The sequence below is a fragment of the Streptomyces sp. NPDC050422 genome (genome assembly GCF_044458665.1).
Taxonomy (GTDB): Bacteria; Actinomycetota; Actinomycetes; order Streptomycetales; family Streptomycetaceae; genus Streptomyces.
This window is the reverse complement of the sequence record NZ_JBITIE010000023.1, coordinates 1-90,390: the sequence shown is the minus strand read 5'-3', so window position 1 is coordinate 90,390 and position 90,390 is coordinate 1. Positions and strand designations below refer to the sequence as shown.

The following is a 90,390-nucleotide window of genomic DNA, read 5'->3' as shown; positions in this document are numbered from 1 at the left end:
GCGGCTAGTTCGCTGGGGTGATGCGGGGGGGGGGGGGGGGGGGGGCCGCGCGGGGGGGGGGGGGCGGCGGGCCCCCCCCCGGGGGGGGGGGGGGGGCCGCCCGCGGCGCCCCCCCCCCCCCCGGCCCGTTCCGTACCGCCCGTCAGCTCACCCGTTCCGCCCGGTGCTTGACCGCCTTCAGCCGCACCTCGGCGGGCAGCTGTGCCAGCCCCGCCGAGTCCCGGGCATGGGCCAGCGCCTCGTCGGTGAGCTGCCCCAGTGCCTCGTCGGGGGCGGCGTGCGGCTCCATCAGCATCCGGATCCTGGCCTGCGGCGCGCTGCGCTTGCCGGTCAGGACGACCTGGGCGCGGGCCACTCCGTCCAGGGCGCCCGCCTCGTCCGCGAGCACGCCTTCCAGGGCACGGCCGCGCAGCAGCGCACCCTCGCCGTCGCCGCTGTCCACGAGCACTTCGGAGAGGCGTGCGCGGCGCAGCTGGGCGAGCAGCCACCACAGGGCGAGCACCACCAGGACCGCGAGGACCGCGATCACGACCGGCCACCACCAGCCCTCGGAGCGCCAGCGGTTCCGGTCCGCGTCGCTGAGCAGTACGTCGTGCTTGCCGTACCAGGGCCACCAGGACGGCACGGAGAGGCCGAGCGCCGCGGCCAGCACCCCGCCGCCCACGCAGACCAGCACCAGTCCGGCCAAGCCGAGCAGTACCCGGTTGACGGTCCCGATCACGCCGCTCACCCCTTCTTCGCCGGACGGCGGACATGGACGGACAGGCTCGGTTGCCTGGCCAGTCCGAGTTCCCTGATGCCGGTGGAGAGCGCGGTGTCCAGATCGGCCCGCACGTCGTCGAGTTCACGGAAGTGCGAGACGGCCCGCACCCCCACCTTGCTCCGGCCCATGCGGACCCGGACCGACTGCACACCGGAGACCTCCACGGCACGGTCGCGCAGGACCATGGCCGCAGCGGTCCGGTCCAGGGCCGCCCGTACGCCCGGCCGGCCCTGGCGCATCGGCAGCAGATCGCGCAGTCCGGGCGTGAGCGCGAGGACGAGCAGCCACAGGCCGGCCGCCACCGCGATCGAGGCGCCCGTCAGCACCCAGACGTCGTCCAGCCGGCGCTCGGCCAGTTCGTCGGCCAGCGAGCGGCGCCACTGCATCGCCGGGTGGTCGGCGCGGACCGCCGCCACGTCGTAGAGGAGCAGCCCGGCAGCGCCCAGGATCACCAGGGCGGTGATGCCCGCGGGGATGCGGCGGGCGGACCAGAACCGGCCCCCTCCGCCCTCGCTCCGTTCCTTGGCCGGGGCCGGGTCGTACGCCGCGGACGACGCCGACTGATCGAGCGCGAGCACGTCCCCGTGCTCCACCGTGTGCTTCGCGCTGTTCTCCGGGTTCCGGGGCTCGGTCATCGGATCCTCCCCTGCGCCGCGAGGCTCGCTCCTGAGGGGTGCAGGCGCTCGACCTGTACGGCCACTTCGGGCACCTCCATCCCTGCCAACGCCTCTACCCGCATCGCGACCCGGCGACGCACCGCGCCGCACTGGCGCCCGATGTCGCTGGGATATCCGAGCTCCAGAGTCACCCGTACGCGGGCGGAGTCACGGTGCACCGTGACGGTGGCGCGCGGCGACGCGGCGTCCTTCGCGGGCTCGTCGACCGCCTCCTTCGCCGCCTGCGCGGCGATCTTCGCGACGACCCGGTCGGCGATCCGGGTCTCCCCGCGCTCCGCGGCGGCGACCCGGTCGCCCGCCCCCGACAACGCCGTCACCGCCGTCGGTCGCCGCGATCGCGACTCCGGAAGAAGTCGCCGGGCTCCAGGTCACCGTCGAGGAAGCGACCGGCGATGAAGCCGATCGCCCCCAGGGCGGCCACCAGCAGGAAGGCTCCGAACCCGCCGAAGTACCCGGCGAACCCGAGCGCCATGCCGGCCACCATGCCGACCACAGCCATGCTCATCTGCGCTCCTCAACTGCCTTGACGGGAGGTCTACTGGAGACGTGGCTCGGGCTGGTCGTCGTCGTCGTCCTCGTCGGGCAGCTTCACATCGCTGACCGCGATGTTGACCTCGACGACTTCGAGTCCCGTCATCCGCTCGACGGCCGCGACAACGTTCTCCCGTACATCACGGGCGACATCGGCGATCGACACGCCGTAGTCGACGACGATCTCCAGGTCGAGGGCCGTCTGGGACTCGCCGACCTCGGCCTTCACCCCGCGGGTAACGGACTTGGAACCACCGGGGACGCGGTCGCGCACTGCGCCGAACGTCCGCGAGAGTCCACTGCCCATCGCGTGCACGCCGACCACGTCGCGTGCCGCCATCCCGGCGATCTTCTCGACCACACCGTCCGCGATCGTCGTACGGCCGCGGGTGGCGGGGTCTCCCCCGCCGCGCTTGGTCAGCGAGCTGCTGCTCCTGCTGTCGCCGCCCGTCGAGTCCTTGTCGGGGTTCTCGGGCCGGTTCCGCTGTGGGGTCTCGGTCATCGCCGTTCTTCCCTTCAGGCAAGTTGGACTTCCTCGCTCACATTAAGTGCGCTTGCCCGGTCTCGCGTGGTGGATGCGGCAGGGTGGAGCAATGACGACGGCTGACGGCTCCCAGAGGGCCCAAGGATGGACGGCCGCGGTTCGGCAACGGCTCGGTCTGGGCCGGCTGCTCCCGCTGGGCGGTCCGGCGGACGGTGCCTGGATCTCGGAACGGGCCGCGGCGGCCGTGCTGCGCCGGGCTGTGGGCGGTCCGGGGCCGGTGCTCCTGGAACTGCGGATCGCCGTGGCCGACGCGGAGGCCTCGCCCGTCCCGCAGGTGCCGCCGCCCCCGAGCGCCCTGCCGCCGGGGCCGCTGCGGATCGAGGCCACCATGGCCGCGACGGCGCACCAGCCGCTGCCGGCCGCCGCCGCGGCGTTGCGTGCGGCCCTGCTGGCAGCCGCCACCCAGCGGCTCGGGCTGGTGGTCACCGAGGTGGACCTCGAGGTGACGGCGTTGCTGGACACCGCGCCGGAAGGTGCCGAACCGCCCCCCGAGCCGCCGCGCCCGGCCGAGCCGGAGAGCGCGGCGGCCCGTGCGGCCGCTGGGGTGACGGGGGTCGCGACGCTGACGCGGGTACTGGGCCCGCCCGTGCACACGGGGGCGGACCATGTACGGGTCGAGCTGGCGACGGACGGCGGCCACCGGGCGCTGGACGTGGCACGCGCGGTGCGGGTGGCGGTGACCCGGGCGGTGGACGGGCATCCGCCGGTCGCGGTACTGGTCACTGCGGTGACGGAAGGGCCGGGGGCGCAGGGTCCGGGGGCGCAGGTCCCGTCGGCCGGCTGAGGCGGTTCCGGGCCCCGAGCGGTGCGCCGGGGGCCCGTGGACCGGGGAGGTCAGTCGGCCGTGCCCGAGAGGTCACGCAGCCGACGGCCCTGCGCGGCGCGCTCGGCGGCGCGCTGCTCCTCGTACGTACGGGAGACGGCGCCGCCGAGCAGAGCCTTCGTCTCGATGACGGCGTCGCGCGGGGCGGCTATGAGGGCGCCGGCCAGGTCGCGGGCGGCTCCTTCGAGCTCCGCGGCGGGCACCACGAGGTTGGCCAGCCCAGTGCGCTCCGCCTCGTCGGCGTGCACGAAGCGGCCGGTGGCGCAGATTTCGAGCGCGCGTGCGTACCCCACCAGGTGCACCAGGGGGTGCGTGCCGGTGAGGTCGGGGACCAGCCCGAGGCTGGTCTCGCGCATGGCGAACTGCACGTCCTCGGCAACGATCCGCAGATCGCAGGCGAGGGCGAGCTGGAAGCCTGCGCCGATGGCATGCCCCTGGACAGCCGCGATCGACACGATGTCGTTGCGGCGCCACCAGGTGAACGCCTCCTGGTACTCGGCGATGACCGCGTCGAGCTCGGCCTCCGGGCCCCGCCCCATGTCGAGGAACGACGGCTCACCGTCGAACCCCTCGGGGGTGAACGCCTGGCGGTCGAGACCGGCGGAGAAGGACACACCTTCGCCGCGCAGCACGACGACCCGCACACTGCCGGGCAGGGCCCGTCCGGCCTCTGTCAACGCCCGCCACAGAGCGGGGGACTGAGCGTTGCGCTTGGCCGGATTGGTGAGGGTCACCGTGGCAACCGCGTCGTCGACGGTGAGTCGTACGCCGTCCTTGTCGAGCACAGTGTCGAGCGAGGTCATGGAGCGCCTCCGGATCGGGGTGCAGTCAGTACAGTCAGCACAGAGCTAAGTGACTGAACAGTAACCACCCGATCGACCGCACGATCGACCGGGTGGCCACCACCGAAACCGGTGAGCCCCGGGACAGGCCCTGCGACCTGCCCCGACCCGCGGACGGCGTAAGGCTCTAGGGAGTGTTCTAGAAGTAGCGTCGGCCGCCCGGAGGGCGGGTCTCGCGTGGTCCGGTGCATGCGATCGCAAGGCGCCGGGGTGCCCTCGTAGCGGAGCTACTAGGGCAGTTCGGCAACGCGGCGAGCGTGCGTGCCGGACCACGCGAGACAGACGGGACTTCTCAAACACGACCTAGGCCGTCGCGGCCTTCTTGCCTCGTGTCGCGCCGCCGCGTCCTCGCAGCGTCACTCCGGACTCACTGAGCATCCGGTGGACGAATCCGTAGGAGCGGCCGGTTTCTTCGGCCAACGCCCGGATGCTCGCACCGGAGTCGTACTTCTTCTTCAGGTCTGCCGCGAGCTTGTCGCGCGCGGCGCCGGTTACCCGGCTGCCCTTCTTCAGAGTCTCGGCCACCCGTGCCTCCTCGTGGGAAGTGCGCTCTGGACTCTCATGATCACCCCTCGGGGCCGTCCTGGCCACCCATTCGGCAAGGTCCGTGCAAGCGGATCGGCACCCCGGGAAGGCGCCGACACGATCGGAATCACGCATTCCGCAGGGTTACGGGGGCAACGGGGGGAGAAGGCCGGAGGAACGGCCAGGTCAGGGCCGCACCGGGATCGAGGCCTCTCATGCGTGCACCCGGCAGGTATCTGCCGGGTGCCGCGCCGAGGTACGAGACGCCCTCACACAGATGATGGATCACGCGTAGGCCGAATGATCCAGTGCGAGTGGATCAGCGGGCCGCGGTGGCCGGAATCCGGCCCCGTCGCAACGGCCGGCGACCGGGGACGGGCCCCGGCACACGGCCGGACCGGGTCAGGCCAGCGAGACCAGGTCCCGGTAGTCCGCACCCCACAGGTCCTCGACGCCATCGGGCAGCAGGATGATGCGCTCGGGCTGGAGCGCCTCGACGGCGCCCTCGTCGTGCGTGACGAGGACGACCGCGCCCTTGTACGTGCGCAGCGCGCCGAGGATCTCCTCACGGCTGGCGGGGTCGAGGTTGTTGGTGGGCTCGTCGAGCAGCAGCACGTTGGCGGAGGAGACCACCAGCGTCGCCAGGGCGAGCCGGGTCTTCTCACCGCCGGAGAGCACTCCGGCGGGCTTGTCCACGTCGTCCCCGGAGAAGAGGAACGAGCCGAGTGTCTTGCGGACGGCGACGAGGTCGAGGTCCGGCGCGGCGGACCGCATGTTCTCCAGGACGGAGCGGTCCGGGTCGAGGGTCTCGTGCTCCTGGGCGTAGTAGCCGAGCTTGAGTCCGTGGCCCTCGATGATGTCGCCGGTGTCCGGCTTCTCCGCGCCGCCGAGGAGGCGCAGCAGCGTGGTCTTGCCCGCGCCGTTGAGGCCGAGGATGACGACCCGGGAGCCCTTGTCGATGGCGAGGTCGACGTCGGTGAAGATCTCGAGCGAGCCGTAGGACTTGGAGAGGCCCTCCGCCATCAGCGGGGTCTTGCCGCACGGCGAGGGGTCGGGGAAGCGCAGCTTGGCGACCTTGTCGGAGACCCGGACGGCCTCCAAGCCGGAGAGCAGCCGGTCGGCGCGCTTGGCCATGTTCTGCGCGGCCACCGTCTTGGTGGCCTTGGCGCGCATCTTGTCGGCCTGGGCGTTGAGGGTCGCGGCCTTCTTCTCGGCGTTCTGCCGCTCGCGCTTGCGGCGCTTCTCGTCGGCCTCGCGCTGCTGCTGGTAGAGCTTCCAGCCCATGTTGTAGACGTCGATCTGCGAGCGGTTGGCGTCGAGGTAGAACACCTTGTTGACGACCGTCTCGACGAGCTCGACATCGTGGGAGATCACGATGAAGCCGCCGCGGTAGCTCTTGAGGTAGTCGCGCAGCCAGACGATCGAGTCCGCGTCGAGGTGGTTCGTCGGCTCGTCGAGGAGCAGGGTGTCCGCGTCCGAGAAGAGGATCCGGGCCAGCTCGACACGGCGGCGCTGACCGCCGGAGAGCGTGTGGAGCGGCTGGCCGAGCACCCGGTCGGGCAGGCTGAGGGCCGCAGCGATGGTGGCCGCCTCGGCCTCGGCCGCGTATCCGCCCTTGGTGAGGAACTCCGTCTCCAGGCGCTCGTACTTCTTCATCGCCTTCTCGCGGGTGGCGCCCTTGCCGTTCGCCATCCGCTCCTCGTTCTCCCGCATCTTGCGCAGGATCTCGTCGAGGCCGCGGGCCGAGAGGACGCGGTCCCGGGCGAGTACGTCGAGGTCGCCGGTGCGCGGGTCCTGCGGGAGGTAGCCGACCTCGCCGGAGCGGGTGATGGTGCCGCCGGCGGGGGTGCCCTCGCCCGCGAGGCACTTGGTGAGGGTGGTCTTGCCCGCCCCGTTGCGGCCGACGAGGCCGATGCGGTCGCCCTTGGCGATGCGGAAGGAGGCGGATTCGATGAGCATGCGGGCGCCGGCGCGCAGCTCGATGCCGGAAGCGGTGATCACGGGGAAAAACTCCAGAGCGGTATGGACGGCGGAGGAACGACTAGCGATTCACGACTCGACGCCGTTACTCACGCACACGCACAAGGAGAATTGCCATGAGAACCAGTCTACTGGCGGTGTCCAACCACTTTTCCGCCTGCTCCGGCCCACTCCCGCCACAGGTGCCGAAAACCCGCCCACCGCGCCCGGCCCACTCCCCCCACGTGAGCATAAACGGGCATTGCGGTGTGAATTATCTGATACTCGGCGCATGGCTGTGCGGCAGCCGCGAGCGGAGCAGAGGGTGGTGCGATGCAGTTCGACGACGACGCCGATCTGGACACGTCGGAGGTCCGCGACACGCGCGGCAGCCGCATCCCGGGCGGCAGAGCCACCGTGGGCGGCGGAATCGCGGGCGTCATCGCGCTGATCCTGGGGCTGCTCTTCGGGGTCGGCCCCGACCAGCTCGGACTCTCCTCCGGCGACTCGGGCACGACCGCGACCGCCTCGTCGGCGGCGCAGGTCGGCCAGAACTGCCGGACCGGCCGGGACGCCAACACCAAGGACGATTGCCGGACGGTCGCGGTGGTCAACAGCGTGCAGGACTACTGGGGCCAGGAGTTCCAGCGGCGCGACGCCACGTACGGGAGCGCCCGTACGGTCCTGTTCACCGACCGGGTCGACACCGCCTGCGGGTCGGCGGCCTCGGCCGTCGGGCCCTTCTACTGCCCCGGTGACCGGCAGGTCTACCTGGACCTGGGCTTCTTCGACGAGCTGCGGACCACGTTCGGGTCGAGCGGCGGGCCGTTCGCCGAGGCGTACGTCGTCGCGCACGAGTACGGACACCATGTGCAGAACCAGATGGGGACGCTGGCGCGCTCACAGGACGGCCGGACCGGCGAGAACAGCAACGCGGTGAAGGTGGAGCTCCAGGCGGACTGCTACGCCGGGGTCTGGGCGCACCACGCGACGACCACGCCCGACGAGTCGACCGGCCGCCCGCTGATCACCGAGCTCACCCGGGCCGACATCCGGGACGGGCTCGACGCGGCGGCCTCGGTCGGGGACGACCGGATCCAGGAGAAGTTCCAGGACCGGGTGACCCCGGAGTCCTGGACGCACGGCTCGGCAGCGCAGCGCCAGCAGTGGTTCACCACCGGGTTCCGCGGTGGCGACATGGCCGACTGCGACACCTTCCGCTGACCTGTGCGAGCGGCGCCGAACCGGCGCCGCGCAGGGCATTGTCAGCGCCCGGTGGAAGACTGGGACGCAGATCACAGACGGGCTGCGGGGGCCCGGTACGGCGCAAGAAGGGACTGAGCACGATGGCAGACGCAACAGCGGGCGTTCCGACGGTCTATCCGACGATTCTGTACGACGACGCGAAGGCCGCGATCAAGACGCTGACCGAAGGCCTGGGCTTCACCGCGGAAGCGGTGTACGAGGGCGAGGACGGCACGGTGATGCACGCGGAGCTGTCCTGCGGGAACGGCAGGGTGATGCTGGGCTCCAAGGGCCGCGAGGGCATCTTCGCCAAGGCGATGCGGGGAGCGGGACCGGCCGGCGTCTATGTGGTGGTCGACGAGGTCGACGCCCACCATGCGCGGGCCGTGGAGCACGGGGTGGAGATCCTCATGCCGCCGACCGACCAGGACTACGGCTCGCGGGACTACATGGCGCGCGACGCGGAGGGCAATGTGTGGAGCTTCGGGACGTACGCACCGGGGTCGGGCTGAGGGGGCGCGGCGCCTGCGGCGGGGCCTGTTCCCCTACCCGCCCCTTCCCGAAACCGGGGCGCTGCCCCGGGGCCCCGCGCCTCGAACGCCGGCAGGGCCGAGAGTCCTCCCGCTGCCGCGGATGTGCGGCGGCGGGGGAAGATCAAGCCCCTCCGGACCCTCGATTGAGAGGCGAGGTTTCGGGCGCGGGGGTTTCGGGCGCGGAGGGTTCGGCGGCGAGGGTTCAGAGGCGGAGCCCCCGGTTCAGGCGCCGCCCGTGTGTACCTGGAACGCCGCCTTGCGGACCGCCTTGGCGAGCGCGGGGTCGGGGTGCGCGGCGGCCAGGGCGACGAGGACCTGGACGGTGCGCGGGTGGCCGACGGCCCGTACCTCGTCCAGCAGCGCCGGGACGGTGCCCTGCACGGCCGAGTCGAGGTGGCGGACCAGCAGGCCGGTCTCGCCGTGATCGGCGACGGCCGCCGCCGTGTCGACCCAGAGCCACGTGGCCTCCTCGCGACTGAGGACCTCCTGGGCGTCCTCGGGGTCGGTCCCGTCGTACTCCGCGAGCCAGAGCAGCGCGTACGGGCGCAGCGACGGGTCGGCGACGACGGAGCGCACCTCGGGCTCGGCCGGTGCGCCGACGACCCGGAGCGCCTCGAAGGCCAGTCCGCGCAGCAGGGCGTCCTCACCGCGGGCGACGCCGAGAAGTTCGGCGACGGCGCTGCCGACGGGGCGGGCGGCCAGCCAGGCGCGGTATTCGGCGCGGGCCGGTCCGGGGGTGAGGCGGGCGCAGCCGAGCAGCATGTCGGCGGCGGACTGCTCGATGTTCCCGGCCGGGCTCTGGGCGGCGACGCAGATCTGCTCCAGCTTGACCCAGACCGCCCAGTTGCCGAGCGGGGTCAGGGTGGCGGTACCGGCGCCGAGGGTGAGCGCGCCGACTGCGGCCAGCCCCTCCAGGGCCCAGTCCAGCAGGAGGGCGACCAGGGCGGCGGGGTGGGCGGTGGGCGCCGGTGCGGCGGGGGCGGGCAGCGGCTGGGGCCCGTACGGCACCTCGCAGCGCTCCTCGTGCAGTTCCGCCACGCGCTGGCCGAGCAGGTCCAGGAGTGCAGGCACCGTGACCGGGCCCGCCGAGAGCTGGAGGAGGGAGAGCACCTGCGGCACGGCCTCGACGGCCTCGGCGACCGCGGTGGACTCGATGTCGTGGGGTGCGGGGTGGACGAGTGACCAGGCGTCGAACAGCGCCACCCAGCCGCGGAGCACGGCGGAGTCGTCGCGGTCCCAGGCGCGCAGCCGCCAGCCGGGCCGGGCGGTCTCGCCGTGCAGTTCCACGAGTCCGGCGAGCCGGGCCCGGTCCCAGCCGGAGCGGACCTGGGCCGGGGACAATTCCAGCGCCGCGGCGGCCCGTTCCAGGGCCTGGGCGGCCAGTGGAGGCGTGCCGGGGCTCGCACCGTCGGCCGCCCAGCGGGCGATCCGTACGGCGTCGGCGAGAGCGCTCCTGGCCTGGCGGGCCAGTTCCGCCCGGGGCGGAGTGCCCTCGGGCGGGCGGGGCGCCGGCCTGGTGCGCCGGGCGGTCACGGCCTTGCGAGCGGTGGCGAGGGGTCGCGGGCGGACAAGTCGCAGCCTGGAGTCGCGCGGGGTACGGGACGTCACGGGGAGCAGTCTTGCCTCTGACGGCCCGAAAGCCCAAACGGAACCCGGATCACCGGTGTCGGGGCCGGACCGCACCGGCCGGGACCAACCGGCCGAAGCGGCACATCACCTCACATCAGGGGCGTGAGGAAGCGGCGCAGCGTCTCTTCGTAGCGGGCCGGGTCGGCGTTCCACATCGCCGCATGCGGAGCGTGCGGCACAGCGTGCAGGGCGACCAGGTCGGGGCGGCGGGCGGCGAGCTCCCTGGACGGCTGCCAGGGAGCCAGGGTGTCGTCGGGGCCGTGGAAGATCAGCGTCGGGACGTGCAGGGTCGCGGGAAGCGAGGTGTCCAGGAGCCGGGCCCCATGGAGTCCGGTCTGCCCCTGGGCGGCGCGGACGGCGAGGGGCAGCAGAGCGGAGGGGACGCCGCGGGCGGCGGCCAGGGCGCGCAGGGTGGCCGGCCAGTCCAGCACAGGCGAGTCGAGGACCAGACCGCGGATCCGGTCCCGCAGCGCGGAGTTGACGCAGGCGTACAGGGCCATCGAGGCGCCGGTGGACCAGCCGTGCAGGACGACCTGTTCGGCGCCGTAGCGCACGGCGAAGCGGATGGCCGCGTCCAGGTCCCGCCACTCGGACTCGCCGAGGTGGGCGAGCCCGTCCGGGGAGCGGGGGGCTCCGGGGTCGCCGCGATAGGCGAGGTCGAGCACCGGCAGCTGCTGCCCGTGCAGGAAGCCCGTCACGTTGAGCGGGTGTTCCCGGGTGGTGCCGAGGCCGTGCGCGGTGATCACCCAGGTGTCCCGGGGGCCCGGCACGAACCAGGCGGGCAGCCCGCCGAGTTCGCCGGGGATCTCCACCTCGCGGAAGTCGAGACCGAGGGCCGTGGCGGGGTCGCCGCTGTGGACTTCCGGTGTGATGCGGACCTTGGCGCCGGGGCGCAGAATGCCGCGGTTCACGCGTTCCAGCCGGCGGACGACGGTGTCGGCGGCCTGGTGGGCCTGGTCGATCACCGGCCCCACGACGGCGTGGACGTCGTCGCCCACCAGCCCGTAGGTGCCTGGCCGGAGCGAGGTGAACGACCGGGTCAGGGTGACCTGCCCGGCGGCCGTCGCATGCACGGTCAGTCTGCGGTCGGCGGGGAGCGGTCGTCCGGACGGCGCCTTGAGGGCGACGTCACTGGCGTACCGGCCGGCCGCGACCGCTGCCGCGCCGACGCCCAGGATGGTGGTGACGGCAGCTGCCGTTGCTGTAGCGGGGCGCACGGCTTCAGTGTCATGGCCCCGGCCACGCAGGGCCAGCGGGCGGGGGCCGTCCGGTGAGCCGGCCAGGTCGCGCAGGGCGTGGGGCCGGCCGCCTCACCGGCCCTCACCGGTTTCGGCCGCCTCCCGCACCGGTCCCGGCCGCCGCCCTCACCGGTCCCGGCCCGGCTGCCCGTACCCCTTCAGCGCTTCCCCGACGTCGCTCAGCTGCTCCGGCGTGAGCAGGGCCGGGGTACGGCCGGGTACGGAGCTCGCGGTGAGCCAGAGGCGGCAGAGCCATTCGAGCTGGGCGGTGCGGTCGTACGCCTCGTCGAGGCCGGCCCCGTAGGTGACCGTGCCGTGGTTGCCCAGCAGACAGCCGGTGCGGTCGCGCAGGGCCGTGAGCATGTTTCCGGCCAGTTCGTCCGTGCCGTAGCGGGCATAGGCGGCGACCCGGACGGGGCCGCCCAGCATCGCCGCGGCGTAGTGGACCGACGGCACCTCGGCCACCAGGGTGGAGACGGCTGTGGCGTGCACCGCGTGGGTGTGTACGACGGCGGCCGCGTCGGTGTTCCGGTACACCGCGAGATGGAGCGGGAGTTCGCTGGTGGGGGCCATGGTGCCGAGGACCTGGTTGCCCTCCAGATCGACGCCGGTCAGGTCCTGTGGGCGGAGCCGGTCGTACGGCACTCCGCTCGGGGTGACCAGCACGGTCCCGCCGACCCGCGCCGACACGTTGCCCGAGGTCCCCACGACCAGTCCTTCGGTGGCCGTCCTGCGGGCGGTGGCGACGACCGCGTCCCAGGCCCGTTCGATCGATTCCCGCCACTCACTGCTCATACGAAGATCCTTTCAACGGATGAGCGGCCCACCGCCACCCCTCCCACGGAGGCCGGCCCGAACCCCGGATTCCGGGCCCACACCGGCCCGTACCGGAATCCCGCCGCCACCCGGCGGACGAAAAGGGCGACGGCACTCCGGTTGGGGTCACCGCAGCGCCCTGCTCAGTTCATCTTCCGTTCACCCGGATTGCCTACGGTCCACATGCCACTGCCGTCGAACGATTGCCTGGGTAAATGGAACACATCACGCTGCTGCTCGCGATTGTGATCGTGACAGCTCTAGTGTTCGATTTCACGAACGGTTTCCACGACACCGCCAACGCGATGGCCACCACCATCTCGACCGGCGCACTCAAACCCAAGACAGCGGTGGCCATGTCCGCCGTTCTCAACCTCGTAGGCGCGTTCCTGTCGGTGGAGGTCGCCAAGACGATCTCCGGCGGGATCGTCAACGAAGACGGGCTCAGAACCGAGGTCATCTTCGCGGCGCTCGTCGGCGCCATCCTGTGGAATCTCCTGACCTGGCTGGTCGGCCTGCCGTCCAGCTCCTCCCACGCACTGTTCGGCGGCCTGATCGGCGCCGCGGTGATGTCGGCGGGCTGGTCGTCGGTCGACGGCGGCACCGTCGTCACCAAGGTGCTGCTCCCCGCGATCGCCGCACCGGTCGTCGCCGGAATCGCCGCACTGCTGGCCACCAAGCTGACGTACCGCATCGGCGGGAAGGTCACGGGCGGCGCCCAGGAGAAGGCCACCGCGAAGGGTTACCGCGCCGGCCAGATCGCCTCGGCCGGGCTCGTGTCGCTCGCGCACGGCACCAACGACGCACAGAAGACCATGGGCATCATCACGCTCGCCCTGGTCACCGGCGGCGTCCTCTCCCCCGGCTCCAACCCGCCGGTCTGGGTCATCGTGTGCGCCGGTCTCGCCATCGCACTCGGTACCTACCTGGGCGGCTGGCGCATCATCCGCACCATGGGCAGCGGCCTGACCGAGCTGAAGCCGCCGCAGGGCTTCGCCGCCCAGACCAGTGCGGCCACCGTCATCCTGGCCTCCTCGCACCTCGGCTTCTCCCTCTCCACCACTCAGTCGTGCTCCGGTGCCGTCATGGGTGCGGGCCTCGGCCGCAAGGGGGGCGTGGTCCGCTGGTCCACCGCCACCCGCATGTTCGTCGCCTGGGGCCTGACCCTGCCGGCCGCAGGTCTGGTCGGAGCGGGCGCCGAGTTCCTCACCAAGCAGGGCACCTGGGGTGTCGTGGTCGTCGCGGCGCTGCTGATCGCGGGCTCCGGTGCGATCTGGGTGCTGTCCCGCCGCAAGCCCGTCGGGCACGGGGACGTCGCCCCGGGCGGCCAGGACGCGGACGCCGAGCCCGCGGGCGTCGTCACCACCGCCATCGCGGCCGTCAGCCCGCCGCCCACCACGGCTGCCCAGACCCACGAACTCACGGCCACCATCCCGGCCCCCGCCGGACCGGTCACCGACCCGGCCCGACCCGCCACGGTCTAAGAGCCTCCGGTAAGGACAGATCCACATGAACATCGACTGGGCAGCCCTCGGCACCGTCTTCGGCGTCTCCCTCGTCGCCACCGTCGCGCTCGTGGGCCTCTTCACCCTCGGCATCGTCGGCCTCTCCAAGCAGCAGGAACCGGCCACGCAGGGCGGATCGGCGAGCGGTTCGGCAGGTGGCTCGGCGGGCGGTTCGCTCCTGCTGGTCCGCGCCGGCGCGTACGTCTGTTTCGGACTGTGCGCCGCGGCCGTGGCCTACGGCATCTATCTGATCGTCGCCTGAGCCCCACCACCCCCTTCCCGCTCATCCGCATCGGGCCGGACGCACCTCGTGTGCGTACCGGCCCGATGTGCGTCTCAGCACACTGCACCGTCGCAGGTCAACGGCGAGTTGACGGGTGTTCGCGGGGCGTGGTGGACTGCCGGAGCCATTACGGCGACAGCAGAGGAAGCCGGTGCGAATCCGGCGCGGTCCCGCCACTGTCACCGGGGAGCAGTCCCCCACCACGGAAGTCACGGTCCACGCAAGCGGACTGGAAGGCCGGGGGAACTGCGGATCCGGAAGCCAGGAGACTCTCGTCGCCGTCACGTCGAACCAGGGCGCGGACCCTGAGTGAGGACATATCGCCATGCCCGGCTGCCGTGCGTCCGTCCCTGTGCAACCCATCCCAGGTCCCCAGGTCCTTCGAGGCGCAACGGCCGGCTGAACCGTGCGTGCCGATCGCGTCTTCGCGTACGGCGCCACGGCCGGTCTGATCGGCGATCTGCTGCTCGGTGACCCCCGCAGGGGGCACCCGGTCGCCGCCTTCGGGCGGGCCGCGGCAGGCGTCGAACGCCGTCTGTGGCGCGACCACCGCGGGTGGGGCGCACTGCACACCCTGGTCTGCGCCGGAGGCGCCGCCGGGGGTGCCGCACTGGCTGCCCGTGCGCTGCGCCGCCACCCCGCCGCGTCCGTCGCCCTGACCGCCGCCGCCACCTGGTCCGTCGTCGGCGGTACGTCGCTGGGCCGCGAGGCCCGGTCGATCGGCGACGCCCTGACCGCGGGCGATCTCGACCTGGCCCGGGAGCGGCTGCCGCATCTGTGCGGCCGTGACCCGCAGTCCCTGGACGGTCCGCAGATCGCCCGCGCCGTCGTGGAGTCCGTCGCCGAGAACACCTCGGACGCCGTGGTCGGCGCCCTGGTGTGGGGTGCGCTGGGCGGCGTCCCCGGACTCGTCGGGTTCCGGGCCGCCAACACGCTCGACGCGATGGTCGGCCACAAGTCGCCCCGCTACCGGCGTTACGGCTGGGCCTCGGCCCGTCTCGACGACCTCGCGGGCTGGCCGGGCGCCCGGCTGACGGCCCTCCTCGCCGTCGCGGCAGGAGGAGACCCGCAGGGCGCGGTCCGGGCCTGGCGGGTCGACGCGGCCAAGCACCCGAGCCCCAACGCGGGCCCGGTGGAAGCCTCGTTCGCCGGTGCGCTCGGCGTACGGCTCGGCGGGACGCTCGCCTACGGCGGCCGGGTCGAGCACCGTCCCGTGCTCAACGGGGAGACGGGCCGTGCGGTGGAGCCCGCGGACATCGAGCGCGCCGTACGGCTGTCGCGCAGGGTCAGCGCGCTCGCCCTCGGCGTGAGCGTGGCGGCCCGGCTGGGCGCGGGGCTCGCGGCCCGGCGGATCGCCGGCCCCCGCACCTCAGCACTCCGTACGGCACCCCCTCGTACCGCAGCACCCCGACTCTCTGGACGGAGACCGACATGAGCGGCGGACTGCTGGTCGCCGGGACCACCTCGGACGCGGGCAAGAGCGTCGTCACCGCGGGCATCTGCCGCTGGCTGGTGCGCCGGGGCGTGAAGGTCGCGCCGTTCAAGGCGCAGAACATGTCGCTCAACTCCTTCGTCACCCGCGAGGGCGCGGAGATCGGCCGCGCCCAGGCCATGCAGGCCCAGGCCGCCCGGGTGGAGCCGACCGCCCTGATGAACCCGGTGCTGCTCAAGCCCGGCAGCGACCGCTCCAGCCAGGTCGTCCTGATGGGGCGTCCGGTCGGCGAGATGAGCGCCCGCGGCTACCACGGCGGACGCCAGGAGTCGCTCCTGTCCACCGTCGTGGACTGCCTGGAGCAGCTTCGGGGCACGTATGACGCAGTGATCTGCGAGGGGGCGGGCAGCCCGGCCGAGATCAATCTGCGGCGCACGGACATCGTGAACATGGGCATCGCACGGGCGGCAAGCTTCCCGGTGGTGGTCGTCGGCGACATCGACCGCGGCGGGGTCTTCGCCTCGTTCTTCGGTACGACGGCGCTGCTCTCGGCCGAGGACCAGGCACTGATCGCCGGCTACCTGGTCAACAAGTTCCGCGGCGACGTCTCGCTGCTGGAGCCCGGCCTGGACATGCTGCGCGACCTGACGGGACGTCCGACGTACGGGGTGCTGCCGTTCGCGCACGGCCTCGGCATCGACGAGGAGGACGGTCTGCGGGTCTCGCTGCGCGGCACCGTACGGGAGTCGGTGCTCGCCCCGCCGCACGGCGAGGACATCCTGCGCATCGCCGTGTGCGCGGTGCCACTGATGTCCAACTTCACCGACGTGGACGCCCTGGCCGCCGAACCGGGCGTCGTGGTGCGGTTCGTGGACCGTCCCGAAGAACTGCACGACGCCGACCTCGTCATCGTGCCCGGCACCCGCGGCACCGTGAAGGCGCTCGCCTGGCTGCGCGAGCGCGGGCTCGCCGACGCGCTGCTGCGGCGCGCCGCCGAGGGCCGTCCGGTGCTCGGCATCTGCGGCGGTTACCAGATCCTCGGCGAGCAGATCGAGGACGACGTGGAGTCGCGCGCCGGGACGGTCGACGGGCTCGGGCTGCTGCCCGTACGCATCCGGTTCGACCGCGAGAAGACCCTCGCCCGGCCGGTCGGCGAGGCGCTCGGCGCCCCGGTCGAGGGGTACGAGATCCACCACGGCGTCGCGGACGTGCACGGCGGCGAGCCGTTCCTCACCGACGGCAGCGGGCAGCGTCTCGACGGCTGCCGGGCCGGCGCCGTATGGGGCACCCACTGGCACGGCTCGCTGGAGAGCGACGCTTTCCGGCGCCGCTTCCTGACCGAGGTCTCGCACGCCGCCGGCCGCCGTTTCGTGCCCGCCCCCGACACCTGCTTCGCCGGGCTGCGGGAGGAACAGCTCGACCGCCTCGGCGACCTGATCGAAGAACACGCGGACACCGATGCGCTGTGGCGACTCATCGAGTCGGGCGCACCGGCAGGACTTCCCTTCATCGCCCCCGGAGCACCTGGAGCACGCGCATGAACGCGCCACTGACCGCCCCCATGAGCACCGTGCTGCTGTTGTCGACCGCCGACACCGACCTCCTCGCCGCGCGCGCCTCGGGCGCGCCGTACAGGATCGGCAACCCGACCCGTATCGACGTCCAGGACGAACTGCCCGCACTGATCGAGGGCTGCTCCGTCGCCGTGGTCCGCCTGCTGGGCGGCAAGCGCGCCTGGGAGGACGGGCTCGCGGCGCTCAGGGCGTCGGGCATCCCGACCGTGCTGCTCGGCGGTGAGACCGTCCCCGACGCGGAGCTGATGGCCGAGTCGTCCGTACCGGCGGGCGTCGTCGCCGAGGCGCTGCGCTACCTGGTGGAGGGTGGCCCGGGGAACCTCGTCGAACTGGCCCGTTTCCTCTCCGACACCGTCCTGCTGACCGGGCACGGCTTCGCCGAACCGCAGAAGATGCCCGAGTGGGGCCTGCACGGCAGCCGTACGTTCACCGAGGGCCGCCCGACCGTCGGCGTGCTCTTCTACCGGGCGCACCACCTCTCCGGCAACACCTCGTTCGTCGACGTGCTGTGCGACGCCGTCGAGGCACGCGGCGCCAACGCCCTTCCCGTGTACTGCGGTTCGCTGCGCGGCGCGGACGCCGGGCTGTACGAGCTCCTCGGCCGGGCCGACGCCCTGGTCGCCACGGTCCTCGCGGCCGGCGGCACCCGTGCGTCGGACGCCTCCGCCGGGGGCGACGACGAGGCCTGGGACATCGGCGCCCTCGCCGACCTGAACGTGCCGGTGCTGCAGGGGCTGTGTCTGACGTCCTCGCGGGCCGCGTGGGACGCGTCGGACGCCGCGCTCTCCCCCATGGACGCGGCGATGCAGGTCGCCATCCCGGAGTTCGACGGCCGACTGATCACGGTGCCGTTCTCCTTCAAGGAGCAGGGCCCGGACGGGGTGCCGGTGTACCGCGCCGATCCCGAGCGCGCGGCCCGCGTCGCCGGGATCGCGGTGCGTCACGCCGTCCTCAAGCACAAGACCAACGCCGAGAAGAGGCTCGCCCTGGTCTTCACCGCCTACCCGACCAAGCACTCCCGCGTCGGCAACGCGGTCGGCCTGGACACGCCCGCCTCCGCCGTCCGCGTCCTGGACGCCCTGCGTGACGCCGGCTACGGGGTCGACGCGCACCCCGACAACGGCGACGAGCTCATCCACCGCCTCATCAACGCCGGTGGCCACGACGTGGAGTGGCTGACCGAGGAGCAGCTCGCGGCCGCCCCCGCGCGGGTGCCGCTGGCCGACTACCGGCAGTGGTTCGCCAAGCTGGACCCGGCGATGCGGGACTCGATGCTGGAGCACTGGGGCGAGCCGCCGGGCCAGCTGTACCTGGATGGCGACGACATCGTCCTGGCGTCCCTGCAGTTCGGGAACGTGGTGGTGCTGATCCAGCCGCCGCGCGGATTCGGCGAGAACCCGATCGCGATCTACCACGACCCGGACATGCCGCCCTCGCACCACTACCTGGCGACGTACCGCTGGCTGGAAGCCGCCGCATCGGAGGGGGGCTTCGGCGCGGACGCCGTCGTCCACATGGGCAAGCACGGCACGATGGAGTGGCTGCCCGGCAAGGGGCTCGGCCTGTCCGCCGGCTGCGGCCCGGACGCGGTGCTCGGCGAACTGCCGCTGATCTACCCGTTCATCGTCAACGACCCGGGCGAGGGCACCCAGGCCAAGCGCCGCGGCCACGCCACTGTGGTGGACCACCTGGTCCCTCCGATGGCGCGCGCCGACACGTACGGCGACCTGGCGAAGCTTGAGCAGTTGCTCGACGAGTACGCGCTGGTCAGCGACCTGGACCCGACGAAGGCGCCCACGGTGCGGGCGCAGATCTGGACGCTGGTCAAGGCCGCGGAGCTGCACCACGACCTGCACGTCGACGAGCAGCCGGGCGACGACGCCTTCGACTCGTTCGTCATGCACATCGACGGCTACCTCTGCGAGATCAAGGACGTCCAGATCCGCGACGGTCTGCACATCCTGGGGGGCGGCCCCGTCGACGAGGCCCGGGTCAACCTCGTCCTCGCGGTGCTGCGCGCCTCCCAGGTGTGGGGCGGCACGGCGAACGCGCTGCCGGGCCTGCGGGCGGCGATCGCCGAGCACTTCGGGCTCAGCGAGAAGGAGTTGCTGGGCGAGCCGGGTGCCGCGGTGAAGGTGCCCGCCGAGCTGAGCGAACTGGTGGACGGCCCGGCCAGGACGGGCGCGGACGCGATCGACCTGCTGGAGCAGCTGTGCCGCCGCCTCGCGGAGGGCATGGAGGCGCGCGGCTGGGACCTCACGGCGGTGGCCGGCCTGGCACGGGAGGTGCTGGGCTTCGAACTCCCGGACGCCGTCGCCGTCCTGGGCTTCGCCTGCGAGGAGGTCGTGCCCCGGCTGGCACGGACGACCGACGAGATCGATCACATCCTCCTCGCCCTGAACGGCGGCTTCGTCCCGGCGGGCCCCTCGGGGTCGCCCACACGCGGCCTCGTCAACGTGCTGCCGACAGGCCGCAACTTCTACTCCGTCGACCCGAAGGCGATTCCGTCCCGCCTGTCGTGGGAGGTCGGCCAGTCGCTCGCCGACTCGCTGATCGCCCGGTACCTCGCCGACACGGGCGACTACCCGAAGTCGGTCGGCCTGACCGTGTGGGGCACCTCCGCCATGCGCACCCAGGGCGACGACATCGCGGAGATCCTGGCACTGCTCGGCTGCCGCCCGGTGTGGGACGACGCCTCGCGCCGGGTCACCGGCTTCGAGGTGGTGCCGGTGAGCGAGCTGGGCCGGCCGCGCATCGACGTGACGGTCCGGATCTCGGGCTTCTTCCGGGACGCGTTCCCGCACGTGGTGGGCCTGATCGACGACGCGGTGCGCGCGGTGGCGGAGCTGGACGAGCCGGCCGACGCCAACTACGTACGGGCGCACGCCGACGAGGACACGGCGGAGCACGGTGACCGCCGCCGGGCCACGGCACGCATCTTCGGCTCGAAGCCGGGGGCGTACGGCGCGGGGCTGCTGCCGCTGATCGACGCCCGCAACTGGCGGTCGGACGCGGACCTGGCCGAGGTGTACGCGGTCTGGGGCGGTTACGCGTACGGGCGCGGGCTCGAGGGGCGGGCGGCGCGCGGGGACATGGAGACGGCGTTCCGGCGGATCGCGGTGGCGGCGAAGAACGTGGACACCAGGGAACACGACCTGGTCGACGCCGACGACTACTTCCAGTACCACGGCGGCATGGTGGCGATGGTGCGGCACCTGACCGGTGAGTCGCCCGAGGCGTACGTGGGGGATTCCGCGACGCCGGACCAGGTGAAGACCCGGACGCTGGGCGAGGAGACGCACCGGGTCTTCCGGGCGCGGGTGGTGAACCCCCGGTGGATGGCGGCCATGCGGCGGCACGGGTACAAGGGCGCCTTCGAGATGGCCGCGACCGTGGACTACCTGTTCGGGTACGACGCCACGGCGGGGGTCGTCGACGACTGGATGTACGAGAAGTTGTCGGCGGAGTACGTGTTTGACGAGACCAACCGGGACTTCATGAAGAAGTCCAACCCCTGGGCGCTGCGCGGGATCTCGGAGCGGTTGCTGGAGGCGGCCGAGCGGGGGCTGTGGGCGGAGCCGGACGCGGAGACGCTGGAGCGGTTGCGGGCGACGTATCTGGAGCTCGAGGGCGATCTGGAGGGGGACGCGTGAGTCGCGTGGCGCCTGCGGCGGGCGTTCTCCCCTGCCCCGCCCCTTCCCGTAACCGGGGGCTCCGCCCCCGGACCCCCGCTCCTCAAACGCCGGAGGGGCTGGAATGTTCCCCCAAGGAGGTCCTGTGAGTACGCCTTATCCCTTCACCGCCATCGTCGGGCAGGACGATCTCCGGCTCGGGCTGCTTCTCAACGCCGTGAGCCCTGCCGTGGGTGGCGTCCTCGTGCGCGGCGAGAAGGGCACCGCCAAGTCCACCGCCGTGCGTGCGCTGGCCGCGCTCATGCCGGAGGTGTCCGTCGTCCCCGGGTGCCGGTTCTCCTGCGCCCCCGACTCCCCCGATCCGGCGTGTCCCGACGGGCCCCACGAGACCGGGTCCGGCGTGTCACGGGCCGCGCGGACCGTGGAGCTGCCCGTCGGCGCCTCCGAGGACCGGCTCGTCGGGGCGCTCGACATCGAGCGGGCGCTCGCCGAGGGCGTGAAGGCCTTCGAGCCGGGGCTGCTCGCCGACGCGCATCGCGGGATCCTGTACGTCGACGAGGTCAACCTCCTCCACGACCACCTCGTGGACCTGCTGCTGGACGCCGCGGCCATGGGTGCTTCGTACGTGGAGCGCGAAGGCGTCTCCGTACGGCATGCGGCCCGCTTCCTCCTCGTCGGGACGATGAACCCCGAGGAAGGGGAGCTCAGGCCCCAGCTCCTCGACCGGTTCGGGCTGACCGTCGAGGTCGCCGCCTCCCGTGAGACCGATCTGCGGGTCGAGGTGGTGCGGCGGCGGCTCGCGTACGACGACGATCCGGCCGCCTTCGCCGCCCGGTGGGCCGACGAGGAAGGTGCGTTGCGGGCCAGGATCGTCGGTGCGCGTGCGCTCCTGCCGCACGTGCGGCTCGGTGATGGCGCGTTGCGGCAGATCGCCGCGACCTGTGCCGCCTTCGAGGTCGACGGGATGCGGGCCGACATCGTGATGGCCCGGACCGCCACGGCGCTCGCCGCCTGGGCGGGGCGTACGGACGTGCTCGCCGAGGACGTCCGGCAGGCGGCCCTGCTCGCGCTCCCCCACCGGCGCCGGCGCAACCCCTTCGACGCGCCGGGGCTCGACGAGGACAAGCTCGACGACACGCTGGAGCAGAACAGCTCCGAGGACGACGATCCGGACCCGGACGGCCCCGACGGCGGCGGCCGGCCGCCTCGGGGCGACGGGCCCGACACGCCGCCGCAGCCCGAGAGCGGGGCCGACGACACGCCCGCGCAGTCCGTGCCCGAGCAGGGCGGGGAGAAGGAACAGGAGCCCGCGCAGGGGCAGTCCTCGGGCGGCCGCGAGCAGCAGCCCGTACGGGCCGGTGAGCCGTTCCGTACGAAGGTGCTGAGCGTGCCCGGTCTGGGCGAGGGCGCTGCGGGGCGGCGGTCCCGGGCGCGTACCGAGCACGGGCGCACGACCGGAGCGCGGCGGCCGCGGGGCGCGCTGACCAAGCTGCACCTGGCCGCCACCGTGCAGGCCGCCGCCCCGCATCAGCGGGCGCGGGGCCGGTCGGGCCGGGGTCTGGTGGTGCGGCGGGACGATCTGCGGCAGGCGGTGCGCGAGGGGCGCGAGGGGAATCTCGTGCTGTTCGTCGTGGACGCGTCCGGGTCGATGGCCGCCCGGCAGCGGATGACCGCGGTGAAGGGTGCGGTGCTGTCCCTGCTGATGGATGCCTACCAGCGACGCGACAAGGTCGGGCTGATCACCTTCCGGGGCAAGGACGCCGAGGTGGTGCTGCCGCCGACGTCGTCGGTGGACGCAGCCGCCGCGCGGCTCGAGATGCTGCCGACCGGTGGCCGCACCCCGGTGGCCGCCGGGCTGCTGAAGGCCCATGACGTGCTGCGGGTGGAGCGGCTGCGCGATCCCTCGCGGCGGCCGTTGCTCGTCGTGGTGACCGACGGGCGGGCGACCGGGGGGCCGGAGCCCGTGGCACTGGCTGCGCGGGCCGCACGGCTGCATGAGGTCGAGGGCACGGCGTCCGTCGTCGTGGACTGCGAGTCGGGGCCGGTGCGCCTCGGACTCGCGGCGAGTCTCGCGGGCGAGCTGGGCGGCACCGCCGTCACGCTCGACGAGCTGCGGGCCGACTCGATCGCCGGACTGGTCAAGGACGTTCAGGGCTACAGCAGGAGGGCCGCGTAATGCCGCAGGGACAGCCGGTCAGCGTGCCGGACGACGGACTCACCACCCGCCAGCGCCGCAACCGGCCGCTGCTGGTGGTGCACACCGGCATCGGCAAGGGGAAGTCGACGGCGGCCTTCGGGCTCGCCCTGCGCGCCTGGAATCAGGGCTGGCCCATCGGGGTCTTCCAGTTCGTGAAGTCGGCGAAGTGGAAGGTCGGCGAGGAGAACGCGCTGAAGGTCCTCGGCGCGAGCGGCGAGGGCGGGTCCGTCGCCTGGCACAAGATGGGCGAGGGCTGGTCCTGGGTCCAGCGCGACCAGCAGCTCGACAACGAGGCGGCGGCCCGCGAGGGCTGGGAGCAGGTCAAGCGCGATCTGGCGGCCGAGACGTACCGGCTGTACGTACTCGACGAGTTCGCCTACCCGATGCACTGGGGATGGGTCGACACCGATGAGGTGGTCGAGGTGCTGCGCCGGCGGCCGGGCAGCCAGCATGTGGTGATCACCGGGCGCAACGCGCCCGCCGCGCTGGTGGAGGCGGCCGATCTGGTGACCGACATGTCGAAGGTCAAGCACCCGATGGACGCCGGGCAGAAGGGCCAGAGGGGCATCGAGTGGTGAACGTGCCGCGCCTGGTCATCGCCGCGCCGTCGTCCGGCAGCGGCAAGACCACCGTCGCGACGGGTCTGATGGCAGCGTTCGCCGGGCGGGGACTCGCCGTGTCCGGGCACAAGGTGGGCCCGGACTACATCGATCCTGGCTACCACACCCTGGCCACCGGGCGGCCGGGGCGCAATCTCGACGCGTACATGTGCGGGCCGGAGCTGATCGCTCCGCTGTTCGCGCACGGTGCGCAGGGGTGCGACCTGGCGGTCGTCGAGGGCGTGATGGGGCTGTACGACGGGGCGTCGGGGCAGGGGGAGCTCGCGTCCACCGCTCAGGTGGCGAAGTTGTTGCGGGCGCCGGTGGTGCTGGTCGTGGACGCGTCGTCGCAGGCGCGGTCCGTGGCCGCGCTGGTGCACGGCTTCGCTTCGTGGGACACGCAGGTGCGGATCGGCGGGGTGATCCTGAACAAGGTCGGCTCGGACCGGCACGAGGCGCTGTTGCGCGAGGCCCTGGACGAGTCCGGGGTGCCGGTGCTGGGGGTGTTGCGGCGGGCCGCGCGGGCGGAGGTTCCGTCGCGGCATCTGGGGCTGGTGCCGGTGGCCGAGCGGCGGGGCGAGGCGGTGGCCGCTGTCGCGGCGATGGCTGCTCAGGTACGGGGTGGGTGTGATCTGGAGGCGCTGATGGGCTTGGCACGGGCCACGCCTCCCGTGCCGGGTGCGGGTGCGTGGAGCGCGGCTGAGGCTGTGGGCGCCTGCGGCGGGCCTGTTCCCCTCCCCGCCCCTTCCCGTAGCCGGGGGCTCCGCCCCCGGACCCCCGCTCCTCAAACGCCGGAGGGGCTGGAATTCGGGGCTCCTGTTGTCGCCGTCGCTTCCGGGCCCGCGTTCACCTTCTCCTATGCCGAGCACAGCGAGCTGCTCGCCGCCGCCGGGGCCACTGTCGTGCCGTTCGATCCCCTGCGGGACGAGGCGCTGCCCGACGGGACAGGCGGGCTCGTCATCGGTGGCGGGTTTCCCGAGGTGTACGGCCCCGAGCTGTCGGCCAACGAGCCGTTGCGCAGGGCCGTTGCGGAGCTGGTGGCCTCCGGGGCCCCGGTGGCCGCCGAGTGTGCGGGGCTGCTGTACCTGGCGCGGTCCCTGGACGGGCTGCCGATGTGCGGGGTGCTGGACGCCGAGGCGCGGATGTCGGAGCGGCTGACGCTCGGGTACCGGGACGCGGTGGCGGTCTCCGACAGCGTGCTGGCGGCCACGGGGACGCGGATGCGTGGGCACGAGTTCCACCGCACCGTGCTGGAGCCCGGGGCCGGGGACGTACCGGCCTGGGGCATGCACCAGCCGGAGCGGCGCGTGGAGGGGTTCGTGCAGCAGGGCGTGCACGCGAGTTATCTGCATACGCACTGGGCTTCTGTGCCCGGTACGGCCCGCCGATTCGTGGAGAGGTGCAAGGGATGAACACACTGGTCGGGGTCGGGGTCGGGCCCGGTGATCCGGAGCTGGTGACCGTCAAGGGCGTCAACGCGCTGCGGGAGGCCGCCGTTGTCGTGGTGCCCGTGATGGACACCGGTGAGCGGGGGCGTGCCGAGGCGACCGTGCTGCACTACGTCGGGGCCGAGAAGGTCGTACGGGTCGTGTTCGCGCTCAACGAGCGGACGGACCGGGCGCGCCGGGAGGCGGCGTGGGACGCGGCGGGGGCAAGGGTCGCCGAGTTGCTGCGTACACATGGTTCGGTGGCGTTCGCGACCATCGGCGACCCCAACGTGTACTCGACGTTCACGTATCTCGCGCACACCATCGGGGAGCTGCTGCCGGGTACGGCCGTGGTGACCGTGCCGGGGATCACCGCCATGCAGGATCTGGCCGCGCGCAGTGGCGCGGTACTGACCGAGGGCACCGAGCCGTTGACGCTGGTTCCGGTGACCGCCGGGGCGGCCGTGCTGAAGCAGGCGCTGGAGGGGCCCGGGACGGTCGTCGCGTACAAGTTCGGCCGGCTGGCCGAGGAGGTCGCCACGGCGTTGCGCGAGACGGGGCGGACCGGGGACGCGGTGTGGGGTTCGGCGCTCGGGCTGCCGGAGGAGTCGATCCGGCCGGCGTCGGAGCTGGCCGACGGCCCGTTGCCGTACCTGTCCACGCTGATCGCTCCCGCCCCGCGCGACGGCGGGCGGGGCGGCAAGCTGTGAGGCGGTCACCCCGCGGGTCACTGCGCGAGGCCCACCACCAGCCAGATGAAGCCCACTCCGGCGACCGTGCACAGCAGGGTGGAGCGGGCCGGGTGGTCGTGGTGCGCCTCGGGCAGGATCTCGGCTGCGGCGAGGTAGAGCAGCGCGCCGCCGAAGAAGCCGAGATAGCAGCCGAGGAGTTCCTCCGGAAGGGTGAACACGAGTGTCGTCGCCGCGCCGATGACGGGCGCCGCCGCGTCCGCGTACAGCATCGTCAGGGCCTTGCGGCGGGCGTTCCCGTACAGGCTGGTGATCGTGTACGTGTTGAAGCCGTCCGCGAAGTCGTGGGTGATGACGGCGAGGGCGACGGCCGCTCCCATGCCGCCGCCGACCTGGAAGGCCGCGCCGAGCGCCACGCCGTCCATCAGGCTGTGCAGGACCATGGCGGCCGCCGCTGTCAGTCCGACCTGGGGCACACGTTCCTCGCTCGCGCCGTGTGCCGCCTGGCGTACGGCGAGCAGACGCTCCACCAGGTGTGCGAAGAGGAAGCCGCCCACGAACAGCAGCAGGGCCGCCGGTACGCCGAAGACGAGGCCGCCCGCGGCTTCGATGGCCTCCGGCAGCAGGTCGAGGCCGACGACTCCGAGCATCAGTCCACCGGCGAATCCGAGCACCAGGTGGCGGCGGTCGGTGACGCGCTGGGCGACCCAGCCGCCGACCAGGGTCATCAGGAACGCGCCGAGCGCGACGAACACCGCCATGGGCTCTTGCTAGCCGATTGACCCCGGTGCCCGCATCCCCGAATCCCACGATCCACGTTCTCGAAAGGACCCGTCCCATGTCCGAAGCAGTCGACGCAGCAGCCGCGCCCACCCGCGGCACCGTGACGTTCGTCGGTGCCGGCCCCGGCGCCGCCGATCTGCTGACCTTCCGGGCGGCGCGGGCCATCGCGGACGCCGACATCGTCATCTGGGCGGCGAGCCTCGTGCAGGAGGAGGTCCTCGACCACGCCCGGGAGGGTGCCGAGATCCTGGACTCGGCGCAGATGTCCCTCGAAGAGGTGGTCGCCGTGTACCGGCGTGCGGCGGACGAGGGGCTGAAGGTGGCCCGTATCCACTCCGGTGACCCGGCGCTGTGGGGCGGCACCCAGGAGCAGGTCGACCGGTGCGGCGAACTCGGGGTGGCGGTCGAGATCGTGCCCGGTGTGTCGTCGTTCTCGGCAGTCGCCGCGGTCGTGCAGCGCGAGCTGACGATTCCCGAGGTGGCGCAGTCGGTGATCCTGACCCGGCTCGGCGGCGGGAAGACGCCGATGCCACCCGGCGAGGAGGTTCGCGAGTTCGCCCGGCACGGCACGACGATGGCGCTGTTCCTGTCGGCGGCCCGCTCCGGTCAGCTGACCGAGGAACTGCTGGAGGGCGGCTACCCGACCTCGACGCCGGTGGTGATCGCGTACCGGGCGACGTGGCCGGAGGAGCTGATCCTGCACTGCACGATCGAGACGCTGGAGGCCACGGTCAAGGAGCACAAGCTCTGGAAGCACACGCTGTTCCTGGTCGGCCCGGCGCTGTCGGCGTCGGGAACGCGGTCGCACCTGTACCACCCGGGGCACTTCCACGGATACCGCAAGGCCGACCGGGCGGCGCGGGCCGAGTTGCGCGCCCAGCGGTCCGGCTCGTGATCCGGGTCTTCGGTACGGGGACGGGGGCGCCGCCGACGCCCGAAGCGGTGCGGGCGGTGGCCGGGGCCACGTTGGTGGTCGGGGCCCGGCGTCATCTGGACGCCGGAGCGCTTCCGGCGGGCGCCGGGCGGGTGGTGCTGGGGCCGCTGGCCCCGGCCCTCGACCGGATCGGGAAGCACCTGACCGAGGACGGGGCGCGGGTGGTGGTGCTGGCGTCCGGTGATCCGGGGTTCTTCGGGATCGTGCGGGCGCTGGCGGAGCGGTTCGGGCCCGCGGCGCTCGATGTGCGGCCGGGGGCGCCGTCGATCGCCGTGGCGTTCGCCCGCCTGGGTCTGCCGTGGGACGACGCGGTCGTCGTCAGCGCGCACGGGCGTGACCCGCGGACCGCGGTGAACGTGTGCTTCGCGCACCCGAAGGTCGCCGTGCTGACGGGGCCGGGCGCCGGTCCGGCCGAGTTGGCTGCCGGGCTGCTGTACCGGAGCGAGGAGCGGACGCTGGTCGTCGCGACGGCGCTCGGTGACCCGGAGCGCGAACACGTCGAGCGGCTGGCACCCCGGGAGGCGGCGGGCCGCGACTGGCCGGATCCGGTGAGTGTGGTGCTGTGCCTGGACGAGTCGCGGGCGCTTTCGCCGGTACGGACAGTGGCCGGTCCGGCCGTCGGTCCGGCCGGATGGGCGCTGGACGAGGCGGAGTTCGAGCACCGCGACTCGATGATCACCAAGTTCGAGGTGCGGGCGCTGGCACTGGCCCGGCTCGGGCCGCGCACGGGTGATCTGGTGTGGGACATCGGGGCCGGTTCGGGATCGGTGGCGGTGGAGTGCGCACGGCTCGGCGCGGCCGCCGTGGCTGTCGAGAAGACGGCGGACGGGGTCGAGCGGATCCGGGCGAACGCCGCCGCGCACGGGGTGTACGTGCGGGCGGTGCACGGTGCCGCGCCCATAGTGCTGTCCGATCTGGCGGACCCCGACGCGGTGTTCGTCGGAGGCGGCGGCCAGGACCTGCCCACGATCGTGACGGCGTGCGCCCGGCGGGCGCGGCGGGCCGTGGTGGTCGCGGTGGCGGCCCTGGACCGGGTGGGGCCGGTGCGCTCGGCCCTGGCCGCGGGCGGGTTCGTGCCCGAGGGTGTGCTGCTGCAGTCGTCACGGCTGGCGCCGCTGCCCGGTGACGTGACCCGGCTCGCCGCGGCCAATCCGGTCTTTCTGCTGTGGGGCGTCCGCTCCGCGGCCGGTGCAAGTGAAGGAGCAACCCAGTGATCGGCCTGATCTCCGCGACGGCGGCGGGTGCCGTCGCCCGTGACCGGCTGGCCGCGGCCTGGCCCGGCCGCGTTGTGGTCTACGACGGTCCGGTGGGCGAGGCCGTGCGGCGGGCGTTCGCCGAGTGCGAGCAGCTGGTGTGTTTCCTGGCGACGGGGGCCGTGGTGCGCCTCGTCGCCCCGCTGCTCGCGGACAAGTCGGCCGATCCCGGTGTCGTCTGCGTCGACGAGGCGGGGCGCCACGCGGTGGCGCTGCTGGGCGGCCACGGCGGCGGGGCGAACGCCCTGGCGGTGGCGGTCGGTGAGGTGCTGGGTGCGGCGCCGGTGGTGACGACGGCGACGGACTCGGTGGGCGTGCCCGGGCTCGACATGCTGGGGCTCCCCGTGGAGGGGGATGTCGCGGGGGTGTCGCGGGCGATGCTGGACGGTGCGCCGGTGGAGTTGCGGGCGGACGCGGTGTGGCCGCTGCCCGCGCTGCCGCCGAACGTGGGTCCGGGACGCGCGGGTGCGGCGGTGCTGCACCTCAGCGACCGTTCCGTGGAACTCGGGGCGCGGGAGGCCGTGTTGCGGCCGGCCTCGCTCGCCGTCGGGGTCGGTGCGTCGAAGGGCGCGCCCGAGGACGAGGTGTCCGGGCTGATCCGGGACGCTCTGGCGGAGGCCGGCCTCTCACCGTTGAGCGTCGCGGAGCTGGTGACCGTGGACGCGAAGGCCGGGGAGCCCGGGATCGTGGCCGCCGCCGCACGGCTCGGCGTGCCGCTGCGGACGTACCCGGCCGAGGAGCTGGCCCGGATCGAGGTGCCGCACCCGTCCGACGCGCCGCTCGCCGCCGTCGGCACGCCTTCGGTGGCGGAGGCCGCCGCGCTCGCGGGCGGCGGTGAACTCCTCGTACCGAAGCGGAAGTCGGCCCCCGAGGGGCGGGCGGCGATGGCCACCTGCGCGGTGGTGCGCCGCGCACCGCGCGGGCGGCTCGCCGTCGTGGGGCTCGGTCCCGGGGCGCGCGACCTGCTGACGCCGCGGGCCCGCGACGAGCTGCGGCGGGCGTCGGTGCTGGTCGGGCTCGATCAGTACGTCGACCAGATCAGGGACCTGCTGCGGCCGGGCACCACGGTCCTGGAGTCGGGGCTCGGCGCGGAGGAGGAGCGGGCCCGCACCGCGGTCGCCGAAGCGCGCAAGGGTCATGCGGTGGCCCTGATCGGCAGTGGTGACGCGGGGGTCTACGCGATGGCGTCGCCGGCGCTGGCCGAGGCGGGTGCCGACATCGACGTGGTGGGTGTGCCGGGGGTGACGGCAGCGCTGGCGGCGGCCGCGATCCTGGGCGCCCCGCTGGGCCACGACCACGTCTCGATCAGCCTCTCCGACCTGCACACGCCGTGGGAGATCATCGAGCGCCGGGTACGGGCCGCGGCCGAGGCCGACATCATCGTGACGTTCTACAACCCGCGCAGCCGGGGCCGCGACTGGCAGCTCCCGAAGGCGCTGTCGATCCTGTCGGAACACCGGGATCCGGCCACTCCGGTCGGGGTCGTACGCAACGCCTCCCGGCCCGACGAGTCCAGCCGGGTGACGTCGTTGACCGCGCTGGACCCGGCGACCGTCGACATGATGACCGTCGTCACCGTCGGCAACACGGCCACCCGTGAGATCGCGGGCCGCATGGTCACCCCGCGCGGCTACCGGTGGCAGTCCGCCACGGTCGCGCCCGCGGCGCAGGCGGCCCCGTGAACCGGCCCGCACCCACCACCCCGCACCCCACCCCCAGGAACACCGAGGAGACTTCGTGAACACCCCGTCCGCCCAGCCCGCACTGCTCATCGCCGGCCACGGCACCCGGGACGAGGGCGGGGCCGCCGCCTTCCGTGACTTCGTGGCCGAACTCGGCGCCCGTAACCCGCAGTTGCCCGTCGCGGGCGGTTTCATCGAACTGTCTCCGCCGCCGCTCGGCGACGCCGTGACCGAGCTCGTCGAGCAGGGCGTGAAGCACTTCGCGGCCGTTCCGCTGATGCTGGTGTCGGCCGGGCACGCCAAGGGCGACATTCCGGCGGCCCTGACCCGCGAGAAGGAGCGCCACCCGGGCATCTCGTACACGTACGGGCGTCCGCTGGGCCCGCATCCGGCGCTGCTGAAGGTGCTGGAGCGGCGTGTCGGGGAGGTGCTGGGCGACACGGACCGGTCCGAGGTGACGATCCTGCTGGTGGGCCGCGGCTCCACCGACCCGGACGCCAACGCCGAGGTGTACAAGGCGGCGCGGCTGTTCTGGGAGGGCCGGGGCTACGCGGGTGTGGAGACGGCTTTCGTGTCGCTGGCCGCCCCTGACGTGCCGACCGGTCTCGACCGTTGCGTGAAGCTGGGTGCGGGGCGCATAGTCGTTCTGCCGTACTTCCTCTTCACCGGCATCCTGCCGGACCGGGTGCGTCACCAGACCACGGAGTGGGCCGCCGCCCATCCTGAGCTGGACGTCCGGCCGGCCGAGGTGATCGGCGCGGCGGAGGAACTGCTCGATCTGGTCATGGAGCGCTACCGGGAGGCCGTCAAGGGCGATCTGCGGATGAACTGCGACTCTTGCGTGTACCGGATCGCACTGCCGGGCTTCGAGGACAAGGTGGGACTGCCGCAGCAGCCGCACTTCCACCCTGACGACGACGGCCATCACCCCCACCCCCACCATGGCGGTCATGCACACTCCCATTGAGAGTCCCGACGCTACAGGCGCGGGCGCGCACGATCTGCGTCATCACGGTGACGCGGAGGTACGGGGACGGGGCCGGGATCTGACCGATCTCGCCGTCAACGTACGGGCCGGGACCCCACCGGCCTGGCTGAAGGAGCGGATAGCCGCGTCCTTGGGCGCGCTCGCGGCGTACCCGGACGGTCGCGCGGCGCGTGCGGCGGTCGCGGCCCGGCACGGGCTGCCGCCGGAGCGGCTCCTGTTGACGGCGGGTGCGGCGGAGGCGTTCGTGCTGATCGCACGCGCGCTGCCGGTTCGAAGACCGGTCGTGGTGCATCCGCAGTTCACCGAGCCGGAGGCGGCGCTGCGTGCCGCCGGGCACGACGTGGGACGGGTGCTGCTGCGGGCCGGTGACGACTTCCGCCTCGATCCGGCGGCCGTGCCGGCCGACGCGGATCTGGTGGTGGTCGGCAATCCGACCAACCCGACGTCCGTGCTGCATCCGGCGGCCGTGCTGGAGCGCCTGGCACGTCCCGGGCGGACGCTGGTGGTCGACGAGGCGTTCATGGACGCGGTGCCGGGCGAGCGCGAGGCGCTGTGCGGGCGTACGGACATCCCAGGGCTCGTGGTCCTGCGCAGCCTCACCAAGACCTGGGGGCTCGCCGGGCTGCGGATCGGCTATGTGGCGGCGGCGCCGGAGACCATCCGCACGCTGGAGGAGGCGCAGCCGTTGTGGCCGGTGTCGACCCCGGCACTGGCGGCGGCCGAGGCGTGCGTGGAGCCGCGGGCGCTGGCCGAGGCGGCCGCGGCTGCGGACAGGATCGCGGTGGACCGCCGCCATCTGGTGGCGGGCCTGCGGGAGTTCACCGAGATACGGGTGGTGGAGCCGGCGCAGGGACCGTTCGTCCTGATCCGGCTGGAGCGGGGCGCCGAGATACGTGAGCGGTTGCGGATGCTGGGCTTCGCGGCCCGGCGCGGCGATACGTTTCCCGGACTCGGCGACGACTGGCTGCGGCTGGCGGTACGGGACCGTACGACGACCAACCGCTTCCTTCAGGCGTTCGACCAGGCCCTCCAGGCGCTGTCCGCGGTGAGCCGCTGACTCCTGCCGGGCCCGGGCCGCCGGCCCGACTCGGGGCACGCATGGAACGGGGAGCGGTGCTCCGTATACGGAACACCGCTCCCCGTCCCCCCTTTTTTATCCCCTACGGCCCCCCGGCCGCCCCCTCGGGCTGTGGCTTGCTCCCCCGGGTGTCAGTCCTGCGCACGCCGCCGGGCCACGACCATCGCGCCGGCGCCGACCGCCAGCAGGAGGGCGGCGCCGCCGGCGACGTACGGCGTGGTGGAGCTGCTGCCCGTCTCGGCGAGGTCGGCGCCCGGGTCGGCGGCCTGGGGTGCGTGACCGGTGCCGGTCTGCGGCTTCACGTCGCCGCCGGTGTCGCCGGCCGTGGAGCCTGTCGTGGAGCCTGTCGTGGATCCCGCGGTGTCGGATCCGCCGCCGGTCGAGCCGCCGTTGCCTGAGCCGCCGTCGGTCGAGCCGCCGCCGGTGGACCCGCCGTCCGACGAACCCCCGTTGTCACCGCCGCCGTTGTCACCGCCGCCGTTCTCGCCGCCGCCCGTGCCGCCCGCCTTCGGCGTCTCGCACGTGGCCTCGGCGAGCGTCACCTCGCCCTTCACATCGGCGACGTTCAGGTCGAGCGGGTTGACCGAGACCTTCAGCTGGAGCGCCACCGCGGCCGCGGTGCGCGAGGTGGTGCTCGTCTTCGACAGGTCGAGCGTCACGGAGCCGACACCCGGCACCGCGATCTGCGTGGTGCCCGCGGCGGTCAGGGTGACGCGCTTGCCGAGGACCTTCACATGCCCCAGCACGTTCGACTCGGCGACCGGCTTGTGGCCGACCTCGCAGACCGCCTTGGAGGTGACCTGCTCGACCTCGATCAGCGAGAGCCGCGGCAGGCCGGGCAGGTGCAGCTTCGCCTTCACGACATTGCTGTAGCCCTCGGCACGGTGCTTGCGGACGGTCGCCTTCGCCGTGGCCACATCGGCACTCAGCACGCTGACAGGCTTTTTGCCCTCCACCCCGTCGAGCTTCACGCTGAGCGCGGTCTTCTCCGCGCTCCGCGGCGCCTGCACCTCGTTGAGCGTGGCCTCGAGCGGCACGTCGATCGCCTTGTTCAGGAACGAGACGTCGAGTGCGGTACGGAGCACGACCGCGCTCGCCTTTCCTCCGCCGGTGGTCGTGGTCGCGGTGGTGGCCTGCGCCGGGACGGCGACCAGCAGGGCGACGGGAGCGGCGGCGACCGCCAGGGCGGCGAGGCGGAAGGTGTTGCTGTTCAAGATGGTGGAACCCCCACAAGAGACATGGAGCCACCGGCGCCGTCCAATGGGGGACATCGCGGGCACCGGTGGCCTCGACTCCGTGAATCTTTACGCACAGAGGGTGAACTGACAGACACCTGACGTGAGTTCACCCCAAAGGGGGGTTTCCGCGCTTGTATTCGATTATTCCGGCACGTGCGTTCCTCGCGTTCACCCGTTTCACTGAGCGTGGGCGGCTCGACAGGTCCTCGCACCGGAGTGTGCGGAAGTGATTCAACGAGCGGGTGCGCTCCGGGTAACTGCCGGTCAACACGGCGCATCCCGGGCCCGTCCGGGACCGGACCGGCCGGATCAGCCGATCACGCGCCCGTTCAGGACGATCCGGCGCGGGGCCGCCAGCACGCGCACGTCCGCCCGCGGATCCTCGTCGTACACCACCAGGTCGGCCGGCGCGCCCTCCTCCAGCCCCGGCCTGCCGAGCCAGGCGCGGGCGGCCCACGTCGTCGCGGACAGCGCCTCCAGCGCGGGGATGCCCGCCTTGACGAGCTCCGCGACCTCGTCGGCCACCAGACCGTGGGCGAGCACCCCGCCCGCGTCGGTGCCGACGAACACCGGCACCCCCGCGTCGTACGCGGCGCGGACGGTGTCGTAACGGCGTTCGTGCAGCCGGCGCATATGGGCGGACCAGCGGGGGTACTTGGCGTCGCCGCCCAGCGCGAGCGCGGGGAAGGTGGCGATGTTGACCAAGGTGGGGACGATCGCGACCCCCCGTTCGGCGAAGAGCGGGACGGTCTCCTCGGTCAGCCCCGTCGCGTGCTCGACACAGTCGATCCCGGCCTCGACGAGATCGCGCAACGAGTCCTCGGCGAAGCAGTGCGCGGTGACCCGGGCTCCCAGCCGGTGGGCCTCGGCGATGGCCGCGGTGACGGCGTCGCGCGGCCAGCAGGCCGTCAGGTCGCCCACCTCGCGGTCGATCCAGTCGCCGACGAGCTTCACCCAGCCGTCTCCGCGGCGCGCCTCCTGCGCGACGTACGCCACCAGCTCGTCGGGCTCGATCTCGTACGCGTAGTTACGGGTGTAGCGCCGGGTCCTGGCGATGTGCCGGCCGGCCCTGATGATCTTCGGCAGGTCCTCGCGGTCGTCGATCCACCGGGTGTCCGCGGGCGACCCCGCGTCCCGCAGGAGCAGCGCGCCGGCCTCCCGGTCGTCGAGGGCCTGCTTCTCGGTGGTCGCCGTGTCGACGGCGCCGTGGTGGTCGAGCCCGACGTGGCAGTGGGCGTCGACCAGGCCCGGCAGGGCCCAGCCGGTGACGACGAGCGCGTCGTCCGCACCGGCGGGCCGCTCGTACGTGACGCGTCCGTCGACCGCCCAGAGCTCGTCCCTGACCTCCTCGGGCCCGACGAGCACCCGCCCCTTCACCTGCAGCACCCGCGGCGCCTCGTGATCACTCATGGACAGCACTGTACGAGGCGCCCGGCCGCGCGCCACGCCCGCTCCGGCCCGGTCCCGGGCCCGGGCGGCGGACGGGTCCGGGCCGTCCGCGCAGGGCTCGGTACCCTCGGTGCAGGCCTGGCCCGCAGGCCGGTCCGCACACCGACCAGATCCCGAAGAGAGCACCACCGTGACGCACCCCTTCCTCGACCTGACCCCGCTCACCGCCGCGCATTTCGCGGCGATCGAGCGGCGGGTGGCCGGTCTCCTCGCCACCGAGCAGGACGTCGTCATCATGCAGGGCGAGGCGCTCCTCCCCCTCGAAGGCTGCATCAGGGGCGCCGCCCGGCCCGGTTCGACGGCGCTCAACATCGTCACGGGGCCGTACGGGCAGACGTTCGGCAACTGGCTGCGCGACTGCGGCGCCGAGGTCATCGATCTCGCGGTGCCGTTCCACTCGGCCGTGACCGCCGCCCAGGTCGCCGAGGCGCTGGCCGCGCACCCGGAGATCGACTTCGTCTCCTTGGTGCACGCGGAGGCCGCCACCGGCAACACCAACCCGGTCGCGGAGATCGGTGAGGTCGTCCGGGCGCACGGGGCGCTGTTCATGCTGGACGCCGTCGCCTCGGTGGGCGCCGAGCCGCTGCTGCCGGACGCCTGGGGTGTGGACCTGTGCGTGATCGGGGCGCAGAAGGCGATGGGCGGCCCGGCCGGGGTGTCCGCGGTGTCGGTGAGCGCCCGCGCCTGGGAGCGGATCGCCGCCAACGCGCAGGCCCCGCGCCGCTCCTACCTCTCCCTGCTGGACTGGAAGGAGCGCTGGATCGACGGCGGCCGCCGGGCCCTGCTGCACGCCCCGGCGCAGCTGGAGATGCTGGCCCTGGATGCCTGTGTGGAGCGGATCGAGGCGGAGGGGCTGGACGCGCTGATGGCCCGTCACGCCGTTGCCGCCGCCGCCACCCGGGCCGGTGCCATGGCACTGGGCGGCGGCCTGACGCCGTACGTGCACGAGGCGCGGGACGCCGCGCCGGTGGCGACCACACTGCGGACGCCGGACGGCGTGGACGCCGCGGACCTGGTCGCGCAGGCGCTGGCGGCCGAGCCGTCGCTGCCGCTGATCGCGGGGGGAGGGGCGCTTTCCAAGGAGATGATCCGGGTCAATCACTACGGGGTGGATGCGACGCGGGGCGCGGTGCTGTCCTCGCTCGCGGCTCTGGGGGCGGCGCTGGCCGGTGCGGGCCGGCGGGTCGATCTGGAAGCTGCCCGGAAGGCCGTTTCGGAAACCTGGCCCAACGCATAAATTCCGACGTATTCAATAAATGCGGGGAGCTGCCTTATTCAGAGCAGCTCCCCGCATTCTTCTGCCCGCTTTTCCGGAGGCTAAACACCCCAGTTTCCGGGGCGTCCGATCTCCACAATTCGGTTGCGTTCTACGAGAGTTACGACCTTGTGACCGACTCCACAGCGAGGCGCATTATGCCAGATAAATGCCTACCAAATCGGGTGAAAGCATAGCGATTTCGCGCCGGTGCGCACGCTCGCGTGATAACACAAAGCATCGCACCACCCAACCCCTTGGCCCGATGCAATTTCGAAATTTGCTGGGTAAATTCAATTCGCATGACCGCCGCACCAGCAGATTTTGCACGTGCCCGAAGCGAATTCATCACGATCGACACCCCGCGAGTGGAGGACGGAGCCGCGATCTGGCGCATAGCCCGCGACTCCGAGGTCCTGGACCTCAACTCCTCGTACAGCTACCTGCTGTGGTGCCGTGACTTCGCGGCGACCTCCGTGGTCGCCCGCGACGAGACCGGCGCCCCGGTCGCCTTCGTGACGGGGTACCTCAGGCCCGACCGCCCCGAGACGCTCGTCGTCTGGCAGGTGGCCGTCGACCACGGCCACCGCGGCACCGGCCTGGCCGCGAAGCTGCTGGACGCCCTGACCGCCCGCGTCGCCGGCGAACAGGGCCTCGCCTCGGTCGAGACGACCATCACCCCGGACAACAAGGCATCGGACCGCCTGTTCACCTCCTACGCACAGCGCCACGACGTGGCACTGGAACGCGAGGTGCTCTTCGACGGCGGCCTGTTCCCCGAGAACACCCATCTGCCGGAAGTGCTCTACAGCATCGGCCCGTTCCACGCCTGAGCAGGCCCTTTCCGGCGGGTGCCGCCCGTCGTAGTCACCTTGACCGCCGCCCGTCACACCCCCTCACGCAGGAGACCCGCTGTGACCATCACCCCGCCCGCCCTCAGTGTCTTCGAGACCCTCGAGTCCGAGGTACGCAGCTACTGCCGCGGCTGGCCCGCCGTCTTCGACCGCGCGCAGGGCGCCCGGCTGACCGACGAGGACGGCCACTCGTACCTCGACTTCTTCGCCGGAGCCGGCTCGCTCAACTACGGCCACAACAACCCGGTGCTGAAACGCGCACTGATCGACTACATCGAGCGCGACGGCATCACCCACGGCCTCGACATGGCGACCACCGCCAAGCGGGCCTTCCTGGAGACCTTCCAGAACGTCATCCTGCGGCCGCGCGACCTGCCGTACAAGGTCATGTTCCCCGGCCCGACGGGCACCAACGCCGTCGAGTCGGCGCTGAAGCTGGCCCGCAAGGTGAAGGGCCGCGAGTCCGTGGTCTCGTTCACCAACGCCTTCCACGGCATGTCGCTGGGCTCGCTCGCCGTCACCGGCAACGCCTTCAAGCGGGCCGGCGCCGGCATCCCGCTGGTGCACGGCACGCCGATGCCGTTCGACAACTACTTCGACGGCCAGGTCCCCGACTTCCTCTGGTTCGAGCGGCTCCTGGAGGACCAGGGCTCCGGGCTCAACAAGCCCGCCGCGGTGATCGTGGAGACCGTGCAGGGCGAGGGCGGCATCAACGTCGCCCGCGCCGAGTGGCTCCGCGCGCTCCAGGACCTGTGCCACCGCCAGGACATGCTGCTCATCGTCGACGACATCCAGATGGGCTGCGGCCGGACCGGCGGCTTCTTCTCCTTCGAGGAGGCCGGCATCACGCCGGACATCGTGACGCTGTCGAAGTCCATCAGCGGCTACGGGATGCCCATGGCGCTCTGCCTGTTCAAGCCCGAGCTGGACATCTGGGAGCCGGGCGAGCACAACGGCACCTTCCGCGGCAACAACCCGGCGTTCGTCACCGCGGCCGCCGCACTCGACGCCTACTGGTCCGACGGCCAGATGGAGAAGCAGACCCTGGCCCGCGGCGAGCAGGTCGAGCACGCGCTGCTGGCCATCTGCGGCGAGCACGACAGCGCGCAGTTCCGCGGCCGCGGACTGGTGTGGGGCCTGGAGTTCAACGACCCCACGCGTGCGTCCGCCGTCTGCGCCCGCGCGTTCGAGCTGGGGCTGCTGCTGGAGACCTCCGGCCCGCAGAGCGAGGTCGTGAAGCTGCTGCCGCCGCTGACCATCACCCCCGAGGAACTGGACGAGGGCCTGCGCACGCTGGCCCGCTGCGTCCGCGAGACCGCCTGAGAGGCGGTCGGGTGACCGCGTCCGCTTTCCGGTCCGTGGTCACCCGACCGCCTCCGCCCCGGGGCCGCCCCGGGCGGGCCCGATGAGAAACACCGTAGAGAGAAAGGCATTGACCCACCGTGATCGTCCGATCGTTCAGTGACATCGAGAACACCGACCGGCATGTGAAGGCCGCCTCCGGCACCTGGGAGAGCAAGCGCATCCTGCTCGCCAAGGAGCAGGTGGGGTTCTCGCTCCACGAGACCACGATGTACGCGGGTACCGAGACGTCGATGTGGTACGCCAACCACATCGAGGCGGTCCTGTGCGTCGAGGGCGAGGCCGAGCTCACCAACGACGAGACCGGCGAGAAGCACTGGATCACTCCCGGCACGATGTACCTGCTCAACGGCCATGAGCACCACACCATGCGTCCGAAGACGGACTTCCGTTGTGTCTGTGTCTTCAACCCGCCCGTCACCGGACGGGAGGAGCACGACGAGAACGGTGTCTACCCGCTGCTGACCGAGGAGGGCTGAACCACCATGACCACTGATGTACGCGCCGATCTGTACCCGTCGCGCGGCGCCGCCGAGATGACCACTCCCCGCCAGGACCCGGTCATCTGGTCCGCGCCGGGCGCACCGGGTCCGGTCGCCGCCAAGGAGCTCCAGGGCTTCGAGCGCGACGGTTTCCTCACCGTCGACCAGCTGATCACCCCGGACGAGGTGGCCGGCTACCACACCGAGCTGGAGCGGCTGATCGCCGATCCGGCGGTGCGGGCCGACGAACGCTCCATCATCGAGCCGCAGTCGGACTCCGTACGGTCGGTCTTCGAGGTCCACCGGCTCAGCGAGGTCTTCGCCCGGCTCGTCAGCGACGAGCGCGTGGTGGGCCGGGCCCGTCAGATCCTCGGCTCGGACGTGTACGTCCACCAGTCGCGGATCAACGTGAAGCCCGGCTTCGGCGCCTCGGGCTTCTACTGGCACTCGGACTTCGAGACCTGGCACGCCGAGGACGGTCTGCCGAACATGCGGACCGTGTCGGTCTCGATCGCGCTGACCGAGAACTACGACACCAACGGCGGGCTGATGATCATGCCCGGTTCGCACAAGTCGTTCCTCGGCTGTGCGGGCGAGACGCCGAAGGACAACTACAAGAAGTCCCTGCAGATGCAGGACGCCGGCACCCCGTCCGACGAGGCGCTGACGAAGATGGCCGACCGGCACGGCATCAAGCTCTTCACGGGCAAGGCCGGTTCGGCGACCTGGTTCGACTGCAACGCGATGCACGGGTCGGGCGACAACATCACCCCGTACGCGCGCAGCAACGTCTTCATCGTGTTCAACAGCGTGGAGAACACGGCCCAGGAGCCCTTCGCGGCTCCGATCCGCCGCCCGGAGTTCATCGGGGCGCGCGACTTCACGCCGGTGAAGTAGGGGCGTACGAAGGCCGGTCGGGGCGGGGCGCAGCGATGCGTCCCGCCCCGCCGGCATGTTCTGCGCCCGCCGGAAACCCACGGTGCCGCTCTGCCGAACCGCGCTAGGATCAAAAAATTTCGGAGGCGGGGGCAGCATGGTGCGACGGGCCAACCAACGTGAACACCTTCGGCGGATGTCCGAACGACGACGAGCCGCAGGAAGGCCGGAAGCCGACCGGAACTCAGCGCGCACGGTGATAGTGGCGTCGGTTCTGGCCGGCGTCTCCGCCGTGATCGTCAGTTTCATCACCGGCCTGGGCTCTTCGATTCAGGGACTCGTCACGGACGTGCTGACGGACGAGAAGAAGCCGGCCGCTTCGGCGCCACCGCACGCAGAGCCCGCGGTTCCGCTCAAAGTGGTGGCCATACCGGAGGAGGGCGGCACGTTCCTGGTCTCGGAGCAGCACGTGACGAGCCCCGAGGACAGAGCCGCGCTGAGCCATGGAGCGACGACGCAGGAAGAGTGGGAGCACCTGCTCCGGAAGATCAAGGCGACCTCGATCCACGAGACCGCATACAAGGTCGCTGTCACCAACGTCTCCTCCTCCCCGGTCAGAGTGGTGGACATCGTCCCCGTGATCACACGCCGCACCGCGGCGATCGACACCACGATGATCGAACCTCTGGGAGGTATGGCGTCGGACAGCATCCCGGTCCAGTTGAACCTCGACAACCGGTACCCGAAATTCACCCAGGGCGGAAAGCCCTACTTCACCCGTCAGTCACAGGTCCTCAAGGCGGGCGAGGGCTTCGTCATGGCCGTGGAAGCGAAACTCCTGGGCAGGGAGTACGTCGAATACCACCTGAAGGTGGATTACCTCGACAAGAAGGGCAGCCAACGCTCTCTCGAGGTGAACGAACCCGGTACCGGCGTCGGCGTCTTCCGGGTCTCCGGCATGGTCGACGACAAGGAATACGCCGACTACTGGGGGGGCGGACAAGAGCGGGCAGGGGCGGCGGCTGTTCAGCCGGGAGGAAAGGGAGTGACCGGGCTGCGGGCCGGCTCCCGTTTGTGCGCAAAGGGTTCGGATCGACGCGGACGCGCCGTGGAACTGTTCAACTCGTTGGACCACGGCCCGGGTCAGCGGTGACAGTGACCCCATGACTTCACACGTACACCACGTCACCGTCGACTGCGCCGACGCCTACAAGCTCGGCATGTTCTGGGCCGAGGTGCTGGGTTCGTCCCTCGCCGCCGACGACTTCCCCGGTGACCCCGAGGCTCTCGTCGAGACCCCCGGCGCCGCCCTGCTGTTCGTCACCGTGCCCGAGCCGAAGAGCGTCAAGAACCGCATGCACTTCGACATCCAGCCGGACGACCGCACCCGCGACGAGGAGGTCGAGCGGCTGCTCGCCCTCGGTGCCACCCTCGTCGGCGACCACCGCAGGCCGAACGGGCGGGGCTGGGCGACCCTGGCCGATCCGGAGGGCAACGAGTTCTGCGTGGAGTGCGGTGCGCGCGAGCGGGCGCGGCTGACCGGGACGAGGCTGGCGGTCACGGCGGACGACGTGACGGCGGCGGTGCGGCTGACCCTGGACACGCTCCGTACGTCACCGGCGTCCGACTGGCACATCCCCGCGGGGACGCTCACCTGGGACTGCTGGGAGACCGTGGAGCACCTGAGCGACGACCTGTTCGCGTATGCCGTCCAACTCGGCCCGCGCAAGCCCTCGTTGGAGAGCGATGTCCCCTATCGTTGGGCTCCGGAACGCGAGGGCGGCCCCTGGAACGCGATCTTCGCCGACCCGGAGGCGGGCACCGCCGGGCTGCTCCAGACCCTGGAGGCGAGCGGCGCTCTGCTGGCCGCGATGGTGCGGACGGCCTCCCCCGACATCCGGTCCTTCCACTCCTACGGCGTCTCCGATCCGGAGGGGTTCGCCGCGATGGGCATCGTGGAGACCCTGGTCCACGCGCACGACGTCGCCGCGGGCCTCGGAGTCTCCTGGACGCCGCCCGCCGACCTGTGCGACCGGGTGCTGGCCCGGCTCTTCCCCGACGCCCCGGCCGACGAGGACCGGTGGACCGTCCTGCTCTGGTCCACCGGCCGCGCGGATCTGCCGGGCCGCGAGCGCGTGACGTCGTGGAAGTGGCACGGGGCTCCGCTGGAGGAGACCCCGCAGCCGTAGTCCCGGGGACGGTTACCTGTGGGAGAACCAGGCCGCCGCCGGCAGCAGCTTCGTGTCGTATCCGAACAGTGCCTGGTTCTCCCAGGCGTTGCCGGAGGCGGGGTCGGCCGGGTCCCAGCCGCTGCCGCCGACGGCGGTCCAGGCCGGCTCCCAGTAGACGGCGCCCAGCCCCCGGCCGGCGGGGACGGCCTCGACGACGTTCATCACGTCGCGGAGGTTGGCCGCCTGGCCGGCCGGGGTGGCCGGGTAGCCGCTGACGAGCTGGTCCGCGGTGGCGATGTTGTTCTCCAGACCGTCGGCGTCGGCGAGGGTGTGGGCGTAGGCCGTCTCGGCGACCATGACCGGCTTCCCGTACCGGGACGCGGCGTCGTCGAGGTTGGTCTGGAGGTCGCCCAGCGGTCCGTGCCAGTACCCGTAGTACGAGAGCGCGATGACGTCGAAGGGCACGCCGTACGCGACGGCGTTGTCGAACCACCAGCGGGTGCCGGCGTTGTCGCCGCCCTTGGCGAGGTGCAGGGCCACCTTCGTACCGGAGGAGACGGCCTTCGCCGCGTTCGCACCCGAGGTGAGGAGTCCGGCGAGCTGGGACCAGTTGTCGGTGGACCCCTCGGGCCAGAGCATTCCGGCGTTGGTCTCGTTGCCTATCTGGACCATGTCGGCGGTGGTGCCCTGGGCCTTGAGTGCGGCCAGCACGTCGTGGGTGTGGTCATAGACGTCCTTCTTCAGCTGGGCGTAGCCGTGCCCGGACCAGGCGGCGGGCTTGTTCTGCTTGCCGGGGTCGGCCCAGGCGTCGGAGTAGTGGAAGTCGACGAGGGTCTTCATCCCGAGGGCCTTGGCGCGCTTCGCCATGGTCAGGACGTGGGCCTTGTCGTTGTACCCGTCGGCCGGGTTCACCCAGACCTTGAGGCGGACGTAGTTCATTCCGGCGGACTTCAGAAGCCCCATCGCGTCGCCGGTGGCGCCGCTCGCACTGCGGTAGACCGCGCCGTGCGCCTCGTTCTTCGGAAGCGTGGAGAGGTCACCGCCCTTCACGGTGAGCCCGGTGGCGCCGGGGGTGAAGGCGATGTCGTCGAAGTTGGCCCACTCCCCCGCGTGGGCGTCCGAGTTCAGGCTGATGGTGCAGGAGCCGCCGGTGACCCTCACCGAGGTGACGAGGCGGATCCAGGCACCGTTCGCGGTGGGCGGCAGGTCGGTGCGCTGTTCGGCGCTTCCGCAGTTGCGCAGCGCGATGTACGCGGAGTTCTGGCCGCCGCCGGAGCGGACCCAGGCGCTCAGTGTGTACGCGCCGTCGGTGAGGCCGGTGAGGTACTGGTACGTCTCCACCTTGTAGGCGGACGCGGACCAGTGGCTGAGCCGGTTACTGCCGCTGTGGCCGCCCGCCTCGGTGAAGGAGGCGGCGTTCTGCCCGCCGGCCGAGTAGGTCGACCAGCCGGTGCTGCCGGACTCGAACCCGGTGTTGGAGGGAGCGGTTGCGGCGGTGGCCGCGTGTGCGGAAGGTGCGGGGAGTGCGGCCAGCAGGAGACCGGAGAGCGAGGCCGCCAGCGCCGCCGCTCTCTTCTTGCCGTGCGTCGTTCCGTACATCGTCGATGTCCCTTCGACCGTGCGCGGGCGTTGCCTGGGGGAAAGCGGTCGTGCGCCCTCAGCCGTCGAGCCGGACCACGCGGACGGCACCTGCCGGGACGGCGAGGTGGCCCGTGGCGGGCTCTCGGGTGAGGAGTTCGGTTCCGGGGGCGTCGAGCGGCACCTTGGCCTCGCTCCCGGTGTGGTTGATGACGAAGAGGTACGTGCCGCTCTCGCCGGTGCGGGTGACGGCCTCGACGTCGTACGGGAGGCCGGTGCGGGGTGCGATGCGGCCGTCCTCGCAGGCCCGGTCGAGCACGGCGTCCAGGTCGGCGCCGGTCAGCCGGGTGGAGACGTACCAGGCGGCGCCCTCGCCGAGGCGGTGGCGGGTGACGGCGGGCCGGCCGGCCGGAATGCCGTCGGCGTAGGACCACATGGTCTCGGCGCCGCGCGGGATGACCACGTCGGACCAGAGGTCACCGGTCAGCTCGGGCCCTTCGGGGGCGCCCTCGGGGGTGATGAGGCGGACGGTGCCGCCCTCGGCGAGCGGGGAGAACTCCTCGACCGTCAGCCCCAGTACGTCCCTGAGCGCGCCCGGGTACGGCCCGGGGTGCACGGCGTCGTCGGCGTCGACGATGCCGGAGAAGTACGAGACGACGAGGGTGCCGCCGCCCTCCACGTACCGGCGGAGGTTGCGGCCGGACTCCTCGGTGGCGAGGTAGAGGGCCGGGACGACGACCAGGGGGTAGCCGGACAGGTCGGCGTCCGGGTGGGCGAAGTCGACGGTGAGGTGCCGGTCGAAGAGCGAGGCGTAGAAGGCGTCGGCACGCTCGCGGGCGTCGTGGTCCTGGCTCGGGCGCCACTCCAGGGACTGCGCCCACCAGGACTGCCAGTCCCAGACCATGGCCACGTCGGCGACGGTGCGGGTGGTGCGGATCCCGTCCAGCAGGCCGAGATCGGCGCCCAGCCGGGAGACCTCGCGCCAGATCCGGGAGTCCGTGCCCGCGTGCGGGAGCATCGCCGAGTGGAACTTCTCCGCGCCGCGCAGGGACTGGCGCCACTGGAAGAACATCGCACCCTCGGAGCCGCGGGCGACATGGGAGAGGCTGTTGCGGGCCATCTCGCCGGGGCGCTTCGCGGGGTTGCGGGGCTGCCAGTTGACGCCGCCGGCGGAGTGCTCAAGGAGCAGCCAGGGGGCGCCGCCCGCGACCGAGCGGGTGAGGTCGGCGGCCATGGCGAGGTTGACGTGGGTGCGGCGGCCGTCGGTGATCAGGTAGTGGTCGTTGGTGACGAGGTCGACCTCCCGTCCCCAGGCCCAGTAGTCCACCGAGTCGCACTGGCTGAGGGCGGTCATGAAGTTGGTGGTGACGGGGATGCCGGGGGCGAGCCGGTGCAGGATGTCGCGCTCCGCGCAGAAGTTCTCGCGCATGGTGGCGTCGGCGAAGCGGGTGTAGTCGAGCTGCTGGGCCGGGTTGCCGACGGTGGGTGTGGTGCGGGGCGGGTCGATCTCGTGGAGGCCGCGGTAGCGCTGGCCCCAGAAGGCGGTGCCCCAGGCCTCGTTGACGGCCTCGACGTCTCCGTGACGGCCGGTGAGCCAGCGGCGGAAGTGGGCGGCGCAGCTGTCGCAGTAGCAGGCGCTGACCGGGACGCCGTACTCGTTGTGGACGTGCCACAGGGCGAGGGCCGGGTGGCTGCCGTACCGGCGGGCGAGCTGTTCGGTGATGTTCGCCGCGGCGGCCCGGTAGTCGGGGTTGCTGTGGCAGATCGCGCCGCGTGATCCGAAGGCGTACCGGACACCGTCCTTGTCGACCGGAAGGGCCTCGGGGTGGGCGCGGTAGAACCAGGCGGGCGGGGCGACGGTGGGGGTGCCGAGGTCCGCGCGGATGCCGTTGACGTGCAGCAGGTCCAGGAGCCGGTCGAGCCAGCCGAAGTCGTAGCTGCCCGGCTCGGGCTCGAGCAGCGCCCAGGAGAAGATCCCGACGCTGACCATGCTCACGCCGGCCTCCCGCATGAGGCGCATGTCCTCGTGCCAGACCTCCTCCGGCCACTGCTCGGGGTTGTAGTCGCCGCCGAAGGCCAGCTGGTGCAGACCCTGCGGGGCAGTCGCACGAGGGGTGTGCGGCATGGGCGTCTCCTGGGCTCTTTGGTACAACTTTTGGGAACGTGCACACACACTCTCGGTGGCGCAGAGCCAACATAACCGCACAGCATCAACCATTGACAAGTGTCGGTTTCGTTTCTCTACTGTGAACGCTCACAGCGCACATCAGCGCTGCACCCTCGCTTCTCGTCAGGGGAGACATCCATGAAGTACCGCATCGTCGCGGCGTCCACGGCCGCCGTGCTCGCCGCCACCGCACTGCTCACGGGCTGCGGCTCGTCGGACGACGGCAGCGGCGACGACCCGGCCGCCTCCGGCCCCGTATCGCTCACCTACTGGGCCTGGGCCCCCGGCCTGGACAAGGTCGCGGACATCTGGAACAAGGGCGAGGGCAAGAAGGCCGGGATCACGGTCACGGTGAAGAAGCAGGCGTCGGGCGACGACCTGGTCACCAAGATCATCACCGCGGCGAAGGCGCACAAGGCCCCCGACCTGGTGCAGGCCGAGTACCAGGCGCTCCCCACCCTGGTCTCCAACGACGTGCTGGCCGACATATCCAAGGAGGCGGGCGACGCCAAGGGCGAGTTCGCCGCCGGTGTCTGGCAGCAGGCGACGCTGGGCTCGGACGCCCTGTACGCGCTGCCGCAGGACTCCGGCCCGCTGATGTTCTACTACCGCCAGGACCTGTTCAAGCAGTACGGGCTGTCCGTGCCCACCACCTGGGACGCGTTCGCCGAGACCGCCCGCGCGCTGAAGAAGAAGGCGCCGGACAAGGACCTCACCACCTTCTCCTCCAACGACTCCGGCCTCTTCGCGGGCCTCGCCCAGCAGGCCGGCGCGCAGTGGTGGACCACCTCCGGCGACAAGTGGAAGGTCGCCATCGACGACCCGGCCACGCGGAAGGTCTCGGACTTCTGGGGCGGCCTGGTCAAGGAGGGCGCCATCGACAACCAGCCGATGTACACCCCGGCCTGGAACAAGGCGCTCAACACCGGCAAGCAGATCGCCTGGGTCAGCGCGGTCTGGGCACCGGGCACGCTGACCACCGCGGCGCCCGACACCGCGGGCAAGTGGGCCATGGCCCCGCTCCCCCAGTGGAAGTCCGGCGAGAGCGTCACCGGCAGCTGGGGCGGCTCCTCCACCGCGGTCACCAACGACTCGAAGCACAAGGAGGCCGCGGCCACCTTCGCCAAGTGGCTGAACACCGACCCCACGGCGCTCGCCGCGCTGGTCAAGGAGAGCGGGATCTACCCCGCCGCCACGGCCGCCCAGACCGGCGGCGCGCTCGCGAACTCGCCGGCCTACTTCGCCAACCAGCCGGACTTCTACACCGAGGCCGCCAAGATCGCCAAGGGCACCGCCCCGGCCGCCTGGGGCCCGAACGTGAACGTCGCGTACACCGCCTTCAAGGACAACTTCGCCAAGGCCGCCAAGAACGGTTCGGACTTCGCACCGGCCCTCACCGCCATGCAGGACGCCACCGTCGCCGACCTGAAGAAGCAGGGCTTCGGAGTCTCCGAGTGACACGCGCACGCCGCCGGAAGCCGTACGGGGTCAAGAGCGCCCCGTACGCCTTCCTGATCCCCGCCACCGTGCTGTTCCTGCTCTTCTTCGCCCTGCCCATCGGCTACGCGCTCTACCTCAGCTTCCGCCGGACCGAGGTCAGCGGCCTGGGCCTCGGCAAGGGCGCCCGGCAGGAGATCTGGGCCGGGTTCGCCAACTACACCGACGCGTTCTCCGACTCGGAACTGCTGCACGGCGCGCTGCGCATCCTCGGCTACGGCGCCATCGTCGTGCCCGTGATGCTGGGCCTCGCCCTGCTCTTCGCCCTGCTCCTGGACACCGAACGGCTCCGGCTGCGTGGCTTCACCCGGCTGGCGATCTTCCTCCCGTACGCGATCCCGGGTGTCGTCGCCGCCCTGATGTGGGGCTTCCTCTACCTGCCCGACGTCAGCCCGTTCTACTTCCTGCTGGACAAGGCGGGTCTGCCGCAGCCGGATCTGCTCGACGGCGGACCGCTCTACCTCGCGCTCGCCAACATCGCGGTCTGGGGCGGCACCGGCTTCAACATGATCGTGATCTACACCTCGCTGCGGGCGATCCCCGTCGAGATCCTCGAAGCGGCCCGCCTCGACGGATGCTCGCAGTGGCAGATCGCGCTCCGGATCAAGATCCCGATGGTGGCGCCGTCGCTGGTGCTGACGTTCTTCTTCTCGATCATCGCGACGCTCCAGGTGTTCAGCGAGCCGACGACGCTGAAGCCGCTGACCAACTCCCTCTCCACCACCTGGAGTCCGCTGATGAAGGTCTACCAGGACGCCTTCGTCAACAACGACATCTACGCGGCGGCCGCCCAGGCGGTCATCATCGCCGTCGTCACCCTGGCCCTGTCCTTCGGCTTCCTCAAGGCGGCCAACTCCCGTACGAAGCAGGGAGACTCCCAGTGACCACGCCGCACCTCCGGCAGCTGCCCGCGACCCCCCGCCGGTTCACCCTCGTACCCACCGCCGCTCTGCTGCTCGGCGCGCTCTACTGCCTGCTGCCCGTCGCCTGGATCCTCGTCGCCTCGACCAAGTCCGGCAGCGAGCTGTTCTCCACCTTCACCTTCCTGCCCGGCTCCGGATTCGCGGACAACGTCGCCGACCTCTCGGCGTACCGGGACGGCGTCTACTGGAAGTGGATGGCCAACTCCGCCCTCTACGCCGGCGTGGGCGCGCTGCTGTCCACGGGCGTCTCCGCGGTCTCGGGGTACGCGCTCGCGGTGTACCGCTTCCGCGGCAGGGAGAGCATCTTCAACATCCTGCTGGCCGGGGTGCTGATGCCGCCGGTGATCCTCGCCGTGCCGCAGTACCTGCTGATGGCGAAGGCGGACCTGACCGACTCCTACCTGTCGGTGATGCTGCCGGTGATCCTCTCCCCGTACGGCGTCTACCTCGCCCGGATCTACGCGGCTGCCGCCGTGCCGGGCGATGTGATCGAGGCCGGGCGGATGGACGGCGGCGGCGAGTGGCGGATCTTCCGGACCATCGCGCTGCCGATGATGCTGCCGGGTCTGGTGACCGTCTTCCTCTTCCAGTTCGTCGCGATCTGGAACAACTTCCTGCTGCCGTACATCATGCTCGGCGACGACGAGAAGTTCCCGGTCACGCTGGGGCTGTTCACCCTGCTCCAGCAGGGCTCCACCACTCCGGCCCTCTATACGCTGGTGATCACGGGGGCGCTGCTGGCGATCATCCCGCTGATCGCCCTGTTCCTGGTCATCCAGCGTTTCTGGAGCCTCGACCTGCTCTCCGGGGCCGTAAAGTCCTGACGGGCCCCGCCAGGACGTCACTTGATGAAAGATCACGCACCATGAGCCGCACAGAACAGACCGGTACGGGACGCCGACGGCCGCCGACCATCCATGACGTGGCGCGGGAGGCCGGGGTCTCCCGGGGCACGGTCTCCCGGGTGCTCAACGGCGGTCACAACGTCAGCCCGGCCGCGCTGGACGCGGTCAACTCCGCCATCCGCAAGACCGGTTACACGGTGAACCGGCACGCCAGGTCGCTGATCACGGGCCGCTCCGACTCGGTGGCGTTCCTGCTCACCGAGCCGCAGGAGCGGTTCTTCGAGGACCCGAACTTCAACGTGCTGCTGCGCGGCTGTACGAGCGCGCTCGCCGCGCACGACATCCCGCTGCTGCTGATGATCGCGGGTACGGAGGCGGAGCGCCGGCGGAACATGCGGTACATCGCCGGGCATGTGGACGGGGTCCTGCTGGTCTCCAGCCACTCGGGCGACCCGGTGGCCGCCCAGCTGCACGAGGCGGGCGTCCCCCTGGTCGCCTGCGGGAAGCCGCTCGGGCAGGGGTCGAAGGTCAGCTATGTGGCGGCCGACGACCGGGACGGCGCCCGGGACATGGTGCGTTTCCTGTACGAGTCGGGGCGCCGCCGGATCGGTACGGTCAGCGGCCCCCTGGACACCCCGGGCGGTGTGGAGCGGCTGGCCGGCTACCGCGAGATGCTGGCCGACTGCGGACTGCCCGCCGACGACGCGCTGATCGTGCCGGGCGACTACAGCCGGGCGAGCGGTGAGGCGGCGGCCGCGCTGCTGCTGGATCGGGCCCCGGACCTGGACGCGGTGTTCGTCGCCTCGGACCTGATGGCGCAGGGAGTGCTCGTGGCGCTGGAGAGGGCCGGGCGCAGCGTGCCGCACGATGTCGCGGTGGGCGGCTTCGACGACTCCCCCGCGGCGCTCGCCTCCCGGCCGGCGCTGACGACGATCCGGCAGCCGTGGGACCGCATCAGCGCCGAGATGGTGCGGGTGCTGCTGGCGCAGATCGGCGGGGAGGACCCGGCCGCGGTGATACTGCCCACCGAGCTGGTCCGCCGCGAGTCGGCGTAGGAGCGGGGCCCGTCGGCGCCGCTCACGCCATCGCGCGTGATCCCTCCGGACCGGGTGGGCCTCGGGCCTCGCGGTGTCCGCGGCCGGCCGTTCGGGACCTGAGCGCGCGCCCGGCGTAGTGGTCTAAACCTTTAAGCGGGCGAGGGAGATCCGCGCCCACGCCGCCCCCGGCCGCCGCGACGACCGCCGGGGGGAAATCCGGCACAGCGGGCCTACCAGGCGCCCGAGCCCCCTGCACACCCGGGCCGGCTCCCCCGAACAGAAATCCACTGATCCGGGTTTACCTTTCGGCCCCTGCCGGTATTTTCACCGAACCGCCGCAGATAAACCTCTCGACACCCTCCGTCGTTAAGCTAATTTCCGCCGGGCAACGCACCGACCCGCAGAGCCGTCACAGCGCAGTCGCCTTTTCCGACAGGCCTTCCCAGCAGAAAATCTCCACACCCGTGCAACTTACACAGATCATGTCCGAAAGCTATCGCTCACCCATGCCCACGCTCGGGGAAAGAGCCGGTCGCGACCATCTCGCACCATCGATCGAGCCAGCCGGCCTTCCCGAGTGGCTGGAATCGAACTCGGCACCGTGGCGCGTTACGACTCCCTTCCGACCATGCACCACTCAGCCGCAAGCAGCTCGAGGCCGCCCGCCAGAGGAATCCTCACTCCTCACAATGGGGTGAATTCCTCTCAAATGACGCGAAGCGTGCGGGGCGTCCCGCCGGCCTCGACGCCAGGGAAACCAGCGGCGAGAATCCGGTTGACTAGACCATTGAACGCAACCAGGCGTCCCTTTTTTCTTGATTCGCTCGAAAATGCCCCCATTCAAACCGCAGGGAAATAAATCCTTAACGATAGCGTCATTGACATATACCTCCCGAATAACGACTAAGTGGTGGACGGCGAAAACAATTCGTCGTCGACCTGTAAAGCGTGTGGTCGACCCGTGCATCACATGGGAGACACGCAATTGACTGTCACCGGCATATCCAGACCGGCTGCCAGACGGAGGAGATCGGCCTGGACCGGGCTGACCGCCCTCGCCAGCGCCTCAGCCATCGCCGTACTGGGACTCACCGCTCCGACGGCGACCGCGGCGGCTTCCGCGAACGCTGACCTGAACGCCAAACCCTCCGTAGAGGCCTCGTGTGCCGAACCCGGGCCCGGTGAGGTCCGCTGCTTCGCGCTGCGCCGCACCGACGTGGCCGCCAAGGAGGGCGTGCAGCCCGACGCCGCCACCCCGAGCGGCTGGGGTGCCACCGCGCTCCAGGGCGCGTACAACCTGCCGGCCGACGGCGGGGCGGGCCAGACGATCGCCATCGTCGACGCCTATGACGACCCGACCGCCGAGGAGGACCTCGCGGTCTACCGGGCGCAGTACGGGCTGCCCGCCTGCACCACGGACAACGGGTGCTTCAAGAAGGTCGACCAGCGGGGCGGCACCGACTACCCGGCGGCCGACAGCGGCTGGGCCGGTGAGATCTCCCTCGACCTGGACATGGTCTCGGCCGCAGCGCCGTACGCGAAGATCGTCCTCGTGGAAGCCGACTCCGCCAGCTTCGAGGACATGGGCGCCTCCGTCGACCAAGCGGTCGCGCAGGGCGCCAAGTACGTCTCGAACTCCTACGGCACGGGCTACTCCAGCGATCCGGGCAGTGGTGAGGACCCGTCGGAGACGACCGAATACGACGCCCACTACAACCACCCGGGTGTCGCTGTGGTCGCCTCCTCGGGCGACAGCGCCTACGGCGTCTCCTACCCCGCAGCCTCCCAGTACGTGACCTCCGTGGGTGGCACAGCCCTGAAGCAGGACTCCTCCACCACCCGCGGCTGGTCCGAATCGGTCTGGTCCAACAGCTACGGCGGCCCGGGCTCGGGCTGCTCGCTCTACGAGGCCAAGCCCGCCTGGCAGGAGAGCGTCAGCACCGACTGCGACAAGCGCGCGGTCTCCGATGTCGCCGCGGTCGCCGACCCGTTGACCGGTGTCTCGGTCTACCAGACCTACGGCGGGGACGGCTGGGCCGTCTACGGCGGCACCAGCGCCTCCTCACCGATCATCGCCGGTGTGTACGCAGCCGCCGGCACCCCGTCAGCGGGCTCCTACCCGGCTGCCTACCCGTACGCGGCCGGCGGCAGCGGTCTGAACGACGTCGTCGACGGCAACAACGGCTCCTGCACCCCGGCCAGGCTCTGCACCGCGGGTACGGGCTATGACGGTCCGACCGGACTCGGCACGCCCAACGGCGTGCAGGCGTTCCGCGACGGTCCGCACGGCGTGCTGAGCGGCACCGTCACCAGCAGCACCACTGGTGACCCGGTCGCGGGGGCGGAGATCACCGCGGGTGACTCCCAGGCCACGTCGGGGGCGGACGGCGCCTATTCGCTGACTCTGCCGCCCGGCACCTACGACCTGAAGGTCGCCGCGTACGGCTACAGCACGGCCACCTTCTCCGGCGTCGAGATCACGGACGGCGGCTCGGCGACCAAGAGCCTCGCGCTCACCCCGGTCCCGACCCGGACCGTATCCGGCAAGATCACCGACGGTTCCGGCCACGGCTGGCCGCTCTACGCAGCGGTCACCGTTGACGGAATGCCCGGTGCGCCCGTCGAGACCGACCCGAGCACCGGCGCCTACTCGGTCGACCTCCCGGCCGACGCGTCGTACACCCTGAAGGTCACCAGCAACTACCCGGGTTACCGGAGCGCCACCAAGGACATCACCGTGGGCGACTCGGCGGTCTCCGCCAGTGTGAGCCTGCCGGTGGACGCCTGGGCGGGCACCGCGGCCGGGTACACGGTGAAGGACACGGGCACCACCGAGCCCTTCGACTCGACCACGTCGGCCCCCGAGGGCTGGACCGTGGTCAACGCCGAGGGCACCACCGGCGGATGGCAGTTCGACGACCCGGGCAACCGGAAGAACACCACCGGCGGCAAGGGCGCCTTCGCCATCGTGGACAGCGACAAGGCGGGCAGCGGAAAGGTCCAGAACTCCACGCTGACCAGCCCGTCCTACGATTTCACGGGCACGGAGCTGCCCGAGCTGAGCTACCGGACCAGCTACAAGCCGTCCTCCGGTCAGAAAGCCGACGTGGAGGTGAGCTCGGACGGTGGCACCACCTGGTCCACGGTCTCCTCGCACACCACCGCCGCCACCGGCTCCAAGATCACCGTCGCGCTCACCGACTACGCGGGCAAGTCCGACGTCCGGGTGCGGTTCCACTTCACCGGCAAGTACACCTGGTGGTGGCAGCTCGACGACGTGTTCCTCGGTGCCCGCAGCCTGTCGGCCGTCCCCGGCGGCCTTGTCGTCGGGCAGGTCACCGACGCCAACACCGGTGACGGCGTCGCCGGTGGCACGCTCACCGGTACCGGCGACGGCGCCGTGAGCACGACCTCGGCGGCCACCCCGGACGACGCGGCGCTCGGCGACGGCTTCTACTGGGCCTTCGCACCGGTCGGCAAGCAGACCGTGACCGCCGCGAAGCCCAAGTACACCAGTGCCTCCAAGGCCGTGACCTTCGCCGCCGACTCGACCGTGACCAAGGACTTCTCCCTGAAGGCCGGACGGCTCAAGGTCACCCCCGCTGCGGTCGACGCCCCGGTCGCCTGGGGTGGTTCGGCGACCAGGACCGTCAAGATAAAGAACACCGGGGGTGCCGACGCCACCGTCAAGCTGGCCGAGGGAACCGGCGCCTTCACACCGGCCGCTTCGGGTGCGCCGCTGATCAGCACGAAGGGGGACTACTCGCCTCTGTCGGCGAAGAGCCGGGCCGGCAAGTCCGCCGGCGCCGCCCTCGCTCCGGCCGAGGGTGGCGATGCCTGGCAGACCGTGGCTGATCTGCCCGACGCCATCATGGACAACGCGGTCGCCGCCGACAACGGCAAGATCTACTCCGCGTTCGGCTACGACGGTACGGACGACACCAGGTCGCTGTACTCCTACGACGCGACAGACGGCTGGACGAAACTGGCCGACGCGGCCGACACCCGGGAGGCTCCGGCCCACGGCTTCATCAACGGGAAGCTCTACATCGCCGGCGGCTGGGGTGCCAGTGGAGCTCCGGACGCCAAGCTGGAGATCTACGACCCCGCCTCCAACACCTGGACGACCGGCGCCTCCTCGCCGGCTCCGCTGGCGGGCGCCGGCTCCGCGGTCCTGAACGGCAAGCTCTACTCCGTCGGCGGCTGCACCACCGCCTGCGGCTCCACATCGGTGACGGTCTACGACCCGTCCGACGACTCGTGGTCCACCGCGGCAAGCTACCCGGAGAACGTCGCCTGGGAGTCCTGCGGCGCCATCAGCGGGCAGCTGTACTGCTCCGGCGGTACCAACAGCGCCGGCGAGTTGAAGTCCGCCTACGTCTACGACCCGGCCGCCGACTCCTGGTCGGCCCTGCCGGACATGCCGAAGACCCTGTGGGCTTCGTCCTCCACGTCGGCCAACGGTCTGCTGCTGATCTCCTCCGGCGTCAGCGGCGGCGCTCTCACCAACGCGGGCTACGCCTACGACCCGGACGCCGGCACGTGGTCGGCCCTGCCCAACGCCGACGTAGCGACCTACCGCGGCGGCGGCGCCCCGGGCTTCTACAAGGTCGGTGGTGCCAATGCTCCCAGCACCCCCTCCACCGCCGTCGAACTGCTCGCCGGCTACGACCAGACCGGGGGTTCGGACGTCAGCTGGCTGTCGCTGGACTCCTCGGAGTTCAAACTCGCTCCGGGGGACACCGTCTCGGTCGCGGTGAATGTGAAGTCCTCGGTCGACGAGGTCACCCAGCCGGGTGAGTTCACGGCCCGGATCGGCATCTCCGCCAACACCCCGTACCCGGTGGCACCGGTCCCCGTCACCATGACGGTGGCCCCGCCGAACACCTGGGGCAAGATCACCGGAACGGTGCTCGGCAAGTCGGCCACCGGCACCCCGGCACCCCTCAAGGGGGCGACCGTCCAGATCGACTCGTGGGCGTCCTCGTACACCCTGATCACCGACAAGGACGGCCACTACGCCCTCTGGCTGGACGCCCGCAACAACCCCCTCACCGTGATCGTCGCCAAGGACGGCTACGCCCCGACAGTGGCCACCGTCAAGGTCGTCAAGAAGGGAACCGTGACCACCGACTTCACCCTGAAGAAGGCCTAGAGGACACGGCGGGCCCGTCCTCCGGGGCGGGCCCGCCGCACGTCACGCCCCCAGCACCGGGTAGTCCGTGTAGCCGCGGTGGTCGCCCCCGTAGAAGGTGGCGGTGTCCGGGGCGTTGAAGGGGCCGCCCGCGCGCAGCCGCTCCGGCAGGTCCGGGTTGGCCAGGAACAGCACTCCGTACGCGACGATGTCGGCCACTCCCTCCTCGATCAGGGCGAGTGCCTCGGGTCCGGTCGGACCCTCGCTCGCCGGGTTGAGGACGAGGGTTCCGTTGAACTGCTTGCGCAGGGACTCGGTCAGCGCCCGGTCGCCGGCCGCGCCCTCGACGAGGTGCAGATAGGCGAGCCCGAGCGGCTCGACCGCCCGCACCAGCGCGCTGTACGTGGCCTCGGGTGCGGGCTCGTCGATGTCGTTGTACGGGTTGCCGGGCGAGAGGCGGATCGCGGTGCGGGCGGCACCGATCTCGGCGGCGACGGCGCGCACGGTCTCCAGGGCGAACCGGATCCGGCCCTCCACGGAGCCGCCCCACTCGTCGGCGCGCAGGTTGGAGTTGGGCGCCAGGAACTGGTGGATCAAGTACCCGTTGGCGCCGTGCAGCTCCACGCCGTCGAAGCCGGCGTCCACGGCGGCCCGCGCCGCGGTGGCGAAGTCGGCGATCGTCGCCCGGACCTCGGTGTCGGTCAGCTCGCGCGGGGTGACGAAGTCCTTCGCGCCCTCGTGGGTGAAGACCTGTCCCGTGGCGGCGACCGCGGAGGCGCCGACGGGGGTGAGCCCGTCGGGCAGCAGGACCGGGTGGCCGATCCGGCCGGTGTGCAGGATCTGGGCGAATACCCTGCCGCCCTTGTCGTGCACGGCGTCGGTGACCTTGCGCCAGGCGGCGATCTGCTCGTCGCTGTGCAGGCCCGGGGTGCTGGGGTATCCCTGACCGACCACCGACGGCTGGATGCCCTCGGTGATGAGGAGCCCGGCGGAGGCGCGCTGCGCGTAGTACTCGACCGTCAGCTCCGTCGGCACCCCGCCCTCGCCCGCCCGGCTGCGGGTCATCGGCGCCAGCGCGATGCGGTTGGCGAGCGGGGTGCCTGCCAGGTCGAGCGAGTCGAATGCGGTGGTCATGAGAAGCCCCCAGGAAGGAGATGCGCGGTCGGGCGGAAGGAGAGGTACGTGGTCGGCCAACCAAAACTATGTGGTCGGCCAAGCATCTGCGACGTGCGCCACTGTAGCGTATTACTTGGCCGGCCAAGGTAAAGTTGGCAGGAAGCCGCATCCGGCAGCCGCAGGGCCGCCCCGCACCACCCGAGGAGCCCCCGATGACCTTCGATCCCGCCTGTACCGAGCTGCCCAGCGCCGCCCGCGGCGGCCCGGTCAGCCATGCCGTGTCCCGGGTCGCGCGGCTCCACCGGATCGCGGCGGGCAAGCTGCTCAAGGGGGCGGGCCTCTACCCCGGCCAGGAGTTCCTGATGATGTACCTCTGGGACGCGGGGGCGGTCCGGCAGTCCGAGGTGATCAAGGCGGTCGACCTGGACCCCTCCACCGTCACCAAGATGCTCCAGCGCCTGGAGCAGTCCGGCCACGTCCGCCGCAGCCCCGACCCGGCCGACCGCAGGGCCGTCCTGGTCGAGGCCACCGACAACAGTTGCGCGCTGCTCTCCGAGGTGGAACAGGCCTGGACGAATCTGGAGGAGCACACGCTCGCGGGCCTGGACGCCGGGGAACGCAAGGAGTTGGCCAGGCTGCTGGCCAGGGTCGAGGAGAACCTCTGCCGGGAGACGGCGGACTGCCCGGAGAGCCGCTGACGGGTCTCAGCCCCCCAGCACGTCCAGCGCGCGGTCCACGTCGGACTCGGTGTTGTAGAGGTGGAAGGCCGCTCGCAGGTTGCCGGCCCGGTCGGAGACCATCACCCCCGCGCGCTCCAGTTCCGGCGCCCGGTCCCCCAGTCCGGGTGCCCCGACGACGGCCGTCGTCCCGGGGACCGGCTTGTGCCCCAGCGCTTCCAGCCCCTCCCGGAACCGGGCCGCGAGCCCGGTGGCGTGGTCGTGCAGGGCGTCGACGCCGATCTCGTTCAGCAGCGCGAGGGAGTGCTCGGCACCGTGGTACGGAAGGAACGCGGGCGGCTCGTCGTAGCGGCGGGCGTCCGGGGCGAGCTCCCGGACCGGCTCGTACAGACTGTTCCACGAGTCCGCCGCCGCGACCCAGCCCGCGAAGACCGGCGGCAGCGACCCCTGCGCCTCCTCGGTGACCGTGAGGAACGACGTGCCCCGCGGGCAGAGCAGGAACTTGAAGCCGGCGGTGACCGTGTAGTCGTACGCCCCCGCGTCCAGCGGGAGCCAGCCCGCGGACTGGGTCGCGTCCAGCAGCGTACGGGCGCCGTGGGCGGCCGCCGCGGCGCGCACCGCGTCCAGATCGGCGAGCCGGCCGTCGGCGGACTGCACCGAGGAGAAGGCGACGAGCGCGGTCCCCTCGCGCACCGCGTCGGCGAGTTCCGGCAGCGGGACGTACCGCATCCTGAGGTCACCGCGGACCGCGAACGGGCTGGTGACCGAGCTGAACTCCCCCTCGGGCGCGAGCACTTCGGCTCCGGCCGGCAGCGATGTCGCGATCAGGCCCACATGGACGGCCACGGAGCTGCCGACCGCGACCCGCCCGGCCCCGACACCGGCGATCCGCGCGAAACCGTCCCGGGCCCGGTCCACCGCCTCGAAGTCGCCCGCACCGGCCCTGCGGCCGGTGGCGTTCTCCTCGGCGAGCGCCTTCACGGCGTCGACGGTGCGACGGGGCAGCAGCCCGCAGGAGGACGTGTTGAGGTAGGCGGTCTCCGGCGCGAACTCGGCGGCCACCGCACGGCTGAGCGAAGAGATCATCATGAACCCAGCCTGAAGGCCCCTTAACTCATAGTCAATTACCAAGAGTTAAGGGGTACGCCCAAGCAATGCTTATAAGTGCAGCGTGCGACGGTCAGGCGTTGCTTCCGGCCTGCGGAACCTCGCACGCCCCGTCGGCGTCGCACGCCGCCCCGTCCTCACCGATCACGGTCAGCGGGCGGTCCTTCCACGCCTGCTCCAACGCCTGGGCGAAGACCTCGGCGGGCTGGCCGCCGGAGATCCCGTAGCGCCGGTCGAGCACGAAGAACGGCACCCCGTTGGCGCCCAGTTCGGCCGCCTCCCGCTCATCGGCCCGCACCTCGTCCGCGTACGCCTGCGGATCGGCGAGCACCGCGCGCACCTCGTCCGCGTCGAGCCCTGCCTCGACAGCCAGCTCGGCGAGCACCTCGTCGTCGTAGACGGACCGCTCCTCGGCGAAGTTCGCCCGGTAGGCCAGGCTCAACAGCTCGTCCTGACGGCCGCGGGCCTTCGCCAGGTGCAGCAGCCGGTGGATGTCGAAGGTGCTGCCGTGGTCACGGCCCTCGGTGCGGTAGCCGAGCCCTTCGGCCTGCGCGTTGGCCGCGACGTTCGCCTCCATGGAGCGCGCTTCCTCGGGGCTCCGGCCGTACTTCTGCGCCAGCATGTCGATGACCTGACCGGTGTCGCCCTTGGCGCGCCCGGGGTCCAGCTCGAAGGAGCGGTGGACCACCTCGACCTCGTCGCGGTGGGCGAACCCCGCCAGGCCCTTCTCGAACCGGGCCTTGCCGATGTAGCACCACGGGCAGGCGATGTCGCTCCAGATCTCGACGCGCATGACTCTTCTTCTCTCCAGGCTCTCGTGCGGCTGCTCCCGCAGCACGGAGGGACCCTCCGCTCAGGACCGAACGCTCGCCGGGGTGCCGGCCATTCCCCGGGCCACACCCCTCGGCCGGAGAGCGGTCCGGCTACAGGACCGTTCGGCCCATCGGGCGGGGCAGAGGTTCCAGCGCACCGGCGTCGCGGAGGCGCACGTAGGCGTCCACGACGGCCTCGATGTCCCCGGGCGGCGCGACATCGAGGAGTACACCCGCCCCGCTCAGCTCCCTGCGGGCCACGCCCACCCCGGCGGGAGCCAGTGCCGCGCGCCCCGGGGAGAGGTAGGCGAGCCGGCCGACGCTCAGGTGGGAGAGCGTGTAGTCGAAACCGGCCCGGTCCTCCAGGGCGTCGAGCAGCTCGTCGTCGGTCACGTCGCCGAAGTCCGGCTGCCAGATGTCCGCGATCAGTGCGAGGAGTGCGGTTTCGGGGACCTCGGCGCCGTCCGGGGAGACGACCGCCAGCACGACGGCCTGGGTCACGTACTCCGACTCGCCGCCACCGTGCCCGGAGATGCTGATCTCCCACCCCGGTTCGCCGGCGCTCGACAGGCGCAGACCCGCCCCGTCCGAGGTCTCCGGGGAGTCGTGGTCGGCCTGCAGCGCGGCCGCCAGCTCCGCCTCGTCGGGCCGAAGCTCCGTGGGGCGGCCGCAGGTGTGGTGCCGGGTCCAGGTCGACCGCCCCGCCGGGGCGGAGGAGGCCGTCGGAAGAAGCGCGGGAAGCGCGTCCAGCATCGCCTTCCAGCGTCCCGCGAGCTCCTGGGATGCCTCCTTCCGGGGGCCCCAGAAAACCCGCACCACACGTCTCATGCCCTGCCTCCACTGTGGTGAGCCGTCGCGGAGCCCGCCCGTCAGCCCGCCCGGCGACAGTACTGCCCGGGGGCCGTTCCGTACTCCCGCTTGAACGCCTCGGCGAAGGCGGACTCCGAGGTGGAGCGGGTGCGTCGGGCGAGCGACCGCAGGGCCGACCGGCCGCGCACGGCGGTGTACCGGCTCAGCATGTGAGCCCTTCCCCGCCCGCTCCGGTGCCCACCCACGCCGGTGCCCCCGCCCTCCGTGGCCGGAGGGCGGGGGCACCGGGGTGGGTGGTCGGGTCAGCTGCCGTCGCGCAGGTCCGCGAGGCCCGTCGCGCGGAACTCGATCCGGTCGAAGGAGACCTCGCAGCCCTCGCCCGTGGGCGACTGGGCGAGGAAGCCGATGGACGCGGTCGCGGCCCGTTCCGGGGCGCCGAGGGCGAAGACGCGGACGAAGGTCCACTTCTCGCCGTCGGGTGAGGCGTGGCAGGCGAAGGCGTTGCCGGTGCGGCTCAGGCGCAGCCAGTAGGTGTCGCCGTCCACGACGAAGGAGTTGACGTCGTCGGAGTGGCCGCGCGTGACGACCGTGCAGACGGTGGGGCGGTCCGGGGAGAGCTCCAGGCAGACCTTGGCCCACTCCCGGTCGCCGACGTGGAGGTAGAGGACCCCCGCGTCGAAGGCGGCGGCGAAGCCGACGCGCACCCGGGCGATCAGCTGGAAGTCGCCCGTCGGGGCGGGGCCCAGGAGGCGGGGTGCGTCGCTCTCCGTGTCGAGGGCGGCGCCGCCCGGCGGGACGAAGCGGTCCTGGCGGGCGCCCGCGCGGCCGGTGAGCACGCCGTCCTCGTAGTTCCAGCCGGTTGCGGGGCCGAACGGTTCCAGGGCGAAGGGGAGTTCGGGGAGGGTCAGGGTCATGCGGAGTGTCCGTTCACGCGGCGGGGCAGGCCCAGCGGGTTGTCGTCGCGGAGCTCCGGGGGGAGCAGCGCATCGGGGGTGGTCTGGTAGGTGACCGGGCGCAGCCAGCGCTCGATCGCGGTGGCGCCGACCGAGGTGGAGGTGGAGGTGGTGGCCGGGTAGGGGCCGCCGTGGTGCTGGGCGGGGGCGACCGCGACGCCGGTCGGCCAGCCGTTGACCAGGACGCGTCCGGCCAGCGGGGTGAGCGCGGCCAGCAGTGCGGCGGCGCTGTCGTCGGTCTCCTCGGTGGCGATCTGGAGGGTGGCGGTGAGGTTGCCGGGGAGCCGGGACAGCACCGCGGTGATCTCGTCGTCGGAGGTGTAGCGGGCGACGACGGTGACCGGGCCGAAGCACTCCTCCAGGAGCGCGTCGTGCGGTCCCTCGGTGGCGAGCAGCTGTGCCGGTACGGTCAGGAAGCCGGCCGCGACGGTGTGTTCACCGCCCGCGCCGGGGGTGACCGGGGCCTCCACGTCCGGGAGTGCGGCCCGCTCGCTCACTCCGGCGAGGAAGGCGTCGCGCATGCGGTGGTCGAGCAGGACTCCGGCCTCGGTGTCGCTGACCGCTCCGGTGAGTGACTTCAGCAGCCGGTCGCCGCTCTCGCCCGCCGGGGCCAGGACGAATCCGGGCTTGGTGCAGAACTGGCCCGCGCCCATGGTCATCGAGCCCGCGAGCCCCGCGCCGATCTGCTCGCCGCGCTCGGCGGCGGCCGCCTCGGTGATGACGACGGGGTTGAGGGAGCCGAGCTCGCCGTGGAAGGGGATCGGCACCGGTCGCGCCGCCGCGGCGTCGAAGAGGGCGCGGCCGCCGCGGATGGAGCCGGTGAAGCCCGCGGCACTGACGAGGGGGTGCTTGACCAGTTCGACGCCCGCCTGGAACCCGTGCACGACGGTGACGACGTCCTCGGGCAGTCCGTGCTGCGCCGCGGCCCGGCGCAGGACGGACGCGCACAGTTCGGAGGTCGCGGGGTGGTCGGGGTGCGCCTTGACGACGACCGGGCAGCCGGCCGCGAGGGCGCTGGCGGTGTCGCCGCCGGGTACGGAGAAGGCGAGCGGGAAGTTGCTGGCCGCGTAGACGGCGACGACGCCGAGCGGGATCTTGTAGCGGCGCAGGTCGGGCCACGGCGGGGTGCGGGTGGCGTCCTCGTGGTCGATGTGGATGTCGAGGTACGCGCCCTCGTCGACGACCTCCGCGAAGGCGCGCAGCTGGGCCGCGGTGCGGGCGAGTTCGCCGGTCAGCCGGGCCGGGCCGAGTGCCGTCTCGGCGTCGGCGGCCTCGATGACGTGCTCGCCGGCCTCGGCGAGCAGATCGGCCGCGGTGCGCAGGAACGCGGCGCGCACGGTGCGGTCGGCCAGGGAGGCGCGTACGGCGTGCGCGGCCCGGACCGCGCGGTCGACCTCCTCCGCTGTAGCCTCCACCGCAACCTGCTCACGCGGGTTCCCGGTGCGGGGGTCGACGCTCCAGACTGGTGCTGCTGCCACCGTGTTTCCTTCCGCTCCACTGCCACACATCAGAAGTTGTTCGGTATTCTGAACAGAGTTCCTGATCGTGAATATGAAGCGACTCTATTTCCGGGCGTTCGGTGTTGGCAAGAAGTCGCAGGGTTTCGTAAGTGGGCTGGAAGGGGCGTAGGGCGATGTCGGTTGCCGAGTCTGGTGGGGCACAGGTCAAGTCCGCGGTACGGACGGTGGAGTTGCTGGAGTACTTCGCCGGACGGCCCGGCATGCACTCACTCGCCGCGGTGCAGGAGGCCGTCGGATACCCGAAGTCCAGCCTCTACATGCTGCTGCGCACGCTGGTCGAGCTGGGCTGGGTGGAGACGGACGCGACGGGGACGCGGTACGGGATCGGTGTGCGCGCGCTGCTGGTCGGCACCTCGTACATCGACGGCGACGAGGTCGTCGCCGCCGCCCGCCCGACCCTGGACCGGCTCTCCGACGACACCACGGAGACCATCCACCTCGCCAGGCTCGACGGGACGAACGTGGTCTACCTCGCCACCCGCCAGTCCCAGCACTACCTGCGCCCCTTCACCCGCGTCGGCCGCCGGCTGCCCGCGCACTCGACCTCGCTCGGGAAGGCGCTGCTGGCCACCCACAGCGACGAGCAGGTCCGCAAGATGCTCCCCGAGACGCTGCCCGCGCTGACCGAGCACACCCTGACCGACCGGGAGAGGCTCATCGAGGAGCTGCACCTGATCCGCGAGCAGGGCTACGCGGTGGACCGCGAGGAGAACACCCTGGGGCTGCGCTGCTTCGGCGTCGCTGTCCCCTACCGCACCCCGGCCCGGGACGCCATCAGCTGCTCGGTGCCGGTCGCCCGGCTCACGCCGGCGCACGAGCAGATGGTCAAGGACGCGCTGTTCGACGCGCGGGACCGGCTGACCCTCGCCACCCGGAGGCTCTGATCGTGGACGTCTCGCTGCGCCCGGTACGGGACGTCGACCTGCCGTTGTTCTTTGCCTGGATGTCCGACCCCGAGTCGGTCCGTACAGCCGCCTTCACCAGTGAGGACCCGGCCGACCGGCACGCGTTCGACGCCCACTGGGCGCGCATCCTCGCGGACCCGTCCGTCGTGGTGCGCACGGTGCTCGCGGACGGTGCGGTGGTCGGCAGCGCCGGAGCGTACGGGGCGCCGGGCGACCGGCAGGTCACCTACTGGATCGACCGGGCGCGCTGGGGCCGCGGTCTGGCCACCGCCGCCCTGGGCGCGCTGCTCGACGTCGTACCGGAACGTCCGTTGCACGCGCGCGCCGCAGCCGACAACACGGGCTCGCGGCGGGTGCTGGAGAAGTGCGGGTTCGTCGTGACGGGCGAGGACCACGGCTACGCGCACGCGCGCGGCGAGGAGACGGACGAGCTGCTGTTCACCCTGCCCGGGTAGGAACCGCCGCCCCGTCCCACGCGACAGACCAGCGGTCTGCCGCGGAATCCGCCATGACCATCGGGCCCTCGAACACCACTCCGATAACATGCTCGAATTCATGGCGATTGACCTCATCGTTCACACCTCACCGAGGACACCTGCCGCCCGGCGCGACAAGTGACCTATGGCGTGACGTACTCCACCAACATCTAACAAATCGGCCAAAATCTTGATACCTATAGCATCGCGGGTGTTTTCGCGAATAACCAACGGAATTGCGCCCGGTGCCTGGCGTCGGCCGAAGACGGCACTGTGGGCCGCGGCGGCCGTGGTGGGTCTCGGATTCCTCGTCGCTCTGGAGATCGCGGCACGTCACTACGGTCTGCCGGGGCCGATCGCCAGCCAGGCGCGAGAGGCGATATTCGCCCCCGCCTCCGGGTTCCTGCTGTACGCCAGCATGGGCCTGATGATGGTGGTGCTCACCTGGCGCCAGCGGTTCATCGCCGTCGGGACCGCGATCGGTATCGACCTCGTCATCCTGCTGGTGCGCTGGGTGGCCGACGCGCCGGTGACCCACGGCCACCCCTTCGGCAGCGGCGCGCTGTGGGTGATCCTGGGATGCGCGGTCATCGCCGTCACCCGCCGCACCGGGCCCGAACGCCTCCTGCTGCTCAAGGGCGTCGCACTGGGTCTGCTGCTGGTGACCGGCCGCAAGACCGGTGACACCTGGTTGCTCATCACCTCGAAGACCCGCCCGCTGGTGCTCGACCAGTACGTGGCGACCGCCGACCACGCGCTGGGCAACCCCTCGTGGCTGGTGGGCCGGCTGGTCAGGTCCACCGGATCGTTCGGCGAGGTCTTCCTCAACTCCGTCTACACCCAGCTCGCGGTGGCCGCGGTCGTCGTCGCGCTGTACCAGCTGCGCAACGTGGCAACCGAACGCCGCTTCCCGGCCCACCATCTGGTGCGCACCTTCCTGGTGATCGGCCTCCTCGGGCCGGCCATCTACATGATCTACCCGGTCGTCGGACCGGTCTTCGCCTACGGTGCCGACGGCGGACACTGGGCCGTGGCCAACCTGTGGCCCGACGCGATGCCGCCGGGCAGCGGCCCGCAGCACATGCCGTTCGACGACTTCACCCCGCGCAACTGCATGCCCAGCCTGCACACGGCGTGGGCCACCACGATCTTCATCCATTCCCGCAAGGGCCCCCGGTTCCTGCAGTTCGCGGGCGCGTTCTGGCTGGTCGCCACACTCGCCGCGACGCTGGGCTTCGGCTACCACTACGGCATCGACATCATCACCGGTGTCATCTTCACCCTCACGATCGAGACGGCCCTGCGCTCGCTCGAACGCGGCTGGGACCGGTCCGGGACCCAGCTGGTCGCCTACGGGACCACGGTCTTCGCCGCGATCCTGGTGGCCGCCCGTTACATGCCGACGCAGATGGCCGCGCATCCGTGGCTGTTCGGCCCGCTGCTCATCCTGGCGATGGCCTCGGTGATCTACGCGTATGTGCGGACCACCCGGCAATGGGACCCGAAGCCCGCACCGGCGGTGCGCCGGCCGGAGCTGCAGCCCGAACTGGTCTGAGCCGCTGCGGCGTTCCGTCTCCGCCGGACGGCGGAGACGGATCGTCGCCGGGCAGGACGTGCCGTGACCGGCCGCGCGGCAGCGTGGGTGCCATGACACGGACACCTCTCGCACCGGAAGCCGCCACCCCGGTCACCGACCGCCTCCGCACCTCGCTGCGTACTGTCGCGATCATCTCCTGCCTGCCCTACATCGTCCTCAAGGTCGCCTGGATCTCGGGCAGTCACCTCGGCATCCCGGCCGACAGCTCGCTCCTCGACCACCGCACCACGATGGCTGTCGCGAACGGGGCGTCGGTCCTGATGGACAGCGCCGTCGTGGTCATCGCCCTGCTGCTCACCCAGGCCTGGGGCCGGCGCGTACCCGCCTGGCTGCTCGCCCTGCCGATGTGGGTGGCGACCGGCCTGCTGCTGCCGATCATGGCCGGCTACCCGCTCCAGCTGCTGGTCCAGGTCCTGGGCGGGAAGACCGTCAACAAGGGCGACGTGGGCCGCCCCTTCCTGGACGAGTGGGTCTTCGGCGTCGTCTACACCGGCTTCATCATCCAGGGGCTGGCCCTCGGCACCCTGTTCGCCCTGTACGCCAAGGACCGCTGGGGGCACCTCTGGCAGGGCACGCTGCGCGAACTGCCCGACAGCCCCACCGCTCCCGCGCTGCGGGCCGCAGCCGTCGCCGCCTCGCTGATCGCGCTGGTGCCCGGCACCCTGCATCTGCTCTGGGCCGCCGGATCGACGGCCGGCCTCAACGAGGGCCGGATCCGGGAGCGCACCAGCGGCTCCGCGGTGCTCGAAGCGGTCTTCGCCCTCTTCGTCGTCACCGCCGTCGTCGGCATCCTGCTCCTCGCCTTCCGTCGCAGTTCGGCGCTGCCACTGTGGGCGCCGCTCGCTCTGGCCTGGGGCGGCTCCGGAGCGACGGCCTGCTGGGGCGGCTGGATGAGCATCGCCTCGCTGAGCGACGTCGACGAGATCGCCGATCAGCCCACTGCCACCCTGGTGCTGATCTACGCTGTGCAGATGCTGGTCGGGACGCTGGTGATGACGCTGGGCGCGTACTTCCTGGTGGAGCGCTCGGCCGCGACCCGGCCTGCGGCCCGCCGGGCGTGACGCCACTGCTCGGCCGGCGGGCCCGGCAGCGCTGGCTGCACCTGATCATCGGCGGCGCCCTGCTGATGCCGTACTTCCTCGTCGGCACGGTGATCGTCGGTCTGTACCGTCCCGAAGCCAACGTCTTCAGCTCGCCGGTCAACCAACTGATCGCGTTCGCCTACGCCCTGCCGATGGCCGCGGTCACCGCGCTCCTGCCGCTCGCCCGTCCGCTCTCGGTGGCCGCCGCCCGCTCCCTGTGCGGTCTGCCGGCGGACCGGCCGCTCGCGGACGGGCCCGCCAGGACCCGGCAGGCCAGGGTCCGTTCGGCGGCCTGGTTCACCCTGCACGTGGGGCTCGGCGGTGTCATCAGCGGCATGACACTGTCGCTGGTGCCGTTCGCCGTGGGCGTCATCGGGCTGCCGTTCTTCGCGACCGTGCGGGACTCCCCCGTGCTGGACCTGCCCTCGGCGCTGGACCGCACATGGGTCCTCGTCGCGGCCCCCTTCGCCGGGATCGCCATGCTGGTGGCCCTGGCCGGCTGCGCGGCGGCGGCCGGGGCGCTGCTGGCGAACCGGGCGCCGGTGCTGCTCGGCCCGACCCCGGACGACCGGCTGGCCGCGGCCGAACGCCGTGCGGCCGAACTGGCGGTCCGCAACCGGCTGGCCCGCGAACTGCACGACTCGGTCGGCCACGCGCTCAGCGCCGTCACCCTCCAGGCGGGCGCGGCCCGCAGGGTGCTGGACAGCGATCCGGAGTTCGTCCGGGCCGCGCTGACCGCGATCGAGGAGACGACCCGGCGCACGGTCGGCGAACTCGACACCGTGCTGGGGCTGTTGCGCCGGGACGACGACGGGGCCGGGGCGCCGGACGCACCGTCCGGCCCGGGACTCGACGCGCTGGACGGCCTGCTCGCGCACTGCGGGCTGCCCGTCGCGCACACCGCCGACGGTGATCCGGGCGCCGTCCCCCGGGCCGTGTCCCGCGAGGCGTACCGGATCGTGCAGGAAGGACTGAGCAACGCGCTGCGGCACGGCGGGCGCGGAGAACCGGTGCGGCTGCGGGTCACGGTGGGCGCCGGGGAGCTGGACATCGTCCTGGACAGTCCGCTGCCCGAACGGCCGGCGGCGGTGCGCCCCGGCGGCGGCCGCGGGCTGCACGGCATCGCCGAACGGGCCGTCCTGCTCGGTGGCCGTACCGAGGCCGGACCGCACGACGGCGGGTGGCGGCTGACCGCCCGCCTCCCCCTGCCCACCCCCGCACAGGAGCAGCGATGAGCACACCGGTCCGTATCGTCCTCGCCGACGACGAACGCATGGTCCGCACCGCCCTGCGGGTCATCCTGGACGCCGAGACCGGCCTGGAGGTCGTGGGCGAGGCGTCGACGGGCGCGGAAGCCGTCTCCGTGGTGCGTGAACTGCGCCCCGACGTGGTGCTGATGGATGTGCGGATGCCGGAGATCGACGGGATCCGGGCGACGGAGCAGATCCTGGCCACACTCGACCCGGCCCCGCGCATCGTCGTCGTCACCACCTTCGAGAACGACGCCTATGTGTACGAGGCGCTGCGCGCAGGGGCGGCGGGCTTCCTGCTGAAGCGGGCGGCGGCCGAGGACCTGGTGCAGGCGGTTCGGCTGGTGGCCCGCAGCGACTCGCTGCTCTTCCCCTCCGCGGTACGGGGTCTGGCCGCCGCGTACGGGAAGCGGCAGCCGTCCGCCGCGCCGCCGTGGGCGGCCAGGCTCACCGACCGGGAGGCGGGCGTACTGCGGCTGATGGCGAGCGGCCTCACCAACGCGGAGATCGCCGCCCGGCTGCGGGTGGGCCCGGCGACGGCGAAGAGCCATGTGGCGGCCGTCCTCGCGAAGACCGGCGCCCGGGACCGCACCCAGGCGGTCATCGCGGCGTACGAGTCGGGGTTCATCACTCCGGGCTGACCCGGCGGGCGCGGCGGCAATGATGAGGAATGGGTGAGAAGCGGCACAACCGGGAACGCGGTGCGGCCTCCCGCTCGTCCCTCCAGCGGGATGAACAAGACGATCAGGCGCGCCTCGGTCTTCTCCCTGCTGCTGGTCCTCGCCCTCCTGGGGCGGGCGACCTGGGTGCAGGCGTACCAGGCCCGGGCGCTCGCAGACGACGACCACAACCGGCGGAACACCATCGCGCAGTACGCGCAGCCGCTCGGCGACATCATCGTGGCCGGCTCCCCGGTCACCGGATCGAAGAAGACGGAGGGCAGCGATCTCGCGTACAAACGCACCTACAAGGAGGGCAGCCGCTACGCGGCCGTCACCGGTTACGGCTCGCAGGCGTACGGCTCCACCCAGCTCGAAGGGATCTACAGCGACGTGCTGGACGGCACCGACACCCGGCTGAAGAACCCGCTGGACGCGCTGACCGGCAAGCAGAGCGCGCCCGGCAACGTGCTGACGACGATCGACCCGGACGTCCAGAAGGCGGCGTCCGACGCTCTCGGTGACGACAAGGGCGCGGCCGTCGCGATCGACCCGCGGAGCGGGCAGATCCTGGGGATGGTCTCCTCCCCGTCGTACGACCCCTCCGACATCAGCGGGACGACGGACGGCGACGCCTGGCAGAAGCTGCTCGCCGACCCGGACAAGCCGCTGGTCAACCGCGCGCTGCGGCAGCCGCTGGCGCCGGGTTCGACGTTCAAGCTGGTGGTGGCATCGGCCGCGCTGGAGAACGGGCTGTACAGCTCGGTCGACGAGCCCACCAAGAGCCCCGTTCCGTACACGCTGCCCGGGACCAGCACCGTCCTCAGGAACGAGAGCGCCTCCGCCCCCTGCGAGAACGCGACGCTGCGCGTGGCGCTCCAGTACTCCTGCAACAACGTCTTCGGCAAGGTCGCCGCCGATCTCGGCCAGGACAAGGTGCGGGCGATGGCGGAGAAGTTCGGCTTCAACACCGAGAAGCTCGATGTGCCGGTACGGGCCTCGAAGAGCATCTACCCGTCCGGGATGGACAAGGCGCAGACGGCGCTGAGCGGCATCGGCCAGTTCGAGGTCACCGCGACACCGCTGCAGATCGCGATGGTCTCCGCGGCCCTCGCCAACGACGGCGAGCTGGCCGCACCGCACATGGTCTCCAAGGTGACGGACGCGGACGGCGGCACACTGGAGGACTTCGTGGACGGTGACACGAAGCGGATCGTGTCCTCGTCCACGGCCGAGCAGTTGCGCAGCGCCATGGTGACCGTCGTGGAGAAGGGCACCGGCACCAACGCCCGGATCGACGGGGCCGAGGTGGGCGGCAAGACGGGCACCGCGGAGAACGGCGTGGACAACGGCAACACCCCGTACGCGTGGTTCACCTCGTACGCGAAGGACGACTCCAGTGGCCAGGAGGTCGCCGTCGCCGTGATCGTGGAGGACTCGGGTTCGGCGGCGTCGGAGGTCAGCGGCAACGGTCTCGCGGCCCCGATCGCCCAGAAGATGATGAAGGCCGCGCTCCAGCGGTAGGCGTCACACGACAACGTCCCGGCACCCCGCCCCGGAGTGCCGGGACGTTGTCGTGCGACGGGCCCTCTTCCTCTTTTGTTACGTACCCGCGTCGAAGCGCTTCCGTGACGCGCTGGTACGCTCTCGCCCCGCCCGCCCGCCGTGGGCGGCGGCTGGGAACGTACACAATCCGACCACGCGGGCACCGGGATGCGAGCGCGGAGATGAGGTAGCTGTGGGCACATCCATCGACCATGCGGATGCCGCTGCCGCCGAGTTCCACGAGTTCTTCGAGGCCCATTACGCCGAACTCGCCCGGCTGGCCCATCTGCTGACCGGTGACGCCGATGCCGCCGACGATCTGGCGGCCGACGCACTGCTGGCGCTCTGGCACCGCTGGGACCGGGTCCGGAACGCCGACCATCCCGTGGCGTACGCGCGCGGCGTCGTCGCCAACATGGCGCGGACCCGGATCCGCAGCGCGGTGCGCGAGCGGCGCCGGATCGCGCTGTTCTGGGCACCGCGCGGTGGCGATGACGCGGTGGACGATCCGGACGTGTCGGCGGTCGTCGACGTCCAGGGGGCGCTGCGCAGGCTGCCGTTCCGCAAGCGCGCCTGTGTGGTGCTGCGGCACGCCTTCGACCTCTCGGAGCGGGACACCTCGCTGGTGCTCGGGATCTCGGTGGGTACGGTGAAGAGCCAGACCTCGCGTGCCGTCGCGGAACTGCAGCGGATCCTGGGTCCGGAGACGTCCGCCGCCGCGCAAGTGCAGGCGGTCGTCGCGGCGCAGCCCAGCGGAGGAGACCGGTGAAGGACGAGGAGCTGTCCGTGCGGCTGCGGGAGGCCGCCCAGGCGCACCGCCCCGACCGGGAGCGGATGCTGGCCCGGGTGGAGCGCGGCATGGCCGGGGGCCGCCCGCCGGCCCGGGTGGTGCGCCCGCGGCGTGCCCCCGCGCCGTGGCTGCGGGTCGCGGGTGCGACGGCCGCGGTCTGCGGGGTGCTGGCGTTCGGTGCGGTCGCCGTCACCTCCGCCGGTGAGGACGGATCGCGGGGCACACGCGTGGCCGCGCCTCCTCCCACCCCGTCCGTGACACCGCCCGCGGCCCTCGGCTCGCTGCGTACCGAGGACGGGCCGCTGTGGACGGACGGGGTCGTGGACCCGCACTCCAACGCGTACTGGGCGCAGAGCAACGTGACGCTGCGGACGGCCGAGCCGCTGTCCTCGCTCACCGTGGAGCTGCGGATCGCCCTCACCGGCGGGGTGACCAGCACCGGTTCCTGGCGCTCGCTGCCGGCGAAGGACTTCACCGTGTCAATGACGGAGGACGGCGGCCATCTCGTCTACCGGTGGGCGCTGAGGGTGGGCCGGACCGTGCCGGCGGGTACCCACACGTTCGCCGGGCAGTACAACCACGCGGAGGGCGCCCGCGACGCGACGGGCGACTACCTGACCGCGCACGCGGTCCGCACCACGGGTGAACGGTCCGCTGTGGGCGACCACTTCGGCCCGGACCGCTGACCGGACGGACGAGCGGAAAGAAGACGGCGAAACCCGGCAACCCCTGCCCCCGCGGTGGCGACCAAGGAGCGCAACACTCCCCCACCACCGAGGAACGGGACATCGGCATGAAGAAACGAGCCGCACTGCACGGCAGCCACGCACGGCGCTCCGGCCGCCGCCGCATGATCGCCGCTTCGGCCACCGCGCTGGCCGTCACCGGCGCCGCACTCAGCACCGGCCTGCTGGTCCAGTCGGCCGGCGCGGCCCCCCGCCGCCGCGGCCGCCGCGTGGCCGACGCCGTCGGGTTCGCAGGCCGTCTCGGCGACCATCAAGGTCTCGGGGACGTACGACGGCAAGCTGAAGCGCTTCTACGGGAGCGGGGACCTCGGGGACGGCGGCCAGGACGAGGGTCAGGACCCGATCTTCGAACTGGCCGACGGGGCGGTCCTGAAGAACGTCGTCGTGGGCTCGCCGGCCGCCGACGGCATTCACTGCAAGGGCAGTTGCACGATCCAGAACGTGTGGTGGGAGGACGTCGGCGAGGACGCGGCGTCCTTCAAGGGCACCTCGTCGGGCGCCACGTACAAGGTGACCGGCGGCGGCGCCAGGAAGGCCGACGACAAGGTCTTCCAGTTCAACGGCGCGGGCACGCTGACCATCAGCGGGTTCCAGGTCTCGGACTTCGGCAAGCTCGTGCGCTCCTGCGGCAACTGTTCCAAGCAGTACAAGCGCACGATCGCGGTCAGCGACGTCGATGTGACGGCGCCGGGCAAGGCCCTGGTCGGGATCAACACCAACTACGGGGACACCGCGACGCTGAAGTCGGTCCGGATCCACGGCGACAGCAGCAAGAAGATCAAGCCGTGCGTCCGCTACACGGGCAACGACGACGGTGACGAGCCGACGGAGACGGGCAGCGGGCCGGACGGCACGTACTGCAAGTACAGCAGCTCGGACATCAGCTACAACTGAGCGAAGGTGACGGGAGTCCCGCCGGACCGGTCCGGCGGGGCTCCCGTCATGCGGTGGCGCGTCCTACGCGTACGGACGCCAGTCACCGAGCCAGCCGGCGGGGGTGTGCAGGCGCGCCTGGGACGCCGTCAGCCGGGGGCGGTTGGCGGGGACGGTGACGCGCGCGCCGGGGCCGGTGCTGCGGTACTCCGCGAACCGCTGTTCCTGCCAGGGGAAGCCCGCGGCCATGGTCCCGTACGGCTCGTCCGTGTCGGTCCCGGCGTCGAGGTGGCTGTCACGGACGGTCAGCATCGGGTGCGCGGTGAGGTCGGAGGAGGGCACCCAGGGGCGGGCCAGCTTGAAGTACCCGTTGGGCGCGGCGCTGGTGATGCGGGAGCGCACCACCAGGTAACCGTGCGGGTTGGCTCCGGCGGTGCTCGGCGCGAAGACGAAGCCGTACGGCGCGGACGCCAGGTCGGTGCGGGTCAGGGTACGGAAGTGGCAGCGGTCGAGGACGGCGGTGGCGCGGCCGAAGACGAAGTCGACGTCACCTTCGACGTAGCAGTCGCGGTAGTACTGGCGGGCGAAGGCGGTGAGGGCGAGGGAGTCGGCGTACAGGGTGTCCTGGTGGCCCAGGAAGCGGCAGCCGTAGAACGCCGAACGGTCGCCCTGCACCTTGATGGCGACGGCCTGGGTGCCGGTGTATTCGGGGTGGTCGGCACGCAGCCAGTCGTTGGCGAAGGTCAGGCCGTGGGCGGTGAGTCCGGCGGGCCGGGCGGTGACGGTGGCGGATCCGCTGGTGCCGTACGTCCCCGAACCGTCGGGCCGGGGGGTGCCGTTGGCGTTGGCGTACACGATGACGGTGTCGTGCGGGTCGCCGCTCGCGCCGATGAGGGTGAGACCGGTCCGGTCGGCCGGGATGTCGACCGTCTCGCGGTAGGTGCCCGGGGCGATCACCAGGGTGCGGCCGATGCCGGTCGCGGCGTCCACGGCGGACTGGACGGTGGCGTGGTCGCCCCTGCCGTGGGCGTCGACGTACAGGGCACCGGCGTCGAGGCGTCGGGACGGTGAGCCGTAGCGTCCGAAGGGGCGGTGGCCGCCGGGCCGGCCGTGGGCGTGCGCGGTGGGGGCCGCGCCGAGTGCGAGGGCGGCGCTGCCGCCCGCGAGCAGGGTCAGGGCACTGCGTCTGCTGGGCATGGGCGGTACTTCCCTACTTCCTTAGGGGTCGCGACTTCCTCAGGGGTCGCGACTTCCTCAGGGGTCGCGCGACGGGGCGGGCGGGCCCCCGCCGGTGCCGGGAAGGCACCGGCGGGAAGCCCGCCGGTTCGGGGCGGTCGGTGGTCAGTCGCGCCGTCAGGCGCCGGGAATCCGGCCGGCACCCGCCTTGAGGCCGACGAGCAGGGGCACGAGCAGCGGGTGGTCGACCCTGGTGCGCAGGGTCGGCGTCCAGCCGGCGCCGGTGGTGAGCTGCTCCGCGGGGACACCCGCGTTGTGGACGGCGACGAGGTCCGTCCGGCGGCCGTTGACGTAGTTGTCGGAGGCGGTGAGCGAGGACTCCGACCACTTCTTGAGGATCTTGGCCTTGTCGAACTCACCGCTGAGGCTGAACGCGTTGTGCTCGGCGACGAGCTGGGACTTGGCGCCGATGCCGTACGTGTAGCCGTAGACGCTGCCCTTGGTTGCGACGAAGTGGTTGTTGTACGAATCGACCTGGCCGAAACGGACGCGGGGGGCGCGCTCGTTCACGTCCTTGAAGAGGTTGTGGTGCAGGGTGACCCGGAGCTTGCCGCTGTCGGTCGCGCCGGCGCCGTCGCTGTTGCCGATGAGCATCGTCTTGTCGTGGTCCTTGAGGACGTTGTACGAGACGGTGACGAGGTCGGCGCCCTTGACGATGTCGAAGAGCCCGTCGTGCTGCTGGTACAGCTCGTTGAAGTAGCGCGGCTGGTCGGCGTCGTGGCGGTCCCCGTCGCTGAAGGTGTTGTGGTCGACCCAGACGTGGTCGGAGCCGTAGACGACGAGGTTGTCGTACTCGGAGTTCCAGTGGCCGGTGTCGCCGTCCGTGGGGTCCCACTGGGGGAAGCAGTCGTAGGTGTCCTCGAACGAGATGTTCCGGACGATGACGTTGGAGACGTTCTGGATCTGGAGACTGGCGCCGATGACCGTCGCGTCCTTGCCGACACCGACGAGCGTGGTGTTGGACGGAACGTAGACGTTCACCGCGGCCTTCTGCAGCTTGGCGGAGGCGAGCCGTGCGTCCTCCAGGGGGCCCGAGGGAACCTCGGTGCGGCCCCAGGTGGCCGGGTCGTAGGCGGCGAGGTACTTGTCCAGGGTGTAGCCGTCGGTCTGGTATGCGTCGCAGTCGATCGGGGTGCCCGCGGCGTCGGAGTTCCCGTGGACGGTGCCGTCGATCTTGATGATCTTCGGGGCGTCGCCCGCGTCCTCGAAGGCGGCGATGAGCTCGGCCCGGTTGCTCACGGTGTAGATGTGGTCGGGGGTGGCGGTGGCGCCGCCGGTGGTGGAGCCGTCGGCCGCGGCCCAGCCGTCGCCCTTGGCGAGGACGGCGCGGTCGATGCCCTTGTGGTGGCCGGGACCGCCCGGGTGCCCGGTGGCCTGGGCGGGGACGGACACGGCGAGCGCCAGGGAGGCGCAGCCCATCACCAAGGCAATGGCGCGGGCATGACAGATGCGTGCGGGCATGGCGGATCCTTCGGTGGTGAGGTGAGGTGAAAGGAGAAGAGGAGGAACGGGCGGGGCGGCCGGGGTCAGGCCTGCGGCCAGGTGATCCATTCGAACGGGATCGCGGAATCGGTGCGCCGTACGTCGCGCGGGGCGAGTACCTTCCCGGCCACGAGGGCCCGGGCGACGAGACGCGCGACCTCGACGGCGCCGCGGGGCTGGAAGTGCGTGTTGTCCTGTCGCCCGTCGGGGTAGTTGGGCGACTGTCCCGGCTCCAGCCAGTTGAAGTACTCCAACGTGCCTTCGGAGCCGAGTTCCTGCCAGCGCGCGAGGGTGAGCGCCTGGAGGTCGAGCAGCGGTACGCGCTCCTCGGCGGCGAGCGCGCGCACCGCGGCCGGGTAATCGCCGTGAGTGGGCTTCGCCGTACCGTCGGCCGCGAAGCGGCGGCGCTCCACCGGCGTGAGCAGGACCGGCCGCGCCCGGCGTGACCGTGCGCCGTGCACGTACTGGCGCAGGTGGTCCTGGTAGGTGGTGTACGGGTCGGTGCCGCGGGCCGGGTCCTCGGTCTTCTCGTCGTTGTGACCGAACTGGATCAGCAGGAGGTCGCCCTCACGGACCTCCTCCAGCAGGGCGGCGAGCCGGCCCTCGTCGACGAAGCTCTTCGAACTGCGGCCGTTCATGGCGTGGTTGGCGACCGTCAGGGTGCGGCCCAGAAAGAACGGCAGGGCCATGCCCCAGCCGGTCTCGGGCGCCGCGTCGGCGTACTTCTGCGCGGCCGTCGAGTCGCCGGCGATGTACAGGGTGCGGGGGCGCGGGCGGCCGTGCGCCGCCTCGGCAGCGGGAGTGGCGAGCACGAGGGGCAGCGCGGCGAGGGCGGCCGCGGTCTGCCTGCGGGTGAGCGACACGGTGAAACTGCCTCTCTCGTGGATGCGTAGCGGTGCGTACGCGGGGCGTACGGCGGTACGGGGTGCAGGAGGAGAAGTGCAGGAGCAGAGGGGGACCGGCGGCGGGACGCGACCCGAACCTCCGCCGGTCCCCGGTCACCGGGGTGCCGGACTGACCAGGGTCTTTCGTTTGGATCAGGCTGGATCAGGGAGCGGGGTCCGGTGCCGTGCATCGCAAGGCGGAGGAGGGAGTCATGGCGAGTAGGGCCTCCCCTGCTCGAGCGCAGCCGAGATCTCGGGGAACCTGACGGCCGACGACAACGCCGCGAGGTGCGGCGGAGGACCCCGCGAGCCCAGCCTGATCCGAACGAGAGGCCCTGAGGGCCGGATCAGCCGTTGCCGATCTCCTTCCACTCCTTCTGGGCCTTGTTCAGCTCGTCCGCGATCTTGTCCAGGAAGGCCTTGGCCGTGACCTTGCCGAGCAGCAGCTTCTGGAACTCCGGCTCGTTGTCCGCCTTGCTGATGTTGTTCCAGTCCGGCAGGTAGTACGGCAGCTGCACGATCTTGGTGGAACCGTCGGTGAGGGCCTTCGCGGCGAGCTCGGTCGGCTCGGTGGCGCTGATCCACGGGTCCTTGGCGGCCTCGGTGTTGGCCGGGATGGCGCCCGCGGACTCGTTCCACTTGCTGTTCGACTCGTGCGAGGCGGCGAACTCGATGAACTTCCAGGCGGCCGTCTTGTTCTTGCTCGACCGGAACAGACCGAGTCCGTCGACCGGGTTGGAGACCTGGACCCGGGTGCCGCCGTCACCGATCGGGTTGGGTATGCCGGCGAACTTGTCCTCGCCCAGCGCCTTCAGGTGGTCCTGGTAGGAGCCGAGGTTGTGGCTCAGCATGCCGATGGTGCCGGTGTCGAACTGGGCGACCATCTTGGTGAAGTCGTTGTTGACGTCGGCGGCGGGCGTCGTCTTCTTGTACAGCGCCACGTACTTCTCCAGCGCGGCGACGTTCTTCGGGTCGTTGAGCGTCGTCTTGTCGCCGCTCCAGAACTCGGTGATGCCGGACTGTCCGTACGACGCGTCGATCGCCTGGGCGATGGAGCCGGCGCCGCCGCGGATGGTGTAGCCGAACTTGTTGTCCTTGGAGTCGGTGAGCTTCTCGGCCGCCTTGTAGAAGTTGGCCCAGGTGGTGGGCGCTTCGAGGCCCGCGGACTTGAACAGGTCGGTGCGGTACCAGAGTGCGCCGTTGTTGGCGGAGGTCGGCACGGAGTACATGTCGTCGCCCCGGCCGCCCGCGTCCTTGACGCTCGCGACCATGCCCTCGACGAGCTTGCCGTTGAGGGCGGAGTCCTTGATGCGGTCGTTGAGCGGGTCGAGGGCCTCCTGCGAGACCATGTTGGCGAGGTAGGCGGTGCCGACGCCACCGACGTCCGGCAGGCCGCCGCCCGCGATGGCCGTGTCGTACTTGGACTGCACGTCGGCGATCGGGATCGGGACGTACTTGACCTTGATGTCCGGGTACTTCTTCTCGAAGTCCTTGATGATCTCGGTCCAGATGGCGGTGCGCGGACCACCGTTGTTGTCCCAGAAGGTGATCTCGCCCTTGCCGCTGCCCTCGGTCCCCTTGTCGCTGCCGTCGTCACCGCAGGCGGTCGCGGTCAGTGCGAGCACCGCGGCAAGGGAGACAGCGGCCGTGGCACGCCCCCGCTGCGTCTTCGAGATGTTCATGATCGGCTCTTCTCTCTCGGTTCTCTCGGTCCGTGCGCATGAGTGGGGGGTTCGGTGGTTCCGGTGCCGGCGGGCCGGCGTCCTGAATCGGCCCGGCCGATACGGGTCAGGGGGTGGCGCGGAATCCGGTGAAGCAGGCCGTCCCGGCCGGCCCCGTCCCGGGCGGTGCGGTGGCGAACAGGCCGAGCAGTGCGCCGACCCAGCGCCACGGGGTGGCGGCGAAGACCTGGCCCGAGGGCCTGAATCCGGTCCCGTCCCCGGTGTCGGCGAAGAAGCGGCAGCGGGCGCCGGGGGCGACCTCGATCCGCAGCCGGGCCGTGCCGTCGGGGGCCGCCCTGCTGTGCGCCGCGTCGCGTTCGTGCTCGGCGACCGTCTCGGCGTACCGGTGCACGAGCCGTATCCCGTCGCCGCCGTCCGCCGTCCGCTCCAGGCCGATCCAGCTGAACGCGTCCCCGAGCACCGCGAGACCGGCCTTGGCCCCCGGCACCTCGCTGCCCAGGGCGAGATCGGCCTCGACGGTGAACGTCTCGGCGGGCAGCCGCTGGACCAGCACGTTGGGCAAGGCCCGCAGATCGTGTGCGTACGCGGTCCGTACGCAGCTGAGCCGCAGCCCGTCCCCACCGTGCTCGACGGTCCAGCCGGGCCGGGGGTTGGCCGTCCACTGCCACTGCCTGCCGTACCGGCCGCCCGGGAAGCTGTCGCCACTGGCCGGGGCCGCCGCGGACTGCTCGGGCGCGACCGGTTTGGTGTGTACGGTGACGGGCTCGCCCCCTTCCCCGATGACCGGCCAGCCGCCGTCCCCCGCGTCCCAGCGCATCGGCTGGAGGTGGACCACCCGCCCGTACGCCCCGCGCTCCTGGAAGTGCAGGAACCAGTCCTCGCCCGCCGCGGTCGTGACCCAGCCGCCCTGGTGCGGCCCGTTGACCTCGGTACGGCCCTGGGCGAGGACGACGCGCTCCTCGTACGGCCCGAAGAACTCCCGGGAGCGGAAGGCGCCCTGCCAGCCGGTGCTCACGCCGCCGGCCGGGGCGAGGATCCAGAACTCGCCGCCGCGCCGGTAGAGCTTGGGGCCCTCCAGGGTGAACCAGCCGGGGATGGTGTCGGCGTCGATCAGGGTCTTGCCCTCGTCGAGGAGCCCCCGTCCGTCGGGGCTCATCCGGTGGCCGGTGAGCCGGTTCTTGATGCCGGAGCGCGACTTGGCCCAGGCGTGCACCAGGTATGCCTCGCCTGTCTCCTCGTCCCACAGCGGGCAGGCGTCGATCAGTCCCTTGCCGCCCTTGACCAGATGGGGTGCGCTCCACGGGCCGCGGACGTCCTCGGCGTTGATCTGCTGGATGCCGTGGTCGGGGTCGCCCCAGAAGATCCAGAACCGTCCGGCGTGGTGCCGCAGCGACGGCGCCCACACCCCGCAGTCGTGCCGGGGCACGGCGAAGTCGGCGGCCGGCTCCAGCCGGTCCAGGGCGTGGCCGATGAGGGTCCAGTTGACGAGGTCGCGCGAGTGCAGCAGCGGCAGTCCGGGGACCCGGCCGAAGCTGGAGGCCGTGAGGTAGAAGTCGTCGCCGACCCGCACCACGTCGGGGTCGGACCAGTCGGCGTTCAGCACCGGGTTGCGGTAGGTGCCGTCGCCCAGGTCGGCGGTCCAGGGGCGCTCGCCGGCCGCGCTCACGCGGTCACCGCCCGGCGGACGTAGGCGGCGGCCTCGTCCCGGCCGAGCCGGCCGTCCGCGACGACCGTGACGATCCGGCGCACGATCGTCGCGCCTGCGGGAACGGGGAGGCGGTGGGCGGCGGCGAGGGAGGAGCCGACGCCGGGGTACTCGGTGGTCCGCACGAACCACGGGTCCCGGCGGGTCTCCTCGGTCGCCCCGGCGAAGACCAGGGTCCAGCCGTCGCCGCTCAACGCCACCCAGTCGGCAGCCTTCCCGTGCACCGCCTCCTCGCCGTCCGCGGACCCGCTGAAAACGGCGGGCGCCGAGGCCTCCTTGGGCGCTCGCCAGAAGAAGCCGCCGTATCCGGCGCCCGGCCGGCCGTTGGTGGCGGGGCTGCCGATCGACAGGTCCGAGGTGCCCCGGTTAGTGAGCGAGAAGGAGAAGTCCAGCGCCCAGGCGGTGGCGGAGAGTTCGGCCGCGGCGACCGTGCGGTGCTCCCGCAGCAGTTCGGTGTCGCCGGCCGCCCAGCTGAGCTCCTCGACGAACCCGTCCGGGTCGCGGAGCTTCCAGCCGAGGTGGCGCTGGACCCCGTGGTTGTCGAGCACGGTGGGGCCCTGGTCACGGACGAAGGTGCGCCCGCCCCAGAAGTTGTGCCCGGCGACGTCCGGGACGGCGACGGAGGTGCCCAGGTGGTGGACGTGGTCGGCCGGGCGCTCCTCGGTGACGGAGGTACCGGCGAGGGTGGTGACCGGGTGGAGGTAGGGGCGGCCGTCGGTGGCGGGGAGGTAGGTGTAGCGGCCGACCGGGCGGCCTGCGCAGCTCAGCAGTGCGGTGGTCGTCACGATGAACTCACCTCGGTGGTAGGTCCTGTCCGGGGTTCCAGCGCGGGATAAGGAGCGGCGCCCGGTGCCGTCGGATCCAAGGCGGAGGAGGGGGGGATGGCGGATGGGGCCTCCCCTGCTCGAGCGAAGCCGAGAGATCGGGGAACATCGCGACTGACGACAACGCCGGAGGCGGCGGTGCCGGGCGCCGCGACGCCGCGGGGGAACCCCAGACCGGACCTGGCCGCCCAGGGGGCGCCGAGTTCGGAGAAGAGGGTGAGGGTGTCGGCGCCCGCGGCGACCAGTTGGTCGATCCCGCGCACCACCCGGCGGGGGGCGGTGGAGGCGGTTGCCGGCACGGTGTACCAGGCGTCGTCCGGCAGGGCGCGGGGCTCGGGGGCGGTCCGTACGGCCTCGACGACCTCCATGAACGCGCCGGTGCGGTGCGGCGGTACGAGCAGGGCCCTGTCCCGCACCAGGTGATCGACGAGGTTCTCCAGGAGATCGGTCCGTCCGTGCACCGCCTCCTCGGGGCCGTGTCCGGCGCGCTGGACGAGGACGCGGTCCTGCTTGTACCAGAAGGTGATCCGGCCGCGGTCGCCGTGGACGATCACATAGGGCTCCCCGGCCTGTTCCGCGCAGAGGGTGACGGCGGCGGTGACCGGGATCCCGGCTGCGGTGGTGATGCGTACGCAGGAGGTGTCGTCGGCCTCGATGTCGTGGGCGCGGAACAGCTCGGTCTCGACTCCGGTGATGTCCTCGGCCGTGCCGCTGCCGGCGAGTTCGAGGGCGGTGGCGACGGCGTGGGCCAGCGGATTGGTCAGGACCCCGTCGACGACGTCCGTGTCACCGATCCGGCGCCGCCCGGCCCAGGGCGCCCGCCGGTAGTAGGCCTCGTCCCGGACCCAGGCGCCCGCGGCCCCGTAGCCCTGGACGGTGCCGATGGCGCCGGTGCGCACGAGCTCGCGGATGGCGGGCACGGCGTGCGAGCCGAAGGACTGGAAACCCACCTGGCAGGCGATGCCGGACTGCCGCACCCCGGCGAGGATCCGTTCGAAGTCGGCCCGGGTCGCGGCGGTCGGCTTCTCCAGCAGGAGGTGGACGCCTCGTCCGGCGGCGGTGAGCGCCAGTTCGGCGTGGGTCTGGATCGGGGTGCAGATGACGGCGGCGCGGGCCCCGGTGGAGTCCAGGAGCGCACCGAAGTTGGCGGACTGCTCGGGGAGTTCACCCGCGAAGGCGTGCAGTTCGCCGTCGTCGAGCGGCTTCAACTCGCAGACGCCCGCGAGCCGGACGAGGCCCTGGTGCTGGAGACGGCGGATGTTGGCGAGGTGCCAGCAGCCGTGGCCGCGGGCGCCCGCGAGCACGATCGGGACGGGTGTCAGGGACGGCATGTCCGTCACCCCTTCACTGCGCCGGCGCTGAAGCCGGTGATGAGCCACTTCTGGATGAAGGCGAAGACGATCACCACGGGGACCGCGGCGATCACTCCGCCCGCGGCGAGCGCACCCAGGTCGACGCTGTCCGCGCCGATGAGGGTGTTCAGGCCGACCGGGATCGTCTGCTTGTCCTGCTCGCTGAGGAACATCAGGGCGAACAGGAAGTGGTTCCAGCTGTGCACGAAGGCGAAGGAGCCGACCGCGATGAGTCCCGGCCGCAGCAGCGGCAGCACCACCGCGCAGAAGGCCCGGAATCGCGAGCAGCCGTCCACCCAGGCGGCCTCCTCCAGGGAGACCGGCACGTTCTTGATGAATCCGCTGATCAGGATGATGGAGAGCGGCAGCTGGAACACCGTCTCGGCGATGACCACGCTCCCCAGGGAGTTGATCATCTGGAGGTTCTTGAAGATCTCGAAGAGCGGTACGAGCATCAGCGCGCCCGGGATGAACTGCGAGCAGAGCAGCGCCAGCATGAAGCCGTTCTTGATCCTGAAGTTGAACCGGGCGAGCGCGTAGCCGCCGGCCAGCGCGACGAGCGTCGTGCAGACCAGGGTGCAGACCCCGACGATCATGCTGTTCTGGAAGAAGACGGCGAAGCTGCGCTCGTTCCAGACCTTGGAGAAGTGCTCCCCGGTCATCGGCCAGGGCACCAGCGAGGTGGAGCCCGCGGGGCGCACGGCGAACAGGAACATCCAGTAGAACGGGATGAGGGTGAAGACGAGGTAGATGCCGAGCGGTACGTAGATCTGCCAGCGCGGTACGTCGTCGAAGGCGCGTTCGCGGCCGGGCTTGGAGCGCCGGCGCGCGGCAGGCGTGCGGCTGTCCTGGACGGGCGGTCGTGCGGCGTCGGTGCTGTTCTTCTCGGCCAGTGCGGCAGTCACTTGTGGTCGCCTCCGAACTTGCTCAGGCGCAGATAGACGATCGAGCAGAAGAGGAGGATCACGAAGGCGACAGTGGTGAGCGCGGAGGCGTACCCGAAGTCGTGGCCCTCGATGCCGGTGTTGGCGACATAGAGCGGCAGGGTGGTGGTCTCGCCGGCCGGTCCGCCGCCGGTGAGGGTGTAGAGCAGGTCGACGTTGTTGAACTCCCAGACACCGCGCAGCAGCGTCGACAGGATGATCGCGTCCCGCAGGTGGGGCAGGGTGATGTGGAAGAACTGCCGCATCCGCCCGGCGCCGTCGACGGACGCCGCCTCGTACAGCTCCTTGGAGACGGACTGCAGGTCGGCAAGGATGAGGATGGCGAAGAAGGGGACTCCGCGCCAGAGTTCGGCGACGGTCGCGGCCCAGAAGACGGTTCCGGTGTCGGAGAGCACGGAGGTGCCGTAGTCGCCGATCCCGGCGTCCGCGAGGTAGCGGCTGAACCCGGTCGAGGAGTTGTAGAGCAGGATCCAGATGGTGCTGGTCAGCACGCCGGAGACGGCCCACGGCGAGAAGACCATGGCGCGGGAGATGCCGCGGCCGATGAAGCTCTGGTTGACGATCAGAGCGAGCGCGAGCCCGAGGGTGAGCTGGAGCGCGACCTGGACGACCACCCACTGGGCGCTGAAGCCCAGCGTCGTCCAGAACTGGTCGTCGTCGGTGAAGATCCGGGTGAAGTTGTCGAAGCCCGCGAAGCCGTTCCGCCACGGCTTGGTGACGTTGTAGTTCTGCAGGCTGTAGTAGAAGACGCTGATCACCGGGTAGGCGATGAAGCCCAGCATCAGCAGCCCCGCGGGGGCGATCAGCAGATACGGCAGTCGGCGGGGGCTCGCGGAGCGGCGCCTGGGCACCTTGGGCGGTGTGGCCACAGCGGCGGCTTGGGCCATGACACGTCTCCGTTCTCTCTCAGGTACGGGGTGCACGGTGGTGCTGAGGGTGCGTGAGGGTGCTGTGCATGGTGATGCGTGTAGTGCGCAAGCGCTTGCCGCATGATGTTCGATATACCGAACGAAGCGGTGCGCCCGAATTCTGCTGGGCCGTTCAGCCGGCGTAGGGGTCGGGGACTTCTCCCGGCCGGGCCAGGAAGGCGAAGTCGCAGCCGGTGTCGGCCTGGGTGATCTGGTCGTGGTACAGCGCCCCGTAGCCGCGCTCGTACCGGGTGGCCGGTGGCGTCCACTCGGCCCTGCGCCGCGTCAGCTCCTCTTCCGTCACGTCGAGTTGGAGCAGGCGCGCATCGACGTCCAGAGTGATGGAGTCACCGGTGCGGACCAGTGCGAGCGGGCCGCCGACGTACGACTCGGGGGCGATGTGCAGGACGCAGGCGCCGTAACTGGTGCCGCTCATCCGGGCGTCGGAGATCCGCACCATGTCCCGTACGCCCTGCTTCAGCAGGTAGTCGGGGATCGGCAGCATGCCGTACTCGGGCATCCCGGGGCCGCCCTTGGGTCCGGCGTTGCGGAGCACCAGCACATGGTCCGGAGTGAGGGCCAGGGCCGGGTCGTTGATGGTGCGCTGCATCTCCCTGTAGTCGTCGAAGACGACCGCGGGGCCGGTGTGGCGCAGCAGGTGGGGCTCGGCGGCGATGTGCTTGATGACCGCCCCGTCCGGGCAGAGGTTGCCGCGCAGCACCGCCACGCCGCCTTCCCGGGCGAGGGGGTTGGAGCGCTCCCGTATGACGTCGTCGTTGTGCACGAGTGCGCCGTCGAGCTGTTCGCGCAGGGTGTCGTGCGTGACCGTGGGCCGGTCCAGGTGCAGGACGTCGGTCAGCCGGGCGAGGAACCCGGGCAGTCCGCCGGCGAAGTGGAAGTCCTCCATGAGGTACTTCCCACCGGGGCGCAGATTGGCCAGCACCGGCACGGTGCGGGCGATGCGGTCGAAGTCGTCCAGGGTGAGCTTGATGCCGGAGCGGCCCGCCATGGCGATCAGGTGGATGACGGCGTTGGTGGAGCCTCCGAGCGCGAGGACGGTGGCGACGGCGTCCTCGTACGCCTCCGCGGTCAGGATCGACGACAGATTCCGCTGCTGCCACACCAGTTCGACGATCCGGAGGCCCGACTGCGCCGCCATCCGGTCGTGGCCGGAGTCGACGGCCGGGATGGAGGAGGCGCCGGGGACGGTGACGCCGAGTGCCTCGGCGGCGGCGGTGAGGGTCGAGGCGGTGCCCATCGTCATGCAGTGGCCGGGTGAGCGGGCCAGCCCGTTCTCCAGTTCGTCCATCTCGCAGTCGCCGATGAGTCCGGCCCGCTTGTCGTCCCAGTACTTCCACATGTCGGTGCCGGAACCCAGCACTTCGTTGCGCCAGTGCCCCGGCAGCATCGGCCCGGCGGGCACGAACACGGCCGGCAGGTCGACGGAGGCCGCCCCCATCAGCAGTGCGGGCGTCGACTTGTCGCAACCGCCCAGCAGCACCGCGCCGTCGACGGGATAGGAGCGCAGCAGCTCCTCCGTCTCCATCGCCAGCATGTTGCGGTAGAGCATCGGGGTCGGCTTCTGGAACGTCTCCGAAAGGGTGGAGACCGGGAATTCGAGCGGGAAGCCGCCCGCCTGCCAGACACCGCGCTTGACCGCCTGGGCGCGGTCGCGCAGATGGACGTGGCACGGGTTGATGTCGGACCAGGTGTTGAGGATCGCGATGACCGGCTTGCCCAGGTGCTCCTCGGGGAGGTAGCCCAGCTGGCGGGTGCGGGCCCGGTGGCTGAAGGAGCGCAGCCCGTCGGTGCCGTACCACTGGTGGCTGCGCAGTTCCTCGGGGGCGATGCGGCTCATATGGACCACCCGGCGACCTGGTCGGCGACCTCGGCGCGCTGCGACTCGGGCAGCACCCGGCTGGGCGGGCGCACGTCGCGACGGCACAGGCCGAGCGAGGCCAGCGCCTCCTTGACGACGGTCACGTTGTTGGCGGACTGCCGGTCGGCGCGCAGTTCCTCGAAGCGGCGGATCTGCTCCCAGACCTTCATGGCGGCCGGATGGTCACCGGCCCGCAGCGCCTCCAGCATGGCCATCGAGACTCCGGGGGCGATGTTGACGAGCCCGGAGGTGAATCCGGTGGCGCCCGCGGAGAAGTAGGCGGGGGCGTACAGCTCGGCGAGGCCCGCGACCCAGACGAACCGGTCCAGGCCCGCGTCCCGGGCGAAGGCGGCGAAGCGCGCGGCGTCCGGAACGGCGTACTTGACGCCGATGACGTTGGGGCAGCTGTCGGCGAGGACCGCCAGGCACTCACCGTCGAGGTGCGGGTTGCGGATGTAGGGGACGACACCGAGCCCGGGGACGGCTTCGGCGATGGCCCGGTGGTAGTCGATCCAGCCGTCCTGCGAGACGTACGGGTGGACCGGCTGGTGCACCATCACCATCTCGGCGCCGGCGTCGCGGGCGTGCTCGGCGGCGGCGACCGCGGTCGGCACGTCGTGCCCGACGCCGACCAGGATCGTGGCGCGCCCGCCGGCCTCGTCGATGGTCAGCTCGGTGACGGTGCGCCGCTCCTCGGGGGTGAGCGCGTAGAACTCCCCGGTGTTGCCGTTCGGGGTGAGGATGCGTACGCCGCCGTCGAGCATCCGTCGCAGCAGGACGCGGTGCGCCGCCGTGTCGATGGTGCCGTCCTCGGCGAACGGGGTCACCGGGATCGCCACGACGTCTGCGAGGGCCGCCTTCAGCGGTGTGAGGTCCATGCGGACAGGCCTTTCGTCGGTGTGCTGCTGGTTCACGCCGCGTCACCCCCGTCTTCGTCGTCGGGGAACGCGCGGCGTACGAACGACGCGATGTGGTCGTGCAGAGCCCCGGCCGCCGCGTCCGCGTCGTCGGCGAGCGCGAGCCGCAGGATCTCCCGGTGCTCGGCCGCCTCCCGCTCCCAGGACGGGTTGTTCGCCCATGCGACCGTCGAAACGAGAGCCGCCTGGTCGCGGACCTCGTCGAGCATCCGGCCCAGCAGCGGGTTGCCGCAGGGGAGGTAGAGCGCCCGGTGGAAGTCCCGGTTGGCGAGCGACCGGTCGGCCTTGTCGAGCGCCGAGTCGGCACGCTCCAGGGCCTCCTGGGCCGCGTCGAGCGAGGCCTTGCGGGTGATGGAGCGGCGCAGCGCCTCGGGTTCGAGCAGCAGCCGCACGTCGTACACCTCCCGGGCCATGGTCGCGTCGACCAGCCGCACGATTGCGCCCTTGTACTGGCTCATGACGACCAGGCCGGTCCCGGCGAGCGTCTTGAGCGCCTCACGGACGGGGGTCTTGGACACCCCGAACTGTGCGGCGAGTTCGGTCTCGACGAGCGCCTGCCCTGGTCTCAGCTGCGCCGTGAGGATCGCGTGCTTGATCGCCTCCAGCACGTACTGGGTGCGGGACGGAATCGGGGTGGGCGCAAAGGTCATGAGTGAAGGGCTCTCGCATCTCGCGTATCGCGTCTCATATATGACGTACGAAGTACGACGCGATGAAGCTAGAGGCGCCGAGAATGTTTCGTCAACGCTTCTGACAGAAGAACTTCACCGGACTACGGCGTGTGCCCTACACCGATCTCGGGGCCCGGCCACCCCCACCACCCCGCCTACGGCATCCTCCCGATGCCTCCGGGCGGCCTTACGGGCCAGCCTGATCGCGTAACGAACGTGCAGGTCAGGGAGGTTCGGGTGGGCGCGATGGCATGGTCGGCGACAGGGCGGGTACTGCGGGACCGGACGGCGGGCCTGTTCCTCGCGGCGGTCGTGGTGTCCGGTTTCGGAAGCTCCGCGATGTCGCTGGCCGCCGGGATCTGGGTCAAGTCGCTGACGGGCTCGGACAGTCTGGCGGCGCTCGCCCTCTTCGCCGTCTGGCTGCCGGTGCTCTTCGGACCGGCTCTCGGAGCGGTGGCCGACCGGCTGCCGACGAAGCCGCTGCTGGTCTGGTCGAACGTCGTCATGGCCCTGCTGCTGACCACGCTGACCGCGGTGGACTCGGCCGGGCGGATCTGGATCCTGTTCGCGGTGCTCCTGGTGTACGGCACCAGCTCTGCCGTGATGGACGCGGCCGAGTCGGCCGTGGTCGCCCAGGCCGTGGACGCCCGTCTGCTGGGCGACTTCAACGGCCTGCGGATGATGGCGAACGAGGGCATGAAGCTGGTGGCCCCGCTCACCGGCGCGGCCCTCTACGCCCGCTTCGGGGGCGCCGCGGTGGCCCTGCTGGACGCGGTCTCCTTCGCGCTGGCCGCCGGGCTCTACGGGCTGCTTCGGGTACGGAAGCCGGGGCCGGCGGCCGGGGACGGCAAATGGACTGCGGGGGTGCGTCAGGTGTGGGGGTCGCCGGTGCTGCGGCCGCTGGTGCTCGCCGGATCGGTCACGATGCTGTGCGCCGGCCTCAACGGGGCGACGCTGTACGCCGTCGTGGACGGGACGCTCGGCCACTCCCCCGCGTACGCGGGAGTGCTCTCCGCGGCGCAGGGCGTCGGGTCCGTCACGATCGGGCTGCTGGCCGGACCGCTGCTGCGGCGGCTGCCGGAACGGGTGTTCACAGCGGCGGGCATCGCCGTGTTCGCGGTGGCGGTGGGCCTGCGGGCGCTGCCGTACGACGCGGTGGCGCTGGTGGCCTGCGGGCTGATCGGGGTGGGCCTTCCGTGCGTGCTGATCGCCGCGATGACGGCGGTGCAGCGGGAGACGCCGGACGCGGTCCTGGGCCGGGCGGCGGCGACCGCCGGCACGCTGATGTTCGCGCCCAACGCGGTGGCGCTGGCGCTCGGCGCGGGGCTGGTCGCGCTGGTGGACGTGCGGGTGCTGCTGCCCCTGGTGGGCGCGGCGGCACTCCTGCCGGCCGCGCTCCTGCTCACGGGCCGGCGGGGAAAGGCCCCCGCCGGCCCGCGTGCGTCAGCGGCCGAGGCGTGAGAGCGCCCCGGCGACGGCTTCGAGATCCGCCCCCGACGCCAGCCCCGCGTGGTACAGGCGCAGTTGGTTCGCGCCGAGCGAGGCCGCGTGCTCGGCGTCGCGCTCCAGCGTGTCCGGGCTGCCGCCCATCCCCCGCACCACGGTGAGGTTGGCCGCGAGAACGCCCCCGCGTCCGGCGAACGGACGGAGCACGGCCTCCCGCGCCGCGTCACCACCCGTACAGGGCAGCACCACACCGTCCGCCACGGACAGGATGTGCTCAGGGTCGACACCCACGTTGGCACCGGAGCGGTACGACGCGGGATCCGCGTGCAGCAGCACCTGGAATCCCGGGGCCGCGGCCGCCCGCACCGCGGCGACCACCGACTCCTGGAGCCCCTGCGCCACCTCGGTACGCCACCGGAGCGTGGCGGCGGCGAGATCCGCGCCGAGCAGCTTCTCGACGCCGCCCCACCCTTCCGTGGCACCGGCACCGGCCCAGACCGGCTCCAGCGCCCCCCGCACGGCACGGCTCAACTCCTCGGCGTCCAGCCCCTGCTCCCCGTACCCGGCCCGGCAGTCCGGGCAGAAGCACAACGACATCAGGTACTGCGCCGCGTCGCCCAGACCGACGCCCGCGACCTTGTCGTGGGCGTGCAGATGCGCGAAGCCGTACCAGCCGCACGACTCCAGTTCACTGCCGCGTGCCCCGTTGCGTACCGCCGCCTCCGCGGCCAGGTTCACCAGATACGCCCGGACCTCGGGCCGGGCGATGCAGGGGGCCCAGGGGTAGCGGTCCCCGTAGGCGTTGACCACGGAGGTCTCCGGGTGCTCCGCGCCCAGCCGGGAGCTGTGCGCCAGCACGACCCAACTGTGCACGTCGAGCCCGGCACCGGCCAGCGCCTCGGCGGCCTCCGCGTAGGCGTCGTCGGAGTCCACCCAGGCCTGGGTGTACGGCCGCAACCCGCGCCCCGCCCACCGGCCGGCGTCCGGCGGGTAGAGCACCGCGGCGTACTCGGCCGTCACGATGCGGCGCGAGGGGTGGCGCGGGGTCAGCGCCCGGGTGGAGTGGTAGGTGGCGGCGAGCGTCACCTGCTGGACGCCGAGGTCCGCGACGCGGGCGGCCGCGCCGGGGTCCCCGACGACATCCCAGGGATACAGGAACGCGGAGGTCCTCACCCGCGCTCCCCCGCACCGCTGCCCTCCAGCAGCGCACGGCCGGCCCCGATGATCTCCATCAGCTCCTTGATGTGCGCGGCCGGCGGTTCGGTGAGCGGGCTGCGCACCTCGCCGACGTCCAGGCCCTGGAGGCGGACGGCCGCCTTGACCAGCGAGACGGCGTAGCCGCGGCCCTTGGCGCGCAGCTCGACGAGCGGGCGGTAGAAGTGGTCGAGCAGCGCATTGACCACATCGTCGTCGCCCGATTCCAGGGCGCGGTAGAAGGCCAGTGCGATATCGGGCGCGAAGGCGAACACGGCGGAGGAGTAGAGCGTGACGCCGATACCCCGGTAGGCGAGGCCGGTGAGCTCGGCGGTGGGCAGCCCGTTGAAGTACAGGAAGTCCTGGCCGGGCAGTCCCGTACGGACGGCGCTGACGATGCGCTGCATCAGATCGAGGTCGCCGTAGCCGTCCTTGAGACCGATGACGCCCGGCGTCTGCGCCAGCGCGACGACGGTCTCGGGGGTGAAGACGGCGTTGTCGCGCTGGTAGACGATCGTCTCCAGGCCGGTGGCGGCCGCCAGTGCCGTGTAGTGGGCCAGCAGCCCTTCCTGGTCGGCGACGACCAGGTACGGCGGCATGGCGAGGAGCCCGTCCGCGCCCGCCTCCTCGGCGAGCTTCGCGAACTGGACCGCCAGGGCGGTGCCGTATCCGGCGCCCGCCACGACGGGCACCTCACCGGCGGTCTCCTCGACGGCCGCGGCGACGACGAGACGGAACTCCTCGGGCGTCAGGGCGTGGAACTCACCCGTGCCGCAGCAGGCGAAGACAGCCGCCGCACCGGCGTCGACGCCCTTGCGCACGTGCGCGCGGAATGCGTCGAGGTCGACGGAGCCGTCCGGCCCGTAGGCGGTGACGGGGAAGAAGAGCGGCCCGGCGACAGCGGTGAGTCGGGCGGCAAGTGGGGCTGAGGTCACGGGCGCTCCCTGAGCGGTTTCAGGCGTGCACAATTCTGATTGACGTCCATATTCATGAACGCTCTTACGCTAAGGCAGCGGCTTGGGCGGGTCAAGGTGGGGTTACCCCTGTCCGGGGCGCGGGGTTCCGTCCTCAAGCGCCGGACAGGCTCGGTGTGTGCGGGTTGCCCCGCGAGGTGCGCCTGCGCCGGTGGTGGGGGTCCGGGGTCCCTCCGGGGCGTCTCCTCAAACGACGAACGTTCCGCCGGTACGCGGACGACCCGGGTATCTGTTCGTCGTCCTGCGGGGACTCCCCTGCACGCCCCCGGACCCGGCCGTCCCGCGTCTGCACCATTCGTCCCACCGGCGTGCAGACGCGGGTGAG

At 71.8% G+C, this 90,390-nt stretch carries 75 protein-coding genes, 3 pseudogenes and 1 riboswitch; of the genes and pseudogenes, 41 read left to right on the top strand and 37 right to left on the bottom strand.

All coding sequences use genetic code 11. The features are described from left to right. Nucleotides 1-142: 142 nt before the first annotated feature. Genes amaP through ACIBJG_RS31730 form a run of 5 tightly spaced genes read right to left on the bottom strand, consistent with a single transcriptional unit; the run spans nt 143 to nt 2,473 of the window. Nucleotides 143-730: an alkaline shock response membrane anchor protein AmaP gene (gene amaP / locus ACIBJG_RS31750; protein ID WP_399312748.1), complete on the bottom strand. Its 588-nt coding sequence runs from the start codon at nt 728-730 to the stop codon at nt 143-145. After that, nucleotides 727-1,398, bottom strand: coding sequence for a DUF6286 domain-containing protein (locus ACIBJG_RS31745; RefSeq protein WP_399312746.1), 672 nt, complete (start codon nt 1,396-1,398; stop codon nt 727-729). The genes amaP and ACIBJG_RS31745 overlap by 4 nt, the downstream gene beginning before the upstream one ends. Further along, nucleotides 1,395-1,757, bottom strand: coding sequence for a hypothetical protein (locus tag ACIBJG_RS31740; protein ID WP_399312744.1), 363 nt, complete (start codon nt 1,755-1,757; stop codon nt 1,395-1,397). Before ACIBJG_RS31740 ends, ACIBJG_RS31745 begins: the two co-directional genes overlap by 4 nt. Then, complete coding sequence (locus ACIBJG_RS31735; RefSeq protein ID WP_136330255.1) at nt 1,754-1,945, bottom strand: hypothetical protein; 192 nt, start codon at nt 1,943-1,945, stop codon at nt 1,754-1,756. The genes ACIBJG_RS31740 and ACIBJG_RS31735 overlap by 4 nt, the downstream gene beginning before the upstream one ends. A gap of 30 nt (nt 1,946-1,975) precedes the next feature. Continuing rightward, a complete protein-coding gene (locus ACIBJG_RS31730) occupies nt 1,976-2,473 on the bottom strand; it encodes an Asp23/Gls24 family envelope stress response protein (protein ID WP_399312742.1) in 498 nt (165 codons plus the stop codon). A gap of 91 nt (nt 2,474-2,564) precedes the next feature. Between ACIBJG_RS31730 and ACIBJG_RS31725 the strand changes: the two genes are divergently transcribed. Next, entirely contained in the window at nt 2,565-3,299 is a 735-nt protein-coding gene (locus ACIBJG_RS31725; RefSeq protein WP_399312740.1) for a hypothetical protein, read from the top strand. Nucleotides 3,300-3,349: 50 nt separating this feature from the next. Here ACIBJG_RS31725 and ACIBJG_RS31720 read toward each other — a convergent pair whose 3' ends face one another. The 3 genes from ACIBJG_RS31720 to ACIBJG_RS31710 all read right to left on the bottom strand — a co-directional run bounded on the left by ACIBJG_RS31720 (nt 3,350) and on the right by ACIBJG_RS31710 (nt 6,706). Beyond that, nucleotides 3,350-4,141, bottom strand: a complete 792-nt coding sequence (locus ACIBJG_RS31720) for an enoyl-CoA hydratase/isomerase family protein (RefSeq protein ID WP_399312738.1) — start codon at nt 4,139-4,141, stop codon at nt 3,350-3,352. A 342-nt stretch (nt 4,142-4,483) separates the two neighbouring features. Then, nucleotides 4,484-4,705 carry a helix-turn-helix domain-containing protein gene (locus ACIBJG_RS31715; protein WP_018518904.1) on the bottom strand — a complete coding sequence of 74 codons (222 nt, stop codon included), beginning with the start codon at nt 4,703-4,705 and terminating at the stop codon, nt 4,484-4,486. Nucleotides 4,706-5,107: 402 nt separating this feature from the next. Further along, entirely contained in the window at nt 5,108-6,706 is a 1,599-nt protein-coding gene (locus tag ACIBJG_RS31710) for an ABC-F family ATP-binding cassette domain-containing protein (protein WP_399312736.1), read from the bottom strand. Between the two features lie 291 nt (nt 6,707-6,997). Here ACIBJG_RS31710 and ACIBJG_RS31705 point away from each other — a divergent pair, with 291 nt between their 5' ends. Both ACIBJG_RS31705 and ACIBJG_RS31700 read left to right on the top strand, forming a co-directional pair. Beyond that, a complete protein-coding gene (locus ACIBJG_RS31705) occupies nt 6,998-7,888 on the top strand; it encodes a neutral zinc metallopeptidase (RefSeq protein ID WP_399312734.1) in 891 nt (296 codons plus the stop codon). Between the two features lie 122 nt (nt 7,889-8,010). Next, nucleotides 8,011-8,421, top strand: a complete 411-nt coding sequence (locus ACIBJG_RS31700; protein WP_399312733.1) for a VOC family protein — start codon at nt 8,011-8,013, stop codon at nt 8,419-8,421. Between the two features lie 243 nt (nt 8,422-8,664). On the opposite strand, the gene ACIBJG_RS31695 is transcribed toward ACIBJG_RS31700, so the two are convergent. From ACIBJG_RS31695 to ACIBJG_RS31685, 3 genes are all read right to left on the bottom strand, one after another. Further along, entirely contained in the window at nt 8,665-9,975 is a 1,311-nt protein-coding gene (locus ACIBJG_RS31695) for a hypothetical protein (protein ID WP_399312837.1), read from the bottom strand. A gap of 185 nt (nt 9,976-10,160) precedes the next feature. Beyond that, nucleotides 10,161-11,288 (bottom strand): alpha/beta hydrolase, encoded by a 1,128-nt coding sequence (locus tag ACIBJG_RS31690; protein ID WP_399312731.1) that lies wholly within the window; start codon nt 11,286-11,288, stop codon nt 10,161-10,163. A 147-nt stretch (nt 11,289-11,435) separates the two neighbouring features. Beyond that, nucleotides 11,436-12,104, bottom strand: a complete 669-nt coding sequence (locus ACIBJG_RS31685; RefSeq protein WP_399312730.1) for a class II aldolase/adducin family protein — start codon at nt 12,102-12,104, stop codon at nt 11,436-11,438. 236 nt (nt 12,105-12,340) lie between these two features. On the opposite strand from ACIBJG_RS31685, the gene ACIBJG_RS31680 reads away from it, so the two are divergent. The 9 genes from ACIBJG_RS31680 (at nt 12,341) to cobI (ending at nt 25,484) form a co-directional block, all read left to right on the top strand. Beyond that, nucleotides 12,341-13,609, top strand: a complete 1,269-nt coding sequence (locus ACIBJG_RS31680) for an anion permease (RefSeq protein WP_399312728.1) — start codon at nt 12,341-12,343, stop codon at nt 13,607-13,609. Nucleotides 13,610-13,634: 25 nt separating this feature from the next. Beyond that, on the top strand, nt 13,635-13,892 hold the full coding sequence (locus tag ACIBJG_RS31675) for a hypothetical protein (RefSeq protein WP_399312727.1): 258 nt from the start codon (nt 13,635-13,637) through the stop codon (nt 13,890-13,892). Nucleotides 13,893-14,053: 161 nt separating this feature from the next. Beyond that, nucleotides 14,054-14,185: riboswitch (cobalamin riboswitch) on the top strand. Between the two features lie 134 nt (nt 14,186-14,319). Next, on the top strand, nt 14,320-15,348 hold the full coding sequence (locus ACIBJG_RS31670; RefSeq protein WP_399312725.1) for a cobalamin biosynthesis protein: 1,029 nt from the start codon (nt 14,320-14,322) through the stop codon (nt 15,346-15,348). Continuing rightward, nucleotides 15,345-16,886: a cobyric acid synthase gene (locus ACIBJG_RS31665; protein ID WP_399312724.1), complete on the top strand. Its 1,542-nt coding sequence runs from the start codon at nt 15,345-15,347 to the stop codon at nt 16,884-16,886. Before ACIBJG_RS31670 ends, ACIBJG_RS31665 begins: the two co-directional genes overlap by 4 nt. 20 nt (nt 16,887-16,906) lie before the next feature. Further along, on the top strand, nt 16,907-20,572 hold the full coding sequence (gene cobN / locus ACIBJG_RS31660) for a cobaltochelatase subunit CobN (RefSeq protein ID WP_399312835.1): 3,666 nt from the start codon (nt 16,907-16,909) through the stop codon (nt 20,570-20,572). 124 nt (nt 20,573-20,696) lie between these two features. Continuing rightward, complete coding sequence (locus ACIBJG_RS31655) at nt 20,697-22,727, top strand: putative cobaltochelatase (protein ID WP_399312722.1); 2,031 nt, start codon at nt 20,697-20,699, stop codon at nt 22,725-22,727. Beyond that, nucleotides 22,727-23,326 carry a cob(I)yrinic acid a,c-diamide adenosyltransferase gene (cobO, locus tag ACIBJG_RS31650; protein ID WP_328893224.1) on the top strand — a complete coding sequence of 200 codons (600 nt, stop codon included), beginning with the start codon at nt 22,727-22,729 and terminating at the stop codon, nt 23,324-23,326. The genes ACIBJG_RS31655 and cobO overlap by 1 nt, the downstream gene beginning before the upstream one ends. Then, nucleotides 23,320-24,759: a cobyrinate a,c-diamide synthase gene (locus ACIBJG_RS31645; RefSeq protein ID WP_399312721.1), complete on the top strand. Its 1,440-nt coding sequence runs from the start codon at nt 23,320-23,322 to the stop codon at nt 24,757-24,759. Before cobO ends, ACIBJG_RS31645 begins: the two co-directional genes overlap by 7 nt. Then, on the top strand, nt 24,756-25,484 hold the full coding sequence (gene cobI, locus ACIBJG_RS31640; protein ID WP_399312719.1) for a precorrin-2 C(20)-methyltransferase: 729 nt from the start codon (nt 24,756-24,758) through the stop codon (nt 25,482-25,484). The genes ACIBJG_RS31645 and cobI overlap by 4 nt, the downstream gene beginning before the upstream one ends. Before the next feature lie 17 nt (nt 25,485-25,501). On the opposite strand, the gene ACIBJG_RS31635 is transcribed toward cobI, so the two are convergent. Then, a complete protein-coding gene (locus ACIBJG_RS31635; RefSeq protein ID WP_359314924.1) occupies nt 25,502-26,224 on the bottom strand; it encodes a ZIP family metal transporter in 723 nt (240 codons plus the stop codon). Nucleotides 26,225-26,301: 77 nt separating this feature from the next. Between ACIBJG_RS31635 and cobM the strand changes: the two genes are divergently transcribed. The 5 genes and pseudogenes from cobM to cobC form a co-directional block, all read left to right on the top strand. Next, complete coding sequence (gene cobM / locus ACIBJG_RS31630; RefSeq protein WP_399312717.1) at nt 26,302-27,141, top strand: precorrin-4 C(11)-methyltransferase; 840 nt, start codon at nt 26,302-26,304, stop codon at nt 27,139-27,141. Further along, nucleotides 27,138-28,394, top strand: a complete 1,257-nt coding sequence (gene cbiE / locus ACIBJG_RS31625; protein ID WP_399312715.1) for a precorrin-6y C5,15-methyltransferase (decarboxylating) subunit CbiE — start codon at nt 27,138-27,140, stop codon at nt 28,392-28,394. The genes cobM and cbiE overlap by 4 nt, the downstream gene beginning before the upstream one ends. Continuing rightward, nucleotides 28,391-30,115, top strand: coding sequence for a precorrin-3B C(17)-methyltransferase (gene cobJ / locus ACIBJG_RS31620; protein WP_399312714.1), 1,725 nt, complete (start codon nt 28,391-28,393; stop codon nt 30,113-30,115). The genes cbiE and cobJ overlap by 4 nt, the downstream gene beginning before the upstream one ends. A 55-nt stretch (nt 30,116-30,170) precedes the next feature. Continuing rightward, nucleotides 30,171-31,082 (top strand): sirohydrochlorin chelatase, encoded by a 912-nt coding sequence (locus ACIBJG_RS31615; RefSeq protein ID WP_399312713.1) that lies wholly within the window; start codon nt 30,171-30,173, stop codon nt 31,080-31,082. After that, a pseudogene (cobC, locus tag ACIBJG_RS31610) lies at nt 31,051-32,160 on the top strand (Rv2231c family pyridoxal phosphate-dependent protein CobC); the annotation flags it as partial. The gene ACIBJG_RS31615 and the pseudogene cobC, both read left to right, overlap by 32 nt. 152 nt (nt 32,161-32,312) lie before the next feature. On the opposite strand, the gene ACIBJG_RS31605 reads toward cobC, so the two are convergent. Both ACIBJG_RS31605 and ACIBJG_RS31600 read right to left on the bottom strand, forming a co-directional pair. Next, nucleotides 32,313-33,395, bottom strand: a complete 1,083-nt coding sequence (locus ACIBJG_RS31605; RefSeq protein ID WP_399312711.1) for an SCO1860 family LAETG-anchored protein — start codon at nt 33,393-33,395, stop codon at nt 32,313-32,315. Between the two features lie 333 nt (nt 33,396-33,728). After that, entirely contained in the window at nt 33,729-34,829 is a 1,101-nt protein-coding gene (locus ACIBJG_RS31600; RefSeq protein ID WP_399312709.1) for an amidohydrolase family protein, read from the bottom strand. A gap of 169 nt (nt 34,830-34,998) precedes the next feature. Between ACIBJG_RS31600 and ACIBJG_RS31595 the strand changes: the two genes are divergently transcribed. From ACIBJG_RS31595 to ACIBJG_RS31565, 7 genes are all read left to right on the top strand, one after another. Continuing rightward, nucleotides 34,999-36,105: a pyridoxal-phosphate-dependent aminotransferase family protein gene (locus ACIBJG_RS31595; protein WP_399312708.1), complete on the top strand. Its 1,107-nt coding sequence runs from the start codon at nt 34,999-35,001 to the stop codon at nt 36,103-36,105. Between the two features lie 320 nt (nt 36,106-36,425). Next, nucleotides 36,426-36,956, top strand: a complete 531-nt coding sequence (gene ectA, locus ACIBJG_RS31590; protein WP_399312707.1) for a diaminobutyrate acetyltransferase — start codon at nt 36,426-36,428, stop codon at nt 36,954-36,956. Between the two features lie 81 nt (nt 36,957-37,037). Beyond that, entirely contained in the window at nt 37,038-38,300 is a 1,263-nt protein-coding gene (gene ectB / locus ACIBJG_RS31585; RefSeq protein ID WP_399312706.1) for a diaminobutyrate--2-oxoglutarate transaminase, read from the top strand. A gap of 119 nt (nt 38,301-38,419) precedes the next feature. Further along, a complete protein-coding gene (locus tag ACIBJG_RS31580; protein ID WP_399312704.1) occupies nt 38,420-38,818 on the top strand; it encodes an ectoine synthase in 399 nt (132 codons plus the stop codon). A 6-nt stretch (nt 38,819-38,824) separates the two neighbouring features. Next, nucleotides 38,825-39,718 (top strand): ectoine hydroxylase, encoded by an 894-nt coding sequence (thpD, locus tag ACIBJG_RS31575; RefSeq protein ID WP_399312702.1) that lies wholly within the window; start codon nt 38,825-38,827, stop codon nt 39,716-39,718. Between the two features lie 175 nt (nt 39,719-39,893). Beyond that, nucleotides 39,894-40,850 (top strand): hypothetical protein, encoded by a 957-nt coding sequence (locus tag ACIBJG_RS31570; protein ID WP_399312700.1) that lies wholly within the window; start codon nt 39,894-39,896, stop codon nt 40,848-40,850. 10 nt (nt 40,851-40,860) lie between these two features. After that, on the top strand, nt 40,861-41,886 hold the full coding sequence (locus ACIBJG_RS31565; RefSeq protein WP_399312698.1) for a VOC family protein: 1,026 nt from the start codon (nt 40,861-40,863) through the stop codon (nt 41,884-41,886). 12 nt (nt 41,887-41,898) lie between these two features. Here ACIBJG_RS31565 and ACIBJG_RS31560 read toward each other — a convergent pair whose 3' ends face one another. Both ACIBJG_RS31560 and ACIBJG_RS31555 read right to left on the bottom strand, forming a co-directional pair. Continuing rightward, nucleotides 41,899-43,467, bottom strand: a complete 1,569-nt coding sequence (locus ACIBJG_RS31560; RefSeq protein WP_399312696.1) for an arabinogalactan endo-beta-1,4-galactanase — start codon at nt 43,465-43,467, stop codon at nt 41,899-41,901. A gap of 58 nt (nt 43,468-43,525) precedes the next feature. Then, entirely contained in the window at nt 43,526-45,571 is a 2,046-nt protein-coding gene (locus ACIBJG_RS31555) for a beta-galactosidase (RefSeq protein ID WP_399312694.1), read from the bottom strand. Between the two features lie 180 nt (nt 45,572-45,751). Here ACIBJG_RS31555 and ACIBJG_RS31550 point away from each other — a divergent pair, with 180 nt between their 5' ends. The 5 genes from ACIBJG_RS31550 to ACIBJG_RS31530 all read left to right on the top strand — a co-directional run bounded on the left by ACIBJG_RS31550 (nt 45,752) and on the right by ACIBJG_RS31530 (nt 55,070). Continuing rightward, nucleotides 45,752-47,071, top strand: coding sequence for an extracellular solute-binding protein (locus tag ACIBJG_RS31550; RefSeq protein ID WP_399312692.1), 1,320 nt, complete (start codon nt 45,752-45,754; stop codon nt 47,069-47,071). Beyond that, nucleotides 47,068-47,994: a carbohydrate ABC transporter permease gene (locus ACIBJG_RS31545; RefSeq protein ID WP_399312690.1), complete on the top strand. Its 927-nt coding sequence runs from the start codon at nt 47,068-47,070 to the stop codon at nt 47,992-47,994. The genes ACIBJG_RS31550 and ACIBJG_RS31545 overlap by 4 nt, the downstream gene beginning before the upstream one ends. Further along, nucleotides 47,991-48,857 (top strand): carbohydrate ABC transporter permease, encoded by an 867-nt coding sequence (locus ACIBJG_RS31540; RefSeq protein ID WP_399312688.1) that lies wholly within the window; start codon nt 47,991-47,993, stop codon nt 48,855-48,857. The genes ACIBJG_RS31545 and ACIBJG_RS31540 overlap by 4 nt, the downstream gene beginning before the upstream one ends. Nucleotides 48,858-48,898: 41 nt before the next feature. Beyond that, nucleotides 48,899-49,933, top strand: a complete 1,035-nt coding sequence (locus tag ACIBJG_RS31535; protein WP_399312686.1) for a LacI family DNA-binding transcriptional regulator — start codon at nt 48,899-48,901, stop codon at nt 49,931-49,933. Between the two features lie 967 nt (nt 49,934-50,900). Then, complete coding sequence (locus ACIBJG_RS31530; RefSeq protein ID WP_399312684.1) at nt 50,901-55,070, top strand: carboxypeptidase regulatory-like domain-containing protein; 4,170 nt, start codon at nt 50,901-50,903, stop codon at nt 55,068-55,070. Between the two features lie 42 nt (nt 55,071-55,112). Here ACIBJG_RS31530 and ACIBJG_RS31525 read toward each other — a convergent pair whose 3' ends face one another. Next, entirely contained in the window at nt 55,113-56,183 is a 1,071-nt protein-coding gene (locus ACIBJG_RS31525; protein ID WP_399312682.1) for an alkene reductase, read from the bottom strand. Nucleotides 56,184-56,377: 194 nt separating this feature from the next. Between ACIBJG_RS31525 and ACIBJG_RS31520 the strand changes: the two genes are divergently transcribed. After that, nucleotides 56,378-56,863, top strand: coding sequence for a MarR family winged helix-turn-helix transcriptional regulator (locus ACIBJG_RS31520; RefSeq protein WP_399312680.1), 486 nt, complete (start codon nt 56,378-56,380; stop codon nt 56,861-56,863). Nucleotides 56,864-56,869: 6 nt separating this feature from the next. Here ACIBJG_RS31520 and ACIBJG_RS31515 read toward each other — a convergent pair whose 3' ends face one another. The 6 genes from ACIBJG_RS31515 to ACIBJG_RS31490 all read right to left on the bottom strand — a co-directional run bounded on the left by ACIBJG_RS31515 (nt 56,870) and on the right by ACIBJG_RS31490 (nt 62,002). Beyond that, nucleotides 56,870-57,931: an aminotransferase class V-fold PLP-dependent enzyme gene (locus ACIBJG_RS31515; RefSeq protein ID WP_399312678.1), complete on the bottom strand. Its 1,062-nt coding sequence runs from the start codon at nt 57,929-57,931 to the stop codon at nt 56,870-56,872. Nucleotides 57,932-58,022: 91 nt separating this feature from the next. Then, nucleotides 58,023-58,742 carry a DsbA family oxidoreductase gene (locus tag ACIBJG_RS31510; RefSeq protein WP_399312675.1) on the bottom strand — a complete coding sequence of 240 codons (720 nt, stop codon included), beginning with the start codon at nt 58,740-58,742 and terminating at the stop codon, nt 58,023-58,025. Between the two features lie 130 nt (nt 58,743-58,872). After that, nucleotides 58,873-59,589 (bottom strand): hypothetical protein, encoded by a 717-nt coding sequence (locus ACIBJG_RS31505; RefSeq protein ID WP_399312673.1) that lies wholly within the window; start codon nt 59,587-59,589, stop codon nt 58,873-58,875. Nucleotides 59,590-59,630: 41 nt separating this feature from the next. After that, nucleotides 59,631-59,780 (bottom strand): hypothetical protein, encoded by a 150-nt coding sequence (locus tag ACIBJG_RS31500; protein ID WP_399312671.1) that lies wholly within the window; start codon nt 59,778-59,780, stop codon nt 59,631-59,633. Between the two features lie 93 nt (nt 59,781-59,873). Continuing rightward, on the bottom strand, nt 59,874-60,485 hold the full coding sequence (locus ACIBJG_RS31495) for a DUF1349 domain-containing protein (RefSeq protein ID WP_399312669.1): 612 nt from the start codon (nt 60,483-60,485) through the stop codon (nt 59,874-59,876). Continuing rightward, complete coding sequence (locus ACIBJG_RS31490) at nt 60,482-62,002, bottom strand: aldehyde dehydrogenase (NADP(+)) (RefSeq protein WP_399312667.1); 1,521 nt, start codon at nt 62,000-62,002, stop codon at nt 60,482-60,484. Before ACIBJG_RS31490 ends, ACIBJG_RS31495 begins: the two co-directional genes overlap by 4 nt. Before the next feature lie 155 nt (nt 62,003-62,157). Between ACIBJG_RS31490 and ACIBJG_RS31485 the strand changes: the two genes are divergently transcribed. From ACIBJG_RS31485 to ACIBJG_RS31440, 10 genes and pseudogenes are all read left to right on the top strand, one after another. Beyond that, on the top strand, nt 62,158-62,928 hold the full coding sequence (locus ACIBJG_RS31485) for an IclR family transcriptional regulator (protein WP_399312664.1): 771 nt from the start codon (nt 62,158-62,160) through the stop codon (nt 62,926-62,928). Further along, the gene (locus tag ACIBJG_RS31480; protein WP_399312833.1) at nt 62,928-63,404 is read left to right on the top strand and encodes a GNAT family N-acetyltransferase; all 477 of its coding nucleotides are present in this window, start codon (nt 62,928-62,930) and stop codon (nt 63,402-63,404) included. The genes ACIBJG_RS31485 and ACIBJG_RS31480 overlap by 1 nt, the downstream gene beginning before the upstream one ends. Before the next feature lie 256 nt (nt 63,405-63,660). Continuing rightward, nucleotides 63,661-64,980 (top strand): phosphatase PAP2 family protein, encoded by a 1,320-nt coding sequence (locus tag ACIBJG_RS31475; RefSeq protein ID WP_399312831.1) that lies wholly within the window; start codon nt 63,661-63,663, stop codon nt 64,978-64,980. A gap of 92 nt (nt 64,981-65,072) precedes the next feature. Beyond that, a complete protein-coding gene (locus ACIBJG_RS31470; protein WP_399312662.1) occupies nt 65,073-66,083 on the top strand; it encodes a hypothetical protein in 1,011 nt (336 codons plus the stop codon). After that, a complete protein-coding gene (locus ACIBJG_RS31465) occupies nt 66,080-67,339 on the top strand; it encodes a sensor histidine kinase (RefSeq protein WP_399312660.1) in 1,260 nt (419 codons plus the stop codon). The genes ACIBJG_RS31470 and ACIBJG_RS31465 overlap by 4 nt, the downstream gene beginning before the upstream one ends. Continuing rightward, nucleotides 67,336-67,995 carry a response regulator gene (locus ACIBJG_RS31460; RefSeq protein WP_399312658.1) on the top strand — a complete coding sequence of 220 codons (660 nt, stop codon included), beginning with the start codon at nt 67,336-67,338 and terminating at the stop codon, nt 67,993-67,995. The genes ACIBJG_RS31465 and ACIBJG_RS31460 overlap by 4 nt, the downstream gene beginning before the upstream one ends. 90 nt (nt 67,996-68,085) lie before the next feature. After that, entirely contained in the window at nt 68,086-69,537 is a 1,452-nt protein-coding gene (locus ACIBJG_RS31455; RefSeq protein ID WP_399312656.1) for a peptidoglycan D,D-transpeptidase FtsI family protein, read from the top strand. Between the two features lie 214 nt (nt 69,538-69,751). Then, nucleotides 69,752-70,327 carry a SigE family RNA polymerase sigma factor gene (locus ACIBJG_RS31450; RefSeq protein WP_399312654.1) on the top strand — a complete coding sequence of 192 codons (576 nt, stop codon included), beginning with the start codon at nt 69,752-69,754 and terminating at the stop codon, nt 70,325-70,327. Next, on the top strand, nt 70,324-71,034 hold the full coding sequence (locus ACIBJG_RS31445; RefSeq protein WP_399312652.1) for a hypothetical protein: 711 nt from the start codon (nt 70,324-70,326) through the stop codon (nt 71,032-71,034). The genes ACIBJG_RS31450 and ACIBJG_RS31445 overlap by 4 nt, the downstream gene beginning before the upstream one ends. 107 nt (nt 71,035-71,141) lie before the next feature. After that, nucleotides 71,142-71,988 (top strand): annotated as a pseudogene (locus tag ACIBJG_RS31440) (pectate lyase). A 63-nt stretch (nt 71,989-72,051) separates the two neighbouring features. On the opposite strand, the gene ACIBJG_RS31435 reads toward ACIBJG_RS31440, so the two are convergent. From ACIBJG_RS31435 to ACIBJG_RS31380, 12 genes and pseudogenes are all read right to left on the bottom strand, one after another. Then, on the bottom strand, nt 72,052-73,164 hold the full coding sequence (locus tag ACIBJG_RS31435) for a pectinesterase family protein (RefSeq protein WP_399312650.1): 1,113 nt from the start codon (nt 73,162-73,164) through the stop codon (nt 72,052-72,054). Between the two features lie 156 nt (nt 73,165-73,320). Further along, nucleotides 73,321-74,664 carry a polysaccharide lyase family 1 protein gene (locus ACIBJG_RS31430; RefSeq protein WP_399312648.1) on the bottom strand — a complete coding sequence of 448 codons (1,344 nt, stop codon included), beginning with the start codon at nt 74,662-74,664 and terminating at the stop codon, nt 73,321-73,323. Nucleotides 74,665-74,729: 65 nt separating this feature from the next. Next, nucleotides 74,730-75,548, bottom strand: a complete 819-nt coding sequence (locus tag ACIBJG_RS31425) for a rhamnogalacturonan acetylesterase (protein ID WP_399312647.1) — start codon at nt 75,546-75,548, stop codon at nt 74,730-74,732. Between the two features lie 368 nt (nt 75,549-75,916). Further along, entirely contained in the window at nt 75,917-77,251 is a 1,335-nt protein-coding gene (locus ACIBJG_RS31420) for an ABC transporter substrate-binding protein (RefSeq protein ID WP_399312645.1), read from the bottom strand. Nucleotides 77,252-77,357: 106 nt separating this feature from the next. Beyond that, entirely contained in the window at nt 77,358-78,917 is a 1,560-nt protein-coding gene (locus ACIBJG_RS31415) for a family 43 glycosylhydrolase (RefSeq protein WP_399312643.1), read from the bottom strand. Further along, nucleotides 78,914-79,741 (bottom strand): PmoA family protein, encoded by an 828-nt coding sequence (locus tag ACIBJG_RS31410; RefSeq protein ID WP_399312641.1) that lies wholly within the window; start codon nt 79,739-79,741, stop codon nt 78,914-78,916. Before ACIBJG_RS31410 ends, ACIBJG_RS31415 begins: the two co-directional genes overlap by 4 nt. 215 nt (nt 79,742-79,956) lie before the next feature. Then, nucleotides 79,957-81,111: pseudogene (locus tag ACIBJG_RS31405) on the bottom strand (Gfo/Idh/MocA family protein); the annotation flags it as partial. Between the two features lie 5 nt (nt 81,112-81,116). Beyond that, nucleotides 81,117-82,037 (bottom strand): carbohydrate ABC transporter permease, encoded by a 921-nt coding sequence (locus ACIBJG_RS31400; protein WP_399312639.1) that lies wholly within the window; start codon nt 82,035-82,037, stop codon nt 81,117-81,119. Further along, complete coding sequence (locus ACIBJG_RS31395) at nt 82,034-82,963, bottom strand: sugar ABC transporter permease (protein ID WP_326735514.1); 930 nt, start codon at nt 82,961-82,963, stop codon at nt 82,034-82,036. Before ACIBJG_RS31395 ends, ACIBJG_RS31400 begins: the two co-directional genes overlap by 4 nt. Before the next feature lie 154 nt (nt 82,964-83,117). Then, nucleotides 83,118-84,842 (bottom strand): L-arabinonate dehydratase, encoded by a 1,725-nt coding sequence (gene araD, locus ACIBJG_RS31390; RefSeq protein WP_399312636.1) that lies wholly within the window; start codon nt 84,840-84,842, stop codon nt 83,118-83,120. Continuing rightward, nucleotides 84,839-85,741: a dihydrodipicolinate synthase family protein gene (locus ACIBJG_RS31385; RefSeq protein ID WP_399312829.1), complete on the bottom strand. Its 903-nt coding sequence runs from the start codon at nt 85,739-85,741 to the stop codon at nt 84,839-84,841. The genes araD and ACIBJG_RS31385 overlap by 4 nt, the downstream gene beginning before the upstream one ends. Nucleotides 85,742-85,773: 32 nt before the next feature. Next, entirely contained in the window at nt 85,774-86,430 is a 657-nt protein-coding gene (locus ACIBJG_RS31380) for a GntR family transcriptional regulator (protein WP_399312634.1), read from the bottom strand. A 267-nt stretch (nt 86,431-86,697) separates the two neighbouring features. Here ACIBJG_RS31380 and ACIBJG_RS31375 point away from each other — a divergent pair, with 267 nt between their 5' ends. Continuing rightward, nucleotides 86,698-87,912 carry an MFS transporter gene (locus ACIBJG_RS31375; RefSeq protein ID WP_399312826.1) on the top strand — a complete coding sequence of 405 codons (1,215 nt, stop codon included), beginning with the start codon at nt 86,698-86,700 and terminating at the stop codon, nt 87,910-87,912. On the opposite strand, the gene ACIBJG_RS31370 is transcribed toward ACIBJG_RS31375, so the two are convergent. Both ACIBJG_RS31370 and ACIBJG_RS31365 read right to left on the bottom strand, forming a co-directional pair. Next, nucleotides 87,895-89,070 (bottom strand): hypothetical protein, encoded by a 1,176-nt coding sequence (locus ACIBJG_RS31370; protein ID WP_399312633.1) that lies wholly within the window; start codon nt 89,068-89,070, stop codon nt 87,895-87,897. The two genes, ACIBJG_RS31375 and ACIBJG_RS31370, sit on opposite strands and share 18 nt — an antisense overlap. Continuing rightward, nucleotides 89,067-90,026 (bottom strand): 5-dehydro-4-deoxyglucarate dehydratase, encoded by a 960-nt coding sequence (locus ACIBJG_RS31365; RefSeq protein ID WP_399312631.1) that lies wholly within the window; start codon nt 90,024-90,026, stop codon nt 89,067-89,069. Before ACIBJG_RS31365 ends, ACIBJG_RS31370 begins: the two co-directional genes overlap by 4 nt. Nucleotides 90,027-90,390: the final 364 nt, after the last annotated feature.

What these genes read in the sequence shown, in the direction of transcription:
- cobM (WP_399312717.1), top strand. Translation starts at nt 26,302, where the DNA reads ATGTCCGAAGCAGTCGACGCAGCAGCCGCGCCCACCCGCGGCACCGTG.
- ACIBJG_RS31430 (WP_399312648.1), bottom strand. Translation starts at nt 74,664, where the DNA reads ATGCCCGCACGCATCTGTCATGCCCGCGCCATTGCCTTGGTGATGGGC.
- ACIBJG_RS31675 (WP_399312727.1), top strand. Translation starts at nt 13,635, where the DNA reads ATGAACATCGACTGGGCAGCCCTCGGCACCGTCTTCGGCGTCTCCCTC.
- ACIBJG_RS31380 (WP_399312634.1), bottom strand. Translation starts at nt 86,430, where the DNA reads ATGACCTTTGCGCCCACCCCGATTCCGTCCCGCACCCAGTACGTGCTG.
- ACIBJG_RS31525 (WP_399312682.1), bottom strand. Translation starts at nt 56,183, where the DNA reads ATGACCACCGCATTCGACTCGCTCGACCTGGCAGGCACCCCGCTCGCC.
- ACIBJG_RS31505 (WP_399312673.1), bottom strand. Translation starts at nt 59,589, where the DNA reads ATGAGACGTGTGGTGCGGGTTTTCTGGGGCCCCCGGAAGGAGGCATCC.
- ACIBJG_RS31455 (WP_399312656.1), top strand. Translation starts at nt 68,086, where the DNA reads ATGAACAAGACGATCAGGCGCGCCTCGGTCTTCTCCCTGCTGCTGGTC.
- ACIBJG_RS31385 (WP_399312829.1), bottom strand. Translation starts at nt 85,741, where the DNA reads ATGGACCTCACACCGCTGAAGGCGGCCCTCGCAGACGTCGTGGCGATC.
- ACIBJG_RS31705 (WP_399312734.1), top strand. Translation starts at nt 6,998, where the DNA reads ATGCAGTTCGACGACGACGCCGATCTGGACACGTCGGAGGTCCGCGAC.
- ACIBJG_RS31435 (WP_399312650.1), bottom strand. Translation starts at nt 73,164, where the DNA reads ATGCCCAGCAGACGCAGTGCCCTGACCCTGCTCGCGGGCGGCAGCGCC.
- araD (WP_399312636.1), bottom strand. Translation starts at nt 84,842, where the DNA reads ATGAGCCGCATCGCCCCCGAGGAACTGCGCAGCCACCAGTGGTACGGC.
- ACIBJG_RS31460 (WP_399312658.1), top strand. Translation starts at nt 67,336, where the DNA reads ATGAGCACACCGGTCCGTATCGTCCTCGCCGACGACGAACGCATGGTC.
- ACIBJG_RS31600 (WP_399312709.1), bottom strand. Translation starts at nt 34,829, where the DNA reads ATGAGTGATCACGAGGCGCCGCGGGTGCTGCAGGTGAAGGGGCGGGTG.
- ACIBJG_RS31680 (WP_399312728.1), top strand. Translation starts at nt 12,341, where the DNA reads ATGGAACACATCACGCTGCTGCTCGCGATTGTGATCGTGACAGCTCTA.
- ACIBJG_RS31395 (WP_326735514.1), bottom strand. Translation starts at nt 82,963, where the DNA reads ATGGCCCAAGCCGCCGCTGTGGCCACACCGCCCAAGGTGCCCAGGCGC.
- ACIBJG_RS31745 (WP_399312746.1), bottom strand. Translation starts at nt 1,398, where the DNA reads ATGACCGAGCCCCGGAACCCGGAGAACAGCGCGAAGCACACGGTGGAG.
- ACIBJG_RS31665 (WP_399312724.1), top strand. Translation starts at nt 15,345, where the DNA reads ATGAGCGGCGGACTGCTGGTCGCCGGGACCACCTCGGACGCGGGCAAG.
- ACIBJG_RS31550 (WP_399312692.1), top strand. Translation starts at nt 45,752, where the DNA reads ATGAAGTACCGCATCGTCGCGGCGTCCACGGCCGCCGTGCTCGCCGCC.
- ACIBJG_RS31560 (WP_399312696.1), bottom strand. Translation starts at nt 43,467, where the DNA reads ATGTACGGAACGACGCACGGCAAGAAGAGAGCGGCGGCGCTGGCGGCC.
- ACIBJG_RS31720 (WP_399312738.1), bottom strand. Translation starts at nt 4,141, where the DNA reads ATGACCTCGCTCGACACTGTGCTCGACAAGGACGGCGTACGACTCACC.
- thpD (WP_399312702.1), top strand. Translation starts at nt 38,825, where the DNA reads ATGACCACTGATGTACGCGCCGATCTGTACCCGTCGCGCGGCGCCGCC.
- cobI (WP_399312719.1), top strand. Translation starts at nt 24,756, where the DNA reads ATGAACACACTGGTCGGGGTCGGGGTCGGGCCCGGTGATCCGGAGCTG.
- ACIBJG_RS31700 (WP_399312733.1), top strand. Translation starts at nt 8,011, where the DNA reads ATGGCAGACGCAACAGCGGGCGTTCCGACGGTCTATCCGACGATTCTG.
- ACIBJG_RS31735 (WP_136330255.1), bottom strand. Translation starts at nt 1,945, where the DNA reads ATGAGCATGGCTGTGGTCGGCATGGTGGCCGGCATGGCGCTCGGGTTC.
- ACIBJG_RS31535 (WP_399312686.1), top strand. Translation starts at nt 48,899, where the DNA reads ATGAGCCGCACAGAACAGACCGGTACGGGACGCCGACGGCCGCCGACC.
- ACIBJG_RS31570 (WP_399312700.1), top strand. Translation starts at nt 39,894, where the DNA reads ATGTCCGAACGACGACGAGCCGCAGGAAGGCCGGAAGCCGACCGGAAC.
- ACIBJG_RS31555 (WP_399312694.1), bottom strand. Translation starts at nt 45,571, where the DNA reads ATGCCGCACACCCCTCGTGCGACTGCCCCGCAGGGTCTGCACCAGCTG.
- cobN (WP_399312835.1), top strand. Translation starts at nt 16,907, where the DNA reads ATGAGCACCGTGCTGCTGTTGTCGACCGCCGACACCGACCTCCTCGCC.
- ACIBJG_RS31420 (WP_399312645.1), bottom strand. Translation starts at nt 77,251, where the DNA reads ATGAACATCTCGAAGACGCAGCGGGGGCGTGCCACGGCCGCTGTCTCC.
- cobO (WP_328893224.1), top strand. Translation starts at nt 22,727, where the DNA reads ATGCCGCAGGGACAGCCGGTCAGCGTGCCGGACGACGGACTCACCACC.
- ACIBJG_RS31500 (WP_399312671.1), bottom strand. Translation starts at nt 59,780, where the DNA reads ATGCTGAGCCGGTACACCGCCGTGCGCGGCCGGTCGGCCCTGCGGTCG.
- ACIBJG_RS31565 (WP_399312698.1), top strand. Translation starts at nt 40,861, where the DNA reads ATGACTTCACACGTACACCACGTCACCGTCGACTGCGCCGACGCCTAC.
- ACIBJG_RS31470 (WP_399312662.1), top strand. Translation starts at nt 65,073, where the DNA reads ATGACACGGACACCTCTCGCACCGGAAGCCGCCACCCCGGTCACCGAC.
- ACIBJG_RS31725 (WP_399312740.1), top strand. Translation starts at nt 2,565, where the DNA reads ATGACGACGGCTGACGGCTCCCAGAGGGCCCAAGGATGGACGGCCGCG.
- ACIBJG_RS31515 (WP_399312678.1), bottom strand. Translation starts at nt 57,931, where the DNA reads ATGATGATCTCTTCGCTCAGCCGTGCGGTGGCCGCCGAGTTCGCGCCG.
- ACIBJG_RS31510 (WP_399312675.1), bottom strand. Translation starts at nt 58,742, where the DNA reads ATGCGCGTCGAGATCTGGAGCGACATCGCCTGCCCGTGGTGCTACATC.
- ACIBJG_RS31485 (WP_399312664.1), top strand. Translation starts at nt 62,158, where the DNA reads ATGTCGGTTGCCGAGTCTGGTGGGGCACAGGTCAAGTCCGCGGTACGG.
- ACIBJG_RS31685 (WP_399312730.1), bottom strand. Translation starts at nt 12,104, where the DNA reads ATGAGCAGTGAGTGGCGGGAATCGATCGAACGGGCCTGGGACGCGGTC.
- ACIBJG_RS31730 (WP_399312742.1), bottom strand. Translation starts at nt 2,473, where the DNA reads ATGACCGAGACCCCACAGCGGAACCGGCCCGAGAACCCCGACAAGGAC.
- ectA (WP_399312707.1), top strand. Translation starts at nt 36,426, where the DNA reads ATGACCGCCGCACCAGCAGATTTTGCACGTGCCCGAAGCGAATTCATC.
- ACIBJG_RS31495 (WP_399312669.1), bottom strand. Translation starts at nt 60,485, where the DNA reads ATGACCCTGACCCTCCCCGAACTCCCCTTCGCCCTGGAACCGTTCGGC.
- ACIBJG_RS31375 (WP_399312826.1), top strand. Translation starts at nt 86,698, where the DNA reads ATGGCATGGTCGGCGACAGGGCGGGTACTGCGGGACCGGACGGCGGGC.
- ACIBJG_RS31635 (WP_359314924.1), bottom strand. Translation starts at nt 26,224, where the DNA reads ATGGCGGTGTTCGTCGCGCTCGGCGCGTTCCTGATGACCCTGGTCGGC.
- ACIBJG_RS31520 (WP_399312680.1), top strand. Translation starts at nt 56,378, where the DNA reads ATGACCTTCGATCCCGCCTGTACCGAGCTGCCCAGCGCCGCCCGCGGC.